We start from the raw sequence: 92,377 nt of genomic DNA, 5'->3' as shown, positions 1-92,377 counted from the left end.
TTTGGGTGAGACCTTGCGCGATCGGACTGAGCGAGAATGGGGCGTTCGGCCGGATTACGCCTCGTTGTTTGATCGCAAACACTCGGATCCGGACTACTGCGCCGTCGCGGTCACCGACGGAAACCACGGACGGTCGCTGGCCTGGGGGGCACAGCAGTTCGGAGTTGCTTGCCGCATCTACATCCCAAACGGTGTGTCCGAACCGCGCATTGCAGCGATCGCGCGCTACGGCGCTGAGATCGTTCGAGTCGATGATAACTACGATGCAACCTTTGCAAAGGCACGCGCCGACGCCGCGGCCAATGATTGGGCGCTGATCCAAGATGTGTCGACTCGCGACTACACCGAGTGCCACAAGCGCATCATGGAGGGGTACACGCTAATGGCGCGGGAGATGATAGAGCAGCTCGACACTCAACGCCCATCGCATGTGTTTTTGCAGGTCGGTTGCGGCGGGATGGCGGCGTCCGTGATGGCGGCCTTCATCGAGCAATGGGGTGCTAGTGCGCCAAAGTTCGTTCTTATGGAAGCTGAAACGACGGCGTCCACGCTCGAGAGCTTTGCGAAATCTGAACCCGTGGTTGTCGGTGGCTCGCAAAGGACGATCATGATCGGGATCGCCGTTGGCGAGACTTCATACCTGCCTTGGCTAGTGTTCCGACGATATGCCCACTCGGCCGTGACCGTGGCCGACATTTATGCAGAGAGGGCCATGCGCCGCGCAGCAAAGGGGACAGGTGGAGATCCAGCGTTCGTTGCCGGTGAAACGGGCGCGTGCGGACTTGCAGCCCTGCTCGAACTGAGCGCATCGCCAGTGCTGCGCAGTCGCCTCGACCTGGGCTCGCACGCCAGCGTCTTGCTCATCAATACCGAGGGCGATACCGATCCGGTGACCTATCAGAGGATCATGGCTCAATGATCCGGCAGCGAGGATGGCGGTTCTCGTCGCTAGTGTCTGGAGCGCAAGCGCCGCGTGCCTGCGACGGCGCGACCGTAGCGCATGGGACCTTACGCATGAGCGGTCGGACCGGACGAGGCTTGGCACCAGCTGGGGCGTGCCCGCATGCCACCGGCGGCGCCCCACTCGCCGTGCGCCCTTGTGCGGCAATGGTGGCGCTAGTGCTGGTGCAGTGTGCTCATGCACATCACACGCCAGCCGATGGCGTCGCGCCTGACGCGCCGCCCATCACCGCTGCGTTCTTTGACTTGGATTGGAAAGAGCGGTCTGCGATCTGGGACGTCGCCAAGCCCCGGGGCAAGACTCGCCTGATCGATTTCGAGACGGATGAAGGCACCTGGATGTCCCTTGATGTGTCTGCGCGTGACGGCTCGATCGTCTTTGATTTGCTTGGGTCGATCTACCTGCTTCCAAGTCAAGGCGGCCGAGCACGACCTATCACGCGGTCCGCTGAGCTAGTGCTCTTCCAGGTGAACGAGGGTAATCGACCTCAGCCCACTTCGCGGACCGCCGATCTGGTTCACTCGTACCTGAAGAAAAGGGTCCAGACGGGGGTCATCAAGCAATCCTCCGGAATATCCGTCAACTACCATCCGCGCTTTTCTCCCGCTGGCGATCGGATTGCGTTCATTTCTGATCGTGCCGGACAAGACAACGTGTGGGTCATGAAGACGGACGGTAGCCACCTTCGGCTTGTCAGAGATGACCTCACCGCGCGCTACGCGGAACCGGTGTGGTCGCCAGATGGCAAGTACATATACGCGACTCGATTCCTGCCGAACGCTAGGGGAGGGTGGACTAAGGCCGCCGAGATTTGGCGTTTGGCAGTTGATGGTTCATCGGCAGAGAAGCTCTTAGGTAGCCAGTCGACGCAGGTCTGGACGCCGTCGCCGTCCTCGGACGGGCGCTACCTCTACTACCACGAGGCGAGCGCGCCAATCGTTGCTGCCGACGGGTATTACAAGATCAGCGACGGACACCATATCCGGCGACTGGACCTGCAGGCCCGGCGCTCGGATGCGATCACGAGCGGCGGTTATCGCTGGTACTACCGTAGGCTGCCGTTCTATCACGGCGCACCCGTCGTGAGCCCCAGCGGGCGCTATCTCGCGTTCGTCAGAGAGTTGCCGAACACCGAAGTGGAATACAAGGGAGCGACGATCAAGACGCAGACGGGTCTGTTCGTACGCGATCTGGTATCGGGCGAAGAGAGGCTGCTGGTCAGGCCGGTAACGCTGGCGCAGTTCAAGGCGCACAGCATGTATCACATTAAGTTCGTCCCGGGCTTTGCGTGGACGCCTGAGGAGGATGCAATCCTGTTCTCTGAAGGCGGGAAGATACGCAAGATTGAGCTTGCGACGAATCGCCTGTCGACGATTCCCTTCAAAGCTCGTGTTCAGCGCGAGATCTCAGAGCAAAACCGCCCCACCGTCTCCATTGGCGACGCGCCGCAGACGATCAAGAACATCCGCAGTCCCGCACTATCGCCCGATGGGCGTGTGCTCGCATTTGAGGCCATTGGCAAGGTGTGGACAAAGGTATTGCCAGATGGTGAACCGCGTGCGGTAGCAACGCCGTCGCTGCGCTCGACGCAATACTCGCCTTCATGGTCGCCGGACGGAAGCCACCTTGCCTTTGGTACGTGGAGCAACGAAGAGGCCGGTGCAATCTGGGTGGTTAGCATCGATGATGACGGACAGGCAATCGGCGCCCCTCACTGCTGGTCCGCGGTGAGCGGCGAGTATCTAAATCCCACCTTCTCAGCCAGGGGTGATTCGATCATTGCGCTTCGCAGTGCCGGGTCCCGTTGGCGCGGTTCTGCCATTGGCACGCAGTCCTATTTCGATTTGGTCTCCATCGCTGAATCAGCCGCGGAGCCGATTGAGCTGGGTGTGATTCGCCGCCTCGATCTCGTGTCGGGTCAATCCCCAACGCCCAGCGTCGGCATAGGTGGGCGCATACACATCACCCAACGTGACGGCGAAGACTGGAATAAGGCCGTTCTCACCTCCATGTCCGTCGATGGGGGCGATGCCCGGGTTGAGGCGACGTTCAACGCGCTGGTCGCTGAGGGGCGCGTATCGCCCGATGGCGACTGGTTGGCATTTCAATTCGGTCACAACATACATATCGCACGACGCCCAGTGTCCGGCGCTGCTGACGTCGAGTTCCGCCCCTTTGAGGGGCGCAGCGAACGGCGGCAGATCAGTAGAGACCATGGACGCTATCCTCATTGGGGTGCCGACGGTGTTTTGCACTTCATTAGTCTCGATCGCTACGCCTCGTGTGCGGCGCCGTTCACGCAGTGCGAGTATGCAGACATCAGTCTGACCGCTAGGCCCGACCGGGCAGCTGGCGCGCTCGCGCTTCGAAACGCGACGCTGATCACCAGCTCGCAGAGCGGGATTGTTCCAAAGGGCGACATCCTGATCGAAGACGGTCGCATTCGGTGCGTGGGCCGTTGTGCCGATGACCGCGTCGATAGGTCTATTGACCTCAGCGGGAAGTACGTGATCCCCGGTTTGGTGTCTATTCATGAGCACGACACCTTCGATGGCCCGGATGTTTTGCGTTCGCGAGCGCCGAACGTATCCAAGTTCCTCGCCTACGGTGTGACGACGATCATGGAGCCCGCGCCGTCCTCAGACACCGTTCTGGCGCAGGCGGAACTGATCCGTGCCGGTGCGGGCATCGGGCCGCGTATCTTCTCCACCGGCCGACCGATCTACGGGTGGGCGCCCGAAAGGCATGTGATCAGGGCGTATTCAGATGCCGTGCAGAATGTCAGGCGCCTTGCCAGCAAAGGCGCTATCGGCGTCAAGCAGTACTTCGAGTTCAAGCGGCATCAGCGCCAGTGGCTCGCTGACGCTGCGCGCGCCAGCGGCCCCACGTTGCTGACCGGAGAGATGATGGATCTGCACTACTTCATTGGTGCGATCATGGATGGGCACACGACGCTCGAACACGAAAACACCTATTGGCCTTACTTTCGCGACTTTCGAGAGTTCATCAGGCAAAGCGGCACGCAGGTGTCGATCACATCGACGACGCCAGCGCGGGGGCGATACTTGATGGAGTACTTTACCTCCGGGGAGGACGTACCGGGCGATCCTCGCCAAATCAACTTCACGCCCTGGGAGTACCTGCATAGACAGGGTCACGACAATGTGGCACCACTTGCTGAGTACGAGTCTATGGCTTACCTACAGGACCTGAAGCAGCTCACGGAACTTGGTGTTGTGTTTGGTGCCGGCGGCCATGGCGAGATTCCCGGGCTGAACCAACACTGGGAGCTATGGTCCTTCGCCCTGCACTCAAGTCCTGCCGCTGCGATCGAAGCGGTCACGATCCGCAGCGCTGAGTATCTCGGTTTGTCTACCGAGCTAGGGTCGATAGAGCCAGGAAAGCTCGGCGACCTCTTGGTCTTGAACAGCGATCCTCTGCAGGACGTTCGCAACAGTTTGGACGCTGCCTACGTGGTCAAAGACGGTCGGGTATACGAACCGGAAACGCTGGATCAAATCTGGCCCGATCAGGAGGCGTACGGTGCGCGACCGTGGGTCGCACCTAAATCGTGGAGTGGCTCGGGTCGCGTGGGCCGACCACAGGCTATCGAAGGCGCCGAATGAACGTCGCGCCTGGCCCATCCCGCACGCCGCCTTCTAGCGCAAGCACAAGGGATGCAACGCGTATGACCGAGTCTACTGCGGTAGCGAGGGAGAAGAGCGACTTCGCACTTGCCCATCGCATTCTTGCCTTCGAAGGCATGCACGAGGGCGTACACAATCACCTGACGCTGATGATGCCTGGCGATGAAGATCAGTTCTTCGTCACGCCCGGCGGCTTGCACTTCTCGGACATCCGCAGCGATGACGTGCTGATCATGTCACTCGAGGGGTCGCTCGTCTGCGGCGCGGGCGTGCCCAACGAAGCGGCCTGGTGTCTGCACGCACCGATCCACCGGCTGCGGGCGGACGCAAGGTGCGCCATTCACCTTCACTCGACGTATGCCACCGCGCTCATGATGCGCGCCGGTGTCACCTTGAATGAATGCGCTAGCCAGGCGGCGGCCATCTTCCTAAGCGATGTCGCCTACTACGATACCTACGACGGTGTCCTGCGCGAGGAAGAAGAAGGTCAGCGCATGGCCGAGCGTCTCGGTGCTAAATCAGTTCTCGTATTACGTAACCATGGCTACTTCATCGTCGGTACGAGCCTTGGCGTGGCGCTCGAGCGCGCCTATTTCTTCGAACGTGCTTGCCGGCTTCAGTTGCTTGCGCAGGCCGGTAGTTATCCTCTCAATGAGATTCCCGAAGACCTCGTGGCCGCCGTGCATGAGGAGGAGAGTGTCTACCTAGGCCGATACCTCGATGGCATGCGCCGAAAGTTCCGCCGATCCGAAGGCCCGGGCCGAGAGTAGTGCTTGGCGAAGGTGACAAGACCAGAAAGCAACTCCAGAGATCTCTGGGCGCTCTGGATTTCTTCGTTCTCTCCTTCGGCACGATGGTCGGGGTTGGGTGGATTACGCTGCTTGGCCCGATGTTGGAGATAGCGGGCCCAGTCGGCGTGTCGGTCGCATTCTTTCTGGGTGGATTGCTGGTCTTACTCGTGGCCGCCTGTTACACGGAAGTCGCTTCAATCTACCCTGTCGCTGGGGGTGAGGTCGCTTACGGCTACGAGATGTTTGGCACGTCGATCGCATTCGTGAACGGCTGGCTGTTGGCCTTAGGGCTCATCAGCGTGGTGTCCTTCGAGATGATCTCAGTGGGTTGGATCTTGACAGGACTGGTGCCCGCGATCGACGGCCCGGTGTTGTACCGAATCGCGGGCGAGAAGGTGACCGTTGGCTCCGTAGCTGCTGGCTTGGCATTGCTCGGCACGATCACCGTGTTCAATGCTAGGGGTGCGAGAGCCGCCGCATCATTGCAAAGAACTACCACCTTCGCGCTCATCGCAATCGCTGCGCTTTTCATCGCCATCTGCATCGTGGTTGGGGATCGGGAAAACCTCGTTCCCCTATTCGCAGAAGATAGGAATGGCGGTCGCATCATTCCCGCTATTGCTGCTGTTTTCATTCTGACGCCCTTCTGGTATTCGGGGTTTGATGCGATTCCCCAGGCCTTTGGTGAACGCAACGTATCGGTCTCAGTGCGGACGGTGGCGTGGACTATGATCGCGTCAATCTTGGCAGCGATACTCTTCTATAGCTTGATCTTTCTGGCACCTGCCATGGTCGCGCCGCGCGAGGCTCTCACAGCCCATGATCTGCCTGCGGCTTCGGCCTTCGCCCTGGCGCTCGATCGCCCCATCGCCGGTAAGCTCATACTGATCGCCGGCCTCTGCGGCTTGATTTCCACATGGAATGCGATCCACTTCGCTGCCGCACGCGTCATCTTCGCCCTTGGGCGCGCGCGACTCATTCCAAGCAGCCTCGGCAGGGTCAGGGAGGGGTTCCATGCCCCGACGAATGCCGTTGTCTTCGTGTCCCTGGTCGGTGGCGTTGGGGGGCTTCTGGGGAAAGGCGTGATTCTCCCGGTCGTAAACACTGGTGCACTCGCCCTGTCGATTGTCTATGCGATCGTGTGCTTTGGACTTGTGAAGCTACGTATGTCCAGCGAACCATGCGCAGCGAAGTTCCGATTGCCCGGCGGGCTGATCATTCCGGTCTGCGCGGTGGTCGCTTCTTCGGGTGTGGCGGGGTACTCGCTCTACAGTGCCGGGCGTGGCGCGGCTGGTGCCTTGCCGCTGGAGTGGGTGTTTATGGTCGTATGGGCGATGCTGGGACTTGCATTCTGGCGATTCGCACGTCCCTTGCGTGAGGGTGTGTCCGAGCGAGAGCGCCGTCAGCTCATCTTGAGCGAGAGCGAAGGGAACCACTAGTAAGGCGACCGAGAGGGTGCAATGTCTTGGGGCAACATGCGGGGCTGACGCTACAAGAGAGTGGTGAATGCTTTTCCCGAGTTCCTCGCGGACATCACGCTGCTCTCCCACCCGCTGGATGGTACCTACACCTCGACCACCACCTTACCCATGGCCTGTCCACTCGTAAGGCGTGCATGGGCCTCGCCCACCCGATCAAGCGAGAATTGTCGCGCGTCCAGCACTGGCTTTAGCTTCCCAGCATCTGCGATGCGCGCGAGCGTCTCCAGCACAGCACCGTGTACCTCACGCTGCACACCGTGGATCATGGGAATCAGCATGAATACGACATGCAGCGATAATCCCTTGAAGTGAGCGGTTGAGAGGTCTAGCTCTACGAGCGCGACCGTCGATGACACCTGACCGCTTAGCTTTGCGGCCTCGAACGAGTGACCCATGTTCTTGCCACCCACCGTGTCGAACACGACATCAAAACCAACGCCATCGGTGTGCCGGGCGACGTAGTCCGCTGTCTTCTCGGTCGTAAAATCAATCGGACGCGCGCCGAATTCGGTCATTAGTGCCAGTTGCGTATCGCCCCTGACGGTGGCGGACACGCTGGCGCCGAAGTGCTTCGCTAGCTGCACAGCCACGTGTCCTACGCCACCGGTGCCGCCCTGGATCAGCACCCGTTGGCCTTCAGTGACGCCAGCGCGGGTCAGCCCTTCATGGGCTGTGATGCCGACCAGTGGCAGCGCGGCTGCCTCTCGCATCGACAGGGTTTGGGGTTTGTGCGCCACGAGGCGTGCATCCGCGACGATGTACTCTGCCAAAGCACCTTGCAGTTCCAACAGGCCACCGGCGCAGCCGTAGACCTCATCGCCAATGGCGAACCGAGAGACCCCCTCACCCACTTCCTCGACGACGCCAGCGAAGTCCATGCCAAGCACGGCAGGCAATGCCGGCGAAAGTGGCAGATCAGCGCCCATGTTCCGGATCATCGTATCGACGGTGTTGACGCTGGTGGCTGCTACTCTGATCGCGACGTGACCTGCTTTCACCTCGGGATCGGGAAGGTCCGCGGCCTCGAACACCGAGTTGGCGCCATAGGTCCTCAGTATCATCGCTTTCATCGGGTGTTCCTTGGGTCATGGTGCTGGCGAGTGCGCGTCAGTCGCACTCTCGCAGGTGCCGGTACGGCGTCATGCTCGGAGGATCGAGTCCGCATTCAACGTTTCGGCGCTGCCCGCCGAGAGCCTTGAGCGTCCAGGACATCACGATAGTATGAGGCTTGAGCAGTAAACATGGGGTGGCGAGTCAATCAGTATTCGGGTATCGAATATAATGCGGCGAGCAGAAGCGCCGCTTCTAGCGGTAGGAAGGCGAGACTGCCTCGATGCGGTGGTGCCTTTGGGATCTGGGGCCTCTTCGGTCTCGCCATGAAGGGTTTTTCGCTCTTACTTCGTATAACGAATTGTGGGCGGTCAGCGATCTCTTCCCTGACCATGGCAGGAAGTGCGCAAGCGTAAGGGCTTGTGCGGTCAGCACCGGGGTGCCCTTCGATTACGTGGGGGAGCGCTAGCGCTCCCCCCGCGTGTCGAGAGAGATCATGTGGCCCCGCGGCATAGCGATCCCCAAATGACATACGGATCCCGTTGGGCTAGGGTCGCAAGACCATCGCTAGCGGAGAGCTACCATGTCGCACGCAGGCCCAGGGAGGGGCTGGTGTTCATCCCTCCTTTTGTCCTTCGTACTCTCAGTCGTGGCGCCGCGCGCGTTCGGCGCCTTGCCCGCTGAGCTACCCCTTAGCGACCTGCTGCCGATCAACGGCGCTGACGGCTCGCAAGGGTTTCTTTTCCGGGGCTCCACTGCTTTCGGTCACCTCGCCAACAACTCCGCAGTTGCGCCAGCAGGAGACGTCAATAACGACGGCGTCGACGACTTCGTGGTTGGCGCATCGTCGGAGGCGGGTGTCTACGTGGTGTTCGGGCGCGCCGACGGCTTCGCGCCGGAGGTATCGGCCCGCAGCCTCCTGCCCCCTGAGGGCGACGGGAGCCGAGGCTTCCTCGTTGCCGAGACGGCGCCGAGTGCACGCTTGGGCGAGGCGGTGGCCGGCGCCGATTTGAACGGTGATGGGATTAGCGACGTCGTCATCCTCGACTCCAGCGTAGGCGAGAACGATCGTGGCGCGGTCTACGTGATTTACGGCCGCGACACGCCCGCTGGCGACAGATTCCCGCCCATCATCGGTGAGATCGATCTGCTGCCGGAGAATGGCGGCGATGGCAGCGCTGGCTTTGTGCTGACGCCCAGTCCGGACGTTCCCGCCCGTCATGCGCTCGGTGTTGGCGATCTCAATGGCGACGGGCTCGATGATCTGGCTATCGATGGCCGCTACGTGGTCTACGGCCGCAATGGCAACGCGGGCGACGACTTCCCCGCCGAGTTCATGCTGGACGCCCTGTTTCCCGCCAGCGGCGGCGATGGCTCGCGCGGCTTCGTGATCTTGCCGCCGGGCGAGGAGACCTTCTTCGGCTCAAGCATCGTCAACATGGCCGGTGACTACAACCACGACGGCATCGACGATCTGCTGATCGGCAGCCAGCAAGGCACGCCTTTCAACCGCCAGGAGGCGGGCTTCGTCTATCTCCTGTACGGTAGCGCCGATCCCCCGCCCGCGTTCCCGCCCCTGTTTCAACTATCGAGCCTCTTCGCTGCGGGCGGTGGCGACGGCAGCGCCGGCGTGGTGTTCATCGGTGCTGATGCGGACGACAGGGCCGCCATTGTTAGCCATACGGATGATATCAACGGCGACGGCATCGACGATATGATCATCGGGGCGCCGGGCGGCAGCATCGGCCGGCGGACGCCGGGTAGTGGCGAGGCCTACGTGGTCTACGGTCGCGATGGCCTAGGCCTGAACCCGTTTCAGGCTGAGGAGCGCCTTGAGACGATCCGCCAGCCGGGGCCGAACGGTGAACGCCTTGGTTTCTCCATCGTCGGCATCTCTGCCGGCGACTTCGCCGGCATCGCTAGCCGTGGCGGTGATCTCAATGGCGACGGCCTCGGTGATGTGAGCCTCGGCTCTTTCCGTGCCGGAAACTTAGGCGAGGGTGGTGAGGTGTATCTCATCTACGGTCGCGATACGGGCCTGGTGGGCGAATTCCCGTCGGTCTTCCGCACGCGCGGCCTTACGGAAGCCCAAGGTGGCAACGGTGAACAGGGCGTGGTCTTCGTGGCCGTGCGCGCCGAGGACGATGCGGGATTCTCGATTGGCCTTGGTGATGTCAACGGGGACGGCGTCGAGGACTTTGCTATCGCCGCCCCCGGCCTTGAGCGCGAGGAACCTTTCCAGCAGTCACCAGGTGCGGTCTTTGTCATCTACGGCCAAGCGCAGGAGGGCGCGAGATGAATTGGATCGATAGCTTCGGCGGACAAGGTCAGCGCTCGCTCTTGGCGGTGCTCGTGCTGCTCTTCGCCTGTACCTTCGCGTATGCCGAGAGCTTCCCAGCTGAGATCGACCTGCAGTCCCTGCGCCCGCAGAACGGCGGTGATGGCAGCGTCGGCTTTTTCATCCGCGGGATTGCCCTAGACGACGACACTGGCAACGCCGTGGACATCATCGGCGACTTCAATGGAGACGGCATCGATGACATGCTCATCGGCGCCGTGGAGGTGGATGTCGGTGCGGCCGAGGACGCCGGTGGGGCGTACCTTTTGTTCGGTCGCCCTGGGGGATTCCCGCCCGAGGTGTTTCTGTCCGATCTGTTGCCGCCCACCGGCGATGGCAGCGAGGGTGTGGTGCTGCTCGGCGCCGCAGGGGACGACGAGGCGGGCGTTAGCGTCCGCGCAGCGGGTGATGTGAATGGTGACGGGCTCATGGATGTCCTGGTTGGCGCACCCAACGCGTCCTCGCCGAACCGCTTCGAAGCCGGCGTTGCGTACCTCGTTTTCGGGGCTATGGAGAGTCCTCCAATCCTGCGCTTCGCCGACCTGTCACCCCCGAGAGGTGACGGCTCGCGTGGCGTCGTGCTGCGCGGCGTGGAGACAGACAGTCGAGCGGGCGACTGGGTGTCAGGTGTCGGTGACGTAAACGGCGACGGCGTGGGGGATCTGATCGTCGGCGCCAGCCAGGACGACAGAGTCGACAACCAGGCCGGCGCGTCCTACCTGGTGCTGGGCCGATCGACGCCCTTTCCGCCCACCTTTGATCTTGCTTCCCTATTGCCCGCGGCGGGTGGCGATGGCCGCGAGGGTTTGGTCGTACTAGGCGTCAACGCCCTGGACCGGGCGGGTATCGTCAGCGGGGGCTTCGATGTGAACCAGGACGGGCTCTCGGACTTCGCCGTGGGTGCTGGCGGCAGCGACGGTGGCGGTGCGCCCGACGCGGGGGCGGGCAGCATCTACCTCGTCTACGGTTCCGATACGGGCTTCTCGGCGCTCATCAGCGCGCGTCGACTGTTACCGCAGTTCGGTGGGGACGGCAGCGTGGGCGCGGTGTTTGAGGGAATCAACAGCGACGATAACCTCGCCACCAGCGCAGCGGCAGGTGATCTGAACGGGGACGGGCTCGAGGATCTTGTGATGGTGTCCGGTGGTGCTGAGTTAGGGGCTGGGGAAGCGTACGTCGTGCTCGGCCGACAGGTGCCGCTTGGTCCCCTGTTTGAACTACAGGATCTGTTGCCTGCGAACGGCACCCTAATCAAGGGCGAGTTCGAGCTGGAGGTGGGCGGTATCCCTGATGGTGGGAGTGACCTCAACGGCGATGGCCTGGACGACATCGTGTTGCCTGGGCGCAGCGACGCCGCGTACCTTGTGTTCGGTCGTCCGTCCTACCCCGTGAACTTCCGCATCGGCAGCTTCCTCGCTAGCGAGGGAGGGGATGGCAGCCGGGGCGTTGTATTGCGTGGTGCGAACGGTAGCGACGATGCGGTCGCGATTGCCACCGGCGGCGACGTCAATGGCGATGGTGTAGACGATGTGCTCATCGGCGCACGTGACTTTGACAGCGATCGCGGTGGGGCGTACGTGCTGTACGGCATGAGAACCAGCCGATCAGTACCTGGGCCCTTTGGAAAACGGCGTCGCCGTGTTCGCGCAGACTGAGCAGATGCACTAACCTTACGTGAGAGGACGGGTCACTATGCATAGTGACCCGACCTCATCGCCGTTGAACGGAGCGCTACCTAGCCCGTAGGTAGGACAACTGGGTTCATGGCGCCGGATCCAAAGGAAACAGCACCAACGCCGTGCGAGCAGCCACCTCCACCGTCTGGCCCGTGAGATAGGACTCACCCTCGGCGTCCACACTATCGAAGCTTACCGTTAGTAGAGCCGGTTCATCGGTCTCATTGATTAGGGTCTCTAAGCGTTCCGCCTGCGTACGGAACCGCCCGCTAGCCCGTACCACCGACACGTCCTCTAGCGCGATTGGCAACTCCGTGGAGTAACTGCTGAAGACAAGCCAGGCAGCACTGGACATCTTCTCCGCTCGTAGGTAGGCAGTTTGCGTGGTCGACGGCACCGGCAAGAAGCGATGTGGCTGCTCGGTCATCGGCGCTGCCGTCTCCGCGTCCCACAGCTCAGGGGCGGCGTAAGCTTGTATGCCGCTTAGCGATTGACCCCGCCAATCCACGCGAAAAGCCTCGCCGATTTCAAGCGGGCCGACGTCTGCTATCAGAAACACAAAGTCGAGCGCATCACTGCCGAGCCAGCGCAAGTTCAGCTGGCCATTGCTGTCGTCGGACCAGTACGTTTGGGCGTGCGGTTCCGGCGACGGCGTCCAGCCCTCGACGTCTCTATCGAAGCTGCCGTTGGCCAAGCGCTCATTCCCTGGACCGGTCTCGATGAAGGTAGGCAACCGAACATCGCAGATAGTACTGGTGGTGTCGAGTCCACTGAACGATACCCAGTCCCCAAGCTCCAGCACACTCAGATCGAAGTCGAAGCCATCAACATCCTGCAACACCACGGCTGGACCGTACGGGCTGCAGTACGCGTTACGCGCGAGTTGCCCGAGCTTGCTCACGTCGAACAGCGGGTCGAGGGAGAAGATGGTGATACTCGCTTCCGCGCCAGCACTCAGGAAGGTGTTGCCCTCGATACTCAGGCCCTTGTTGGTCACGGGGTCGGCTTCCTCGTCGTAGACGAAGTCCAGCGCCGCCCTACGCGTGTCGACCACGAGATTATCACGCACGTTGATTGTCAGCGCGTTGTGCAGCTTGATTCCCGAGTATCCTCCTCGAACGATGGTATTGCCGATGACATCGATCGCGCGCGAGTTATCGTCGATGTAGATCCCATGGTCGAGCACGAGGTCAGCGTCGAAGCCGCCCGCTCGGTCGCCGCGTGCGTCGCGGATCAGCCCTTAGCGAGTTGCTGTTGTCGATCCGTAGGGGTGGGCTCGGGTAAGCTAGGAGCTCACCGTGGAGCAACGCCGTCACAGAGTCGTTTACAAGGCAGACGCTAGTGTCCAAACACCTCCGCCACCCCGGGCCGTTTTTGATCCGTAGGGTGCGTTTGATCGACACCCTAGAAGGCGTAGATGACAAGGTTGATCTCGTCGTCGACAGGGAAGGCGTGAGGATCGCTGATGGACCCGTCGACGGAGCTCAAGTCTTGGAGGGAGACGGACTTTGGGCGCTCCCTGGCCTGGTGGACCTGCAGGTGCACTTTCGCCAGCCCGGGTTCGAGTACAAGGAGACGATCGCCGCGGGCAGTCGCGCTGCGTTTGCAGGTGGAGTGACCTCGGTGATCGTCATGCCTAACACCAACCCCGCGTTGGATACGCCAGATCGCGTACGCTTCGAGAGCGAGGAGAGTGAGCGCGTTGGAGGCGCGCGGGTGTTGGTAGCTGCCGCGGTGACGCGAGGCCTCAACGGGGAAGATCTGACGGATCACGGTGCACTGGCGAAGGCGGGCGCCGTGGCGGTGACCGACGATGGCTTGCCGGTGATGGACGATGGGGTGATGGAGCACTCACTGCGTGCTTGTGCGACTCACGATCTGCTCTTCATGCAGCACGCCGAGGATCTTTCCCTGACGCATCATGCGCCGATGACGGAGTCGGAGGTATCGCGGGCGATCGGCGTCAAGGGCCAGCCAGCTGATGCGGAAGGCGTGATGGTCGAGCGGGATGTGGCACTAGCGGAGCGCACGGGCGCTCGCTACCACGTGTTGCACACCACCACCGCGCGCAGCCTGGTGGCGATTCGCGCCGCCAAGGCCAAGGGCTTGCCGGTGAGCTGCGAGGTCTCGCCACACCACATCTTGCTCACCTACGAGGCGTGCCGCGGCGCGGATCCCAACACGAAGATGAACCCGCCGCTGCGCTCGGAGGATGACCGGCGGGCGCTCATCGAAGCACTCGTCGATGGGACGGCCAATGCGGTCGCCACGGACCACGCACCCCACAGCGATGAAGAGAAAGCTAAGGGCTTCACGGAGGCGCCCTTCGGTGTGGTCGGCTTAGAGACGGCGTTGGCCGCCGTGCTGAGCTTCGTTCACGACGGTACGCTGAGCGAACGCAGGGCGGTTGAGCTGTTGACATCCGGCCCGGCTCAGGTGCTTCGCCGGCGCGATATCGGCACCGTGCTCGGTGAGCGTGCTAATGCAGACCTTTGCTTGGTCGATCCCCATCGCGAGTGGACGGTCAGCCGCGAGTCCTTGCACGGCAAATCGAAGAATTCCGCATTTCTAGGCCGCACCTTCCGGGGTAAGGTGGTGGGCACGTTCTTTGGTGGCGAGCTGCGCTTCGACGACAGGTAGCGGCAGGCGCGCGCACCGAGGCGCTAGGTGCTCTGCGAGGGGTCGCTGATCGAGGCGCGGTCGATTGCGGGGCGCTACTCCACCACCGGCTGCTGCTGCGTGACGCAGTGGACCATGCCGCCGTACAGATACAAGTTCCGAACGTCTACGCCGATGACCTCACGATTCGGGTAGGCGGACTGCAAGATGTCGCGGGCCACGGCGTCGTTCGGGTCGCCGTAGGTTGGCATGAGCACCACCGAGTTGGCGGTGTAGAAGTTGACGTACGAGCCCTTGAAGCCGAGGTCGTAGCCCCACTCGGTGATGACGTCATTCGCGCTCAGCGGTAGCTGCACGATGCGATAAGGCTCGCCCTCAGCGTCCGTTGCTGCCAACAGGCGCACGGCGTCTTCGGCGGTGAGTCCGTAGTACACGAGATCTGCGGCTTTCATTGTGACGATCGTGTGAGGATCGGCGAAGCGGGCTAGGCCGTCGATGTGCGTGTCCGTAATGTCCACTTGCCCGCCCGCTTGTCCATCCAGCCAGATGAAGTTACGGATGCCGAAGGCCTCGCTCAGTGCGGCTTCCACATCGGTCTGGGTCAAGGTTGGGTTGCGATCGGGTTCGAGGATGGAGCTGCGCGTGGCCATCAGCGTGCCGCGCCCGTCCACTTCAATTGCGCCGCCTTCGAGCACGACTTCGGAGAGATCGACCCGAGGAATCCCCAGCGAGGACGCCACGGTAATGGGCACCACGTCGTCTAGGCGGAAGGGCGCGTCCAGGCCCCAACCGTTGAAGCCCCAGTCGGTGGCTTGCAGCTGGTCATCGGTATCGTTAAACACGAAGAGGGGGCCGTTGTCCCGCACCCAGGTGTCGTTGGTCTTTGCGATCAGAAAATCGATCTGGGAGAGCGGGATACCCGCCTCGCGCAAGCGCCGCAGGATTCGACGCTTCTCGCGCTGGTCGTAGGCGATAATTCTCACCCGCTCGCTGGTGACCAGGGCCGCTGTCATCTCGATCCAGGTCGATTCGATCCGGTTTCGATACACGCGGCCGTACTGGTAGTGGTGGGGCCACTGCAACCAGGTGGCTTCGTGCGGCGCGCTCTCGTCGGGGAGAAAGCCGGCGGCATGGGCGGGCAGCATCGGCACGGCGAGCGCGCTAATCAGCGCAAGGGCGGTGGCGCAGCAACCGGCGGCGCGCCGGGCAAGCCTGCGGCGTGCTAAGCGGGTGTGTTTCATCGTGTTCTCGAGACGTGTCCCTCAATGCGCTCAGTGTACCTGCGGACCTCGAAGATCGGGAGAGAGGAAGCAGATGGTGTTCGAGCGGCCTGGTGGTGAGGTGCGTTGAGCAGAGCCGCTTCAGGCATTGACGCACTTAGCAATGGTCGCGCAGCATGCGCCCATGCTTACCTTCGCCGAATCTCAGGAGCGCCTCGCGGCGCTCGACGCGGGCACGCGCGCCTTGCGCACGCAGAAGATCCCGCTGGCGGATGCCCTAGGGCGTGTGCTCAGCGCGGATGTCGCCATCGACCAAGATCAGCCCGGTTTTGACCGAGCCACCATGGACGGCTTCGCCGTGGTGCCCGACGGTGGATCGACCTACCGCATCGTCGGGACCTTGCTCGCCGGGCAGATGTTCGACAGCGAACTCACGCCCGGCAGCGGGGTGCGTATTATGACGGGTGCGCCTGCGCCCGCGGACACGACGGTCGTACCGATCGAGAGCGCTGAGGGTTTTACCGAAGGCGATGCAAAGGTCGAGCTGAGCGAGCCACCGCCGCCGCGTAAGCACATCGCCTGGCGCGGCGAGGACGCGCGTCAGGGAGACGTACTGGTTGCCCGTGGCACGCGACTCGCGCCCGCGCATCTGAGCGTCGCCGCAATGGCTGGGGCCAATGCCGTCGAGGTGTTCCAACGCCCACGAATCGGCGTGGTGACCACCGGCGACGAGGTCGGCGGCGCGGGCGCCGCCGGCATCCGCGACAGCAATGGCCCGCTGCTCGACGGGATCATGGCCGCGATCGGAGCGAGCGTCGAGCGCCGCCACGCGCGCGACGACAGCGATGCGCTAGAGGCGGCGCTCCGCAGCGCGGCCGAGGCCACCGACGTGGTGGTCACCACCGGTGGGGTGAGTATGGGGACCCACGATCTTGTCCCGCAGACCTTGAGTGCACTCGGCTTCGAGACCGTCTTCCACCGCGTTCAGGTGCAACCGGGTAAGCCCGTGCTGGTTGCCCAACGCACGGACGGCTCGCTCTTCGTGGGCCTGCCCGGAAACCCTGTGAGCGTTCTCGCCACGGCGCATCTGTTCCTACTGCCGGCGATCGGTAGCCTGCTCGGCGGCTGGCGCCCCACCTCGCTCGAACTGCCCATGAGCGAGGATTGGGTGCATCGTGGCAAACGGCACCTGTTTCTGCCCGCACGCATCGAAGACCGAGGGGTCAGGCCAATGCGGTGGAACGGGAGCGGAGACCTGATCGCCGCGGCGGCTGCCGACGGTCTCGTCGAGTTTCCTGTCGGCGCCACTCTGCGCGCTGGCGACCCGGTGCGCTTCATGCCGTACCTCGGTCATGCGCTGCAGGAGCGCGCGATCCTACCGGAGCGTTCACGATGAGCGAGCAGCAGGCGACCAAGGCACGAATCGGCGTCGTCACCGTGTCCGACCGCGCCAGCCGCGGCGAGTACGAGGATCTCGGCGGTCCCGCGATCCATGCGACCTTCGAGGAGTACCTAACCAGTCCCTGGGAGGCCGTGGCGCGCGTGATCCCGGACGAGCAGGCAGTGATCGAGCAGACACTTAGGGCACTCATTGACGATGAAGGCTGCGACCTTGTCGTCACCACGGGGGGAACGGGCCCCGCACTTCGCGATGTCACGCCCGAGGCCACCGATGCTGTCGTCGAGAAGCCGATGCCGGGCTTTGGCGAACTCATGCGCCAGGTGAGCCTCCAGTATGTGCCCACGGCAATCCTGTCGCGGCAGACGGCTGGTATTCGAGGTAAGGCGCTGATCGTGAACTTGCCTGGCAAGCCGAGTGCCATCCGCCAGTGCCTCGATGCGGTGTTCCCGGCGATCCCCTATTGCCTAGACCTCACCGGGGCTGCCCGCTTAGACGCCGATGCCGAGGTGATCTCCGTCTTCCGCCCTAAGAAGAAGTGATGGAACCATGTTGGCGAACGGACCACTGCCGAGAGGGCGCCGGCGGAGCGCGGGCGCCTCGACTTCCGTGTCAGTTTCGGCTGACCGCCGGCATCTAGGCGCAGATGAGCTGCGTGGAACACCCCGGTTCGGGGCTCGTCACCTCTATCGCGAACGTAGGTTTACTTCTGCGTTCGTTGAGGGAACCCCTACGGCTGCGCCCCCTCGTGCTGAGCGCGACCCGGTAGCTCGGCGTAGAACCCGCCGCCGTCAGCCTCAGGAAGTGGATGGAATCGGGTGATCAGTCCCTGCCTCCTCGCTTGCAGTAGTTGCTGGCCGACCGGGAGGAAGAGCGTCTCACCGCTGGTAGCGGTTGCCGGATCGATGCGGATCACCACGCTCGTTAACGCTTCTGGCTGTCGCTGTTCCAGCATCTGGGTGATGGCCGCGCGCGCGGTCAATAGGGGGACACCTCGCAAGTCGAGCGTGTGCTCGCCGTTCGCGAGGTTGCCGACAAGCGCACGCACAGTCTCGTGATCAAACATTGGCATGGCGGAGGTTCTTGCTAGGTCCAAAACGTTACGTTATAACATTACATACCGCGCGGTGTATCCACGGCTCAGGCGCAGCTGCGAAGGCCGGTCACCGCGGCGGGCGAATCTCTTCAGCTGCGCCGGGAGGTTAACGGGCAGCTTGATACGCCCAACAACCTTCGCACAGAGCGCTGCGGGCGCTCGGATTACTGTACGGGCGTTGGTCCCGTCGTCAAGGACGGGGCGCGCACCCGATCCCACGTGGTTCTGGCTGAACGGGCTTTCCTCGGCATCTGCGCAAGCTGATGCGGTCTGAATTCGCCCAATCCTGACCGCCCGCGGCACCTGATCTTCGTAGGCCACAGGTGAGGACTTGATCCCTTGAACCAGCAACCCAGCTCCAACGACGCTCGCCTTCCCGTTACCGTGCTGTCGGGGTTTCTTGGCGCCGGCAAGACCACGGTGCTCAACCAGGTGCTAAACAACCGCGAAGGGCGTCGCGTCGCGGTTATCGTGAATGACATGAGCGAGGTCAACATCGATGCCGCGCTCGTCGAACGCGGCGGTGCTGAGCTCTCGCGGACAGATGAGAAGCTGGTTGAGATGTCGAACGGGTGCATCTGCTGCACCCTGCGCGATGACCTGCTCGTCGAGGTCTCGCGCCTTGCCAAGGAGGGGCGCTTCGACTACCTACTCATCGAGTCTACGGGAATCTCCGAGCCCATCCCCGTGGCACAGACCTTCACCTTCGAGGACGAGGACGGGGTAAGCCTAAGCCATGTCTCACGCCTCGACACGATGGTCACGGTCGTAGATGCGGCGAGCTTCCTGAGAGACTACAACGCTGCCGATGCTCTGAAGGATCGGGGCGAGTCTCTCGGTGAGGAGGATGAGCGCACGGTTACGGACCTGCTCATCGATCAGATCGAGTTTGCCGATGTCATCGTGTTGAACAAGCTCGACCTGGTGACCGACGATCAGGCCCTCGAGGTGCAGGCCATCATCAAGGCGCTGAACCCTGGCGCGAAGGTCCTGCCGGCGACGCAAGGCCGAGTGCCTCTAGAAAGCGTGCTCGACACGGGCCTGTTCGACTACGACAAGGCAGCAAGCTCGGCGGGATGGATTCGCGAGCTGCAGGGTGAGCATGTGCCAGAGACCGAGGAGTACGGCATCTCCAGCTTCACCTATCGAAAATCAAAGCCTTTCGACGCCGAGAAGCTCGCTACTTTCCTAGCGGACGAGAGCAACTGGCTGGGCGTGCTTCGCTCAAAGGGGTTCTTTTGGGTAGCGGCCGACCATCGAGTTGCCTACGAGTGGGCGCAAGCGGGTGGTGTCAACAACGTGAACGCTGCTGGAATGTGGTGGGCCGCGGTGCCACGTGAGCACTGGAACCAACCCGACGGTCAACGACCTGACCAGCAGCCGACCTGGCATCCTCGCTTCGGCGATCGGTCTCAGCTGCTCGTTTTTATCGGTCAGAAGATGGACGAGGAGGCGATGCGGGCTGGCCTGGACGCATGCCTGCTCGACGAGCGCCTCGCCGCTGCTGAGAGCTCGGCCTGGACGGCACTTTCGAATCCGTTTCCCGAGCTTCGCATGGGTAACGCAACCTAATGACGGGCAGGGGATGTAAAGCTACGGGTTGCGTACGATCGAGTGTTTAGCGTCGAGCGCAGTCGCCTGCCCCCCTCCACCGCCCCGGCGCCCATTCAACGGTTCGGTTCTGGCGAGACGGTATTTGGTAGCGCGCGCGAGGTCGCAGCGCGCGTAATCGAGGAGGGCAGCGCACCCCAAAAGCGCATAACTGACTCCCTCGCCGATCAGGTTCGGGAGTGCACCTATGAGGGCGACAAGCGCCGGCGCTACGTGGCGGCCGGTGCGAGTTACCTCAAGCGAAAGCGCCCCCGTTTGCAGCGGTGCTACGACGTCGTCGTGATAGGGGCTGGCGTGCATACGGCGAGCTTTCTGCACACCCTCAAGCGGGCTCACCCGCACCTGAGCGTATTGGGCGTCGAAAGGACGGCAACGATCTGCGCCACCTTTAGGATAAGGATATCGATGCAGTGGATGGTGCTTATGACGTGGTGAGTGCGCACCAGACCGAAAGGGCTCGCAGTGTCGTCCTAGCGAACGGGCTTGGCCCTCGGGAGGCGTGATCGAGTTCTTCTGGGATGGGGAGGCGCCCGTTGCGCTATCGGTGGAGCGTTGGCAAGACACGAGGGCGCGTATCCGCTGCGTTGGGGAGCGATTGGTGTCGGTGTTGCCTAAGGCGAATTCTTTGGAGCTGATGGCGGGTGAGGAGCGACTGGAGTGCGTTTGGTGTTCGACTGCACTGGCCGATCGAATGCATTGAGTGCGAAACTCCCGAAACGCGAACACGAGTTCATCCACGGGGATATCGCGCTTTGTGGCGGCCAGTGGAACGCCGAGCTAGAGCACTTCGTCGCGCTGCCAGGAACCCTCAGCAAGCGGAGGCTCGCGTGCAGGCTGAAGGGAGAGCGCATCTTCTTTCTGGGCAGTGCCGCGCCCTTGGAGGAGTTGATAGACAATCGTGAGGCCAGAAACGGCGCCTTCCGATACCAGGAGCAGCGAGTGAGCCTCACCAACAGCAAGTGGTCGTTGGAGCATACATTGCCGCGCACAGTAGCGTTCGCGGAGCGGTTTACCGCCTTTAGCCATCTAGCGGGCAGATCGCGCAACGCGCCCGATAGATCACCCGATTGCTCGCGCTGACGCTGGTCTGCATGGGCCGTGCCATGGTGATGATCGCCGTATGATGGTGATGATCCGATCGGCAGTCATCCGATCGTTCCGTGCGCCTCCGTGCCGCCGCCTGTAGAGTGCTGGGTCGGCGGGGCTTTCCTTGGGCCTCCGCGCTGAGCGCAGATCACCCTCGCGCAATGGGACACTCGATGGAAGGCCAGTCCAAATCCTTGCTACTGGTGTTAGAGGAGTGCCGGCCCACGCTCAAGCGATTCCTGCATCAGCGCTTGGGGTGCGATGAGGCCGCGGAAGACGTGCTTCAGGCCCTGTCCGAGCGTCTCCTGGGACGGGCGAGCGCGGAGCGTGTCGACAACCCTCAAGCCTACGTTTTTCGAGCAGCAGCGCACGCGGCACACTCCCACGCGCGTGGGGCAGACAGGCGTGCCCACTACGAGTCGACGGCCAATGCGCTCGAGGAGCAGGCCGATTGGCGGGACCCTGAGCGGGAAGCACTTGCAGAGGAGGCACTAGCGTCGGTTCAAGAGGCGCTCGGGGAGCTACCTCTGCTCACGCAACGTGTGTTTATCGCCTTCAGGGTCAACGGTGAAGCGCAGCGTGCCATCGCGCAGCGCTACGGCGTCAGTCTGTCGACCGTCGAAAAGCATCTGGCCAAGGCATCCATCCACTGCCGCCGCCGACTTAAGGAGCGGGGTCTCACGGGAGACGCGGGTCGTGTGCGCCGTGGAGGTGAACGCAAGGGAAGGAAAGGCAGCCGACCATGACGGAACCTGGTGATGCCCACCGCGATGCGGCGCCGCCGGAAGCTTTGGTAGAGGCCGCTTTGCAAGTGCTGATTGCTACGCAAGGGCTTGCGCCAACGCAACGCTTGCAACAGCTGTATGACTGGCGATGCCAATCACCGAATCACGCGGCGGCGCTTCGTGAAGCCGAAGCGACATGGAAGCTGCTCGGCCGTGTGCCCGACGAGCCGCTCGGCACGCTCGGCCGTGCCAGGCTCGCCACCGAAGCCGCGCTCGCCAGCGTGAGGGATTATCCGGTACGGGTCGCTGTCGGCATGTGCCTTGTCGCTGGCCTGGTGCTCATCCCCCTTCTCAGCGATGTCGATTCGCGCGCTGGTCTAACAGTGGATTTGTACGAACGGTACCTGACGTATGGCAACGTTGCAGTCGAGCGCATGACCACGGCCCACCGAGAGCAGCGTGAAGTAGCGCTGCCAGGGGGCGCGACACTCTGGCTGAACTGGAACTCCGAAGTCCTGATCGGTCAGCTTGACGATGTTGTCCATGTCGATGTTCGGTTGGGCGATGCGCTGTTCTCGATCCCGAAGACCCAACGCTTGGCTGTGGTGGTGCATGCGGGGGAAGCGCTCGTACACCCCGAGCCGGGGGAGTTCGCCGTCCATTCGCACAGCCCTCGGGATGCCGTGTTCCAGGTCCGTCATGGCTCGATTCGAGTTACCGGCGCGCGCGAGCGAGCGCCGCAGCGCGTCGGCGCAGCGCAGCAGACCTTCCTCCTAGCAGGCAAGGCGCATAAGATCGCACGGGTAGACGTTGCGAGCATCGCGGCCTGGCAGAAGGGCAAGCTCGTGTTCGATGAGCGATCTCTCACCGTGGTGCTGCATGCGCTGAGTCACTACACCGATCGTAAGCTGAGCGTTGGCGCGATTGCTGAGGACCTTGCCGGGGTATCGGCTGTCTATCCGATCGATCGGGCTGAGTCGGTACTGCTCGAGCTAGCAGCCGCCTACGACTTGGAGCTCGTCGAACCGTCCGAAGATGAGTGGCTCGTACAATCCGCCGGCTTGCGCGAGTTCTGACCCTTCCTCGGTGGGGCTGCCGGCGTATTCGTCGATCGTCGAGGGCGGCGGCGCAACAGGGCTGGTGGGCAGACATGGCTAACCAAACCTTGAGTTGCCGCATCAGAGACTGGGGTGCAGCCACCGGATCTTAGCCATGCAAGAGCCCCAGACGCCGTGGATCGCGATGATGCCCACAGCCTCAGATGGCCCTAGGGTGGGACTCGTTCGTTGCCTCGCCGCCGTTGGCGAGGTCGTCTTCGTGCTGCTCGCACTCACGCTGCTGGCGCGCCTGCTGTTTTCCCTGTTGGGATTGACAGATGCCGATGCTTACCTATTCCCAGCGCAGGGCGAGGTGGATTTCCGCGGGGCCGCAAAGGCGGAGGCAAGTTGGCACGCCCTGCGCTACGGTTTGGCTTTACTGGTGGTGGTGCTCGTCGGTGGGATTCGGCGGCGGCGAAGCCTCGCGAGCTACGGCGTGACCCTCGGGACAAGCAGCCCGCTAGGACTGATTCAGTACGGTCTCGTGCTGTTCGCGGTTACCCACCCCCCGACGCTGTTGCTAAGCATGGCAGATCGGGCCTTCTCCCTCGGGCCGGGGCTCCCCTTCTGGCGCCTCATGGAGGAGGTGCCGTGGGATGGGGACTTTTGGCTCTTCATGGCCGTGTCGAGTTTCCTCGTGGTGCCATTGGTGGAGGAGTTCATGGCGCGTGGCTATCTCCTCGGTCGCCTGCGCGAGTCCTTCTCTGCGGGGGGCGCCCTGGTGGTGATGGGCGTTCTCTTCGCGGTCGCTCACACCCAGTATCACCGAGCCGACCTACTCTCCTTGGGCAGCCTGCTCACGCTGGTGTACGGCTCGGTGGTGTGGGGGTACGCGGTGTATCGAACCGGTTCGCTGATACCCCCGATGGTTGCCCACGCCTTGGTCAACATCCCGCTCGCCGAGGCGCTCGAGCCCTATCTCCTGGTGGCGTCAGTGGGCACGGTGCTCGTCCTTCGCAAGCAGATCGTTCAGAACGCTCGGTGTCTGACCCATTTGTTTGTAACCGCGCAAGACTGGGCGTACATCGCCGCTGTGTGCGTGCTACTGGTGGCGTTCGGGGCGACGCTGCGAGTACCCACGGCGCCCTACCTTTGGCTGCTAGGGTTCGTAGCGTTCTTCATCGTGAGCTTGCGAACTCCCTCGAAGTGGTCTTCGGCCGATCTTGCGCAGAACGCGAGCTAAGCGCCCTTCGTGCTCTTACCGGCCTACGTGCACTAGACTAAAGCCGACCTCTGATCGGAACGGATCATGAGTAACCCAAACGATACGGCACAGCGCAACTGGCAGCGCGTTCAGGACGTATTCTTCGACGCTCTCGAGCAACCGGAGCACCGGCGGCGCGAGTTCATCGCGCAGCGTTGTGGTGAGAACGATGGGCTTGCGCAAGAAGTCCTGTCCCTACTCGAAGCCCACGACAAGGGTGGCACGTTCCTAGAGGGCTTCGGCGAGGCGGCCGAGTCCCTGCTGGCGGACGGGTTGGTACGCGGCGATGCAGTCGGGCCCTTTCGCGTGCTCGAGACGATCGGCCGGGGCGGCATGGGCACCGTGTGGCTGGCCGAACGCACGGACGGGGAGTTCCAACAGCAGGTCGCGATCAAGCTCATCAAGCGCGGCATGGACACGGATGAGATTCTCGCGCGCTTCCTGCGTGAGCGACGCCTCCTCGCACAGCTAGAACATCCCAACATCGCCAGATTCCTGGACGGCGGTGTTACCGACGATGGCCTGCCATGGTTCGCGATGGAGTACGTGGAGGGCAAGCCGCTGATTGAGTACTGCGACGAGCAGGGCCTCGATACCGCGACGCGCCTGCACCTGCAGTGCAAGTTGTGCGACGCGGTGGAGCACGCCCATCGCAAGCTCATCGTGCACCGCGACCTGAAGCCATCCAACGTACTCGTCACCGCCGACGGCGAACCGAAGCTTCTCGACTTCGGCATCGCGAAATTGTGTGGAGCTGATGATGGCGATCAGCAGCTGACGCACTCGGGGGTGCGGGTCATGACACCCCTGTTCGCAGCGCCTGAGCAAGTGCTTGGCCAACCGGTCACCACCGCCACGGATGTATACGCCCTCGGGTTGATCCTTTACGAGTTGCTGGTAGGCGCTCTGCCCTATCCTCCTCAGCACCAGTCCGGCCCGACGCTGCTACGCGCGATCGTCGAGACCCCTGCTGAGCGACCATCGGTGCTCGCTCGACGGACGGATACCGGCGCGGCGCAGGAGACGACTCCGGCGCTTCGCCAGCGCCTGGTCAGGCGCCTGAAGGGCGACTTAGACCGCATTTGCCTGAAGGCCGTGCACAAGGAGCCAGCGCGTCGCTACGCCTCCGCGCAGGCGCTCGCAGATGACCTGGTGCGCTTCCGCAAGGGATACCCCGTGCTCGCGCGCCCGGACTCCTTGGCCTACCGAACGCGCAGATTCGTCGCCCGAAACAGAGTGGCCGTGGGCGCCGCTGCACTGGCGTTTATCTCTCTCTTAGGCGGCTTGATGGGCGCCGTCTGGCAGGCGCAGATCGCCTCCGCAGAAGCGGTTCGCGCCGAGCGGGTCAAGCGGTTGTTGATCGACATCTTCGAAGTGAATCGTCCAGGCGCGCAGGCCGGCACGGAGCTGACGGCCGCGGAGATTCTGGACACCGGGGCGGAGCGGGTCGCCGCGCAGTTGGCCGGCGAGCCTGACTTGCAGGCGGAACTGCTGCAGGTGGTGGGCACCCTGTACGAGAGCCTCGGCCGCCTGGACGATGCGCAGCGCCTCCTGCAGCGGTCCCTGGAGGTGATGGACGAGCTCGATGGCGATCCGCGCGAGCTGCGAGCGCAGGGCCTGCAGCACCTGGGTCGCGTGTATTTCGAGCGCGGCGAGCATGAGCGGTCAGAAGCACTGGGACGGCAGGCGCTTGCGCGCTTCGAAGCCCACTCGACGCGTGATCGCCCAGCCTACGCCAAGGCACTTGGCGATTTGGCCATCGCCCTGTCGGAGGCCTCGAAGTACGAAGCGGCGGACCCCCTTCACCGCCGTTCCCTCGCCATGTATCAGCGGCTCGATGGCGAGCGCAGCTTGAGTGCGGCTGGGGCGCTCCACGACCTGGCCCAGCATCTGAAGTGGCAGGGCCACTTCGACGAGGCGGAGCCTCTCTATCGACGGGCCTTGGAGATTAAGCTGGACGAGCTCGGTGAGCGCCATGAGAGCGTGGCGCTGACTCAGGGTAACCTAGGGGTAATGCTGGGTCAGCGTGGGGACTACGAGGAGGCGGAGCCCCTGCTAAGAGCTTCCTACGATATTGACCGCCGCATCCTCGGGCCAGAACATCCCACCACCGTGCTTCGGCTGAACAACTTGAGCATGTTCTACTACGTCACCGCCGACTACGTCACCGCCGAGCCGCTGATGCGCGAAGCGCTGGCGCACAACCGACGCCTCTTCGGTGCAGATAACGAGCGGGTGGCGACAAACCTGCACAATCTAGCCAACATCCTGGTGGAGACGGATCGCCGCGACGAGGCCTTGCCGGCGCATCGCGAAGCACTAGCCATTCGCCGCCGCGTCCTGGAGGCAGCGCATCCACGCATCGCCCAGTCTCTAAAGAGCCTCGGACGATTGGAACTTTCGTTTGGCCATGTCGAGGAAGCTGAGCGGATGCTCTCCGAGGCGCGCGAGATCGCCGACCAGAGCCTGTCACCCAGCCATCCGATCTACATTTCCGTTCTCATCGCTCACGGTGCCATGTCGCTCGCCGGTGCGGACCTCGCGGCAGCTGAGCGTACCTTAGGGCAGGCCGTTGCCCTTGGCGTACAGCACCTGGGGGCTGATAGCCGCGAGCTCGCCGAAGCGCGCAGCTTGCTGGGGCGCTGTCTGATCGCCTTGGAGCGCCGGGATCAAGCGCTGCCCTTGCTAAGGTCAGCCTTAGTGTCTTTGGATGTGCCCGCCCGTGCCCAGGACCCTCTACTGGCTGCAACCCGTAGCGCCATAGAGCAGATCACACCGGCCGAGCTGTAGGGGCAAAAGCGGGTGCGAGGCGATCGAGCGACCTTGCGCCATGCTCAGCTACCCACGACGTTAGGGGAGTATCCCCAGATCGTGATCCCGATCCAGCCATACGACCAAAGATAGCCGGTGAATGCGAACAGCAGCATCGAGGTGAAGCCAGCGTGAAGTCGGGACCAATCCGAACTGCTGCGATTGGTCAGGGCGGCTACCATGCCAAGCACGGCGCACAACATCGTGACCCAGCCGCCGTACTGCAGGGCAAGCGAGTAGATCGACGGTCCGCCGAGCGCAGCGATAGGATCGGCGCTCGCGCCGAGCATCAAGCCGGCGACGGCACCGCCCAGGGCTAGCACGCTCAGGAACGGCCAGAGCCATACACGCCAGCGGTTGCTCTCGCGCAACGCGCCAAGGGGATAGGCGATGACCCAGATGGCCGCGAACAGCAGCGCCGCGATGACCGCGATGACCACGGTGGCAAGGAAAGCCAAGCGGGCGAGTACGTCTAGGGCAGATACCTCTCGCAAGGTGTTGTTGAAGCCCGCGAAGGCTTCGAGCGCTCCCGATGGACCGTCGTAGAAGAGCAGTTCGGGCTTGGCGCGCCCCTCGCCGACAAACAGGCCGTCGCCGATGGGAAGGTAGCGCTTGCGCTCGCCGCCTAGCAGCGGTGTCATCTCGAGCGTGTCCCCCGCGGCTTCGATGCGCACGACGCCCGTGAGATCACTGATCAGCCGGGCGAACTCATTGCGCGGCGTGAAGGGGCGATAGAACCCAACGAAGCGCTCTAGGTTATCCGCATCCGCCGGCGACGGCGCCGCATCCGCGGGCGGATACTGCTTGTTGAGGTAGCTCGCCAGCAGCTTGCGTACTGCGCGGAAGGTCACGCCGTCGGGCGAGTTGATCATCATGGCAAGGCCCACCCCGGCGTCCTTGCGGTAGGCGTAGGTGCTGATGAAGCCGTCGATACCGCCGTCGTGGCCGCGGTACTCGACTTCGTCGAAGAAGTTCGCGTAGTTGCCGAGGCCGTAGCCGTGAGCCAGGCGCTGCTCGCCGGCCAGGGATGTGGTGGGCGTCTCGATTCGCTCGATGGCGGCGGCCGAGATGATCTGCTCACCGTCCACCTCGCCGCGTCGAATGAGCAGACGTGCCAGCTGACCGAGATCGCGCACCGACAGACTCAGGGAGCCCGACGCGCTGGCCCAGATGCGCGTGTAGGGGCTGGCGCTGCCATCTGGCCGGTAGCTGGTCGCGGTCGATTCCGCCGTCTCAGTCGACTGATCGAAGGTGGCCGTTTCGGCGCCGATGGGACCTAGTACCAGCGTCTGCGCCAACTCCTCGAAGCTGCGCCCGGTCACCTTCTCCAGCACGAAGCCCATGGAGGCGGGGCCCGAGTTGGCGTAGGACCCGTAGCGCCCGGGGCGCCAGCGGGAGGTGCGCGAGCGGGGATTGAAGCGCAGGCCCTGCTCGGTCGAGGGATTGGGGCCGAAGTCGCGATACTCGCTGATGTGGATGTCATCCCAGCCGGTCGTGTGCTCGAGCAGGTGGACCAGCCTGACCGGATTGTCGTCCTCCCAGCGATTGGTGAACTCGATCTCCGGCGCGAGCTCCCGCAGCGTCGCGTTGAGATCGAGCAGGCCATCCTCAGCGAGGCGAGCTGAGATCAGGCCCGTGATGCTCTTGGAGATGGAGCCGGCGCGAAACGGCGTATCTGGCGTGGCGGGCGTTAGCGACGCCTTGTCGGCGTAGCCAAAGCCCTCGGCCCACAGCAGGCCGTCCGCATTCACCAGGGCGGCGACCAGCCCTACGGCGCTCTCGCTTTCCTGTACGGTCTTGGCGATACGCTCGGTGAGTTCCTCGAGCGTGGTTGGCGCCTCAAAGGTCTCCTCGGGTATGTCCTGGGCGATGGCGCTGCCATAGGCCATCGCGCAGACCATCGTCAACACCCTAAGCCTCACCGCTAGCTGCATAGTCATTCCACCTCAAGATACCCGTGACGGGCAAGCGTGAGCAGCCTACACGAAGGACGCGTCATGCTTGCCAGGTATCGTCCGCTTAGCGCTATCATGCGCGGCCCTAGGTAAGGCAAGAGCTGTGCGTCGCAAGTGAAGTACCGCGCTGAGATGGACGGCCTGCGAGCCCTCGCCGTGGTGCCGGTCATCGCGTTTCACGCGGGCTGGAAAGCGGTGAGCGGGGGCTTTGCCGGCGTCGATGTGTTCTTCGTGATCAGCGGGTTCCTGATCACCACGATCTTGCTCGAGGATATCGAGCACGATCGCTTCAGCATCAGCCATTTCTACGAGCGACGGGCCCGGCGCATCCTGCCGGCCTTGATCGCCGTGCTCGCTGTCAGCGCCTTCGCCGCCTGGGTGATGATGCTGCCCCATGACTTTGTGCGCTTGGCCCGGGAGCTCATGGCCAACGCCACCTTCACCAGTAACGTGCACTACACGCTGAGCTGGGGTTACTTTCAGGCCTGGCGTCTCCCGCCAGTGTTCCTCAACACCTGGAGCCTCGCCGTGGAGGAGCAGTTCTACGTGCTGTTCCCTCTGCTGCTGCTCTTCTGCAAGGGCACGCCTGGCAAGCGCCTGTTCCTTTACTTCGCGGTACTGCTCGTCGTCTCCCTGGTCTGGGCGGAGGTATCTTCCCGCCTGTTTCCGCAGGCGGCGTACTACCTGCTGCCGAGCCGCGCGTGGGAGCTATTGACGGGAGCGCTCGTCGCGGTCTTTCTACGCGACGGGCTAGGCTCTGGGTACGTATCCAAGCGTACGAGCACGTTAGCAAGCACCTTGTCGATCACCGGGCTCGTGCTGATCTTCGTGTCCTTCTTCGCCATCGATGATCGTTTGCGCTATCCCTCGCTCGCGACCGTGCCGCCCGTGCTCGGCACGGCGTTATTAATCGTCTTCGCGCGCGCCGATCAGGTGTGGGCAAAGGCCTTGTCCGCACCGGCCGTCGTGTACACGGGAAAGATCTCCTACAGCCTGTACCTGTGGCACTTCCCGGTCCTTATCCTGCTGCGCTACGCCTTGGCGCCGCAGTACGATGCCTGGTTCATCGGCGCCTGCGGCGTGCTCATCACCGTGGTGCTCGCGGTGCTGACTTATCACCTCGTGGAGCAGCCGTTCAGGCGAAAGCGCCTCCTAGCGTCGCGTCGCGCCTTGCTAGCCACCTCCGCTGTCGCCCTCGTCGTGTGCGCAGCCATCGGCCTCGGCGGTCACCTAAAACGCTTGACCCCTTACTCGGTGCTCCGCCATCCGGGCCTCAACCACTTGCTTACCAGCCCAGGACTCCCGGGTGGGGTGGGGATTCGACGGTGCGCGGCCACCAACGCGCGCACCGAGTGCCGTCTCGTGTCGGGAGGCGAGGGCACCTCGACGGCGCCGCGTCGTGAGTTCCTTATCGTCGGCGATTCGCACATGGCAGATCTGATCAGCCCGCTCGCTCAGCTCTTTGCCGGCCAGGATCAGGTGGGCCTATCGGCCCGGGTGACCTACGCGTGCACCTTCATGCCCGCGACCTTTGAGAACTGGCGCGGCGCGTGCGGGAAGGCCCGCCAGCGGCTCGATGCCATCCAGCCAGAGCGGGCGACGGACGTGGTGTTCACGGTGAACTTTGTGAGGGCCATGAACCGGCGAACCCCGGCGGAACGGGTCGAGGAGCTCGGCTCGTTGCTGGAGATGGTCGACACCCTGGCCGCGCGCGGCGTCACGGTGCACCTGATCACCCATCGACAGGTTTACAACATCGAGCCGACCCGCGCCTTCGTCATGCCCGCGCTGACGGCCGAAACCTTGTCCGTGCCGCCGGAGCTGTTCGACTTCTACGACGCGTCTGAACGGCGAGGTGCGCGCGTCTACCGGCCAAAGGAGAGCTGGCCGCCGTTGGCGCCGCACCTGCTGTACAAGGATGCGGGGCACCTGTCGGTGGAGGGTGCCGGCGCGTTTTTGCGCTATGTGGGTATTCGATCGCTCGGCGATCTGACCCACTAGGGCGCACGTGGACCAGTCGCCGCCCGAACGCGAGCGCGTGATTCGATCAGGGCACGGCAAGCAACTCTATGCCTTGCTCCTCAACCATCCGATTGATCTTCGGCAGGCGATCGTTGATCAGCTGCTCGAGGGCCGCCACCTCCTCGTCGATCTGCGCCGAGACCTCCTTCCGGTACGCGACTCCCTGATCCGTTGGCCGGAAGTCACCGGCAGACTCATGGGTCGCCAGATACGCGAGGCGATTGTTTAGTTTGATTCCGAAGTTAAGCGGATCCTGAAAGGCCTCGTTGCGCGTCTCGTGCAGGTTGCTCTCGATCGTCGTGGCCTCCTCGCGCAAGGTGTTGATGGCCTCTTGTAGCGCCGCAGCACCGGGCTTGTCCTGCAGCTTCCCTTCGAGGTAGTCGAGATCCGCGCGCAGCGCGCGCACATCGATCACGGCCTGGTGGGCCTGGCTCAGCTTGTCCCTGACCTGGATCAGGAAATCGAACTGCGCCTGGAGGTCGGCTCGTGAGCTCTTCACGCGCGGGTCCTTGAGGATCTCGAACGCCTGCTCGCTGCTCGCACCGTTGACGCTCAACCTCGCGCGGTAGTTGCCAGGCACGGCCACGGGGCCCTTTGTGTTCGCCGAGTACAGAATGATTCCGTCGAAGGACAGGGCGTCGGGATAGCGCATGTCCCATACGAAGAGATTCGATCCGGACTCCACTTCCAGCTTCAGGTCCTCGTTATCCTCGTCCGAAGCATCGCTGGAGAAGCGCTTGATGAGTGTTCCGTCTGCTTCGAGGATCTCGAGGCTTACGATATCGCCCTCCTGCGGGTCTTCGGGGAGATTGAAGTACAGCATCACGCCTTCAGGGTGGTTCTCTCCTTCCAGCAGCGCGTCACGCTTGCCGCGGCCTTGGCGGCGCATGCGGTAGCTGGGCTTTGGCTGAAACAGGTGAACGCTCGCCTTTGCTGCCTCTTCGTTCAGCTGATGGAGCGGCGAGAGGTCATCGATGATCCAGAAGCCGCGGCCCTGGGTCGCCACGATGAGGTTGCGGTCGCGCACCTGCAGATCGGTGATGGGCACGTCGGGCAGGTTCAGTTGGAAGGACTGCCAGCTCGCCCCGTCGTCGAAGGACACGTACATGCCGTATTCGGTGCCCGCGTACAGCAGGCCCTCGCGCTGTGGATCGGCGCGTAGTACTCGAGTGAAGTGAAGAGGCTTGATACCGGCGGTGATCTTCTTCCAGCTCTTGCCGTAGTCTGTGGTCTTGTACAGGTAGGGCTTGAAGTCGCCGGTCTTGTAGAGCGTGCCTGCCGCGTAGGCACCGCCGGGTCTGAGGGGGTGGAGGTCGATGGAGTTCCACATCATTAGCCTGGGCGCGTCAGGAGGAGTCACGTCCTGCCATGTCTCACCGTCGTCGCGCGTGAGGTGAAGCAGGCCGTCGTCAGACCCCGTCCACAGCACGCCCGGTTCGTGCCGACTCTCCTCGGCGGTGAGGATCGTCGCGTAGTACTCCACACCGGTGTTGTCTTGGGTGATCGGCCCGCCGGAAGACACCAGCGTCTGCGCAATGGCGCGCGTGAGGTCCGGACTGATGGTCTGCCAGTCCTGCCCTTCTGTCCTCGACACGTGTACTCGATGTGAGAAGGCGTAGAGTCGCTCCGGGTCGTGCTGGGAGAAGAACGTCGGGTAGTTCCAGTTGAAGCGGTATTTCATCACTTCCACGCCGGAACCTGCCGGATTCAGCGGCCAGACGTTGATGGCGCGGCGCTGGCCGTTGGCGTGGTTGTAGCGGTTTAGGTATCCCTTGAAGGTGCCGCCGTACACGATGTCGTTATCGTTCGGATCGATCGCGTGGTAGGCGCTTTCGCCACCGGCGGTGATCTCCCAGTCTTGCTCCGTGATCGCGTTGCCGTTCGTGCGGTGGTAGATGCGAATGGCGGAGTTGTCCTGCTGGGCGCCGTAGATGCGGTAGGGGAAGTGATCGTCGGTGGCGATGCGGTAGAACTGGGCCGTGGGTTGGTTGTGGTAAGTGGACCAGCTCTGCGCGCCATCGGTGGAGACCTGTGCACCGCCATCGTCGGCGATGATCATGCGCTGGTTGTCGTTCGGGTCGATCCAGAGGTCGTGGTGGTCGCCGTGGGGGGCGCGGTGCAGGGTGAAGGTCTTGCCGCCGTCTTCGGACACGGCGTAGGACACATTCATCACGTACACGCGGTTCTCGTTCTGGGTGTCTGCGATGATGCGGGTGTAGTACCAAGCGCGAGAGCGCAAGGCGCGGTCGCTGTTCACCTTGTGCCAGGTCTCGCCGGCATCATCCGAGCGGAAGACCCCGCCGTCTTCGGCTTCGATCAGCGCCCATATCCGATCGGGGTTAGCCGGTGATACGGTCACGCCGATGATGCCGAGGGGACCATCAGGAATATTAGGTAGATCCGTGAGCTTCGACCACGTTTCCCCCGAGTCGCTGCTCTTCCACAGATGGGAGTCGGGCCCGCCGCTTGAGAAGCCGTGCGGTGTACGTCGCACGTTCCAGGTGCTCGCGTACAGGATGCGCGGATTGCCCGGCTCAAAGACGAGATCCACCGCTCCCGCGTCTTCGCTGGCGTAGAGGACCTTCTCCCACGTCGCGCCGCCATCCGTGCTCTTGTAGACGCCCCTCGCCTCGCTTGCCTGCCAAAGATCTCCCATCGCTGCCACGTACACGGTGTCGGGGTCGCTTGGGTGCACGCGGATGCGGCCGATGTGCCGAGTGTCCTCGAGGCCGATGAAGCGCCAGCTCTTGCCGGCGTCCGTGGACTTCCATACGCCAAAATTCGAGGACACGTTTCCGCGCACGGTCTTCTCGCCGAGACCGGCGTAGATCACGTTGGGATCGGACTGGGCCACGGCGACGGCGCCCACTGATCCGCCGAAGAACCCGTCGGAGATGTTGCGCCACTTGGTGCCGCCGTCGTCGGTCTTCCAGACACCGCCACCGGAGGAGCCGAAGTAGTAGGTGTCCCGATCATCCGGAACGCCGGTCACGGTGGCGGAGCGGCCTCCTCGGTATGGACCGATCAACCGGTATTCGATCGCGTCATAGAGGGTGGCCTCGTAAGTGGCACTCGCCGAGGCGACGGTCGGGGGGAGCAGAAAGACCAGGGCGGGCAAGAAGGAGGCGAGGATCAGGTGCTGCGGTGTTCTCATCAGTAGGTTCCGGTCACGCGGGCAAAACGGCGTATGCGGGCAATCACCGCGAAACGCGCCAGCCCGCGGCTTCACCTGGTGAGAATAGCAAGCGACGGTTTTGCGAGGGTGGTCGTTCCCGGCGTTAGCGCAGCTGCCCTGGAGGCGGCGCAGGCGGACGAGTACAACCAGTCGCCCCCCTGTTCGTAATGATGTGCACCCTGCTGAGGTTGGTTGGACCGCCAATTGCCAGCGATCAGGAATGCGGGCTTCGAAGACGAGCCCTTGGCTGCGCGAATCCGAACGCGGCGCGCACCGATCGCAGTCACCAGACTTCGTGCTTAGGGCCGAAGGTTCGAAATTCGAGGCTAGCTGAGACAGGGAAGCAAGCGGCCCACTAGGTGGCCCGTCACTTGCGCGAGCCACGCACGGCAAGTTGGGGCTCTGCGGCGGGCGAAGTGACGTGCGCCTATGGTCCTTCGCGAGTGGCCGGCGTCACTAGCTAGGTAAGCCGAACAGAGCTACCCGCTGCAGCTCCACCGCTCGGCATGTCAGCGCTTCTTCTTCTTGCCTTGAACAGCCTTGAAGCGAGGATTCGTCTTGCAGATCACGTAGATTCGCCCGCGTCGCTTGACGATCTGGCAGTCCGGATGACGCGATTTCGCAGTCTTCAACGAGCTTAGGACTTTCACTTTTTGACTCCGACCTGTGGGGTGGCATTGCGCAATGCCGCTGTGCGACCGTCGCTCTCTGCCGGGCACACTGGGTTGTACACCGCCGTGGCCTAGATGTGAATGGTACTGCAAACAATTCGCATTCACCAATGACTTGTTAGGCCGATGTGCAGCCGATCATTCCCTTCGCCACCCCTGGTGGGTCCGGGGAAATTGGGGACTGAGCCTTCTGGCGCCAAACCGAAACCCCGCTGGGGAAACCCCGAAATGCGAGCCATTTTCATTTAAAGTGCGACCCAGTTCCTTTTGTTATAACATTCCACGGTCCTGCCCAAGTGAACTCAGCCTACCTTCCGGTCGGTGCTTGGCAGGGAAGCGGTAAATAATTGAAATTACGGAGATTTTAATGCACGCTTTGCGTAATTACGGGCGGGGCCAAGGGCCCAAGAGCCAGCGTGGCCTAACCCTGATCGAACTGGTCGTGGTGCTGACCATCCTGGTCGCAACGGGCGGTATCCTGGTTCCGGTGATCAACAACGCGTTGACCCGTTCTCACGTCGCCACCTGCGCGACCAATTTCTCAGAAGTCTCGAAAATGCTGATCGCGGCCAACGCCACGCTTGGCAACTTCGGCGACAACTGGACCACCGACATCTTTGGTGCGGGTGCAGGTGCAGGCGAGCCGGTCAACAACTCCGCCACCAATACTGATGGCGGCGGCGGCGGCGGTGGCTCTCTACAGACGGGCCTGCTGACCACAGATCAGGTGGCAGCCATCAACGAGCTCGGAATCGTCAACGTCTGCAACCATGGCGACCCGGCCGCGGTCGACGGCTACGACGTCACCTTCAATTCCGGTATCGATACCCTTGGCGCCACCTGCCTGACCCTGGATGACGCCACGCCCGTCCTCATCCTGACTGACGTGCAGGCCGCAGAGGTCTTCCTGCCGGCCACGACGGGATCGCAGCAGTACGTCTGGCTCGGCATCGACAAGCCCTGGACTCTGCTCGGCACGCTCACGCCTGAGCCGCCTGTCCACTTCGGCGATACCGAAGGCGCTCTGCCCAATCAGGCCTACTCTCGCTTCGGCGCGGTCTTCCTGGTCGACGATGGCGGTGTGGGTACCGGCGACGGCTCGGCAGAGTTTAAGCGCGTGAGCTACAACTTGGACGGCAGCCTGTTCGAGACCGGTGACAACCACATCGGCATCCAGTGGGATGAGGTACAGGGCTCGGGTATCTAATCCCCGAATGGCCTCGCCTGCTGGCGACAAGTGGCCCCTGGGGCGGTTTCCGCCCCAGGGGCTCTTCGTTGAGCGAAGCCCATTTTTGGGCGAGGACTCGAGCACAGTCGGTCGAGGCCGTGAGTTCGATCGCTTGCACGGCGGGCGGGTGCCGAGCGACCTCTCGCGTCTAACGGAGAGGGCCAACGCCGCCGCACCCTGCCGCGGCGTCACGCTGATCGAGTTGCTTGTGGTGCTCGTGGTACTCGTGGCGCTCGGTGGCCTCGTACTGGTGAATTTGACTCAAAACACGCTGGAGATAGACCTCGACGGCGCTGGCGGCCAAGACGGTAAATTGGCGCAGCAGGTCATCACGGAGACCACGCTCGCGCGGGTCGCCGAGGCGATCGTCGGGCCGGACGGTTACGCGCAGAGCATGCGCTACGCGCGCGACACGCTCGACCGCAACATCGGCTACGGCACAGGGCTGCCTTGGCCGAGTCCGGCTGAGATTAGCGCAGGACGTCAGGACCACCCTCAGCTTCGCTACCTTTTCGTCGAGCCCCTGCAGCTCTTCGACTACGCCCCACCGGCGCAGCAAGTCTACGATCCCGTCAACCAGATCGGCTGACGCGGCCCCTGGCTGGACGTGACCACGGCGGTTGGCTACACGGTGGACGGCGCCTTCACCACGCGCTACGGCGAGGGCGACGGCCCCGGCGGCGCGCCAGGTGATGACCTCACTCCCCTCGACGCCTGGAGCCGGCCAATCGTCATCCAGTGGTTCGACAGCGATGACAACGGCCCCGATCCCGACGGCGACGGCGTCATTGACGATCCTGCCGAGTTGAACGGTGTGCGGCTGCTCTCCGCGGGGCCGAACCGCACGCTGGACACGCTGGTCACCGACGAAGAAGAGCAGGGTGATGATCTGGTGCTCTACCTCTTTCAGCAGGATCAGGATCCGCAGGAATAGAACTCGTGAGGTCAATTAAGCTGCTCTGCGCGGACGCGCCGATCCGCACGCGATCACGCCAGGCGGGGCTAACGCTGCTGGAACTGATCGTGGTGTTGACGATCCTCGCAGCGCTGGGGACGATCATCATCGCGCAGTCGGCGAGTCTGACCGACGACGCGCGCTACCAAAGAACGGTCCGCACGCTGGAGCAGCTGGACGCTGCCGTGGTCGGCGACTCGGACCTACGTGGCCCCGACGGTCAGCGCCTGATCACAGGCTTCGTGGCGGACATGGGGCGCCCACCCGCTGACCTGGGTGAGTTGCTAAGGCTCGGGACCCAATCGGCCTTTCGCATCGATAGGGCACCGCCGGGGGACACGGGGCTCGCGGTTGGCAGTGGATGGCGTGGACCCTACCTGCGCCTGCCTGTCGGCGCGGACACGCTGACCGACGGCTGGGGCAGGGATTTCGAGGCCTTCGATCAGGACGGCGTCTTGGTGGCGGCGCCGGGCGAAATCCGCATCGTGCGCAGCCGCGGTGCCGATCGCCTCGCCGGCGGCGTCGGTTTCGGTCGCGACCTGCTCACCGTGTTCGAAGCGACTGCGGTCGCCCAGGCCGCCCCGGAGTTTGCCGGCCTGGTCAGCGTCGTGCCGCCGCGCTTCGAGGGCGATGTCGTCATCGAGGGGGTGGTGGTCGATGACGGCAGTGATCCGGGCGACGACCTCGGGTTTGGGGATTGCATAGTGATCCGCGTTTACGGCCCGGATGCGGCCAGCGGTGATGTGCTGACGCTCGCCCAGGCCGTGCATGACCTCAACGTGGATGGCGTGGCTGTGGGCGTGACCGCCGTGCCCTTGGCGCCCATGATCCCCGGTGGCGCCGTGAGCGTTGGGCCTCGGGTGATTCGCGCCTATCAGACGAAGTGCAGTCCCCTGCCCGACGAGGATTTGAATCCGGCGCTGCTTCCTGGCACTGACCGCGTCAGTCGTCCCGTGTACTTTGTCAACGTACCCGGCGGGCTGCCGCCGCTGCCGCAACTTGTGCTAGAAGAGCAAAGCTAGCGATGACCTCTCGTCCCGACATCACCGTGGTGATTCGCACCGAGGGCCTGCTTCTGCGGGCTGATCAGGGTAGCGAAGCGCGACCGGTCCAACGCTGGCGCCGATCCTGGCCGGATCTGCCCGCAGCGCTCACCCATGCGCTCAGTGATGGGGCCGGGCCTGTCGGTCGCCGGGTTTGGGTGCTGGACAGTGGGGTCTGGTTCGGCGCCATCGAACTGTCCAGCGGTGCCGTCGCCGGCTTGTCGGATAAGGACCTGATTGAGCCGGCAGCCTACGAGGCCGAGGCGCTCAGCGACATCAAGCCGGCCGACGCGGTGACGGAAGTGCAGCGGCGGCGTATGGCTGACCTTGGGGACAGTTTCCTCGTCGCCCAGGTGAAGCGCAGCGACATGATCGCTGTGACCAAGGCGGTGCGAGGTGCAAGATCACGCTTGGCCGGCATCAGCCATCCGGCGGGGCTGGCGGAGGCCTTGGCACCAGCCTCGCCTGCAATCATGGAGCCAGATGGGTCTTGGCGCCGCCTGGAGTTTTGGTCGGACTCGGTAGTGCTGGTGGAGTGCGTGGCGGGGGCCGTCACGCTGATCCCGCTGGGGGCCGTGCCGCAGAGCGACTGGCGACGGGCGCTCGCGCCGTATCTGCGCGGCGCCGAGCCGGTCGGCCAGGAGCAAACCCTGATCGAAGGGGCCGTGAAAGTTCGCGGCGGCCACCAGTGGCGTGAGACTACCTCGCCAGACAATAGCGCGGCTCGCTGGCTGGCCGAAGACGGGGTTGATGATGAGGACACAGGCCTGCCGACCTGGAGGCTGGGCGATGACGATGCGGCTACGCAGTTCGCTGCTGCCTGGGCCCGATGTCTCGCAGCAGAGGGTGCCTCGCGCACCGAGGGCGGCCCGGTCCTGCGCCCGCCCAGCGCGCAGACGGAGCGCTGGACAGCGGTGGCGGTAGGCGTGGTCGTCTTCTTACTAGCGCTTTCGACGGTGCTACTCCAGCGCAGCCAGGGGCAGGAGCAATACACGGTACTGCAGGCGCAGCTGGACCACGCCCAGGGCCAGCAGCAGGTCGTTACCGACCGCCGGGCGCGCTTGCGCACGCTCAGTAGCGAAGTGCGCAGCCGAGAGCGTGCCGTTCAGGCCTTAGAGCAAGAACTTGATCGATTCAGCCGCGATTGGCGCACAACCGCCGGCGTCGATCGTCGTGTCGCGCTGGCGGCCTTGATGGAGGCCGTGGGCCAGCTGGTAGACGAGGACATCGTGATCCGATCCCTGGAGCATCGCATGCCCTGGCAATCTATCTCCGGCGTGGCCTCGACCCCTGAAGCGGCATCGCGCCTGGCCAGCAACCTAAGCAGAATGCTTAGTACCCATTGGCGCGTAAACCCCGCGCAGATCGAGCCCAAGGCCGGCTCCGGTGGCGTGGTGTGGGAGTTCTCCATACTCATGGAGCCGGTGGTCGATCTGCGGGCACCCTCCCGAGAGGCGCGTCGATGATGCTAAAGCGCCGACTCTCGCGCCGCGAGCTCTGGCTTGTCTGCCTGATGCCGGCAGCCCTGGTGGTCATCGCGTCGCTGGGCCTGCCGAAGGGCGAGACGTCGCGGATTCCCGATATGGAGCGCCGCTTGAACCTGCTGACCAGCGATGAGGCGCTTGCGCGACGGGCGCGGGAGCAGCGCGATCTCACCAATGAGCTACGGGAGAGTGAGCAGACCTTGGCTGAGCTGAAGAACCGAGAGGCGCAGCTCAAGGAGCGGGTCGATGCCTTGCGCGTGCCAAGCGGCAGCCGCGCCTCCGCGATGGCGCAGGGCCTGGATCGGTTGACCCGCCAACTCAGTCGAAACGGGGTGCAGGTGCTCGGCATGCTGCCGCAGGGGGGCACACGCGTGAGCACAGCCTCGCAAGGCCGCCCGGCGACGAGCGTGACGAGCCCAAGGCCCAATCCGGCCACGAGCGCGGCGACGCGGCCGGCGACAGGTGCCACGGCTAACCGTAGCCTCAGCCGCCGGCAGCGGCGAAAGTCGGTTGACGCGAGTGCGCTACCGAGGACCTCCTCGAGTGCGAATCGGCTCGCGAGTACGAGTACAGGTACCACGCGGCGCCTGCGCTGGCAGGTCGACGTGGCGGCGACCTGGTCGGCCATGGGCAGGCAGTTGGCGGCCGCCGATACCTTCCCACCGGGACTGGCGCTGTCCGCGCTGACGATGGAGCCCGCGCTGACATCGACGTCCCTGCGCCGCTGGGCGCTGACGGTAACGGACACCGGAGGCGAACCGTGAGCAGCCAGGGAGCGGACTCGCCGCCGGGCACGCCCTCGGCCAAACGTCTCGAGCACCTACTGCGTCGCTGCGTGGAGCTCGATGCGAGCGATATCCACCTAGGCGAGGGCCTGCCGCCCTACCTGCGCACGCAAGGGCCCCTCGAGGCCTTGGCGGGTGAAGCGCCGCTCGATCGCGAGACGATGGTGGCGATCGTCGACGATCTCAGCAGTGGTTTTAGTAAGCGGCGAACGGGCAGCGTAGACGGTGCGTTCACGGGCCCCGACGGCACCCGCTACCGCTTCAACCTGTTTTGGCGCAGCGGCGGCCTGGCGGTGGCCCTAAGACGCCTCGAGGACCGGTTCCGAGGGCTTGCCGAACTGGGGCTTCCGGAAGCACTTTACGACCTTTGTAATTTGCCCTACGGACTGGTGCTCGTCAGTGGACCGACGGGCAGCGGTAAGTCGACTACCCTCGCGACGTTGATCGACCGCATCAACAACACCCACGCGTGCCACGTGATCACGATCGAGGACCCGATCGAGTACGTCCATCGCCCGGCGCGGGCACTGGTGAACCAGCGTCAGGTCGGTTTGGACACGGAGTCCTTCAACGACGCCCTGGTGAATAGCCTGCGTGAGGATCCGGACGTCGTGCTGGTCGGCGAGATCCGCGACACGGACACCATCCGCACGGCTATCACGGCGGCAGAGACCGGACACCTGGTTTTGGCCTCGGTGCACGCTGGCGATTGCGTGAGCACCATCGAACGCGTCGTGGGCGTGTTTCCTGCGGAAGAGCAGACCGCGATTCGCCAGCAGCTGGCACTGGTGCTGCGTTGCGTGGTGTCGCAGCGGCTGCTGGTCGCGGATGGCACGGCGGTCCACGCGGACGATCCACAGGGGCTGGCCCGCCAGCGCGTGGTGTCGTCTGAAGTGCTGATGGTGACGACGGCCGTGTCGAACCTGCTGTTGAACAGCAAGAGCAGCCAGATCTACAGCTGCATGGAAGCTGGTGCAGGCTACGGCATGCAGACCTTCGAGCAGGACCTCGCGCGCCTGATGGTGGCGGGAAGACTCAGCGAGCGATCGGCCACAGCGGCAGCAAAGCGGCCGGAGGTGCTGCGCGCCCGCGCCGAGCAGATTAGCCGCCACAACGTCCGGGCTGGCATCGCTCGCAGGACCGCGGTTCGGTGAGCACGGTGGATTCGGACCCGATGCAGCAGCGCGGTCACGAGGCGACCCTCGATCCGACCGGCCACGCGCAGCCGCACCCGCGCGGGCGCTCCATCTGGCTGCACTTCGCCGACGGTATTCGACGCGAGGCGCAGCTGCTGCAGGTCTCCCCCGGCGGCGCGGAGATCGAATTGACCGACTCGGCTGAGCTACCCGCAGTGGGTCAACGGCTGTTGATGGACAGCGCAGATGGCAGCCCTCCGCAACCGGCCGAGGTGGCCTGGAGCGACGCCCCGGAGCGGCCGGTTATCGGCGTGCGCTTGGTGTCGGGCGCGCTGCTCGAGCCGAAGACTTCTCAACTCGACATCGCGCGCGTCAGGGTGGACCCACACGTGGCGCTACTGCTGCCCGCCGCCCGCGCCCGTCAATGGCAGGTGCTGCCCTTTGCCACCAGCGAGGAGGCGGTCGTGGTGGCGGTGGCCGGTCCCCTGAGTCCGAAGGTCGAGACGGTGCTGAATCGGACCTACCGGCGCGACATCAAGCTGCACACGGTCGACGCAGAGTCCTTGGGCAAGGTCATCGAGCGGGTTTACGCCGGTGCTGATGCCTTGTCGATTGGGGCCGAAGGAGGCGATGACGGTGAGCTCGACGCGGTTGCCACCTACGACCTCGTGTTTGCCTCGGCACTGATGTACGGCGCCAGCGACATCCACATCGACAGTTTCCAGACTCAGGTTCGGATTCGCGTGCGCGTGGATGGGCAGATCGAAACCCTGCGCGATCTCACGCCGGAGAGTGGTGCCGCGCTTATCAGTCGCATCAAAGTCATGGCCGGCCTCGATATCTCCGAGCGTCGTGCGCCGCAGGACGGTCGCTTGCGTCACGAGATGAGCAACGACGTTCGCCTCGATGTTCGCGTCGCCACGCTGCCGACCAAACACGGCGAGCGCGTGACGCTCCGTCTGCTCGGCAAGGACGCGGACGACCTAAGCCTTGGCACGCTCGGCATGTCCGCGACGCAGCTCAAGCGATTCGGCCAGGCCATCCGCCAGCCCTATGGCCTGGTCCTGCTAACGGGGCCGACGGGAAGCGGCAAGAGCACGACGCTGTTCGCTGCCATCCAGCAGCTGATCAGCGAAACCGATTTAAATGTGATCACCATCGAAGACCCGGTCGAGTACCAGATCAAGGGCGTCACCCAAGTGGAGGTCGATCCGGCGGAGAAGGTCACCTTCCCGAAGGCCCTGCGCAGTACCCTGCGCCACGATCCGGACGTCGTCATGATCGGTGAGATCCGCGATAGCGAGACCGCCGATATCGCTGTTAAGGCGGCGCTCACCGGGCACCTCGTGTTTAGTACGCTGCACACCAACGATGCTACCGGTGCGATCACCCGCCTGATCGACATGGGCATTCCGCCGTATCTGGTCGGAGCCACCTTGCGCATGGTCGTCGCCCAGCGCTTGGTCCGTCGCCTGTGCTCCTCATGCGCGACGCCGGCACCGTGTGATCCGGCCCATGCTGCTGTGCTGGGACGGCCTGACCTGGCGGGTCAGTCGATTATGGAGCCAGTGGGTTGCCTTTACTGCGGCCAGCGCGGCTACATCGGGCGCCTGGCTCTGTTCGAGATGCTCACCTGTGACCGCGGCTTGTCGCGATTGATCACCGCCCGCGCCACCGAGGACCAGCTCAAGAGCTATATCGAGGAGCACGGGCTGCAGACGCTCGCCGACGATGCGGCCGAGAAGCTGTTGCAGGGTCGCACGAGCATCGCCGATGTGCTGCGCAACGTGGTGAGCTTCGCTGATCTGACGGCGAGCGAATCAGACCTATCGACCGCCGACGCTGAACTCGATGCGTCCGCCGTCGACCATCCTTAGATCAATAAGAACGGCCCAGCCTAAATGACTAGTTTCGCCTACGACATTCGAACGCCATCCGGTCAGACCGAGTCTGGCTTTCTAGAAGCGGCCGATGCGACTGCGGCGTCCGCCGCCCTGCGCGCTGACGGTCACCTGCTGCTGCGTCTCGAGGAGCGCACCCGGCCGGCGCAATCGCTGCAGCTGGAGGCGCGTATCAGCCGCCTGCCCTTTGCGCGCCCGAGCATGGCCACCTTCGAAGTGGCTATGCGACAGCTCAGCGTCATGCTGCGAAGTGGGTTGACGCTACTCGAGGCGCTGCGGGCGACGGCCGCGCAGTCGCCGAGATTTATGCGTGCCACCTTGGTCGACATCGCCGAGCGCGTTCAGGAGGGGAGAACCGTTACGCAGGCCCTGGAACGCCATCCCTGGATGGGGCGCATGGTGCGCCAACTGGTCGAGGTCGGCGAGCAGACCGGGACCCTCGACGTCGTGCTGGCGAGGGCGGCCGATGCGCTCGAAAAACGGCGACTGCTGCTTGCCCAGCTGATCTCTGCGCTCATGTACCCGACCCTTGTGTTAGTGGCCGCGATCGGCGTGACGGTGTTCATTCTCACCTTCGCCGTGCCCCGCATCACCGTCTATCTGGCTGCCCTCGGCCGACCGCTGCCGCCCATGGCCCAGGGGTTGGTCGACCTCAGTAATTTTCTGATGACCTCGTGGCCGATGATCGTCGGCGGGATCTTGCTAGCGATGATCTGCTTCGCGGTCACCTACGCGGTGCCGGTGGGGCGCTTGCTGATCGACTCGATCGCGCTCCGCGTGCCACTAACAGGCTTCATTCTGCGCACCAGCGCGACGGCGTACTTCAGCCGCTCCTTCGCTTACCTATTGGCGAGCGGCGTTACCATCATCGAGGCGCTGCGCACCTGCCAGGAGCTGCACGGCAACCGTCGCCTTACCGTACTCATTGCCGAGGCGCGAGACCGCGTTATCGGCGGTGGCGCCCTCGGGCCGGCGCTCGCGGCCCCCAAGACCTTCACCCCGATGCTGAGCAGCATGGTTGTCGTGGGGGAGAAGTCAGGAAACCTAGACGAAACCATGACCTCCTGCGCCGAATTTCACGAACAACGCCTCGATGCGCTCATTCGCACGTTGTCCAGCCTCGTCGAGGTCGCCGTCATCATCGTCGTCGGCGGCATCGTCGGGTACGTCTACATCGCCTTCATGATGGCGCTCTACGGAGCGGCCCTATGAACCGCACCGTGCAGATCATTGCGGGCATTGCGCTCCTGGCAATGCTGACGCTCTTGCCGGCAGCACGCGCCCAGTCCGACCCCACCGTGGCACCCGACGCTCTGCGCAATCTCGTCTTGGACCCCGGAAGAGGGGCGACGACGCCACTCGGTATAGCCAACATCAGGACGGATCCGCAGAATCGCAGGCGCATTATCGAGGCCCGTTTTATCGACGTGCCGCTCAGTCGCGTTGCCGATGAGCTGGGGCGTTCTACCAACGCCAACGTGGTCGTTAGCCGCAGCGTGGCGGACGAGCGGGTAACCGTCACCCTGCGAGACCTTGATCTCGAGGGGGTGCTAAGCGCCATCGCTGTGGCCCAGGGGCTTGTTACGCGCCGCGACGAGGACCGCGACATTCATTTCCTGGCCACTGCAGAGGATGTTCGGGGCGACCTGGCGGCGTTCCGCGCCACTCGTACCGAAGTGTTTACGCTCTTGTACCCGAACGCGCGGGACGTGGTCCGCGTAATCGGCGATACCTTTGGCGACCAGGTCGTCGTCACGGAGGAGAACGAGTTCTTTGACCGCTCGTTTCAGGAGCTGCAGAATCGGTTCCGGCGCTTCGATGTCATCGATGGTCGCAGCCGCGGCCTCAGCGATACCGGTGCCGGGCGCACCGGGGTGCAGACGCTCAACGGCAACCAGTTCGGCCTCGGCAACAACGGGTTAAACAATTTCCTCGGTGGGAACCAAAACACCGGCGGGCCCCAGGAATTCGAGCCTCAGGAACTGCCGGATCTCACGGCGCAGGAGGCTCGGGCGCTGGCCGAAGCGCGGCGTGGGGATCAGGTCGCAGCTGCTGCGGCCCAGCGCGTCGCTACCCGCTTTGCGCCCACCTACGTGACGGCCGTCCAGCGGCTCAATCGCATCGTCGTACGCTCGGGTAATGAGCAGGTGCTGGCAGATATCAGGGCGATTATCGAAGGCCTTGATGTGCCGACGTCGTTGGTTCTGCTGGAGGTTCGCGTCCTGCGCATCAACCTGTCCGACGGGCAGGATACGAGCTTCGACTTCGCCTTCGCTTCCGACGATGGCAGTGACTTCGGCGGCTTCGACCAGGGTGACTCGGGCCTCGACCTGAGCGCAGGCGTTTTCCAGACCGTCTCGGACAACTTTCAGGCCCGCCTGCAGGTGCTCCAGAGCAAGGGGCGTGTGACCTCTCTCGCCACGCCTATCCTTTTGACAGCCAACGGCGAGGTGAGCCGTATCTTCTCCGGCGAGCAGGTGCCCTTGGTGACCGGCTTTACGGAGCCACAGGTGATCGTGGGGACAGGTGCCACCACCACCTTGTCGGCCACGCCGGTCACCGAGCTGCGCGACGTTGGGACAGACCTGCTGATCACCTCGAATATCAACGCCGACCGAACGGTGACCCTTCGTCTACTGCAGGAGACCAGCCAGGTCAATCCAGACGGTGCTTCCATCCTCGTGCCCCAAGGCCTTGGGTTCTCCTCGGAGACCATCGATACGGTGCAGAGCCAATCGGCGAGTGGCACGATCGTGGCGCGCGACGGCCTACTACTTGCGTTCGGTGGCCTGATCGAGGAGACCGAAAGCGACCAGCGTGCACAGATCCCGATTCTGGGCGATATTCCCCTCCTGGGTGTCCTGTTCCGGCGGACCTCGTCGGTCATCAGCCGCAGCGAACTGATCGTGTTGGTACGACCTTACGTGCTCAGCACGCCTATCGAGACGGATAAGATCAGCCGCAACCTGCTCGAGTCGCTGAGCATTCATCCTTATCGGCCAGGTAACGCTTCCAAATCCGGCGCGTCGGACGATTGGGGAGTGTTCCGTGACAAGCAGCCGCCCTTCGATAGGTCGATCTTCGATCTGTTCCGCTTCAATACCGCACCTTCGGTCAATCAGAGCAACGTGTCGGGAGATCAGGGGTGAGAAGATGGGCCGCCCTCGGCGTCCTAGGGCTTCTGCTGGCACTCGGCAGTTGCGCGACAGGACCAGCGCAAGGCCCCGCTGAGACGCCCATAGCCGAAGCGTCGACCTCCTCGGGGCCCGTGCTTCGCATCGACGGCGAATCCGTCGTCCTTGGCGATGCGGTGGGTAAGCCACAATCCCTGCAGGTGTTCGTTACGCGCGTGCAGCAACAACTGCTGCGGGGGCGTGCTAATGCGGTCGGTGAGCTCGTGCGGATGTTTCCCGATCGCGCCCGTGAGGCCGTGCTGGCGACGCAAACATCCCTCCAAATCCAGCACGTGCTCGCGGCCTGGCTAGACGTCCTGGCAGCGCCCGAAGCGGGCGGCTGGGCTGCCTTCGTGGCCGATCGCGCCGAGCGACCGAAGCGCTACGAGGCGTGGGAGCGAGAGCGCGCGTCAGCTCGTGCAGACCTACGCCGTGGCGGTTTTGCTGAGGTAGCAGAGCGATCGATCGCGATACCCGCCAAGTCACCTGCGCCCTGGGCTGAACTGGACGCCCTGCGCCTGCGAGCTACGGCGACGCTCGCTGCCGGTCGCCCGGCTGACGCGGCACGGATCTTCGAGCGGGCGGCCGACCGCGTGGCCACCTGGGATGCGGGAGTCGCCGCGCAGGCCAACCTCTACGCGGCATTGGCCCATCAGCTTGTCGGTAACCTCGATGCAGCCGTGCGCGCGCGCGACATGGCCGTGCGGAGTTTGTCGCTAGCAACGATGCACGATCCCATGACCCTACGCCTGCTGCTGGAGATCACTGGCCCGAGTGACGCCAACCCCTCGATGACGCGCAGAGCCCTGCGTGCCCGACTCGGGCGCGTCGAGCTCAACCGTGAAGTACCCCAGGCCGCGCTGCTTGCCTGGCGAGCTGCGGAGAACGAACCTGGCTCAACGCCGAGCCGCGAGCGCCTACGCCTCGGCCAGGCCGAAGCGTTTCTAGCGGTGGGGCAGGACGAGCCGGCCATCGCCATGCTCATCGGCCTGGCAGAGACGGATCTTCGTCCGGAGGCACTGGCGATGCTTGGGCTGGCGCAGATGAGCCGAGGACAGGTCAACGTCGGCATCGCGGTCCTGCGTGAAGCTGTCGCTGCCACCGATGTGCAGACCCACCCCGCCGTTTATGCCGACTCCGGCTTGGCGCTGTTGAGCGTCGGCCAGGAGGCTGCCGGTTTGGCCCTAGTGGAGCAAGCTAGGGGGGGTTATCAGGATCGCAACGACACGGCGGCGCTGGTGCAGCTGCTGCGAAACGAGCTGCGCTACGCCGAGGCGGTCGGCAATGAAGCGCTCCTGGTAGCGGTTCAGCAGGCGCTGATAGATGTGGGTCGCACGCCATCGAAGGGCGTGACGGGCCACAATACGCCGCCCATCACTGAGCAGTAGGGTAAGACGATGTCCAAGCCCAAGCGGCGGCGCACTCGCTTATGGTTCCTGCTCCTGTTGGAAGCGGGACTCCTACTATCGATCTTCTTCGGCGTGCGCCTTTGGCTCGATCAGCAGGCGCTGGGGCAGGCTCCGCAGTTTACGGCCCAGCGCCTCGAAGCAGGCCCAGTTTCCCTAGCGCAGTACACGGACGAGGGCCCTGTGGCGATTCGCTTCTGGGCCGTGTGGTGCCCCAACTGCATGCGCGAGCACGACATGATCGATCGCTTGGCGACGGAGGGCCACGTGCTCACCATCGCCATGCAGTCGGGCGAGGAGGCCGACGTGGCCGCCTACCTGGACGCCGAGTCTCTGACCATGCCCACCATCGTCGACGACGGGCGTATTGCCGGTCAGTACGGCGTTGTGGCTGTGCCCACGACCTTCATTGTCGATCGCGACGGCCGGATTCGCTTTCGTCTGCTTGGGCTGCCCGGTGAGTGGGGTCTTCGCTGGCGCTTGTGGGCAGCGCGTTGGCTGTGAGGTAAAACGCCACGGCCTCTCTAGGTAGGTAGCGCTATGACACCGTGGATGCCTGTTACAGAGGCCGACGCGGAAAGCGCCAGTGGTCGTTAAGCTGCCGCCAGTCCCTACAGATGCTTCGGCTCAGGCGACGAGCTTGATCAGCAGGCCTGTGCTCCACACGACCGGCGCCGCGGTGATCGCCACAACCACTAGAGCTAGCCGACGAGCCGTCTCGATGCGGGCAGAGGCAACGAATTCACAGCCGAGAATCACCACGGCGATGACCAGGTATTTGAAAGCCACCAAGCCTGCGAGGCCGTACTGCTCGATCACGGCGGCGGCGATCGGGTTGGCCTCGGCACCTCCCAGGGAGAGGATGATCGTGGTGAACAGGATGTCGAAGGTGCCAACTGCGATGAGGCACGCGTATGCGATCGGCAGACGTAAACGGGTGCTGGCCTTCAATTGTGGCCGCCCCACGGTACGGATTTCCTGCTGTACTTCAGTCATCTGACGCTGCTCCGTTTTGGACTCGAGGCGGTGGCTTGACCAAGCCGGCTCGGTTCTTTGCGGACGTATCTAATGTGCCGAATCTGGAGCGTTTTTTCATCATGCTCCAGTGGGCCTTATCGGCAGGATTCTCCTTCGCTTTAGGCGAACTGGGGTCACTCTTTTCCAATCGTGTTGGCCCGCGACGCCGAGTGGCTTGTTGCCCAGTCGCTGCGGTCGCCTTCTGCGGCAGTATCTCGGAGAGGTCCACAGCGTTGTATTCGGTCGCTTCCTGCAGGGTGGAGTCAGGCGGTGCAAGGGTTACGCCGAGGTCCGTGGGTTACCCTAACCGAGCTGACCCTTGTGAGGACCCGAAGTGAAGATGATTCAGTGCTTACGAGCTTTTGGTTTGACCATGCTGCTGATCTCAGCGGCCTTTGCCCAGTCCGCCACTCCCTTCGGCATCCCGGAGAACGGACAGACCAACCCCGCCGCCGGCATCGTTACCATGCCAGGCACCCGGGCTCAGGGGTTTGCCCACCAAGGACGTTCCGAAGTGCTTGCGCGCCACGGCATGGTGGCGACCAGCGATCCCCTGGCCGCCGAAGCTGGTCTCGAGATCCTGCGCCGAGGCGGCAACGCCGTCGATGCCGCCGTGGCCGCCGCCGCCGTCCTCGACGTGACCTCCCAGAACGACACGGGCCTTGCCGGGGATCTGTTCGCGCTCGTCTGGTCTGCCAAGGACCGCCGGCTCTACGCCCTCAACTCGGCAGGCTTCGCGCCGCAGGCCTGGACGCCCAGTTACTTCACGCGGACGCTCGGTGAAGATAGGGTGCCGGTGTACGGAGTGAACGCCGCGACCGTTCCCGGTGCCGTCTCGGGCTACGATGCCCTGCTCTCGCGCTTTGGCACAATGGACTTCGCACAAACGCTGGAGCGCGCGGCACGGATAGCGCAGGAGGGCTGGGGGCAGGCAGAACGCCGCCATCGAGACCTCGTCGCTCAAGCGGACAAGCTGCGCCGCGATCCCGATTCTGCCGCTGTCTTCCTACGCGACGCAGAGGTGCCGCCGCTGTACAGCATTATTCGCAACCCAGATCTGGCCGACGCCTTGCGGTTGCTGCAGAAGGAGGGTCGTCAGGCTTTCTACGAAGGTCGGATTGCAAAGGCGATCGTCGCCAAGGTGAAAGCGGCAGGGGGCGCGATGACGATGGCTGACCTCGCCGCTTTTCAGTCCGAGTGGGTAGAGCCGATCAATACTTCCTATCATGGCTATGAGGTGTATCAGCTGCCACCGCCCGGGCAGGGCTTCGCCGCGCTGGAGATGCTGAACATTCTCGAGACCTGCAGTCAGGCGCACGGGGTAGAGCTTGCCGCCAACGGCCCGGCCCACCCTGACACGCTGCACCTCATGGTGGAGGCGAAGAAGCTGGCGTACTCAGACCTGCACGCTTACAACGCCGATCCACAGTTCGCTGATGTGCCCGTATCGCAGCTCCTGTCGAAGGAGTACGCGGCTGGGTTGTGCGATCGCATCGACATGCAGGCAGCGGCCGAACCGTCGGAGCGCGGCTACCTGGGTGGCGGCACGATTTATCTCGCAGCCGCCGACCGCTGGGGAAACATGGTGTCTCTTGTACATAGCATCTACAGCGTTTACGGCAGCGGCATCACCATTCCTCCGTACGGGATGATCTTGCACAATCGCGGCGTTGCGTTCAGCTTGGACCCCGAGTCACCCAACGTCGTCGCCCCGCGCAAGCGCCCCTTCCACACGATCATCGCCGGGTTCGTCATGCAGGAAGACGAGCCGCTCATGGCGTTCGGCAACATGGGTGGCTCCGTGCAGCCGGAGACCCACGCCCAGCACATCGTGAACATGATCGACCACGGCATGAACGTGCAGATGACGACGGACGCAGCTCGGTTCACCCACAACCAGCGTCGCAACGTGCTGCTGATCGAGGCGCCACTATTCGATCTCGTAGGTGGGGCGCTGCGCGCGCGCGGGCACGAGGTGCGCCCCACTGGCGGGGCCAGTGTTGGCGGCTACCAGGGCATCTTGTTCACGAAGGACCCGGACATGACGGCGCCGGCGGTCGACGCGCGTAGCGTTGCTGAGGACCTGGCGGTGAACGGGGTTTACCGCGCTGGGTCGGATCACCGCAAGGACGGGCAGGCGGTCGGTTGGTAAAAGCCATCCGAGCGCCTGGTAGGTCGCGGCGCGCTTGTGCTGGGCCGCGGGGGCGGATGGCGTGGTCTTGAGTGGAATCCGAGTCAGTCGAGTAACTTACGGTCGTATTCCCCTGGATCAGCGGTGAGTACCGTCGACCTCATGCTCCGATGGTTACGGCTTTCCCTGTCGAGCGGCGTCGTAAGGACAGCGTTGCAGCACCTGTACGCCGGCACGGCCCTCCTGCCTGCGTCCACAGAGTCCTCGCCAGCGCGTCGTACGGCCGTAGCGGTAGGGATTGCGTGTTTGGCTTCACCACTGATGACTCCTGGGTCCGCGGGCAGTGCGCTCCTGCCGCACAGGGAGCTGACCGCAAGCTGGTAGGCATTGGGATCGCTTTGGCGATGACCATGTGGGTTGCGATGGGTGTGCAGCTCGTCGCCGCAGCACAGGAGTCAGCCGATCCCGCAACCGATCTCAGTGAGCAAACTCGCGAGTACGCCCGCGCCTACTTCGATCGGTTCAACCCCCAGACCGCTCGCGACATCGTCAACCGAATTCCGGGCTTCACCTTCGATCCTGGCGACAGCCTGCGCGGCTTTGGTGGGGCGGCTGGAAATGTGCTCGTGGACGGCGCCCGTCCCACCACCAAGACCGGCGGCATCGAGGATGCGTTGACCCGTATTCCAGCGAATGACGTTGCACGCGTCGAGGTCATTCGCGGCGCGGCGGGCACGAGCGAAGCCACGGGGCAGGCCGTGGTGGCGAACATCATTCGCAGCACGCAAGGGCGCTCCATGACTTGGCGAGCGGCGCTCCAGCGCAACGGCGAGGGCGTGATCTACCCGAGCCTGCAGGGCTCGCTCACCGCGCGCACGGGCACGTGGGCGACGTCGACTAGGCTAAATGGCTTCTGGGAGCAGTTCGACCTGGTGGGACGGCGCGACGTATTCGACGCTGACGGGGCTTTGGTGGCAGCACAGACGGAGGACCGTCCCAGCGTCTTGACGCAAGGGTTTGCCTCGACGGAGGCGATTCGCACGCTAGCGGGCGGCACCCTGACGCTCAACGGACGCTTTGGCTACTCGGCCTTTCTGCCCGTCACCGATCGCTTCCAGTTCGACGGCCGCGAGCCGGATGGTGCACCGGACGGTCGTGTCTATGTCGATTTCGACAGCATCGAAATTACCGGCGAAGCGAGTATCGATTGGACTCGAAACTATACGAACGACTGGACCTTCAAAGGCATTCTGCTCGCCGCCTCCCGGCCGCTGGATGAGGAGACCGTGATACGCGATGAACGTCCCGTCGGCACCATTAGCGGTGGTTCGCGCTTCACCAATGATCAGGTGCCGGTCGAGTCGATTCTTCGAGCGACCTTTGCGCGCGGCGGAGACCGCAATGCCAAACCTGAGTTTGGCGTAGAGGCGGCCTACAATCGGCTCGATAGCGAGTTCACCCTGTTTTCGCGAGATGCGAATGGGGTGGAGACGCCGATCGAGTTGCCAGCGGCAGATGTGCTCGTCGAAGAGTGGCGAACGGAGGCCTTCGCCAACATGATCTGGGTGCCACGTCCGCGTTGGACGGTGGAGACGGGGATGGCCGTCGAGGCCTCCCGGATCTCTGTTTCGGGCAGTGCGCAGAGTGCTCAGACCTTCGTCTTCGCGAAGCCATTCGCTAACGTCCTGCACCGTCCCATCCCCGCGCTGCAGCTGCGCGCGGGCGTGCGTCGTAATGTCGGTCAACTCAATTTCGGCGATTTCGCTGCATCGGCCGAGGGCGAGCAAGATCGTCAATTCGGGGGCAATCCGGATCTCGGGCCGGATCAAACGTGGCGTGCCGTGCTGGCCGCCGATTGGCGTAGCGAAGCCCTTGGCGCGCTGAACGTAGAGCTATTCCACGAGTGGCGCAGCGACGTGCTGGAGCAACTCGTGCTGCCGTCCGGCGCCTTCGGTTTAGCGAACGCGGGCGAGGGCCGAGTTTTCGGGGTGGTGACCTCTGGGGCCCTGCGTCTTCAGCGCGTGATTTCGGGAGGCCTGCTTGAGGTTCGCGCGACGGTGCAAGACTCGACCTTTGACGATCCCCTCACGGGCGTGCGGCGAACCTTGGACGATGTGCCGACGCCGTTGGTCTCGATTAACTTCAGGCAAGACTTGGTCGGTGCGAAGTCCTCCTGGGGTATCAACTACACCGCCGTCGAGAACAACGAGTTCTTCTTCGCGAACGAGGCCCTAGACTCCCGCCGGGAAGGCCAACTCGAATTGTTCGCTGAAACCACCCGCTACTTCGGCCTCAAGCTCCGCCTAGCGGTGCGAAATCTCGGGGAGAGGAACTTCCGAAGCGACCGTACATTCTTCGAACCCGATCGCTCAGGTGACTTCGCTGGATCCGAGCTAGTCGATCGGGACCGTGGGGTGTTTGTGACCTTGAGCGTTGAAGGCCAGCACTAGTAGCACCGTGATCGCGGCGCCATGATTCCAGGGAGGGGGCGATGAGTGGGAAAGACAGCACGACCGGAACGGTAACGCGCCGAGCCTTTGGGCAGTCGGCTCTCGCGGCGACCCTTCTGGTCGGTTCGCGGGCACGCTCAGGCCCTCAGGAAGCGGCATCGACAGCCGAGACGAACACCGGTCACTACATACCGTGGATCGAGGCGCGTGCAGAGGCGCTCAAGCACAACGCTTCGGTGATCAGCGAGGCCACCGGTGGTCGCCAGATCGTCGCCGTGGTCAAGACCAACGGCTATGGCCTCGGTGACGTAGCGGTCGCCAAGGTGCTGGACGAGGCGCCGGCGGTGTGGGGCACCATGGTCGTACGACCGGCGCAAGCGCTGCGCTTGGTCGACGCTGGCGTCCGCAAACCGGTACTGCTGATGGGGGCTAGGGTAGATCCACCGACGGCGGCGGCGCTGGCATCCCGCGGCGTCAGGCTATCGCTCACCTCGCTCGATGAAGTTGCGATGTTGGCCCCGCTGGCTATGGCCCTCAAGCGCCCCATCCCGATTCACCTGGAGATCGATACGGGCTATGGACGAATGGGCGCGCTCTACAGTGAGGCGTCGCGTTGGGCCAGTGCGCTCGCCGAGGCCGACTATCTGCTGCTCGAGGGCGTATCGACCTACTACGTGGACGAGGACGCCGTGATCGCCCTGCAGATCGAACGCTTTAATGCATCGCTTAGGCAGATCGCCGCGGCTGGCCTGCAACCCTCGATCACCCACGCACCTCATTCCGGTCCGATCTTAGGGCGGCCGCAGGCGCTGGAGGGATGTAACGCTACGCGACCGGGGTTGATCGTCTACGGGGTGTACCCGAGTGCGAGTCGATGGCAGGCGAGTCGGATCGATCTTCGGGTCGCGCACCGCCTGATGACCCGCGTATTGCGCGTGGAGAAACTCGCGCCAGACCATGGGTCCATCGCCGGCTTACCCATCGAGCTGACAGCGCCTCGCTACTTCGCCACCATCGGCATTGGGGTCCATGACGGGCTTCGCTACTATCCCGCGCGTGATCGTGCAAAGCGCGTCGAGATCCGGGGACGACTCTACGATGCCACCGAGGGCAGAAACTACAACCATATGATGATCGATCTCGGTGATCGGAAGACCGACGTCACGGCGGGCGATGTCGTGACGATCTTCAGCTGGGAGCGACCGGAGCTTCACCCGAACGCAGACGTGGACACTGCGTACTGGCAGGCCTTCTACGGCCCTGACCTTCGTCGGAGGATGCTATGACCATACGACGCAGGGAGGTGCTGAAGGCTGCGGGTGGCCTGTACGTGGCGAGCATGGTGCCGCCGTCGGCCGAGCCGCAGCCGTGGTATGCGGCCTCCGGCGATGACTCCCAGCCTAGTACTGCAGTTGACTCGGTCAGGCAATCCTTGGGTCGCATCATGGCCCGCGATCAGGCTCTGCAGGCGATCGCCTGGCTGAATCCCCAAGTCCTGGAGGACGCCGGGCGCATAGACCAGGCAGCGAGCGCTGGATCGGCCGCGGGAGCGCTCACCGGGCTCACGGTTCTTGCCAAATCCACCTTCGACGTGGCGGGCGTGGCGACGGACGGATCCAACAGCACCTGGGCACGGCTGTTTACCGCACCGGCGAGCGAAGACGCGCTGGCGGTCGCGCGTGTGCGCGCGGCAGGGGCGGCCCTTTTGGGCAAGGGCGCTGCCGATGACTTCGCCTATGGCGGCGCAGGCTTGGCAAGCGCTACGGGGCAGGTGTGGAACCCGCGTTATCCCGACCGCGAGCGTATCGCTGGTGGGTCCAGTGGCGGGGGAGCGGCGGCGGTCGCCGCTGGCTATTGTGACGCGGCCTTCGGCACGGACGATGGGGGTTCGAACCGCATCCCCGCACACTACTGTGGCGTCGTTGGCGTCAAGACGACCTTCGGCCTCGTGCCCCGCTCAGGGGTGGTCCCGACCTGGCCGTGGATCGACTGCCACGGCCCGATGGCTACCAACGCGCGTGTCGCCGCGCGCGTCCTCTCGGTGATGGCGGGCCCGGATAGCTCCGACGCGTTTTCGCTGCGCGCCACCGGTACTGTCGCCTATCCTTCTTCATGGGAGGGGCTGGCGGATGTGCGCCTTGGGCTCGTCAAGGCCCATGCGGGCCTCGATGCACTACCCGCTACCCAAGCGGCGGCCTTTCAAGACGCCCTCGAGCGCCTGCAGGCGGCTGGCGCCACCATCATGCCGATCGACCCACCCACCACTATCGACAACCTGTCGGCCCGTCTGCAGGCGGCTGGCGCAAGCCCCTTCGGTACGCGAGCGAGTGCGAATGCGCTGGTTCGCTATCTGGATAGACGGCCGCAGGGCGCAGCGCAGCTGTTGCCCTTGGCGTTGCCCGCCTATCGGGAGTTCTACAGCGACCTGCCCGCCGAGCCCGAGGCCGTATTGGCCATGGCGCAAACGCCGTACGAGGAGTCCGCGCAGGGCCTGGCGTACGCCGAGCGGCGCGACGCCCTGGTGGCAGAGCTCGAGCGCTTCTGCGCGGAGCGCAAGCTGGATGCCATGGTGTGGCCGACCCTCAATCATGAGGCGCTGCGCGGCGGCGAGTCATGGCCGAGCGGCCGCACGCCCCTGTCTTTTGTGAACTGGCTTGGCTTGCCGGAGGTGTCGGTGCCCGTCGCGTCAGGTCCCGATGGTGTACCCCGCGGCAATATATCGTTTGCCGGATTGCCGTTTACGGACTTCAGCCTGCTCGCGCTGGCGCAGGTGTTTGAGGAGGTGCGCGACTTGGCACCGCGCAGCGCGGGCGTACGTGACCGTCACCCGCTGGGGTGAGCGGCTACGTCTCCGAGGCTTTTCGCTTGTAGCGCTTGTTGAACTTGGCGATGCGCCCGTCTTTCTCGGCAACGCGGTGTTTGCCCGTGTAGTACGGATGCGATGCGCTCGACACGTCGATGGTCATGTAGGGGTAGGTCTTGCCCTCGTACTCGATCGTCTGCTTGGTCTTCAGCGTCGAGCCGACGACGAAGTACTCGTCCGCGCTCGTATCGTGGAACACCACCTCTCGATACTCGGGGTGAATCTCGGGTTTCATCAGCTCTCTCCTAGGAAATCGACAGCGCGAATGGCGCCCCCGACGGCGGTCGTCCAGGGGGCCCATGCGCACTCAATTTTGAACCGGGCCGCGTAGGCTATCGCTTTCGGCGCAGAACGCCAATGCCTGCGAGCGCAGAAGCGAGCAACCAGAGTGCCCCAGGCACGGGCACCGCCGCGACTGCCCACTGCCCAATGACCACGGCATCCCCTAGTCCGGCGTCTGAAAAGGCAGCGAAGTAGATGTCACCAGAGCGGGCACCATCAAGCAGCGCCTGGTACGCGCCGTTGGCCGGATCGAGGCTCCAAGTGGCCGACCCGGCGAAGGCGAGTTCGCCGGTGACGAAGCTGCTGTCGGCGCCGTCGGCGTAATTCCAGACGTTCAGTCCCGCACCGCCCGCGGTATCGGCGAACAACAGCGGAAACCCGCTGGGGTTGTCTTGAGCGCTGACCAGGTCGCCGCTCACGGAGATCCCGAAAACACCCGGGCCTATGAACGAGTTCCCGAAGATACCAGCAAGATAGATCCCAACTTGGTCAGAATCGGTGATAGTCGCCGCGGACAGGCCGTCCGTGGCCGTGATCGTCATCTGATCTTGTACGGCGAGATCAACGCTCAGCAGCGTGGCCCCGCTAGCGACGGCAGCCGGGACGACGGCGATCACCATGAGCAAAATGAGGCGCTTCAGCATGATGTGGCTTCCTTTTCGACGGCGAGGTTACGCGAATCGAATCAGAGCATGAATGATAATTGATCGCATTTAAAGGTGCATCGATGAGCATTCAGGGGGACGACGGCCGACGCGGGGCTAAGCGCGCTCGCCAACCACAAAAAAGCTGACGCTCGCGCTTGGCACCCCGCGCCTGCGACCCTATTTTATCGCCTCGATGCCAGGCGATTTGGGCGACGTGGTACGTCAAGCGCCCGCGGGCTGCCTACCTTCCTGGGGAACGGTTGGGCGCAAGAACAAGCGGCGCTATGCACAAGGCGCATCGTCTCGCCGGCCAATGGTGTCGGGACGGGTGATCAGCCATACTCTCCGACCCATCGCCAGCGGCCAAGGCCGCGCCAAGGACCCTCCCTATGCTGCAACAGAAAGACCTGCGCAAGGCTGGCCTCAAAGTCACACTGCCGCGCCTGAAGATTCTCGAGATTCTCGAGAGCAGTGAGCAGCGCCATCTCAGCGCTGAGGACATCTACAAAGCATTGCTCGATTCGGGCGAAGAGATCGGTCTCGCCACCGTTTACCGGGTGCTTACCCAGTTCGAGGGCGCGGGGCTAGTCACTCGGCACAACTTCGAGGGCGGTCATTCCGTGTTCGAACTCGACGAGGGTGAGCACCATGACCACATGGTGTGTGTCGAGACCGGTGAGGTGATCGAGTTCGTCAACGATGACATCGAACGAATTCAGCATGAGATCGCTGACAAGTACGGCTATGAGATCGAGGACCACAGCCTGGTCTTGTACGTGCGCAAGAAGAGCTGATCGCGAGGAGCTCACTCAGCGCCCCAACTAGAAGCTGCCGGGCCGCTTGAAACCCTGAGGCAATGGGCGACAGACACCGTCCGTGGCCTTCGCACGGTGTCGCCCAATAGGTCACCGGTGTCGGTGTCGGTGCAAACGATACGCCTCTCGCTCAGTCCACCCAGTACGGGCGCTGCTTCGCCATGGGGAACACCTTCGGCAGAATCCCGTGCTGCAGTAGGTTGGCGATGACCGGGCCGTCGCGCGTCATCGTCACCCATACCATGTGATCGAACTCGCCGTACTCGACCCCCCGTAGGGCGCTCACCCCGCCTGTGGTGGCGAGGGCGATCTTCTCGTGTGTGTGCTCGGCGTCGCTGCTGCTGTCGTCGAACTCGTAGGTGTGCAGGTGGCCTGCGAAGATTGTGTAGTTGCGATCGTCGAGCATCGCTTCTACCTCGATCCACTCGGGAGGTCTGTAGTTGTGCTTTGGCCACGGACCCTCCGCTGGGCTGCTCTCACCCTTAGGCGGATGCGCCCATCTTTGGCGCCAATAGGGTTTGTGGACGAACACGAAGGTCCAGCGCACGTCCTGGTGAGTGCCCAGCACCCGCTCCAGGTAGGTGAGCTGCTCGGCCTGTTCGGCGGCGAACAGCTGCGTCCACTCGCGTCGCCACCAGGGGGCGTGCCGACGGTCGAAGAGCTCCGAGTTCAGGACGATGAAGAGCGTGTCCTTGTAGCGGAAGTGATAGAAGCTCTTGCCTAGGCGCTCGGTCCACACCTGCGCCATCGCTCTGTTTTGCCAGTCGTGGTTGCCGGGGGTGTAGAAGAAGGGCGCATCGATACGGTCGACGATCGCATCGAACGCGTTCCACTGCTCATGCAGAACAGCTTCGTCGTCCGTATAGCCTTCGATGAAATCGCCTACGGACATCACGAAGGCCGGCTGCAGGAGATCGATCTTCTGCGCTGCCTGCGCGAACACGCCTGCCCGGGCGCCGCCGGTGCGATCGGTCACGACCAGGAACTGGAACCTCTCCGGGCCATCGAGCACGTCGAGGGATGTCCAGGGCTTGGCGTCTAGATGGTGATGGGGATCGTCGATCTCTACCCTCGCGTGGCCGCCGTGCGCGCCTTCGCTCGATGGGTGGGCGGCCGTTGCCGTTGCGACGGTTAGGGTGAGCAGGCTACCGAACACTCGTAGTCGGTCCATGTCTTGCGATTGCTCCTTGATGCTCACGTAGGCGGCGGATCGTGCCTTGCGGGTGGCTGAGGGGTGACGCTGAGGGAGTGTGTTTGTGCACGATGGCGGCGTTCGCCACCGCGTCGTGCTCCCATGATCTCAAGCGATCCCGCTGCCCCACGAGCGTGAGGCGGCGTTTGGACAGATCGGTCGCGCCATTCCAGCGCTTAGGGCGAGAAACTAGCGCGTTTCGTCGCGGCCCTGGAGGATCGCCGCGAAGAGCCGGGGGTCTACGTTGCCGCCGCTCAGCACGATGGCGACGCGCTCGTAGGCAGCATCCAACTTGTCACTGAGCAGTGCGGCCAGGGCGACAGCGCCGCCGGGCTCCACCACGAGCTTCAGTCGCGTAAAGGCATAGCGCATGGCGTTGCGCACTTCGTCTTCGGTCACCACCAGCCCGCCTCGCAACCGCGGCTGGTTGACGGCGAAGGTCAAGGCGCCTGGACGTGGAGCGAGCAGGGCGTCGCAGATAGAGGCCTGTCGCGTATTGGCCTCCTCTCGCTGGCCGGACTGCAGGGAGCGCGCGTGATCGTCGTAGTGCGCCGGCTCCACGGCGAATAAGTGTGTGTGTGGGCTGAGTGCCTGCGCCGCTAGGGCGCAGCCTGCGATGAGTCCGCCGCCTCCGCAGCACACGAGCAGCGCATCTACCTGTTCGCCTTGTGAGGTCAGGTCTTGGAACAACTCAAGACCCACCGTGCCTTGGCCCGCGATGATGTGGGGATCGTCGAAGGAGGGCACGATAACGCCGCCGTCGCGCGCTGCCAGGGCGTGGGCGATGTCCTCGCGGGACTCGGTACGCCGATCGTAGGTGACAAGCTCAGCACCCAAGGCGCGGGTGTTGTCGAGCTTGATGGCTGGTGCGTCTGCCGGCATGACAATCCGCGCGCGAACCCCGCACAACGCGGCTGCGGCCGCCACGCCCTGCGCGTGATTGCCCGACGACCACGCGATGACGCCGCTCGCCTTCTCCGCCGCCGACAGCTGACTGATGCGATTGTAGGCGCCGCGGAACTTGAAGCTGCCCGCCACTTGCAGCAGTTCGGGCTTGATCGCCGTGCGGCGGCCCACCGCGCGATCCAGGTGGTCGTTGCGAAGCGTCGGCGTGCGTTGCGCCACCCCGCGTAGTCGCGCGGCGGCGGCCTCGATGTCCGCGAAGGTGGGGAGTGCCTGTTCGCTCATCTCATCACTCTAGCGGCTCTGCTGACTGCCCTGTGTTTGGATCCAGCCGTCCACGATCTCATCCAACACGCCCAGCGGCATGGCGCCATTGAGCAGGAGCACGTCGTGGAAGTCGCGTAGGTTGAATTCCTCGCCTAAGGCCCGCTCGGCTCGCTCGCGCATTCGCAGGATCGCCAGCTGTCCCGTCTTGTAGCCCGTCGCCTGCCCCGGGTTCACGGCGTAGCGGTCGATCTCGCGCTCCACGCGACCGTCGGGCAGTCCGGTCTGAGCGCCGAGGTATTCGACGGCTTGCTCGCGCGACCAACGCTTGGCGTGTAGACCCGTGTCCACGACCAAGCGGGTGGCGCGGAAAAGCTCCATCTGCAGCCTGCCGAGGTCGCCCAGGGGATCGTCCGCGTACACGCCGATGTCTTCGGCCACCAGTCGCTCGCTGTACAAAGCCCATCCTTCGACATAGGCATTGAAGGCGGGCACCGTGCGCAGAAACGGCACGCCGTCGATCAGCTGGGCGAGGGCCCCCTGGAAGTGATGGCCGGGCGAGGCCTCATGGTACATGAGCGTCGGGAGCGCGAACCTCGGAATCTCCGCAGTATCGCGCTGGTTGATGTAGAAGCGACCTGGCCTGGACCCGTCCAAGGCGGGTGGTCGATAGTAGCCCGTGCTAGAGGATGCTTCCGCGTACTCGGGGACGCGCAGAATCTCCACTGGCTGGGGCGGCAGCGTATTGAAGTACGTACCGATTGACTCCATCAGCTTGGCGTCTAGGGCATGCGCGTAGGCGATCATGGCGCTGCGACCTGATTCATCGTTGCTAAACAGGTTCGCCGGATCCTCGCTCAGCTGCTGCATGCGCTCGGCCACCGTGCCCTCGCTGAGCCCTTGGCTGACCAGGATCGTGTCCATCTCTCCTTGAATGCGCGCGATTTCATCGAGGCCGATGCGATGCAGCTCATCAGCCGAGAGCTTAGTGGTGGTGTTCGCCTCCAGGGCGGCAGCGTAGATCGCCGCACCGTTTGGAATGCGCCAGATACCCGCGTGATGGTCGCTCTCGGGGCGCATCGCCTCGAACAGCTCGATGAGCTCATCGTAGGCGGGAATGACCTCGGTTCGGACCCGCTCTGTCGCTCGCGCCAGGTAGGCGTACTGGGTGGCCTCACCGAAACGCTTGGCGGCTTCCAGGCGGCGGGCCAGGGAGCTCACCAGCACGTTGTCCGGCGCCTCTGCCGCTGTGAAGTTGCGCATGCCCTCAAGGGTCTTATCGATAATGAAATCCGGAGGGCGCACGCCACCTTCGCGATCTCGCTGCACCCGTGCGGTCACCTCGCGCAGCACCCGGGCAAACTCGCTGAGGCGGCTCAAGTAGCGCTCTACGCTCTTTGCGCTCTCTATCTTGTGTGCATCTGTCAGTAGGGCGGGGAGGGCGATCGTCACGCCGGTGAGCTGATTGACGCGATAGCCGAAGGGGTCGAGCTCGGCTTGCCGAAGCAGGCTCTCGAAGAACCAAGCCGCGATTTTCCAGCTCCAAAGGTCCTGCCCCTCGAGACCCTCCGGCCCGTAGCGATCTAGGCCCTCGAGGGCGCTGCGCAGGAGCCTGCGCGTCTTCTCATCCTGCTCCGCCGTGTAGCTGGCGAGGCGGCCGGAGTGAAAGTCGAGAGGCGTGTTGTCGATCGCCCCGATCTGTGTGAGCAGTTCCGGCGAACTCAGCATGAACTGCAGCGTGATCTTGTTGATGTAGAGGTTGACGTTGATCGGTCGCCACCAGAGCGCGGCGTAGGCGAGCGCACCCACCCCTAGCAAGACGACTCCACCGCCTAGCAGCAGACGCTTGAGCACAGTCATGGCAGGGTCCTCATCGGCGCTCACGCGGTATGCCCACGGTGGCCCGCGCGAACTCGGGGACGGGAAGGGTGATCGTGGCGGGCGGGGCAGTGCCGCCTTCGAGCCACTCGCCAATGGCAATGGCAAGCTGCGGATCGGCGACCAGCGCTTCGTGGAATGCGGCGTGGGAGCCGCGCTCGACTACCGTGAGCGAGGCATTGGGGAAGTTCGGGAAGGCGGCGTAGGCATTCTCTATGGGGGTGGCCGTGTCCCAGTTGCCGTGGATGAATAGGGCTCGCACGGGGCTTTGGAAGGGCTCACGGAACCAGGCGGGCAGGGGTGTGATCTGCCAGCCGCGGCAATAGGCCTCATAGGTGGCGAGATCGCTGGCGAAGGGTTGCTGCCCTTGCCGCAAGCGCTCGGCTCGGGCGTCGCTGATCCAGGAGGTGCAATCGAAGGTGCCGAGGGCCGCCGGGCCCCAGCCCTTGCCGATGTTCCAGGAGATCAGCAGGCGTCTGGCCTGAGTCATGAAGAAGGCGCCCTTGAGAAGCTTGGCGTACTCGGCCGGCCAGTCGGTCATATGGCGACGCTTGGTCAGGCTGTAGTCCAAGCCCCCGCGCAAGCTTGTACCGAGCTCGTACGGCGTGAGACCGCGAGAGACAGGCCGTTCACGCGGTGGCGTTTCGATCAGCCCGGTCGCAGCCTGCAGGGGATTGTCGAAGCCGTGCGCACCGTTCCAAGCCCCTCGGGCGGAGCCGGCGATGCGCTCGAGGGCGGCGGTGGTGGCGATCGGGTCGTCGACGGTCTCATCCAGGCCCTCCACGCCGGAGATGATCATGTGGCTGATGCGCGTCGGTGCCACCCGGGCCAGGGTGATCGCCCAATGGGAGCCGAAGCTGATGCCGAAGAGGCCCAGCTGGTCGTAGCCGAGGGCGTCGGCCACGGCGAGCACGTCGGCCGCCGCTTCGAGCACCGTGTAGCCATCGAGATCGAACCCCTCGTCTAGGAGCTTCTCCCGGCAGGCGGCTGCCGATGCTTGCCACAGATCCAGGAACTGCGCTTGGGTCTTGATCACCCGCCACTTCTGACGAGGACCCGTGCATTCGGCGTGGGGTGTGGAGAGGTAGCCGCCCCGAAGGTCCACGATAATCACATCGCCATGGGGCTGAAAGAGCCGGATCAGGCGGGCCTTGTCCTCCTGCAGGTAGCCGCCGTCCTCCAGTTGCTGGTTGTAGGAGGACCCTGGTCCGCCCGCGAGCAGGAACGTCGGCGCTCCCTGAGTTCCCGCGAGGGCCGGCACCCGCCGAAACCCGATACTGATCGTCCTGGCGTTCTCATCAGCGCGGTTCTCGGGTACGTCAATGTGCCCCTCCTCGAGGGTGATGGACTCGCCGCTATCGAGTTCGACGGCCACCTGCTTGAGGGCTGGGGCTGCGGTGGCCATAGTGCTCACTAGTGCTAGGCCGAGTTTTACTAATGAATACGATAGTACGCGGGTCCATGATCTTGTCGTCTGCTCCGTCCCTGCGCGATTAACTGCCATACAGTCGCTCCCATCGATCGATGATCTCGCCGTCTTCAACGACATGAAAGTGTGAGTACTGCGCGGCGGTCGCGCAGGCGTGGTTGGGTAGCACCTGCAAGAGGGAGCCGATCGGAAGCTCCTGCCATGGCAGGGGGGCGTCACCCTCGCGGCGCGATACGACACCGTGCTCCTGATTGGTCGAGACCACGACGAGGTCTTGCAGCGGGGTGCCGTTGCGATCGGTGACCACGCCGTAGCCCTGATCCACCCGCTGGCTTTGGGTCCCTCGATCGCGCGACAGGGCGGTCCAGCCGCCATCGGTAATGAGCCAGTTACGCTCTCGCTGGTACCCGCTCACGCTCACCAGCACGCTTAAGGCGATGTCCTCCAGCGAGCACATACCGATACCCGCCATGACGAGGTCGAAGAAGGTGTAGACCCCGGCGCGCACTTCGGTGACGCCCTGCAAATCGTCGATCGCGAAAGCGGTGGGCGTTGAGCCGACAGACACCACCGGGCACGGAAGGCCAGCGTCGCGCAAGCGCGAGGCAGCGAGCAGCGATCGGTCCCGTTCCTGCTGGGCCAAGTGCTTGCGCGCCTGGGCGGTGTCGCAGCCGTAGGATTCGCCGGCGTGCGTCATCACCCCCGCGAGCTCGGTGTGCCGAGCGCTGTGGAGCAGGCGGCCCACCTCGATAAGCCTATCGCTGCGCGGCAGGGCCCCCGCGCGATGGCCGTCGGTGTCGAGTTCGATCATGATGGGAAAGGTCACGCCCTGGGCTTCGCCGGCCTGGGCACACGCCTGGGCCATCTCGGGGGAGTCGACCGTCAGCTGCAAGCGGCAGCCCTGCTTCAGGAGGTCCGCGGCATGAATAATTTTGTTAGGTGTAATGCCTGCACCGTAGAGGATGTCGCGGAAGCCGTGGGCGAAGAAGTAGTCCGCCTCGCGCAGGGTGGAGACGGTGATGCCCTGCACCCGGCCCGCGCGCTGCACTTCGCGCGCGACGGGCACGGATTTGTGGGTTTTCACATGGGGGCGTAGATGGCCGCCGAGGCGTTCCATATGAGCGGAGAGCCGCTCGAGGTTGCGACGCATCCGCGGCAGGTCGAGCAGTAAGCACGGCGTCTCAAGGGCGTCGAATCCCTCGGGCAGCAGGGCGTTGTGATTCATGACCTTGGATCGAGGGGGATCGCGGCCCCCGCGGCTATGGCTTTGTCCAGGGCGACGCGAGCGGCGGCCAGATCTTGCAAGCCAACCCCCGTGCTGTCGAAGAGCGTGATCTCATCGTGCCGCGTTCGCCCTGGGTGCTTTGCGCTGAGCACGCGGCCCAAGGGCACGATGTCACGAGACGTCAGCCAGCCTTCGTCGACCGCGTGCCGGCATTCGCCGAGGGTCGCGTTCTGCTCTGGCACATCCCCGAACGCAGCGCATGCGCGAAATAGCTGTGCGTCCACCTCCTGCTTGCCTCGCGTGTCCGTGCCCATGCAGGCCAGATGGGTGCCGGGGCGAATCCAGGCGGCGTCGAGAATCGGCGCGAATGACAGCGCGACGGTGATGATCACATCGCTCTGCTCGCAGAGGGCCTGGGGGTCGCAGACCTCCACCGCTACGGCGAGATCTGTCAGCGACTCCCGAAGTCGCTGTGCGCTCTCACCGCGCCGCGAGGCTACGAGCACGCGCTCGAAGCGGCGCTCAGCCACCGCCGCGCGTACCTGGAAGTCCGCTTGGCCGCCAGCGCCGAGAACGCCGAGCGTGCGGGCGTCGTCGCGGGCAAGGTACCGAATGGACAGCGCGCTGGCGGCGGCCGTCCGCAGGCCGGTGAGGTGCGTGCCGCACACCAGTGCCTGCGGCTGACCGGAGTCCGGGTCACACAGCAGGATGGTCGACTGGTGGTTGGCGAGCCCTCGATCACGGTTGGCCGGCCATAGGCCGCCCGCCTTGACGCCCAGGACCGGTGCCGACGCATCGAAGCCCGATTTGAAGCCGAACACGGCGTCCGCGTAGCCCAGCGCCTGGCGCACGACGGGAAAGCTCTGCGCCTGGCCCGTGGCCATCGCGCGGAATGCGCTCGCCACGGCGTCGGTCACATCCGCTTGCGCCACGCACTGTTCGGCTGCTGATTCGCAGATGAAGTAGATCACGCGAGATGCCTGCAATTCGAGGAGGGCAATAAATCTATATCTAAAGTAACTTGATATCAAGATAAAAATCCTGCACCCTGCAGTCATCGCTACCACCTAAAATTCTGCTGATGACCAGTTCACAACGTTGTTCCTTTCTTGCCTGTTCTCGTGCAACGGCGCCTGGGGATTGCAGCCGAGCAGCCGCGAGCAGCCTCCCGGCAATCCATGGGTGGGGCGTCATCGCACTCTTAGGACTCGTGCTGCTTTTCGCCCGTGCCGTACACGGACAGACCACCAGTGAGGCCTTTGAATCGGGCCTGCGTCCCGCGGTGCGCGCGATCGATGACCCTCCGGTACGCTGGACCCTCGAAGAGCGCATGGCCCATCACGGCGTGCCGGGTGTTTCCGTCGCGTTGATCAAGGGCGGGGAGATACGTCTCGCTAAGGGTTACGGCGTGCGCGCATCGGGGGGCAGCGAACGGGTCGATCCGCAAACGGTGTTCTCCGTGGGATCGCTCAGCAAGACGGCGGCTGCGCTGACCGCCCTGCGCCTGGTAGGCGACGGACGCATCGATCTGGATACGGAGGTGAACCGCTACCTCCGGTCGTGGCGCGTACCCCCTGCTGAGGTTGCCAACGGCAAGCCCGTGACCCTGCGCGGCCTGCTGTCACACTCCGCGGGCATATCAGTGCACGGTTTCGCTGACTACCTGCCGCAAGAGCGCATCCCGAGCCTGCTGCAGATCCTCGACGGTTCAGGGCCCGCCAAGAACGCGCCGATTCGCGTGATTTCCGAGCCCGGCGCCACGTCCCGCTATTCCGGCGGTGGCACGACGGTGGCCTCCCTAGTGATCGCCGACGTCACTAACATGACCTTCGAGGCCGCGGCGGAGCAACTGCTCTTCGCCCCTTTGGGACTGTCGCGAAGTACCTATGAGAATCCCTTACCGGCCTCCTTCGGAAATATCGCCAACGCCCACGATCGCCATGGCTCTCCGACGGCCTTGCCGCGGGGTTGGCACACGTTCGCGGAGACCGCCGCCTCCGGGTTGTGGACCACGCCCTCGGACTACGCGCGCCTGCTCTTGGCGCTGAGTGATAGCACCGTGGCGGCTGAAGGTGGATTCCTGCCCCCCGCACTGGCCCGCGATGCCCTTACGGAAGTGGGCCCCAGCCCACACGGGCTCGGTCCGCGCTTGGAGGGAGCGGGAAGGGATCGCCGCATGGTCCACTCGGGCGCCAACGATGCCTATAAGGCGTGGTATGAGGTCTACCCCAATCGTGGGGAGGGCGTCGTCATCTTCACCAACGGTGCCAACGGTCGAGCGTTGTACAAGGAGCTCCTGCGGGCCATCGCCGACCAGTTCGGCTGGCCAAGCCACCGGGAAGTTCTGGTCGACGACCGCACCCTTGCGCGTGAGCAGCTGGTGGCGATCGCCGCTGAGTACGATGCGATCAGTCCTGAGGACGACGCCGACTGGCGCGGTCGATTCAACGCGCCAGAACCCTTCAGATTGTTCGTGAAGGGCAATGCGCTCTACATGGGGGAGGAGTCGTTCCGAGTCGGATTGCTGCGCGCAGAGCGTGACCCTGTTCGACTGCATGCAGTCGATGAGCAGACGCTGGTGGATGAAGGTGGGGAGTACCGTTTGCAGATCGTGCAGAACGCGGAGGGACGGGACACGGGGGTGCACGTGTGGACGGCTGGCCAACGGGCCCGCTACGCGCGAGTGAAGCGTTGGAGCGTGACCCTTCCGATCGGTTGAGGAGTAGGCGAATGCCCCGAGACACCCAAACTCAGCCGGTGCGAATCGCCGTCGCGCAATTCGTCCACGAAGCCACGACGTTCTCAGCTGCGAGGGCTGGTCTGGGCGATTTCGCGCCGGCCGTGCTCGACGGCGATGCCCTGCTCACGCACTACGACGCGATTCGCAGCTTCCGCCAGGTGGCGGAGGAACACGCGGGCGTCGAGGTGGTTGCCCTGCGGTCCTTTGGCGAGGTGATTGGAGGATCCTCCGTGGGCGCCATCACCGCCGAAGCCTTCGAGCACTACACGGGCATGATCGCCCATGATCTTCGTCGGCGGGGGCCGTTTGAAGCGGTGTATTTGCGTTTGCATGGCGCGGCCGCCGTTGAGGGAATCGCAAGGCCCGAGGCAGAGCTAGCCCGCCGTGTGCGGGAAGTGGTTGGCCCCGACGTGCCGATCGCCGGCACCTTCGACCCCCACGGCAACGAGGACGAGGCGTTCCTGCGCCACGCTGACTTCTCCCTCGCCTACAAGTATTTCCCCCACTACGACAGCGCATTGCAGGGCGCGCGCGCGGCCCGCCTGCTCATTCGTGCGGCCCGTGGCGACTACCGTGTCAAGACCGCCACCGTGAAGCCCCCCATCATCACGCCGACGGTGCTGCAGTGGACCGGCCAGGACCCCTGGATGAGCATCATCCAGCGTGCGCTAGTGTGGGAGGCACGCGAGCCTGATACCTACGTAAGTGTTTTCTTCGGTTTTCCCTGGAATGACGCGGTCGATGCTGGGGCCACGGTACAGGTCATGACCAACGATGATCTCGCCTTGGCCCAGCACATCGCCGAGGACATGGGCGACTACATGCTGCGCCGACGACGCGCGCTGTTCAGCACGCCGATCGTGGCGCCCGATCGCGCGGTGACCCAGGCGCTCGAGGCGACCCACGCGGGTGCCACGCCCGTCGTGCTCGCCGATTACTCCGATCGTGCCGGCGACGCCACCCATATTCTGCGCGAGATCCTGCGCCAAGGGTTGCCCGGCGTGCTCTACGCCACCTTGCGGGATGAGCGTGCGGTCAGCGCGCTGTTCGAACGCGACGCGCGGGCGGGGGATCCGTTCGTTGGCTCCGTAGGAGGGTTCGTTGTGGACGGCGCGAGCGGCCAGCCGGTGCCGATCACCGGGACGATCTCGGGTCTGTACGAGCACGGGGCAGGAGAGCAGCGCCAGCGCTACGTCGCCATCGCCTTCGGGCAGGATTCGCTGCTGGTGCTTTCCGATCAGCTGGTGCAAATTACCTCGCCCGCCATGGTACGCGCGATCGGTATCGAGGGTGTTGATCGCTACTCGACCTGGGTACTGAAATCGCGCGCGCACTTTCGGCGGGGATTTGACGATAACGGCTACGCGAAGACGATCATGATCGTCGATGCCCCAGGCCCGTACCTAGGCACCGTGCACCTGGACGCACTGCGCTACGAGAACATCCAGCTGCGCGAGATGTTTCCCTTCAGCGAAGGTGGTTTGGACGTGGCGAAGGGCTGAGCGCCGGTCAGATCGCTAAGGTAAGCGAGAGCTTGCGAAGAAGATCCGCCAGCCGGCGCGCCTCCTGCTCGTTCAGGCCGCCCAGGGCCTCGTGCGCCACCTGAAAGCGCACGGCGACGGCGTCGTCCACGGTCCGCTGCCCCTTGCGCGTGAGCTTTACGATAGTGCCGCGCCGGTCCGTCGGGTCCGGCTCTCGCGCGATTAGCTCGGCTTGCTCAAGGCGATCGAGGCAGGCGGTCATGGCGCCGGAGGTGATCAAAACGGAGCGGCGTAGCGCTGTGGGGGTGCGCTTGTAGGGCGTGCCGGATCGGCGCAGGGTGGCGAGGACATCGAAGTCTGTATAGCGAAGGCTCAGCGGTTTCAGCGCGGTGTTTGCCTGCTGTTCGAGGAGGGCGCCGAGATAGACGATACGTCCCACGACGCCCATGGCGCCGGCGTTGAGATCCGGGCGTTCGCGTGCCCAATCCGCGAGCAGCTCGTCGAGCAGATCAATAGGCTGGTTGCTGTTGATGTGCGATCTCCCGGGTGTGTCTAGCACGCGCGCTACGCGGTGGCGTGCTCGTGGTAGGAGCAGACGGCGTGGTTGCGAGCTGGTGGGCGCCGGTCGCGGCGATTCCCTGAGTAAGTTACTTTACATCAAGATACTCATCGCTGCTGGGAATTAGTGGCGGCGACGCCGCGGCTGGGCTTGCACTGGGCGATCATCAAGGCGGTCGTTGGGGCGCAGACTCACGTCCACGACATGTGGAGACTCAAAAATCCGCTCTGAGAGACAGTGTGAAGGCGCGCGGTCCCTCGAAGGTGAACGCACCGTTACCGCTGACGCTCCAACCGAAGGTATCGAACAGGTTGCTCAACCTGCCGCGCAGCACCAGCGTGCGCTCGCGAAGGGTGAACTGACGGCGGAATCCGAGATTTACCAGAGTGCGTTCCGGGATGCGCAGCTGATCGAGCTCATCGCCATTCTCGAGCCCACGGCTGAAGACGCTCACGTCGAAGGACCATCCAGATGCCCAACGCGGCCGATAGTCGAGGTCTACGGTCGTTACTCGGCGCACCACGCCGATGGGGTTCGAGGACAGTTCCCCTTCGTCCACGGCGTCGCCCGTGAGCGTGGCATCGAGCAGCAGGGTACCAACGACCATCTGCAGTTCGGGCGTGACCAACCCGGCGAGTGACAGCTCCACGCCCCGATTGGTCACGGTGCCACGCTCGATGAACAGTCGTTCGCCGTTGAGGCCGAAGAAGGGCTTCTCGATCGAGAAGACGCCGGCCACGGCCGTGAGGGACCCCACCCTTGCGCGCAGGCCCGCATCGGCTTGGCGGGTCTCTATCGCTGGCGGCGCCTCATTTCGATTGAGGGAAATCGCCGGTGCCGTGGGGCTTTCCTCAAAGCCCGTCACGACGCCGCCGTAAGCGACCAGCCAGGGGCGTAGTTCGAGGGCGCCGGTGGCGTTGTAGAGCACTGGGCTGGCGTTGGAGGTGACGGGGCTGTCGAGAGGGTCGTTCAGCACCCGTTTGTAGTCGGTGAACTGAACGCCTAGGTTGAGCTGACCGACTCCTTGCCAGCGCAGGTCGTAGCTCAATCCGCCGGTGATCTGATCGACCTCTTCCCGGCTGACCTCGGAGAAGGTCACGTCGGGTTCGGGCAGGGGATTAGCGACATCGATGCGTCCCTCACCGAGATCGATTTCGACACCGCCGCCGAAGCGTCGCTCGCGCTGCCTTGCGCGTACGCTGAGGGCGAAGGTGTGCAAGCGTCGCTCGCCCTGCAGGCGCTTGGAGAAGCGCGCCTCCAAGGAATCGGACACCGCGTCGCGGGCGGGGCCGAGGAATGCCAATCGTTGCCCTGTCGCGTCGGGTTGTACCTGGGTGAAGAACTGGCCTGCCTGGCCGTCATCATCGAAGCCGGAGCGAAATAGCCCTAGCTCGATGTCGACGAGGCGGGGCTCGAGCTTGGCGATCAGACCGACGTTGTAGCGATCGCCTTCGAAGCCCACCCAGGACTGTCCGACGAACTCCCGACGGGGCACGCGAGGCGGCGTGTCGGCGGTTGCCGGGAAGTAGCGGGGGGATATTTGCTCTTGGAGCAGGGCCGTGTAGTCGGCGAGCAGCGTGACGTCGACACGCGGGCGCGGTTGCAAGCGCACGGTGCCCCCGACGGTAGCGAACTTGTCTGTTGAGCCGTCGCCGAATTCGAAGCGATCGAAGCCGACGCCGCCGGTGGTTTCCACGACGCCATCGGCGAAGCGCCCCTGGAGGTCGATGGCGAAGCCGTAGCCCCCGTACTCGTTGAGTCGCAGGATGGCGCTTTGCGTAGGGCTCTCGGCGACGCGTCGCAACGAAAAGTCGGCTATGCCCGTCGGCGCGGGCAGTAGATAGCCTTGCGCCGTCAAACCTGCGCGGATCGTGGAGCCGGAGACGAGGCGCCCGCTGAAGCCCGTCTGGCGATCGATGAACAGACCCTCGATGCGCACATTTCCGGCGCTGGTCGGGCTGAAGCCCCGCACGCTGCCCGGGCTGTACAAGCCGATCTGCTCCTCGCCCACGCTGGCGCCGAATGCATCGTCTACGGAACGGACGACGTTCTCCGCCGCCCGCTGCGCCGACGCGTCGAGCGCAAGCAGGACGAACGTCGCGAGCAGGGCGTGCCAAAGCCGCCGTGGCCGCGGAGCGGTCAACTCAGTTCAACGGGTAAGCGGTGATAGTCACCGCGTCGAACGCGCCGGCTCGGTAGGCGACTGGCGAGGCGGGCTCGCTGCCACCAGCCAGCCGGCTACGCTGAGCACACCGATCCAGCTCAGCAATGCGCTGAACTGTTGCAGTTGCCACAGCACGACGGCGGGCGCGAACGTGAGCACCCATGCGGCGATGCCGGGCAGACGTGCGCGCTGACGACGATCATTGTGGTGGACTTTGCGCCGGCGCCTATCCGTGCTCGTCAGGAAAGCGATGGCGCCGATGCTCACTGTGCTAGCGATGACTAACGCCAAAAGCATGCTCATAGGGGATGCGCTTCTCGCCTGCCAGTGACTAATCGGCGCTGGTGGCCGCGAGCTCCATTGGCTCGTCGCTCGCCCGCGGACTCGGCAGCAACTTCACTCCCAATGCGCCCAGAAGGGTTGCTGTGCCCGCCACCAGCAACACGGTGTCGATGCCGATCACCGGCACGCCGTCGGGCGCTAGCAAGTCTCCCTAGCCGGCGACTGGCGGGGCCCCTATCGCTGATCGTCGCGATTCTGATCATGGCCTGCACACCCTGTGGATGCCCAAGGGCGGCTCTGGCGTGGACAATGTCGTCTTCGCTCTGGTGTTGTTCCCAGCTTACTGGGCCCTCGCGTTTTTCTACATCCTGATCGAGCAGAGCATGGTCCGCGCCAGCCCCATCATGGCGGGCGTGCTCGCGATCTCGGCCTTTTCCATCTTTTGCGCCTTCACGGCCGCCTGAAGCCAGGAGTTCTGCCCTATGAGCCTCGTCAACCAGGACCCAGCGCGTAACGAGCGCAGCGCGCGCCATGGTGTCACTCCACCACCCCGATCGCTGCAGCGTAACCAAAAATCGTTCTCATTTGTATTGCATTCTCGGCTACGCGGTTGCCCGGTGCCCCATCGCCACGCCATGCCACGGGAGTGCGCGGCGGCGAGTCGGCAAACGGCCCTGGATTTCCTACGGTTTAGGCGCCACCGCAGCGAAGTGCGCGAGAGCGTTGCGGGCGATTTGCTCACCTTGCTCTTGGACGAAGTGGCCGGCGTCGGCCAACTCCATCGGCGGCGGGCAGCCCGCGATCAACGCGCGCATGTGACCCATCACCTCGGGGCCCAGCATGGGGTCGCGCATGCCGATCGCCATGAACGACTCGCCGGTCCAGTGTTCGCTCCAAAAGGAGACCGCTCGCAGCGAGGTGTCTACCCCCGGGACGTCTGGGCGGGTGGCGACCAACGATGGGAAGCGGCGCACGCCTGCCTTGTGGCGGACGTCCGGGAAGGGCGCATCGTAGGCGGCCACCTCGGCGGGACGAATTCCCGGGGTGTTCCGGCGCATGACCTCGCCGACTGGCACGTCGGGGTGCCGGTCGATAAAGGCCTTCCACGCGAGGAACGCGTCGTTAACCTCACCGGTCATGATGCCCGTGTTCATGATTAACAGGCGTTTGAATCGCTCGGGCATGTCTTGGGGAATCGTCAGCCCTAAGACGCCACCCCAGTCTTGGCATACGAGGGTCACGCCTTGCAGATCCAAGCGCTCGATTAAGCGCATGAGGTAGTTGCGGTGGAAGTCGAAGGTGTAGGTGTCATCGTCGATCGGCTTGTCTGAGCGGCCGAAGCCGAGCAAGTCTGGCGCGATGACGCGTGCGCCCGACTCGACGAACACGGGGATCATCTTGCGATACAGAAAGCTCCAGCTCGGCTCGCCGTGCAGGCAGAGGAACACGTGGTTTGCACTCGGGTCGCCCTCATCGAGGTAATGGCCGCGCAGACCTTCGTAGCCCGGGAGATCGTCGACGTAGTGAGGATCGAAGGGGAAGTCCGGTAGGCCCGTAAAGCGGTCATCAGGGGTTCGCAAGGCATTGACGGTCATGGGCGGGATCTCCTTACCTCGAGAGCAGCGCAATAGGTCACTTGACCTAGAGGTTGCGGACTCTAGGTCAGGTGACCTATCTTGTCAACGCTTGGTTGTGACCAGAATCGGCGGCCTCGTGCGGATGTGGGTCGGTGGCTGGGAAGGGTAGTCAGTCACATGCGGAACGAACGTCCCAAGGCGGCCGAGATCCTGGCCTGCGCGATGTCCATCTTGCGCGAGCGAGGGGATCACGGTCTCACGATGCGCAAGGTGGCGGAGGCGGCGGGTATCTCGTTGGGGCATCTCCAGCATTACTTTCCCACCAAGAACGATGTGCTAACGGCCTTAGTGGGTTTGCACTTCGCGCAATGCACTGCAGCGCTCCGCGACCGAATTGAGGGTGGCCAGGCCGATAGTTGCGAGGAGCGAGTTGCCCGCTTGATAGCACTCGGCTTCGAATACGCTCAGGACGAGCAGACCTGCTGCGTGTTCCGCGAGTTCTGGGCACTATCCTCTCGCAATGCGCAGGTGCATGCGCTGCTCGACGTGTACTACCGGGAGTACTGCGCGGTGATCACCGGATTCCTCGAACCCTTCGCCAAGTCCCCCGCGGCGGCGAGCGCGGCGACTGCGCTGCTGATGCCATGGTTGGAGGGGTACACAGTCACCGCGAGAGCGCTCGAATCGGATCAGGAAGAACTGGCTAGCCGGCTTGCCGAGACCTTGCGATGGGTGCTCGGCTCGGACCGCGACCTCCGCTGAACTCACCCGCTTCATCCGCGAGCGTAGCCTTCACCATGGTCATGCCGGGGTGGGGCCTACACACTGTCGTACACCACGTATAGTGAGACCGTCACCCACTGCAGCCTCGGCGAGATTTCGTGCCCGACTCCCAGCCCCGATGTAACTCCTACTACAACGCAACGATCTTGCGAGAGACTGACTACCCTTCGCTTCGCGGTGATGTCCGGGCAGATATCGCCATCATCGGCGGGGGCTTCAGCGGCGTGAACACGGCCCTGGAGCTCGCTGAGAGGGGCTTTGAGGTCGCCGTCGTCGAGGCGAACAAGATCGCCTGGGGGGCCACCGGGCGCAACGGCGGGCAGATCACCGGCAGCTTGTCGGGCGATGAGGCAATGACCAGGGCTCTTCGAAAGCGCCTGGGTTCAGCGGCGGAGGACTACGTTTGGCGGATGCGCTGGCGCGGGCACGACATCATCAAGGCTCGGGTCGAAAAGTACGCCATCGATTGCGACCTGAAGCACGGTCACCTGCACGCCGCCTATACGCCAGGGCACATGCCCGAGCTGCAGGCGATGCACAATCAGGGGCACGCCCGGGGCATGGGGCAATACCTGACGATGCTCAGCCGCGAGGAAGTGCCCGAGTACCTCGGGACTGAGATCTACCACGGCGCCCTACACAACACGAAGAACATGCACCTGCACTCGGTGAATCTCTGCATCGGCGAGGCGCGGGCGGCACAAAGCCTGGGCACCCGGTTCTTCGAGCACTCACCGGTGGTGCGAATCAAGCACGGACCGAAGCCGCAAGTGGTCACGCAGCACGGGGTGATCTCCGCCGATACGGTCGTCCTGACGGGCAATGCCTACCATCGCCTCGAGCGACGTAAGCTAATGGGAATGTTGTTCCCCGCGTCGCTCGGCAACATGGCGACGGAGGTGCTGAGCGATGAGCAGGTCGCGTCGGTAAATCCGAAGGATCTGGCCGTGTACGACTGCCGCTTCATCCTCGACTACTACCGCCTGACGGCAGACAAGCGACTGATGTTCGGCGGGGGCACGAACTACTCTGGGCGCGATTCGAAATCGGTCGCGGGGGAACTCCTGCCCGCGCTTTTGCATGTGTTCCCCCAGCTGCGGGGCATTGAGATCGAGTTCGAATGGACCGGATTGGCGGGGATCGTGCTGAACCGCATCCCCCAAGTCGGTCGCACGGCGAACAACGTCTACTACCTGCAGGGCTACTCCGGCCATGGCGTCGCCACCTCGCACATCATGAGCGAGATTCTGGCGCACGCCGTCGCCGGTGACATGACCGAGTACGATCACTTCGCCACCATGAGGCATTGGCGGATTCCCCTGCCTGAGTGGTTTGGCAACCAGGCATTGGCCTTGGGGATGCAGTGGTACAAGCTGGCGGAGAAGTGGCGCTGAGGGACCTCGCCTTGCTGCGCCCTGCGTCACTGTGACGCGCGGCGCCAAGCGATACGTTTCGGCCCTGCTCTTGCGCCGGTAAGCGCTCGCTGAGGGCGGCCACACTCCCTTGATGCGGGCTGCGCACTCGCGGGAGCTGGGGCTGCTGCATCAGTGGCTTACGTCAGGCTCTCGCCTTTTGGGGAACCCCCGTTTCTGCCCGTTGCAGGTAACTGACAGGATTCGCTGCTCGTTTCCGTATGAGTGAGATAGGGGAGCAGGATCCTGTGCCGTTGGCGCTGCGTCTCGCGTGCTCCTCCCGTCCCGCCCTGGCAACGAACTGGAGAAGCCACCATGCCCCGGATGCTAGCGAGTAGTGCCCTCATTTTCGCGCTGACGATCTCAGCAGGCCATGCCTCGTCTCTCGAGTACGATTTCGAAACGACCCTCCCAGGGCCGGGAGATGCGATCACCGTGAGCTTCGACGCGCAGGGCGACGTCGCCATTGGCGACCCCACGATCATGAACGGACTCTTGTTCCTCGGTGCGGGGTCGGATGGCTTTGGGGCGGACGCCGTTTCGCAGTCGTTCCTGGTGAACGTCTTTTCCGGTCGCAACGTCTCCGTGTCGGCCGACATCGATGCTGCCGGCGACTCGGACGATGAGGCGCTAGTCTTCGCCCGCGCCGACTTCGATTCGCAGAGCGCCTACACGGCTGGGGTGGACTTGGGCACGGGCACGCTGTTCATCAGCCGTTCTGCCGGGGGCGTCAGCGAGCGCCTGCTCGAGAGCACGGTCGCGCTGCCTGGCGAGGGGCCCCTGAACCTCACGCTGACCGTCATCGATGATCTCCTCACGGCGACGCTACTCGATTCGTTCGGGATGATGATCGCCATGGAGACCATCGAGGACTTGAGCGGCGCCACGCTTGGCGCGGGCCTGACGGGGGTGGGCATCGGGTTTGGCGCCGCGGGGACGGGGGAGATCGCTCTCACCATCGATAGCTACGCCGCCGAGGTGATCCCGCTGCCTGGGGCCGTGTGGTTGCTGTCGGGTGGCGTTGGCTTGCTGGCCGCTCGGGCCCGTCGACGAAAGGGCTAGCCGATGGAGGCATCGATAGGGCCAATGGCGCCAATCACGTCGACCATCATTCTGGTGCCCGGGTGGTACGTAGGCGCCAACGGCACCTGCGACTTGGTCTCTCGCCGCCGCGTCGAGGGGGCGCTCGCCCTCCTAAAAGCCCACCCTGCGGCGATGGTGGTCTTCTCCGGCGGCCCCAATCCGCTGAGCGTGGGTAGGGGGCGGGAGGTGAGTGAGGCTCGGGCCATGTTCGCCTACGCGCTCTCGCTCGGCTTAGACCCGCACCGCGCATGGCTGGAGGAACGCGCACGCAACACGGCGCAAAACCGACGATACAGTGAAGCGTTAGTGCGACAAAGAGTATCCGGCCCAACCCAGTGGTACGTCATCTCGAGCGACTTCCAGAGCAAGCGCCATGAGGCCCTGTTCGACGGCTCGCGCTACAGGCGGGTGCCCGTCGCCACGCAGGCTCGTTCCCTGCGTGACCTTCCTGCCGCTGCCCTCTGGCTGGCTTACGCTACCTTGATGGAGTGGATCAAGGCGCGCCGCTTACAGCGATGGCAAGGGCGCCCTGCCACGGTGCCCTAGTCACTACGGCCCCACCTCCACAGCGCCAGTTGTCCAGTGGTATCGCTGAAGCGGGTTTACGGGCAGCGGTGGATCACCAGCGCCAGCAAGGCCCTGGTGATCCTCCGGGCGCACGGTGCGATTGTTGGGGAGGTGTTGAAGGGCTCGGGCAGATCGATCCTGCCTAGCGGATGAACAGAACTCCGCCCTAGGCGAGATCGTCCTTGCCCTCGATCAGAAAGTGATGGCTATTCGATCCATTAGTTCGTGCCTCGAGGTGTGGCGCGTAGGCAGGATCTTTGACGAAGGCCATCGCCGCCTCCTTCGACGGCCACTCGATGATGATGCGAAGGGCTACCTCTTCGCCTTCTCCCTCCAGTCGCTCGTGGTCTGAGGTGCGCGCTAGGTACTTGCCGCCGTGCTGGGCGACGAGCGCGTTGGCCTGTTCTAGGTAAGCGGGGATCCAGTCATCGCGGGTGGGCGTGACGGCGAGGACGGAGTAGTAGGTCATAGCATTCTCCTGCCAAGGGTGATGTTCGATGGGCAGCTAGCTTAGGGAGTGGCTGTGCGAGCGAACATCCGGTGGCAGGGAAATCTGTATTCGGAAAGTGAGGGGTTCGCAGGCGTGAGCGTGGGCCTTAGCATTCCCAAACCGGCGGCTTGCCGATCTTCTCGATCAGAAAGTCGATGAAGACGCGCACTTTGGCCGTGAGCACGTTGGACTTGGGGTAGACGAGCCAGATGGCCGAGTCGTCATCCACCTCATACTCCGGCAACACGCGCACGAGCGCGCCGCGGTTGAGCTGCGCGCTAGTGCTCCAGAGGGAGTTCATGGAGATCCCAACGCCTGCCTCGGTGGCAATGCGCATGCTCGCCCCATCATCGAAGACCACGCGCCCGTCCGAACCCTCCGGAGGAAACGTGCAGGTAGGCCTGTCGCCTGGCGCGCTGAGTCGTCGGGCCGCGCCGTCCATGAATACCAATAGGCGATGACTCTGTAGGTCGGCGGGCGTGTCGGGCGTGCCGTAGCGAGCAAGGTAGTCAGGCGAGGCGCAGAGAATGCGCTTGTCGCTGGCGAGCTTGCGCGCCCGCAGGCTGCTCTGCTCGATTGGGTAGATGCGCAGCGCGAGGTCAAAGCCGCCCTCGATTAGATCCATCTGCGTGTCCGAGAGCTTCAGCTCGAGGCGCACGCTGGGGTAGCGCTCGAGGAACTCCGGCAGGATAGGGGCCACGTAGAGTTGGGCGAAGGTGCTCGATGCAGCAAAGCGCAGGCTGCCGGTCACCTCGCTGCTGCCGAGTCCCAAGGCCGCCCTCGCCGCATCTTCCTGGGCGAGTATCTCCCGCGCGAAGGGCAGGAACTCGGCGCCCTCTAGGGAGAGGGAGATCTTGCGGGTGGAGCGGTGCAGCAGGTCGGCGCCTAGCTGCTTCTCGAGCTTGGCCAGCCGCCCGCTGGCCACGGCGGGGGCTAGGCCTAGCTGTCGTCCCGCGGCGCTGATGTTGAGCATGTCAGCGGCCATGACGAAGAGCCGTATGCCGTCCGTATCCATCCCATCCCTCCTATCGCCGCGCGCCACGATCGGATCGTGACCAAGCTCGATTGTATCGAAAAATCGAATTCTATTCTCTTCCGGCGGTCGTTTATTGCCGAATTGGGGGGTATTAGTCTTGCTGAACCTACCCGCTCGAGCGGGTACGCAGGCGTTCGTGCAGTTGTGCAGGCGCTTCGCTTACTTCAGTCGCCACGCGTCCAGCGCAGGACCCAAGCTCATGACGATGCCCGAAACGGCCGTGCCGCCAGCACGGTTTCCCAAGCTCAACGCTGGCTACCGAATGGTCTTTAGCCCCGGCCGACTGTCGATCGGGTTGGTCGTGCCCATCGAGGCCTACGCGAGCACGTCGGTGCCTTCCCTAGCGCAGCACCTGGAGCGCGTACAGCTGGCCGAAGCGCTCGGGTTCTCGGCCGTGTGGCTGCGTGACGTGCCCTTCGACGTGCCGTCTTTCGGGGACGCAGGCCAGCTATTCGACCCGTTTGTCTACTTGGGGGCCCTCGCGATGCAGACGCAGGCCATCGCCCTCGGTGTAGCCAGCATTATCCTGCCCCTGCGTCACCCCGCCCATGTGGCGAAGGCAGCCGCTAGCGCTGATGTGCTATCCAACGGCAGGCTACTGCTCGGTATTGCCTCCGGCGACCGACCCGAGGAGTACCCAGCACTCGACGTCCCCTTCGATCAGCGGGGTAGGCGTTTCCGCGACAGCTACGCCTACATTCGACAAGTGGCCGAATCGAGGCCGCAGGTACGCAATGCCTTCGGCGACGTTACCGGTGATATGGATCTGCTGCCCAAGCCGGTAGCTGGCAAGCTACCGCTACTGATCACTGGCGCAAGCCAGCAGGATCCTGCTTGGCTTGCCGCGCACGGCGATGGGTGGATCACCTATCCCCGTCCCGTAGCTCAGCAAGCGCGCTTTATCCGAGAACTTCGCGCTCGCGCCGCCACGGGTGGCGCACCTGAGCGGCCCGTGATGGAACCCCTGTACATCGACCTGGCGGAGCGCCCCGACGCCCCGCCCCAACCCCTTCACCTAGGGTTTCGCCTCGGTATCGATGCGCTGCGAAGCTACCTCGAGGCCCGCCAGGCGATCGGGGTGAACCACGTGGCACTCAATTTGCGCTTCAACAGACTCGATCCGCGACTCACGCTCGAGCGCTTGGCCGAGGCCCTACTTCCAGACTTCACGCACTGACGGAACCACGATGAGCAAAACGATTCTCCTGACTGGGGCGACCGACGGCATAGGCTATGAGACCGCCAAGATTCTGGCCTCCCAGGGCCACCAGCTGCTGCTCCACGGGCGCAGCGCCGAGAAACTCGACAGGCTCAAAGCCTCGCTCTCCACGAACGGCACGGTGCAGACGCACCGGGCCGATCTGTCCCGCCTGACCAACGTGCGGGCGCTCGCCGATACGGCTCTCAGCGAGCACAAACATATCGATGTGCTTATCAACAATGCCGGAGTGTACAAGACCTCTCATCCGAACACCCTGGAGGGCTTGGACGTGCGCTTCATCGTCAATACCGTAGCGCCGTACGTGCTCACGAGACGCCTGCTGACGGCGATGCCGCCACAGGGACGAGTGATCAACCTCTCCTCCGCAGCGCAAGCCCCGCTAGAGCTGAGAGCGCTTCGCGGTGAGCGTGCGCTCTCTGACGACGAAGCCTACGCCCAGAGCAAGCTGGCGATCACGATGTGGTCCTTCCACATGGCGCGCGAGCTGGCGGACAGCGGGCCCTCGGTGATGGCAGTCAATCCCGGATCGCTGCTCGGCAGCAAGATGGTCAGGGAGGCCTTCGGCACCTCCGGAAAGGACCTCGGGATTGGTGCCGACATTCTCGTGCGCACGGCCCTCAGTGATGAATTCGCCGGCGTGTCAGGTCGCTACTACGACAACGATCGTAGAGCCCTGGGCAACCCGCACCCTGACGCCCAGAGCGCAGCCAAGACCAAGGCCTTGATCGAGGCGATGGAGAGCTTGATCACCAAGCTCGAAAGCATGCCGGGCGCCTAAGCCGCCCCTTTCCCAGTTCGATTTACAGAGGACCCATCCATGAAGTACGCAGGATTTACCACCTTCAAGACAGAACACAAGGACGAGGGGATTCTCACGGTCACCTTCGACTTCGGCACCGTCAACGTACAGGGTCAGGAGATGTTGGCCGATCTGAACAGCCTCGCCATGCGCCTGGAGCGAGACAGGGACACCAAGGTCGTCGTCTTCGAGTCGGCGAATCCGGAAGTGTGGGTGTGTCACTACGACACCGAGCTGTTGAAGGATATGTCTTCACAGGCGGTTTCTCGCGATGAGGCGGCGCTGCTGGATCTGCAGGCGGTGTGCGAACGGATCAGCAGGGTGCCCCAAGCGACGATCGCGAAGCTGGAAGGGTTCGCCCGCGGTGGCGGTCATGAGCTTGCCCTCGCCATGGACATGCGCTTCGCCGCCCGCGGTAAGTTCAAGTTCATGCAGATGGAGGTCGGCATGGGCATCTTGCCTTGCGGTGGCGGTGCCTCACGCATGGCGCGCCAGACGGGCCTTGGCCGAGCACTGGAGATCATCTTGAGCGCGCGCGATTTCGATGCGGACGAGGCCGAAGCCCTCGGCACCATCAACAAGGCCCTGGACCCACAGGAGATCGGTGCCTACGTGGATGCGCTTGCCAAGCGCATCGCCCGGTTCCCGGCGCAGTCAATCAACGCTTGCAAGCAGATGGTGTACGAGTCGATCGACAAGCCGATCGATGAGGCCCTCAAGGCTGAAGCCTACTGGCTGTATCAGGCGACTAGCAAGACCCCAGCGCTCAAGCGTTTCCGGATAGCCGACGAGCAGGGCTTGGAACACGACATCGAGAATCAGCGCAACTGGAATGATCTGGTGATGCAGGTACAGGACATCAACTGACGGCCTGAGGACACGGGCTCCCCGATGCGATATCGATCGGGGAGCTCGCGCCTAGGCCACCAGCGCTATCCTGGCATGAGGAATACGTCGTCACCGACGGCCATTCGCCCCGGCCCTACCGTGGTCCCATACACACCCAGGCACCCGTCACGGGCCTGTGCGACTGTTCGCAGCACGGTGCGATCGCGCGCCAACGTTGCCGGGTCTATGGTGATCACCGCGCAGCGCCGGTCGCGCACATCGATCCGAAGGTGAGCCGAGCCGATACGCACGACGCTTCCAACCCATTCGTCCTCCGGGAACCCCTCGTCGGTTGCGGCATCGATAAGCAAATTAGGCCGGAAACGCCGTGGATCCAGCGTTCGGCCTACTCGCTCGCCGAGTTGGGTGATCGTCTGGGAGGTGATTAGTGAGAGAGGAAAGGTGTCGAACACCCCGCGGTCGTAGCGGACGACCCGAGCCCCATCGGGCCATAGTTCGCGGGCGAGGGTCGGGTCCGTGACGTCCAGTGTCTGTCCGCTCGGCATGGTGACCTCGGTGACCGATGCGTTCGGCCGATCGGCGTCGACGAAGGATGGCAGGAACCGCCGCATGTCGCTTCGGTCGCGCAGGGTGAGCCAGGGAAAGCCGCTTTGCGGTCGATCGTTGCGAACGAATGCCCAGCGGCGGTCGCCGTCGAGCCCGAACCAACCCGCCTCGACGTCGGTAAGCGCTTCAGCGCCCATAGACTTCACGGGATACCGCCACAGGCCGACGACGCGGCCCACGCGGTTGCCGTCTTGCGTATGCATGACTTGCCTCCGAAAGAAGGCGCCCTTGTCATGCACCGATGTCGAGCGTGACGAGTCTGTGCGACTCGCTGCAGCGCCTCTCGACGGCGGGGTCGTTGCCAGCGGCAGCGACTCGCGCTTAGAGAACCAGAATCTTGGACGAGTGGCAAGAGCAAGCCCGGTCGCACTGCCGGTGACATGTAATAGCGATGTACTGTCTTAGGTGATGCGGGCCGCGCAAGGCGGCCACTGGGCAAGGGCAGTTCGCGCTTCGGTTGGGAAGGCGTCATGGTTCTCGTTCTGAGGCTCACGATGCTCTGCGCGTGACATCGGGGTAGGCGCCGCCGGTGGCAGAGCCAGAAGGAAATGCAGGAAGCTCTCGTGACAATGCGCACAGTACTACGGTCGGTGGCGATCGCGCTCGTGATCAGCGTCTGCGCGGCGGCGCCTGGGCGTCCAGGTCGGGTGCTTGAGAGCGCCGCAGTCGAGTTCCAGCCGCTGAACCCAGCGCGAGGGGATGCGAGCCCGCAGGCGGGCGTGCTGTGGGGAGACATCGGTAAGAACGTGCCGACGGGCGCGATCGTCAAGTTCAAAGACGGATTCTCCTCGCCGCCACACATCCACAACATCACTTATCGGGCCGTCGTGATCGAAGGCGCGATCCACAACGATGATCCCGATGCGGCTCCGATGTGGATGGGCCCTGGCTCCTTCTGGACCCAGCCCGCCGGTGAGCCCCACATCACCGCCGCGAAGTCAGGCAAGCCAGCGATGATCTTCCTGGAGATAGAGGCGGGCCCCTATCTGGTTCGCCCGACCGCCCTCGCCTTCGACGAGGGTGAGCGCCCAGTCAATCTGGAGGCCGGGAACATCGTTTGGCTGCGATCCGTAGACACGGCGTGGGTGGTCGGCGCAGCGGTGGAGATCGCGTTTCTCTGGGGAAGTCTTGAGGGGAACGCACGCCACGGCGCTCTTCTGCGGTTTCCCGCTGGCGCCGCTGGGGAATTGAAACATGACGACGCGCAGCTCCATCTCGTGGTGATCGGTGGGCCGGTCGGGTATGGCGAGGCCGACGCGGAGGCGCTCGCTGCCGGGAGCTACTTGAGCGCCCCTGCATCGCGTCAAGCGCTGTCATGCCAGGCAGCGCCCGGCGAGCAATGCCTGCTGTACGTGAGTAGCCGCGGGCGCTATCGCGTCGAATTCCTTAGTGACCGGCAGCCCTAGTCATCTCGACGTGCTGGGCAGGCCTCCATCCGCGATCTGCGCGACTGGAATGATCTCGTGGATGCCGGTGCAGAACATCAACTGATGGGGTGACGGTGGAGCTCCCGACACGCGGCCCACCAGCACCGAGTCCGCTCGCGCTACCCTGACACGAGGCAGTGGCCATCGCGCACATCGATCCGAAGGCCGGCGGCACCGTGCTTACTACGGATCCCACCCCACGTCCTCCGGGAAGTCGTCGTCAGTCGTGGCTTCAGCGTTCGACCGCTAGGCGCGGTGATCTCGGTGGCGACTACGTCTGCGAACCAAGGAACACGGTTACGATGGTGCTCGCCGCCGTGAGGCTCGATTTAGCGTGAGACGATCTAAGCGCTAGGCGGGTATTGGAGTTAGTGAGAGGGCTTATAGGAGCGCATGCGCTGGATGGGGTTAGAGCTTACCAGCGCTCCCGCAGCAGTAGAGCCTTAATCGTCTATTCGCATCGTATTCGTTACTATCCGTTTCGATAGGTATATGCATAGCCGTTGATTGCGGGGGCGCCACCGAGATGCGCGTAGAGGACCCTGGAGCCCTGCGGGAAGAAGCCCTTACGCACCAGATCGATCATGCCCTGCATCGATTTGCCCTCGTACACGGGGTCGGTGATCATCGCCTCCGTGCGAGCAGCGAGTCGCATGGCCTCGTTGGTCTCGTGGCTTGGGATACCGTAGGCAGGGTAGGCGTAGTCGGGGTTGATGTGCACATCTTCATCGCTGATTGTCTTGCCGAGGCAGATGAGCTCAGCCGTGTCACGCGCAATCTGGGTGACCTGCGTGCGCGTGCGCTCCACAGTGCCCGAAGCATCGATGCCGATCACGCGCTCGGCGCGCTCGTCCGCCTTGAAGCCCACGATCATCCCTGCCTGCGTTGAACCGGTCACCACGCAAACGACGATGTAGTCGAAGGAGAAGCCAAGGGCATGCTCCTGCTCGCGCACCTCCTCCGCAAAGCCGACGTACCCAAGGCCACCGAGCTTGTGCACCGAGGCGCCAGCGGGAATGCCGTATGGCTTGCCACCCTCAGATCGCACATCCTCCATGGCGGCTTCCCAGCTCTGACGGATGCCGATGTCGAAGCCGTCATCGACCAGGCGTGAGTCAGCGCCCATGAGGCGCGTCATTAGGATGTTGCCCACCCGGTCGTACACGGCATCTTCGTGCGGCACCCACGCCTCCTGCACCACCCGACACCTCATACCGATTTTGGCGGCGGTGGCGGCGACCAGACGCGTGTGATTCGACTGCACCCCGCCGATGGAGACCAATGTGTCAGCGCCGCTTGCGATGGCGTCGGGCACGATGTACTCCAGCTTGCGCAACTTGTTGCCGCCGAGGGCGAGGCCGGAGTTGCAGTCTTCGCGCTTGGCGTAGATCTCTACCTGATCGCCCAGCGCCTCGGACAGGCGGGGCAGTGCTTCTATGGGCGTCGGGCCAAAGGTGAGCGGGTAGCGTTCGAACTTGTCGAGTAAGCCCATCCGGTGCTCCATGTGGTCGATTCAGGGCCGGGGCGGGATACCCCGTCTGGGTGGTATCGTAGCTTGCCCGTACGTTCATGCGCAGGCGCTTCCGTTACGCTCGCAAGGCATTATCACCGCTCGACCTCTCCAAGGAACTCATGACGTTGACGATGCGAAGGACCTCCACCGCCAGCGGCCGACAGCCCTGGCTGATCGCCGCCACCTGCGCAGTGCTGCTGATGGCCACCGCCGTGGCCGGGGAGAATCCCATGCCCGAAGGACGACAAGTGACCGGGGATGGCCGCCTCATTCCGCTCGATAGCAAGACTCGCGAGATCGCCGACCTCGCCCGCGGCGCGTTAGCCACGGAGCTGAGCGTGGACCCCGTTGCGATCGAGGTGGACACGGTGAAGGCGATGCAGTGGAGTGATACGAGCCTTGGCTGCCCCGAGCCAGGCTTCGGCTACGGTCAGGTGATCACGCCGGGTTACCGCGTAACCTTGCGCCTGGACGGGGTGATCCACTTTGTGCACACCAACACTGCCAGCCGCGCGGTGGTCTGCGAGCGCAAGGAGATGCCAGGCGCAATCCCGAGGGCTGACGGGGAAGTCTCCTGGGTACCTCAGGCTACGGTGGCGCGTCAGGATCTGTCGAAGCGACTGTCCGTGCCGCTCGCGAAGATTCGGGTGGCGCACGTGCGCGGTAAGACCTGGCCAGATCGCAGCCTGGATTGCCCGGTTCCTAACGTGACCTATCCGCCGGAATCGGTGAAGGGCTACATGATCCGTTTGCGTGTGGGTCAACGCGCCTACACGTATCACACGGATCTTGAACGTACCGTGCCCTGCCCGCCAATCGCGAGCGATTGATCGTCACGGAGTGGCCACATGCCGAAGATCGACATCGAGCAAGTGCCCGAGAGCGTTGGCACCACTTACCCGGCGCCCTACGACGTGCCCTGCCTCCAACGCCATAAGCGCCATCTCTCCAACGCCGCGGGGCTTACGCAGTTCGGTGTGGTGCTAGTTACCCTTCCCCCAGGTGCGTGGTCTGCCCAGCGCCATTGGCATACGCATGAGGACGAGTTCGTGTGGGTGTTGAGCGGCGAGTTGGTGCTATCCACAGAGGACGGACGGGAGGCGCTCCGTGCCGGGGAATGCGCTGGATTCAAAGGGGGAGTGGCGAATGGCCATCACCTTGTAAACGAGAGCGATACAGACGCGCAGTTTTTGGTCGTCGGGTCGCGCATGGACGAGGACGGTGCGGAGTATCCGGACGCTGATCTGCGCGCCCTACCCGGACGCTACAGCGGCAAGGCAGGCTATACAACCAAGGCTGGTGAGCGGCTCAAGTAAGCACTATGCGGATGCGTCCCTGGCTCAGCTGGAAGCCTCAAGCATCCAGCAGCATATCGAAGCCACCAAACACCATCCGCGATCCATCGTATGGCAGTTGCAGGGCCTGCATCTGAGGATCCTCCTCCACCTTCGCCCACGCTGCGTTGCGAACGTCCTTAGATGGCCACTCTATCCACGAGAACACCACCGTTTCGTCGGCTTTGCGCAGCACGGCCGAGTTGAGTGAGTTCACCTTCCCGTCCGGCACGTCATCGCCCCAGGAGTCGACCACGCGCAGGGCACCGTGTCGTTTGAACAGCGCCGCCGCTTGCTTGGCGAACGCGAGATACTCCTCTCGCTTGGCGGTGGGAACGGCGCATAGGACCCCATCGATATAGCCCATCGTCTTCCTCCTCCTGGCGCCGCGTGCTGCCCTAGTCGAGGGTAAGCCTCGGCGAGCTCAATTGGAAAATGTACTCCCCGGTGTCCGGTCGCGCGGTGACAGGTAGCTCGTCGGGGGCGAGGTCCGTCGTCAGGGCTTTGACGTTAAGGAAGCCGGACTCCCCAACCGAATCCGCGCCAAGGGCACCCGTGCCGAACACGATAGTGTAGTACCCGGGATCCAGTGTGCTCTGAGTATCTGCCTCAAAGAATCTCGGCTCTGAGATGGGGGCGCTCAAGAGTGTGATCAGTTCCAGCGCGGCGAAGTCCACATCGACGAGGTCCGCGGGCGGCAGTTCTCCCGGACTCGCGATCGGTACTACTGCGGCGAACATCTTTATTGGGCCGGGCGTTCGGGAGGGTTCTAAGCAGATTCCGATCCGGTTGAGTTGGGTAGACTCTGTCACCTCGAAGCGGTGCATCAGCCAACCGTTGTCGTCTACGATGAGGCCGTTCGAGAGAGGCTCACCCTCGGCCGTATCCAGGACCTCACGGCGCGGTGCATCGCACAGGTCAGGTGCATCAGCCCATACGGCAGGCACCAAGAACTCCAATCCATAGGGATCTGTGGGGATGCCGTCAGGCTCTCGCAGCTCGAACTGGAGAACCGGGCGATCTGTGCCAGTGTCTCCGCCGAAGGCAACCAAGTCTCCCGCTTCGACCTGCGCATAGCCCTGCTCGCGCAGCTGATCGTCAACGATGGTCGAGAGTCGACGGGCGTGCAGGTACCAACTCGAGTGTCCGTCGACTGGATCGACGACGTAGAAGGTGTTGAAGGTGTGCCAAGCGTCGGCATTTCCGACCTGCGGATCGCCGCCATTTATCTCATCGGTGTCGAAGGGGCAGAGCTCGGGGTTGGTCCACAAAGCGTCTCCACCTTGTGTTTGCGATAGGCCTGTGAGCGCGCACAGCACGCCCGACTGGGCGGCGACTAGGGGGTCGCCGATTTTCAGCTCGTAGTCGGTGCCAGGGTGTCCGTCCAGACCTACGTAGCGGGTGTTGCCGAGGTAGTTCAGTTGCGGAAACGGGTCATCGTCAGCGAAGGGTGCTAGGAAGCTGTAGTTGCCGGGCGTGTCCTCGAGCGCTTGCTTGAGCACGCCACAAACCCGCCTACTTTCCAGCAAAACGCCGTTGACTGCAACGCCTAGGCGGCAATAAGCGTCTGTCCTATTGAACGCGGAAATCAACGCGTTCTCGATCCCCGCCTCACCATCGTGATCGAAGGTGGTGTACACGCCAGCGGTGTACGGGTTCTTGCTGCAGTCGAGGCTCAGCTCCGGTGTCCATTGGCACAGAGGAAACACCAAGTCCAGCCTCTCTGTCGCAGCGAGTGCCGTGGTGGAGGGGGTAGAGGTAAGCGCGATTGCGAACAGAAGTGGTGTGGCACGTGAGACTTTATCGACGCTCATCCTAGTGTCCTGAGTTAGAAGTTCGTTGATGACTTCGCGGCACCTTTTCGCCCCTGAACACGCTGCTCCTCCTCCCGTGGGACCTGGCAACGCAGCTTCGTTGAAATTGTAAAAGGGTCGTCTCCAGATAGGAAACGGCGCTTCGTCATCGTACGGAGCATACTCGAGGATGTGCACGCCGCGAGGATTGGGCCTTACTCCGCACATAAGCCGAGGTTACACGCGCCAACACCGCCGTCGGAGGCGGAGCTGATCTCGAACTCAGCGGGGCCAGAGGCACCGGTGCCGTGTACGCTTCTGCGTTGCTGGCGATCGGGCTGCGTACTCTGTGACCCAGCTCGTGGGTTCAGGTGCTCGAGGCGAAGATCCACTCGCCGGCCGGGGGGGGGGGGAGCCGCGTCGAGAGTCATGGTTAGCTCGGCGCTTGCGGTCTCACCGGGCGCGATCGTGGACCTAGGACAGGGTGACTTGCGTCGCGAACCGTTCCGGCTCCCACCGTCGCGACGCGTTGAAGCGAATAGCGAAAGAACCCGTGACGATCGATAGTGTTGGCTGAGGCGCGAATTGCAGTTAGCTAGCCTAGACTCGCGCATGGAGCACCGCTGCAGGGAGGGGAGGCGGCAGCAAACTGGGAGTGCTCGAATGCTGCGTACGCACCCTATCAGCAAGGGTGCGCGGCAGGCCGATGCCGGGAGGTTACGGCAACAAGCGTAGGCCTGGCGCCCATCGCCCCCCGTGTCGATGGGCGATCGTCCATCGCTCAGGGGTGTCCGTGCTGCGATTCAGTCGATAGGCTAGATCGTTCGGTGAACTAATGCGCAGGGTGGTATCCCGGTCGAGGGCAAGAAACTGGGCCAGGATCGGGCGTACGATGGTGCCGTGGGAGACCACCAGCAGCGTGTTCGCGGGGTGTTCGATAAGGCGTTGCACTAGCGGTGCGGTGCGCTCGAACAGCTGGTTGTAGTCCTCGCCACCCGGCGGCTTCCAGGCCCAGGGATCAGCGCTCTTCAAGGCGGCGAGCGCCGGGGCTTGCTCGGCGATCTCGCCCAGAGTCCAACCTTCGAACTGACCCATGCAGCGCTCGCTCAAGGCCTCGTCGTAGGCCACATCAAGGCCTAGGCCTTGTGTGGCGAGCGCGACCGTGGCGCGCACGCGCCCGAGCGGACTGGCGATCACCGCCTCCGGCGGCGCGCCGCTGAGCCACTGTTGGTGGGCTTGGGCCTGCGTGCGGCCGAGCTCGGTCAGCGGCGAGTCGCCTCGTCCCTGCAGCCGGCCTTGCACGTTCCACTCGGTTTGCCCGTGCCGCACGAAATAGATGGTGCAGCTCAAAGCGATGCTGTCCTCGGGGCCGGCGGGGACCCTGCGTGCTCGACCTTGGGCGGCCGCGGCACGGCGGGCCGCTGCATCTGGCTCAGCAGCTCATCCGCGCGCCGCCGAGCATTCTCACGGCGTCGTTCCCCGTCCCAGGCGGAGTAGGCCACCATGCCGGCGAGCCACACCGTGAGCACGATGAACAGCGGCCACCAGCGCCGCTGGCGCAGGCCGAGGAAGAGCGCGTAGAGAAACAGCACGGTCACCCCCACGGAGAACACCGTGCCGAGCGCCAACAGCCACCAATAGTCCTGCTCCAAACTAACTCTCCACGGGCCACGCGGTGTGCGATGATCGCACGGCGGCTGGGGAAATCGCGAGATGCTAATGCAGGAAGCAGATGAGGTCGGTGCAGCGCCCGGCGCGCACTCGGGACGAGTGTTGCTGGCGGGGGCGAGCGGCTACATCGGTGCCCACGTGGGGCGCACCTTACGCGCCGAGGGTTACGAGGTGCTCGCGCTCCATCGGGGCGCGGTGGACCCTTTGCGCGGTGCGCCCGGCGTCACGGTGTGCCGGGCAGACGCTTTCGAAGCGCGATCGCTGCAGGTGGCCTTGGCCGGTGAACGCATCGATGCAGTCATCTCCTGCATCGCCTCTCGCAACGGAGCAAAGAAGGATGCCTGGGCCGTGGACCATGACGCCAACGCGCATCTGCTCGCTGCCGCCAAGGCAGCGGGTGCTAAGCACTTCGTGCTGCTCTCCGCCATCTGTGTGCAGAAGCCGCGCTTAGCCTTCCAGCACGCGAAGCTCGCCTTTGAGGCGACGCTGCGCGAGAGTGGCCTGCGCTACTCGATCGTGCGACCGACTGCTTACTTCAAATCCCTGGCTGGTCAGATCGCACGCGTGCAAGCAGGCAAGCCGTTCCTGGTGTTCGGTGAAGGTACTGAAACATCCTGTAAGCCGATCGGTGAGGAGGATCTGGCGCGGTACCTAGTGGCGTGTCTGAGTGTGCCCGAGCGGGGGAATCGTGTGTTGCCGATCGGCGGGCCAGGGCCAGCCATCACCCCACGCGAACAAGGCACGCTGCTGTGTGAGCTCGCAGGTCAGCCCGTGAACGTGCGTAGCGTATCACCAAGGCTCTTCGATGCGGCGATCGCTGTGCTGAGTCCCCTGTCGCGCGTGATTCCGCCACTCGCGGCAAAAGCCGAGTTCGCTCGTATCGGGCGCTACTACGCCACTGAGTCCATGCTTCACTGGGATCCTGAACGCCAGGTCTATGACGCGGAGCAAACGCCAAGCACCGGATCGCAGACGCTGCGAGCGTTCTATGCGCGTGTGCTGGGCGACGGCCTGCAGGATCAAGCCTTGGGCGAACACAAGCTCTTTTAAGGCCGCAGGCGAGCGCTTACCATAACAGCCAGGGGAGCGAGGGATGTTCGGAGCTTTGCGCAAATGGCTTTTGCGGTTCATGGCAAACACCGGTGGCAGGACTCGGGCATCGCCGCGCGCATAGGGCGAGAACGTTTGCAGCCCAGCAAGCGGCTGACGCGAGCCATCGAGTTGATGATTAGGGGCAAGGGGCCGGGTGCCGAAGGCGTGCACGGGCTGATCGGTGCTTAGGGTGTCGAGTCGTTCATGACGATGGCGCGACCTGCATGAGCGACGATCTAGAAGTCACCTATCGCTTCCGCCTACCGCGCCAAGCTCAGCCCGTGGAAGTCGCGCTGCAGTTCGAGCCGGAGCACTTCGAGATGCGCTTGCCGCGCGGCCACGCGCCAGCCGCACCTTGGACCGATCTGGTCTTCAACCAATGCCCGAACTGCCCTCTGTCCGAAGACGAGGCGAGCGCATGTCCTGCCGCGGCGCGCCTCGCCGGCATCGTGCCTCAGTTCGAGCAGGTGGTGTCCTACGACGAGCTCTCCGTGGAGGTCGAGACGCCGGAACGCCGAGTGGTGGCAGCCACGTCAGTGCAGCAGGCGCTCAGCTCGCTCATCGGTTTGGTGATGGCCTCCAGCGGCTGTCCGCGCACGCGCTTCTTCCGCCTTATGGCGCGCTTCCACCTCCCGCTTGCCACGGAGGAGGAGACCGTCTTGCGCGTGCTAGGTACGTATGCCTCTCAGGCGGTGGTGGCTGGCGAGGGCGGTGAGGCCGCGCCGCTGGATTTGGCAGGGCTGTTCGATCTTTACCGGGAGCTGCGGGTGGTGAACCAGGCCATGACGCGCCGCTTGTCCGCCGCAGTCAAGGCGGACTCCACGCTCAACGCGGTGGTTATTCTGGACATCTTCGCGATGGCCGTCCCCGCTGCCATCGAGGACGCCTTCGGGCCCCTGCGTTCTCTGCTCTAGCGCTAGCAGCCCGTTGAAAATTGGCTAGCAGCATCAGCTTGACCAATGCGCACCAGCCAATCTGTGTCTGTTAGGGACAGTTGTCGCCGATGACCAGCCCAACTGAGCGTATCGCCACCAGGTTTGGTAGCGGCGCCCCTG

Annotated in this window: 77 protein-coding genes and 1 riboswitch; of the genes, 48 read left to right on the top strand and 29 right to left on the bottom strand. The window is 63.9% G+C overall.

Translation table 11 applies throughout. The features are described 5' to 3' along the window. The 4 genes from AAGA68_16530 to AAGA68_16515 form a co-directional block, all read left to right on the top strand. Positions 1–919, top strand: a 919-nt coding sequence (locus tag AAGA68_16530; GenBank protein ID MEM9386667.1) for a diaminopropionate ammonia-lyase, incomplete at its 5' end; no start/stop codon positions are given. 95 nt (positions 920–1,014) lie between these two features. Further along, positions 1,015–4,587: an amidohydrolase family protein gene (locus AAGA68_16525; protein ID MEM9386666.1), complete on the top strand. Its 3,573-nt coding sequence runs from the start codon at positions 1,015–1,017 to the stop codon at positions 4,585–4,587. A 62-nt stretch (positions 4,588–4,649) separates the two neighbouring features. Beyond that, a complete protein-coding gene (locus tag AAGA68_16520) occupies positions 4,650–5,378 on the top strand; it encodes a class II aldolase/adducin family protein (GenBank protein ID MEM9386665.1) in 729 nt (242 codons plus the stop codon). Continuing rightward, positions 5,378–6,838 carry an APC family permease gene (locus AAGA68_16515; protein ID MEM9386664.1) on the top strand — a complete coding sequence of 487 codons (1,461 nt, stop codon included), beginning with the start codon at positions 5,378–5,380 and terminating at the stop codon, positions 6,836–6,838. The genes AAGA68_16520 and AAGA68_16515 overlap by 1 nt, the downstream gene beginning before the upstream one ends. A 125-nt stretch (positions 6,839–6,963) precedes the next feature. On the opposite strand, the gene AAGA68_16510 is transcribed toward AAGA68_16515, so the two are convergent. Continuing rightward, the gene (locus tag AAGA68_16510) at positions 6,964–7,950 is read right to left on the bottom strand and encodes a zinc-dependent alcohol dehydrogenase family protein (protein ID MEM9386663.1); all 987 of its coding nucleotides are present in this window, start codon (positions 7,948–7,950) and stop codon (positions 6,964–6,966) included. Between the two features lie 563 nt (positions 7,951–8,513). Between AAGA68_16510 and AAGA68_16505 the strand changes: the two genes are divergently transcribed. Further along, positions 8,514–10,229, top strand: a complete 1,716-nt coding sequence (locus AAGA68_16505; GenBank protein ID MEM9386662.1) for a hypothetical protein — start codon at positions 8,514–8,516, stop codon at positions 10,227–10,229. Further along, on the top strand, positions 10,226–11,923 hold the full coding sequence (locus AAGA68_16500; protein MEM9386661.1) for an integrin alpha: 1,698 nt from the start codon (positions 10,226–10,228) through the stop codon (positions 11,921–11,923). The genes AAGA68_16505 and AAGA68_16500 overlap by 4 nt, the downstream gene beginning before the upstream one ends. A gap of 106 nt (positions 11,924–12,029) precedes the next feature. On the opposite strand, the gene AAGA68_16495 is transcribed toward AAGA68_16500, so the two are convergent. Next, positions 12,030–13,130 carry a right-handed parallel beta-helix repeat-containing protein gene (locus AAGA68_16495; GenBank protein ID MEM9386660.1) on the bottom strand — a complete coding sequence of 367 codons (1,101 nt, stop codon included), beginning with the start codon at positions 13,128–13,130 and terminating at the stop codon, positions 12,030–12,032. 155 nt (positions 13,131–13,285) lie between these two features. On the opposite strand from AAGA68_16495, the gene AAGA68_16490 reads away from it, so the two are divergent. Then, on the top strand, positions 13,286–14,584 hold the full coding sequence (locus AAGA68_16490; GenBank protein MEM9386659.1) for a dihydroorotase: 1,299 nt from the start codon (positions 13,286–13,288) through the stop codon (positions 14,582–14,584). A gap of 74 nt (positions 14,585–14,658) precedes the next feature. Here the strand turns inward: AAGA68_16490 and AAGA68_16485 are convergent, their stop codons facing one another. Then, entirely contained in the window at positions 14,659–15,804 is a 1,146-nt protein-coding gene (locus AAGA68_16485; GenBank protein ID MEM9386658.1) for an agmatine deiminase family protein, read from the bottom strand. Positions 15,805–15,967: 163 nt separating this feature from the next. On the opposite strand from AAGA68_16485, the gene AAGA68_16480 reads away from it, so the two are divergent. Beyond that, positions 15,968–17,179 (top strand): molybdopterin molybdotransferase MoeA, encoded by a 1,212-nt coding sequence (locus AAGA68_16480; protein MEM9386657.1) that lies wholly within the window; start codon positions 15,968–15,970, stop codon positions 17,177–17,179. Beyond that, the gene (mog, locus tag AAGA68_16475) at positions 17,176–17,724 is read left to right on the top strand and encodes a molybdopterin adenylyltransferase (protein ID MEM9386656.1); all 549 of its coding nucleotides are present in this window, start codon (positions 17,176–17,178) and stop codon (positions 17,722–17,724) included. Before AAGA68_16480 ends, mog begins: the two co-directional genes overlap by 4 nt. A 188-nt stretch (positions 17,725–17,912) precedes the next feature. On the opposite strand, the gene AAGA68_16470 is transcribed toward mog, so the two are convergent. Continuing rightward, on the bottom strand, positions 17,913–18,254 hold the full coding sequence (locus AAGA68_16470; GenBank protein ID MEM9386655.1) for a hypothetical protein: 342 nt from the start codon (positions 18,252–18,254) through the stop codon (positions 17,913–17,915). Positions 18,255–18,617: 363 nt separating this feature from the next. Between AAGA68_16470 and zigA the strand changes: the two genes are divergently transcribed. The 6 genes from zigA (at position 18,618) to AAGA68_16440 (ending at position 26,791) form a co-directional block, all read left to right on the top strand. Then, positions 18,618–19,850: a zinc metallochaperone GTPase ZigA gene (zigA, locus tag AAGA68_16465; protein ID MEM9386654.1), complete on the top strand. Its 1,233-nt coding sequence runs from the start codon at positions 18,618–18,620 to the stop codon at positions 19,848–19,850. 42 nt (positions 19,851–19,892) lie between these two features. After that, positions 19,893–20,324, top strand: a complete 432-nt coding sequence (locus AAGA68_16460) for a hypothetical protein (protein MEM9386653.1) — start codon at positions 19,893–19,895, stop codon at positions 20,322–20,324. Between the two features lie 824 nt (positions 20,325–21,148). Then, entirely contained in the window at positions 21,149–21,721 is a 573-nt protein-coding gene (locus AAGA68_16455) for a sigma-70 family RNA polymerase sigma factor (protein MEM9386652.1), read from the top strand. Continuing rightward, entirely contained in the window at positions 21,718–22,776 is a 1,059-nt protein-coding gene (locus AAGA68_16450) for a FecR domain-containing protein (GenBank protein ID MEM9386651.1), read from the top strand. The genes AAGA68_16455 and AAGA68_16450 overlap by 4 nt, the downstream gene beginning before the upstream one ends. A 136-nt stretch (positions 22,777–22,912) precedes the next feature. Then, entirely contained in the window at positions 22,913–23,980 is a 1,068-nt protein-coding gene (locus AAGA68_16445) for a CPBP family intramembrane glutamic endopeptidase (protein MEM9386650.1), read from the top strand. Positions 23,981–24,046: 66 nt separating this feature from the next. After that, on the top strand, positions 24,047–26,791 hold the full coding sequence (locus AAGA68_16440) for a serine/threonine-protein kinase (GenBank protein ID MEM9386649.1): 2,745 nt from the start codon (positions 24,047–24,049) through the stop codon (positions 26,789–26,791). 44 nt (positions 26,792–26,835) lie between these two features. Here AAGA68_16440 and AAGA68_16435 read toward each other — a convergent pair whose 3' ends face one another. Further along, positions 26,836–28,752: a serine hydrolase gene (locus AAGA68_16435; protein MEM9386648.1), complete on the bottom strand. Its 1,917-nt coding sequence runs from the start codon at positions 28,750–28,752 to the stop codon at positions 26,836–26,838. A gap of 129 nt (positions 28,753–28,881) precedes the next feature. Here AAGA68_16435 and AAGA68_16430 point away from each other — a divergent pair, with 129 nt between their 5' ends. Next, the gene (locus AAGA68_16430; GenBank protein MEM9386647.1) at positions 28,882–30,768 is read left to right on the top strand and encodes an acyltransferase family protein; all 1,887 of its coding nucleotides are present in this window, start codon (positions 28,882–28,884) and stop codon (positions 30,766–30,768) included. 46 nt (positions 30,769–30,814) lie between these two features. On the opposite strand, the gene AAGA68_16425 is transcribed toward AAGA68_16430, so the two are convergent. After that, on the bottom strand, positions 30,815–33,943 hold the full coding sequence (locus tag AAGA68_16425) for a glycosyl hydrolase (GenBank protein ID MEM9386646.1): 3,129 nt from the start codon (positions 33,941–33,943) through the stop codon (positions 30,815–30,817). A gap of 530 nt (positions 33,944–34,473) precedes the next feature. Then, the gene (gene ykgO, locus AAGA68_16420) at positions 34,474–34,614 is read right to left on the bottom strand and encodes a type B 50S ribosomal protein L36 (protein MEM9386645.1); all 141 of its coding nucleotides are present in this window, start codon (positions 34,612–34,614) and stop codon (positions 34,474–34,476) included. A gap of 388 nt (positions 34,615–35,002) precedes the next feature. On the opposite strand from ykgO, the gene AAGA68_16415 reads away from it, so the two are divergent. The 12 genes from AAGA68_16415 to AAGA68_16360 are packed head-to-tail and all read left to right on the top strand — an operon-like array spanning position 35,003 to position 48,250. Continuing rightward, positions 35,003–35,842: a type II secretion system protein gene (locus AAGA68_16415; GenBank protein ID MEM9386644.1), complete on the top strand. Its 840-nt coding sequence runs from the start codon at positions 35,003–35,005 to the stop codon at positions 35,840–35,842. A 7-nt stretch (positions 35,843–35,849) separates the two neighbouring features. Beyond that, complete coding sequence (locus tag AAGA68_16410; GenBank protein MEM9386643.1) at positions 35,850–36,452, top strand: prepilin-type N-terminal cleavage/methylation domain-containing protein; 603 nt, start codon at positions 35,850–35,852, stop codon at positions 36,450–36,452. Between the two features lie 18 nt (positions 36,453–36,470). Next, positions 36,471–36,797, top strand: coding sequence for a hypothetical protein (locus AAGA68_16405; GenBank protein MEM9386642.1), 327 nt, complete (start codon positions 36,471–36,473; stop codon positions 36,795–36,797). A gap of 5 nt (positions 36,798–36,802) precedes the next feature. After that, positions 36,803–37,840: a prepilin-type N-terminal cleavage/methylation domain-containing protein gene (locus AAGA68_16400; GenBank protein ID MEM9386641.1), complete on the top strand. Its 1,038-nt coding sequence runs from the start codon at positions 36,803–36,805 to the stop codon at positions 37,838–37,840. 2 nt (positions 37,841–37,842) lie between these two features. After that, positions 37,843–39,327, top strand: coding sequence for a hypothetical protein (locus AAGA68_16395; GenBank protein MEM9386640.1), 1,485 nt, complete (start codon positions 37,843–37,845; stop codon positions 39,325–39,327). Then, a complete protein-coding gene (locus AAGA68_16390) occupies positions 39,324–40,109 on the top strand; it encodes a hypothetical protein (protein ID MEM9386639.1) in 786 nt (261 codons plus the stop codon). The genes AAGA68_16395 and AAGA68_16390 overlap by 4 nt, the downstream gene beginning before the upstream one ends. Further along, a complete protein-coding gene (locus AAGA68_16385) occupies positions 40,106–41,284 on the top strand; it encodes a PilT/PilU family type 4a pilus ATPase (GenBank protein ID MEM9386638.1) in 1,179 nt (392 codons plus the stop codon). The genes AAGA68_16390 and AAGA68_16385 overlap by 4 nt, the downstream gene beginning before the upstream one ends. Next, complete coding sequence (locus tag AAGA68_16380; protein MEM9386637.1) at positions 41,281–43,143, top strand: GspE/PulE family protein; 1,863 nt, start codon at positions 41,281–41,283, stop codon at positions 43,141–43,143. Before AAGA68_16385 ends, AAGA68_16380 begins: the two co-directional genes overlap by 4 nt. 24 nt (positions 43,144–43,167) lie before the next feature. Next, on the top strand, positions 43,168–44,379 hold the full coding sequence (locus AAGA68_16375) for a type II secretion system F family protein (GenBank protein ID MEM9386636.1): 1,212 nt from the start codon (positions 43,168–43,170) through the stop codon (positions 44,377–44,379). Further along, entirely contained in the window at positions 44,376–46,316 is a 1,941-nt protein-coding gene (locus AAGA68_16370; protein MEM9386635.1) for a hypothetical protein, read from the top strand. Before AAGA68_16375 ends, AAGA68_16370 begins: the two co-directional genes overlap by 4 nt. Beyond that, positions 46,313–47,728 (top strand): hypothetical protein, encoded by a 1,416-nt coding sequence (locus AAGA68_16365; GenBank protein ID MEM9386634.1) that lies wholly within the window; start codon positions 46,313–46,315, stop codon positions 47,726–47,728. Before AAGA68_16370 ends, AAGA68_16365 begins: the two co-directional genes overlap by 4 nt. 9 nt (positions 47,729–47,737) lie before the next feature. Further along, positions 47,738–48,250 (top strand): TlpA disulfide reductase family protein, encoded by a 513-nt coding sequence (locus tag AAGA68_16360; GenBank protein ID MEM9386633.1) that lies wholly within the window; start codon positions 47,738–47,740, stop codon positions 48,248–48,250. 123 nt (positions 48,251–48,373) lie between these two features. Here AAGA68_16360 and AAGA68_16355 read toward each other — a convergent pair whose 3' ends face one another. After that, on the bottom strand, positions 48,374–48,742 hold the full coding sequence (locus tag AAGA68_16355; protein ID MEM9386632.1) for a DUF5658 family protein: 369 nt from the start codon (positions 48,740–48,742) through the stop codon (positions 48,374–48,376). 394 nt (positions 48,743–49,136) lie between these two features. Between AAGA68_16355 and ggt the strand changes: the two genes are divergently transcribed. The 4 genes from ggt (at position 49,137) to AAGA68_16335 (ending at position 56,183) form a co-directional block, all read left to right on the top strand. Next, the gene (ggt, locus tag AAGA68_16350) at positions 49,137–50,915 is read left to right on the top strand and encodes a gamma-glutamyltransferase (protein ID MEM9386631.1); all 1,779 of its coding nucleotides are present in this window, start codon (positions 49,137–49,139) and stop codon (positions 50,913–50,915) included. A 383-nt stretch (positions 50,916–51,298) separates the two neighbouring features. After that, a complete protein-coding gene (locus tag AAGA68_16345) occupies positions 51,299–53,344 on the top strand; it encodes a TonB-dependent receptor (protein ID MEM9386630.1) in 2,046 nt (681 codons plus the stop codon). A gap of 41 nt (positions 53,345–53,385) precedes the next feature. Beyond that, on the top strand, positions 53,386–54,630 hold the full coding sequence (locus AAGA68_16340) for an alanine racemase (protein ID MEM9386629.1): 1,245 nt from the start codon (positions 53,386–53,388) through the stop codon (positions 54,628–54,630). Continuing rightward, positions 54,627–56,183: an amidase gene (locus AAGA68_16335; protein ID MEM9386628.1), complete on the top strand. Its 1,557-nt coding sequence runs from the start codon at positions 54,627–54,629 to the stop codon at positions 56,181–56,183. The genes AAGA68_16340 and AAGA68_16335 overlap by 4 nt, the downstream gene beginning before the upstream one ends. Positions 56,184–56,187: 4 nt before the next feature. Here AAGA68_16335 and AAGA68_16330 read toward each other — a convergent pair whose 3' ends face one another. Then, complete coding sequence (locus tag AAGA68_16330; protein MEM9386627.1) at positions 56,188–56,442, bottom strand: type B 50S ribosomal protein L31; 255 nt, start codon at positions 56,440–56,442, stop codon at positions 56,188–56,190. A 97-nt stretch (positions 56,443–56,539) separates the two neighbouring features. Then, entirely contained in the window at positions 56,540–57,133 is a 594-nt protein-coding gene (locus tag AAGA68_16325) for a hypothetical protein (protein ID MEM9386626.1), read from the bottom strand. 392 nt (positions 57,134–57,525) lie between these two features. Between AAGA68_16325 and fur the strand changes: the two genes are divergently transcribed. Continuing rightward, the gene (fur, locus tag AAGA68_16320) at positions 57,526–57,930 is read left to right on the top strand and encodes a ferric iron uptake transcriptional regulator (GenBank protein MEM9386625.1); all 405 of its coding nucleotides are present in this window, start codon (positions 57,526–57,528) and stop codon (positions 57,928–57,930) included. Between the two features lie 151 nt (positions 57,931–58,081). Here fur and AAGA68_16315 read toward each other — a convergent pair whose 3' ends face one another. From AAGA68_16315 to AAGA68_16290, 6 genes are all read right to left on the bottom strand, one after another. Next, a complete protein-coding gene (locus tag AAGA68_16315; protein MEM9386624.1) occupies positions 58,082–59,122 on the bottom strand; it encodes a metallophosphoesterase in 1,041 nt (346 codons plus the stop codon). A 210-nt stretch (positions 59,123–59,332) separates the two neighbouring features. After that, positions 59,333–60,331, bottom strand: a complete 999-nt coding sequence (locus tag AAGA68_16310) for a threonine/serine dehydratase (protein MEM9386623.1) — start codon at positions 60,329–60,331, stop codon at positions 59,333–59,335. 9 nt (positions 60,332–60,340) lie between these two features. Next, positions 60,341–62,170 (bottom strand): DUF885 domain-containing protein, encoded by a 1,830-nt coding sequence (locus tag AAGA68_16305; GenBank protein ID MEM9386622.1) that lies wholly within the window; start codon positions 62,168–62,170, stop codon positions 60,341–60,343. Between the two features lie 10 nt (positions 62,171–62,180). Further along, positions 62,181–63,593: an alpha/beta fold hydrolase gene (locus tag AAGA68_16300; GenBank protein MEM9386621.1), complete on the bottom strand. Its 1,413-nt coding sequence runs from the start codon at positions 63,591–63,593 to the stop codon at positions 62,181–62,183. Between the two features lie 88 nt (positions 63,594–63,681). Further along, entirely contained in the window at positions 63,682–64,842 is a 1,161-nt protein-coding gene (locus AAGA68_16295; protein MEM9386620.1) for an alanine racemase, read from the bottom strand. Continuing rightward, complete coding sequence (locus AAGA68_16290) at positions 64,839–65,813, bottom strand: ornithine cyclodeaminase family protein (protein ID MEM9386619.1); 975 nt, start codon at positions 65,811–65,813, stop codon at positions 64,839–64,841. Before AAGA68_16290 ends, AAGA68_16295 begins: the two co-directional genes overlap by 4 nt. A 239-nt stretch (positions 65,814–66,052) precedes the next feature. On the opposite strand from AAGA68_16290, the gene AAGA68_16285 reads away from it, so the two are divergent. Continuing rightward, a complete protein-coding gene (locus AAGA68_16285; GenBank protein MEM9386618.1) occupies positions 66,053–67,561 on the top strand; it encodes a serine hydrolase domain-containing protein in 1,509 nt (502 codons plus the stop codon). 11 nt (positions 67,562–67,572) lie between these two features. After that, positions 67,573–69,084 carry a M81 family metallopeptidase gene (locus tag AAGA68_16280; protein MEM9386617.1) on the top strand — a complete coding sequence of 504 codons (1,512 nt, stop codon included), beginning with the start codon at positions 67,573–67,575 and terminating at the stop codon, positions 69,082–69,084. Positions 69,085–69,091: 7 nt separating this feature from the next. Here AAGA68_16280 and AAGA68_16275 read toward each other — a convergent pair whose 3' ends face one another. The 4 genes from AAGA68_16275 to AAGA68_16260 all read right to left on the bottom strand — a co-directional run bounded on the left by AAGA68_16275 (position 69,092) and on the right by AAGA68_16260 (position 72,273). After that, entirely contained in the window at positions 69,092–69,622 is a 531-nt protein-coding gene (locus AAGA68_16275) for a MarR family transcriptional regulator (protein ID MEM9386616.1), read from the bottom strand. Positions 69,623–69,836: 214 nt separating this feature from the next. Beyond that, the gene (locus AAGA68_16270) at positions 69,837–71,765 is read right to left on the bottom strand and encodes a TonB-dependent receptor (protein MEM9386615.1); all 1,929 of its coding nucleotides are present in this window, start codon (positions 71,763–71,765) and stop codon (positions 69,837–69,839) included. A gap of 27 nt (positions 71,766–71,792) precedes the next feature. Further along, positions 71,793–72,089: a hypothetical protein gene (locus AAGA68_16265; protein MEM9386614.1), complete on the bottom strand. Its 297-nt coding sequence runs from the start codon at positions 72,087–72,089 to the stop codon at positions 71,793–71,795. A gap of 28 nt (positions 72,090–72,117) precedes the next feature. Then, positions 72,118–72,273, bottom strand: coding sequence for a hypothetical protein (locus AAGA68_16260; GenBank protein MEM9386613.1), 156 nt, complete (start codon positions 72,271–72,273; stop codon positions 72,118–72,120). 97 nt (positions 72,274–72,370) lie between these two features. On the opposite strand from AAGA68_16260, the gene AAGA68_16255 reads away from it, so the two are divergent. After that, positions 72,371–72,532, top strand: a complete 162-nt coding sequence (locus tag AAGA68_16255) for a hypothetical protein (protein MEM9386612.1) — start codon at positions 72,371–72,373, stop codon at positions 72,530–72,532. Between the two features lie 219 nt (positions 72,533–72,751). Here AAGA68_16255 and AAGA68_16250 read toward each other — a convergent pair whose 3' ends face one another. Further along, positions 72,752–73,663 carry a haloalkane dehalogenase gene (locus AAGA68_16250; GenBank protein MEM9386611.1) on the bottom strand — a complete coding sequence of 304 codons (912 nt, stop codon included), beginning with the start codon at positions 73,661–73,663 and terminating at the stop codon, positions 72,752–72,754. 159 nt (positions 73,664–73,822) lie between these two features. Here AAGA68_16250 and AAGA68_16245 point away from each other — a divergent pair, with 159 nt between their 5' ends. The 4 genes from AAGA68_16245 to AAGA68_16230 all read left to right on the top strand — a co-directional run bounded on the left by AAGA68_16245 (position 73,823) and on the right by AAGA68_16230 (position 77,469). Next, a complete protein-coding gene (locus AAGA68_16245) occupies positions 73,823–74,407 on the top strand; it encodes a TetR/AcrR family transcriptional regulator (GenBank protein MEM9386610.1) in 585 nt (194 codons plus the stop codon). A gap of 119 nt (positions 74,408–74,526) precedes the next feature. Then, the gene (locus tag AAGA68_16240) at positions 74,527–75,822 is read left to right on the top strand and encodes an FAD-binding oxidoreductase (GenBank protein ID MEM9386609.1); all 1,296 of its coding nucleotides are present in this window, start codon (positions 74,527–74,529) and stop codon (positions 75,820–75,822) included. Positions 75,823–76,155: 333 nt separating this feature from the next. After that, complete coding sequence (locus AAGA68_16235) at positions 76,156–76,902, top strand: hypothetical protein (protein ID MEM9386608.1); 747 nt, start codon at positions 76,156–76,158, stop codon at positions 76,900–76,902. A 24-nt stretch (positions 76,903–76,926) separates the two neighbouring features. After that, positions 76,927–77,469: a YdcF family protein gene (locus tag AAGA68_16230; GenBank protein ID MEM9386607.1), complete on the top strand. Its 543-nt coding sequence runs from the start codon at positions 76,927–76,929 to the stop codon at positions 77,467–77,469. Between the two features lie 187 nt (positions 77,470–77,656). On the opposite strand, the gene AAGA68_16225 is transcribed toward AAGA68_16230, so the two are convergent. Together AAGA68_16225 and AAGA68_16220 are read right to left on the bottom strand one after the other, a co-directional pair. Continuing rightward, positions 77,657–77,959: a DUF1330 domain-containing protein gene (locus AAGA68_16225; protein MEM9386606.1), complete on the bottom strand. Its 303-nt coding sequence runs from the start codon at positions 77,957–77,959 to the stop codon at positions 77,657–77,659. Positions 77,960–78,086: 127 nt separating this feature from the next. Beyond that, positions 78,087–78,995: a LysR family transcriptional regulator gene (locus tag AAGA68_16220; GenBank protein ID MEM9386605.1), complete on the bottom strand. Its 909-nt coding sequence runs from the start codon at positions 78,993–78,995 to the stop codon at positions 78,087–78,089. A 226-nt stretch (positions 78,996–79,221) separates the two neighbouring features. Between AAGA68_16220 and AAGA68_16215 the strand changes: the two genes are divergently transcribed. From AAGA68_16215 to AAGA68_16205, 3 genes are read left to right on the top strand one after another with little or no spacing between them, the layout of a single operon-like run. Then, positions 79,222–80,193: a TIGR03571 family LLM class oxidoreductase gene (locus AAGA68_16215; protein ID MEM9386604.1), complete on the top strand. Its 972-nt coding sequence runs from the start codon at positions 79,222–79,224 to the stop codon at positions 80,191–80,193. A 10-nt stretch (positions 80,194–80,203) separates the two neighbouring features. Next, on the top strand, positions 80,204–81,016 hold the full coding sequence (locus AAGA68_16210; GenBank protein MEM9386603.1) for an SDR family NAD(P)-dependent oxidoreductase: 813 nt from the start codon (positions 80,204–80,206) through the stop codon (positions 81,014–81,016). Between the two features lie 39 nt (positions 81,017–81,055). Further along, positions 81,056–81,904 (top strand): enoyl-CoA hydratase/isomerase family protein, encoded by an 849-nt coding sequence (locus AAGA68_16205; GenBank protein ID MEM9386602.1) that lies wholly within the window; start codon positions 81,056–81,058, stop codon positions 81,902–81,904. Positions 81,905–81,969: 65 nt separating this feature from the next. Here AAGA68_16205 and AAGA68_16200 read toward each other — a convergent pair whose 3' ends face one another. Continuing rightward, a complete protein-coding gene (locus AAGA68_16200; GenBank protein MEM9386601.1) occupies positions 81,970–82,695 on the bottom strand; it encodes an MOSC domain-containing protein in 726 nt (241 codons plus the stop codon). Between the two features lie 10 nt (positions 82,696–82,705). Further along, positions 82,706–82,783: riboswitch (S-adenosyl-L-homocysteine riboswitch) on the bottom strand. A 278-nt stretch (positions 82,784–83,061) separates the two neighbouring features. Between AAGA68_16200 and AAGA68_16195 the strand changes: the two genes are divergently transcribed. After that, a complete protein-coding gene (locus tag AAGA68_16195) occupies positions 83,062–83,898 on the top strand; it encodes a DUF4437 domain-containing protein (protein MEM9386600.1) in 837 nt (278 codons plus the stop codon). 493 nt (positions 83,899–84,391) lie between these two features. Here the strand turns inward: AAGA68_16195 and AAGA68_16190 are convergent, their stop codons facing one another. Next, positions 84,392–85,411: a 1-aminocyclopropane-1-carboxylate deaminase gene (locus tag AAGA68_16190; GenBank protein MEM9386599.1), complete on the bottom strand. Its 1,020-nt coding sequence runs from the start codon at positions 85,409–85,411 to the stop codon at positions 84,392–84,394. A 146-nt stretch (positions 85,412–85,557) separates the two neighbouring features. On the opposite strand from AAGA68_16190, the gene AAGA68_16185 reads away from it, so the two are divergent. Next, positions 85,558–86,262, top strand: coding sequence for a hypothetical protein (locus AAGA68_16185; protein MEM9386598.1), 705 nt, complete (start codon positions 85,558–85,560; stop codon positions 86,260–86,262). Between the two features lie 18 nt (positions 86,263–86,280). Further along, entirely contained in the window at positions 86,281–86,748 is a 468-nt protein-coding gene (locus tag AAGA68_16180; GenBank protein MEM9386597.1) for a cupin domain-containing protein, read from the top strand. Positions 86,749–86,785: 37 nt separating this feature from the next. Here the strand turns inward: AAGA68_16180 and AAGA68_16175 are convergent, their stop codons facing one another. The 4 genes from AAGA68_16175 to AAGA68_16160 all read right to left on the bottom strand — a co-directional run bounded on the left by AAGA68_16175 (position 86,786) and on the right by AAGA68_16160 (position 90,211). After that, positions 86,786–87,133, bottom strand: a complete 348-nt coding sequence (locus AAGA68_16175; protein MEM9386596.1) for a DUF1428 domain-containing protein — start codon at positions 87,131–87,133, stop codon at positions 86,786–86,788. A 31-nt stretch (positions 87,134–87,164) separates the two neighbouring features. Then, on the bottom strand, positions 87,165–88,580 hold the full coding sequence (locus tag AAGA68_16170) for a hypothetical protein (protein MEM9386595.1): 1,416 nt from the start codon (positions 88,578–88,580) through the stop codon (positions 87,165–87,167). A gap of 696 nt (positions 88,581–89,276) precedes the next feature. Further along, a complete protein-coding gene (locus AAGA68_16165; GenBank protein ID MEM9386594.1) occupies positions 89,277–89,909 on the bottom strand; it encodes a histidine phosphatase family protein in 633 nt (210 codons plus the stop codon). Next, complete coding sequence (locus AAGA68_16160; GenBank protein MEM9386593.1) at positions 89,906–90,211, bottom strand: hypothetical protein; 306 nt, start codon at positions 90,209–90,211, stop codon at positions 89,906–89,908. The genes AAGA68_16165 and AAGA68_16160 overlap by 4 nt, the downstream gene beginning before the upstream one ends. A gap of 61 nt (positions 90,212–90,272) precedes the next feature. Here AAGA68_16160 and AAGA68_16155 point away from each other — a divergent pair, with 61 nt between their 5' ends. Beyond that, positions 90,273–91,280, top strand: coding sequence for an NAD(P)H-binding protein (locus tag AAGA68_16155; GenBank protein ID MEM9386592.1), 1,008 nt, complete (start codon positions 90,273–90,275; stop codon positions 91,278–91,280). Between the two features lie 266 nt (positions 91,281–91,546). Beyond that, positions 91,547–92,236: a hypothetical protein gene (locus AAGA68_16150; protein MEM9386591.1), complete on the top strand. Its 690-nt coding sequence runs from the start codon at positions 91,547–91,549 to the stop codon at positions 92,234–92,236. Positions 92,237–92,377: the final 141 nt, after the last annotated feature.

This window comes from Pseudomonadota bacterium, assembly GCA_039193195.1.
Classification (GTDB): Bacteria; Pseudomonadota; Gammaproteobacteria; order Steroidobacterales; family JBCBZW01; genus JBCBZW01.
The sequence above is the reverse complement of the archived record's forward strand: the minus strand, read 5'-3'. Positions and strand labels throughout refer to the sequence as shown.

Bases quoted from the DNA above. Each gene is read 5' to 3' on its own strand.
- AAGA68_16510 (MEM9386663.1), bottom strand. From the start codon at position 7,950: ATGAAAGCGATGATACTGAGGACCTATGGCGCCAACTCGGTGTTCGAG.
- AAGA68_16500 (MEM9386661.1), top strand. From the start codon at position 10,226: ATGAATTGGATCGATAGCTTCGGCGGACAAGGTCAGCGCTCGCTCTTG.
- AAGA68_16450 (MEM9386651.1), top strand. From the start codon at position 21,718: ATGACGGAACCTGGTGATGCCCACCGCGATGCGGCGCCGCCGGAAGCT.
- AAGA68_16215 (MEM9386604.1), top strand. From the start codon at position 79,222: ATGCCCGAAACGGCCGTGCCGCCAGCACGGTTTCCCAAGCTCAACGCT.
- AAGA68_16415 (MEM9386644.1), top strand. From the start codon at position 35,003: ATGCACGCTTTGCGTAATTACGGGCGGGGCCAAGGGCCCAAGAGCCAG.
- AAGA68_16245 (MEM9386610.1), top strand. From the start codon at position 73,823: ATGCGGAACGAACGTCCCAAGGCGGCCGAGATCCTGGCCTGCGCGATG.
- AAGA68_16230 (MEM9386607.1), top strand. From the start codon at position 76,927: ATGGCGCCAATCACGTCGACCATCATTCTGGTGCCCGGGTGGTACGTA.
- AAGA68_16445 (MEM9386650.1), top strand. From the start codon at position 22,913: ATGCAAGAGCCCCAGACGCCGTGGATCGCGATGATGCCCACAGCCTCA.
- AAGA68_16305 (MEM9386622.1), bottom strand. From the start codon at position 62,170: ATGACTGTGCTCAAGCGTCTGCTGCTAGGCGGTGGAGTCGTCTTGCTA.
- mog (MEM9386656.1), top strand. From the start codon at position 17,176: ATGAGCGAGCAGCAGGCGACCAAGGCACGAATCGGCGTCGTCACCGTG.
- AAGA68_16340 (MEM9386629.1), top strand. From the start codon at position 53,386: ATGAGTGGGAAAGACAGCACGACCGGAACGGTAACGCGCCGAGCCTTT.
- fur (MEM9386625.1), top strand. From the start codon at position 57,526: ATGCTGCAACAGAAAGACCTGCGCAAGGCTGGCCTCAAAGTCACACTG.
- AAGA68_16150 (MEM9386591.1), top strand. From the start codon at position 91,547: ATGAGCGACGATCTAGAAGTCACCTATCGCTTCCGCCTACCGCGCCAA.
- AAGA68_16360 (MEM9386633.1), top strand. From the start codon at position 47,738: ATGTCCAAGCCCAAGCGGCGGCGCACTCGCTTATGGTTCCTGCTCCTG.
- AAGA68_16520 (MEM9386665.1), top strand. From the start codon at position 4,650: ATGACCGAGTCTACTGCGGTAGCGAGGGAGAAGAGCGACTTCGCACTT.
- AAGA68_16330 (MEM9386627.1), bottom strand. From the start codon at position 56,442: ATGAAACCCGAGATTCACCCCGAGTATCGAGAGGTGGTGTTCCACGAT.
- AAGA68_16235 (MEM9386608.1), top strand. From the start codon at position 76,156: ATGCCCCGGATGCTAGCGAGTAGTGCCCTCATTTTCGCGCTGACGATC.
- AAGA68_16435 (MEM9386648.1), bottom strand. From the start codon at position 28,752: ATGACTATGCAGCTAGCGGTGAGGCTTAGGGTGTTGACGATGGTCTGC.
- AAGA68_16315 (MEM9386624.1), bottom strand. From the start codon at position 59,122: ATGGACCGACTACGAGTGTTCGGTAGCCTGCTCACCCTAACCGTCGCA.
- AAGA68_16470 (MEM9386655.1), bottom strand. From the start codon at position 18,254: ATGCCAATGTTTGATCACGAGACTGTGCGTGCGCTTGTCGGCAACCTC.
- AAGA68_16190 (MEM9386599.1), bottom strand. From the start codon at position 85,411: ATGGGCTTACTCGACAAGTTCGAACGCTACCCGCTCACCTTTGGCCCG.
- AAGA68_16250 (MEM9386611.1), bottom strand. From the start codon at position 73,663: ATGACCGTCAATGCCTTGCGAACCCCTGATGACCGCTTTACGGGCCTA.
- AAGA68_16175 (MEM9386596.1), bottom strand. From the start codon at position 87,133: ATGGGCTATATCGATGGGGTCCTATGCGCCGTTCCCACCGCCAAGCGA.
- AAGA68_16220 (MEM9386605.1), bottom strand. From the start codon at position 78,995: ATGGATACGGACGGCATACGGCTCTTCGTCATGGCCGCTGACATGCTC.
- AAGA68_16345 (MEM9386630.1), top strand. From the start codon at position 51,299: ATGACCATGTGGGTTGCGATGGGTGTGCAGCTCGTCGCCGCAGCACAG.
- AAGA68_16425 (MEM9386646.1), bottom strand. From the start codon at position 33,943: ATGAGAACACCGCAGCACCTGATCCTCGCCTCCTTCTTGCCCGCCCTG.
- AAGA68_16225 (MEM9386606.1), bottom strand. From the start codon at position 77,959: ATGACCTACTACTCCGTCCTCGCCGTCACGCCCACCCGCGATGACTGG.
- AAGA68_16325 (MEM9386626.1), bottom strand. From the start codon at position 57,133: ATGCTGAAGCGCCTCATTTTGCTCATGGTGATCGCCGTCGTCCCGGCT.
- AAGA68_16295 (MEM9386620.1), bottom strand. From the start codon at position 64,842: ATGAATCACAACGCCCTGCTGCCCGAGGGATTCGACGCCCTTGAGACG.
- AAGA68_16390 (MEM9386639.1), top strand. From the start codon at position 39,324: ATGATGCTAAAGCGCCGACTCTCGCGCCGCGAGCTCTGGCTTGTCTGC.
- AAGA68_16280 (MEM9386617.1), top strand. From the start codon at position 67,573: ATGCCCCGAGACACCCAAACTCAGCCGGTGCGAATCGCCGTCGCGCAA.
- AAGA68_16410 (MEM9386643.1), top strand. From the start codon at position 35,850: ATGGCCTCGCCTGCTGGCGACAAGTGGCCCCTGGGGCGGTTTCCGCCC.
- AAGA68_16485 (MEM9386658.1), bottom strand. From the start codon at position 15,804: ATGAAACACACCCGCTTAGCACGCCGCAGGCTTGCCCGGCGCGCCGCC.
- AAGA68_16200 (MEM9386601.1), bottom strand. From the start codon at position 82,695: ATGCATACGCAAGACGGCAACCGCGTGGGCCGCGTCGTCGGCCTGTGG.
- AAGA68_16205 (MEM9386602.1), top strand. From the start codon at position 81,056: ATGAAGTACGCAGGATTTACCACCTTCAAGACAGAACACAAGGACGAG.
- AAGA68_16310 (MEM9386623.1), bottom strand. From the start codon at position 60,331: ATGAGCGAACAGGCACTCCCCACCTTCGCGGACATCGAGGCCGCCGCC.
- ggt (MEM9386631.1), top strand. From the start codon at position 49,137: ATGCTGCTGATCTCAGCGGCCTTTGCCCAGTCCGCCACTCCCTTCGGC.
- AAGA68_16370 (MEM9386635.1), top strand. From the start codon at position 44,376: ATGAACCGCACCGTGCAGATCATTGCGGGCATTGCGCTCCTGGCAATG.
- AAGA68_16455 (MEM9386652.1), top strand. From the start codon at position 21,149: ATGGAAGGCCAGTCCAAATCCTTGCTACTGGTGTTAGAGGAGTGCCGG.
- AAGA68_16170 (MEM9386595.1), bottom strand. From the start codon at position 88,580: ATGAGCGTCGATAAAGTCTCACGTGCCACACCACTTCTGTTCGCAATC.
- AAGA68_16505 (MEM9386662.1), top strand. From the start codon at position 8,514: ATGTCGCACGCAGGCCCAGGGAGGGGCTGGTGTTCATCCCTCCTTTTG.
- AAGA68_16265 (MEM9386614.1), bottom strand. From the start codon at position 72,089: ATGAGCATGCTTTTGGCGTTAGTCATCGCTAGCACAGTGAGCATCGGC.
- AAGA68_16355 (MEM9386632.1), bottom strand. From the start codon at position 48,742: ATGACTGAAGTACAGCAGGAAATCCGTACCGTGGGGCGGCCACAATTG.
- AAGA68_16210 (MEM9386603.1), top strand. From the start codon at position 80,204: ATGAGCAAAACGATTCTCCTGACTGGGGCGACCGACGGCATAGGCTAT.
- AAGA68_16375 (MEM9386636.1), top strand. From the start codon at position 43,168: ATGACTAGTTTCGCCTACGACATTCGAACGCCATCCGGTCAGACCGAG.
- AAGA68_16440 (MEM9386649.1), top strand. From the start codon at position 24,047: ATGAGTAACCCAAACGATACGGCACAGCGCAACTGGCAGCGCGTTCAG.
- AAGA68_16195 (MEM9386600.1), top strand. From the start codon at position 83,062: ATGCGCACAGTACTACGGTCGGTGGCGATCGCGCTCGTGATCAGCGTC.
- AAGA68_16300 (MEM9386621.1), bottom strand. From the start codon at position 63,593: ATGGCCACCGCAGCCCCAGCCCTCAAGCAGGTGGCCGTCGAACTCGAT.
- AAGA68_16155 (MEM9386592.1), top strand. From the start codon at position 90,273: ATGCTAATGCAGGAAGCAGATGAGGTCGGTGCAGCGCCCGGCGCGCAC.
- AAGA68_16525 (MEM9386666.1), top strand. From the start codon at position 1,015: ATGAGCGGTCGGACCGGACGAGGCTTGGCACCAGCTGGGGCGTGCCCG.
- AAGA68_16480 (MEM9386657.1), top strand. From the start codon at position 15,968: ATGCTTACCTTCGCCGAATCTCAGGAGCGCCTCGCGGCGCTCGACGCG.
- AAGA68_16335 (MEM9386628.1), top strand. From the start codon at position 54,627: ATGACCATACGACGCAGGGAGGTGCTGAAGGCTGCGGGTGGCCTGTAC.
- AAGA68_16395 (MEM9386640.1), top strand. From the start codon at position 37,843: ATGACCTCTCGTCCCGACATCACCGTGGTGATTCGCACCGAGGGCCTG.
- AAGA68_16180 (MEM9386597.1), top strand. From the start codon at position 86,281: ATGCCGAAGATCGACATCGAGCAAGTGCCCGAGAGCGTTGGCACCACT.